The organism is Halosimplex rarum (genome assembly GCF_047715405.1).
GTDB classification, from domain to species: Archaea; Halobacteriota; Halobacteria; order Halobacteriales; family Haloarculaceae; genus Halosimplex; species Halosimplex rarum.
Window position 1 is genome coordinate 721,650 of sequence record NZ_CP180412.1, and the last position, 110,045, is coordinate 831,694.

Annotated in this window: 117 protein-coding genes and 2 tRNA genes (2 of these 119 cut by a window edge); 76 read left to right on the forward strand and 43 right to left on the reverse strand. The window is 65.2% G+C overall.

Annotated elements, in window-relative coordinates; genetic code table 11:
- From ACMGFH_RS03525 to ACMGFH_RS03565, 9 genes are all read right to left on the reverse strand, one after another.
- Nucleotides 1–369, reverse strand: the 5' end (the start) of a protein-coding gene (locus ACMGFH_RS03525; protein ID WP_415381390.1) for an NAD-dependent epimerase/dehydratase family protein. The gene continues 561 nt to the left of window position 1, outside the view; the window shows 369 of its 930 coding nt (coding positions 1–369); its start codon is at nt 367–369; the stop codon falls past the left edge of the window.
- A gap of 119 nt (nt 370–488) precedes the next feature.
- Nucleotides 489–1,469, reverse strand: a complete 981-nt coding sequence (locus ACMGFH_RS03530) for a Gfo/Idh/MocA family protein (protein ID WP_415381391.1) — start codon at nt 1,467–1,469, stop codon at nt 489–491.
- 150 nt (nt 1,470–1,619) lie between these two features.
- Nucleotides 1,620–2,036: a hypothetical protein gene (locus ACMGFH_RS03535; RefSeq protein ID WP_415381392.1), complete on the reverse strand. Its 417-nt coding sequence runs from the start codon at nt 2,034–2,036 to the stop codon at nt 1,620–1,622.
- 132 nt (nt 2,037–2,168) lie between these two features.
- Nucleotides 2,169–3,101: a carbohydrate ABC transporter permease gene (locus ACMGFH_RS03540; protein WP_415381393.1), complete on the reverse strand. Its 933-nt coding sequence runs from the start codon at nt 3,099–3,101 to the stop codon at nt 2,169–2,171.
- A gap of 1 nt (nt 3,102) precedes the next feature.
- A complete protein-coding gene (locus tag ACMGFH_RS03545) occupies nt 3,103–4,071 on the reverse strand; it encodes a carbohydrate ABC transporter permease (protein ID WP_415381394.1) in 969 nt (322 codons plus the stop codon).
- Between the two features lie 33 nt (nt 4,072–4,104).
- Nucleotides 4,105–5,484: an ABC transporter substrate-binding protein gene (locus tag ACMGFH_RS03550; protein ID WP_415381395.1), complete on the reverse strand. Its 1,380-nt coding sequence runs from the start codon at nt 5,482–5,484 to the stop codon at nt 4,105–4,107.
- Between the two features lie 247 nt (nt 5,485–5,731).
- Nucleotides 5,732–6,895 (reverse strand): ABC transporter ATP-binding protein, encoded by a 1,164-nt coding sequence (locus tag ACMGFH_RS03555; protein ID WP_415381396.1) that lies wholly within the window; start codon nt 6,893–6,895, stop codon nt 5,732–5,734.
- Nucleotides 6,896–6,984: 89 nt separating this feature from the next.
- Nucleotides 6,985–7,794, reverse strand: a complete 810-nt coding sequence (locus ACMGFH_RS03560; protein ID WP_415381397.1) for an aldo/keto reductase — start codon at nt 7,792–7,794, stop codon at nt 6,985–6,987.
- A 60-nt stretch (nt 7,795–7,854) separates the two neighbouring features.
- A complete protein-coding gene (locus ACMGFH_RS03565) occupies nt 7,855–8,703 on the reverse strand; it encodes a hypothetical protein (RefSeq protein ID WP_415381398.1) in 849 nt (282 codons plus the stop codon).
- A 183-nt stretch (nt 8,704–8,886) separates the two neighbouring features.
- On the opposite strand from ACMGFH_RS03565, the gene ACMGFH_RS03570 reads away from it, so the two are divergent.
- The gene (locus ACMGFH_RS03570; protein ID WP_415381399.1) at nt 8,887–9,066 is read left to right on the forward strand and encodes a hypothetical protein; all 180 of its coding nucleotides are present in this window, start codon (nt 8,887–8,889) and stop codon (nt 9,064–9,066) included.
- 379 nt (nt 9,067–9,445) lie between these two features.
- Here ACMGFH_RS03570 and ACMGFH_RS03575 read toward each other — a convergent pair.
- Together ACMGFH_RS03575 and ACMGFH_RS03580 are read right to left on the reverse strand one after the other, a co-directional pair.
- Nucleotides 9,446–9,516 (reverse strand) — tRNA-Gly (locus tag ACMGFH_RS03575).
- Nucleotides 9,517–9,665: 149 nt separating this feature from the next.
- A complete protein-coding gene (locus ACMGFH_RS03580; protein WP_415381400.1) occupies nt 9,666–11,207 on the reverse strand; it encodes a hypothetical protein in 1,542 nt (513 codons plus the stop codon).
- Between the two features lie 122 nt (nt 11,208–11,329).
- Here ACMGFH_RS03580 and ACMGFH_RS03585 point away from each other — a divergent pair, with 122 nt between their 5' ends.
- The 35 genes from ACMGFH_RS03585 to ACMGFH_RS03755 all read left to right on the forward strand — a co-directional run bounded on the left by ACMGFH_RS03585 (nt 11,330) and on the right by ACMGFH_RS03755 (nt 37,759).
- Nucleotides 11,330–11,452: a hypothetical protein gene (locus ACMGFH_RS03585; RefSeq protein ID WP_415381401.1), complete on the forward strand. Its 123-nt coding sequence runs from the start codon at nt 11,330–11,332 to the stop codon at nt 11,450–11,452.
- 250 nt (nt 11,453–11,702) lie between these two features.
- Nucleotides 11,703–12,608 (forward strand): putative RNA uridine N3 methyltransferase, encoded by a 906-nt coding sequence (locus ACMGFH_RS03590; RefSeq protein ID WP_415381402.1) that lies wholly within the window; start codon nt 11,703–11,705, stop codon nt 12,606–12,608.
- 5 nt (nt 12,609–12,613) lie between these two features.
- The gene (gene rpl3p, locus ACMGFH_RS03595; protein WP_415381403.1) at nt 12,614–13,663 is read left to right on the forward strand and encodes a 50S ribosomal protein L3; all 1,050 of its coding nucleotides are present in this window, start codon (nt 12,614–12,616) and stop codon (nt 13,661–13,663) included.
- Between the two features lie 3 nt (nt 13,664–13,666).
- The gene (gene rpl4p / locus ACMGFH_RS03600; RefSeq protein ID WP_415381404.1) at nt 13,667–14,410 is read left to right on the forward strand and encodes a 50S ribosomal protein L4; all 744 of its coding nucleotides are present in this window, start codon (nt 13,667–13,669) and stop codon (nt 14,408–14,410) included.
- Nucleotides 14,407–14,661: a 50S ribosomal protein L23 gene (locus ACMGFH_RS03605; protein WP_415381405.1), complete on the forward strand. Its 255-nt coding sequence runs from the start codon at nt 14,407–14,409 to the stop codon at nt 14,659–14,661. The genes rpl4p and ACMGFH_RS03605 overlap by 4 nt, the downstream gene beginning before the upstream one ends.
- Before the next feature lie 2 nt (nt 14,662–14,663).
- Entirely contained in the window at nt 14,664–15,386 is a 723-nt protein-coding gene (locus tag ACMGFH_RS03610) for a 50S ribosomal protein L2 (protein WP_415381406.1), read from the forward strand.
- A complete protein-coding gene (locus ACMGFH_RS03615; protein WP_415381407.1) occupies nt 15,383–15,805 on the forward strand; it encodes a 30S ribosomal protein S19 in 423 nt (140 codons plus the stop codon). The genes ACMGFH_RS03610 and ACMGFH_RS03615 overlap by 4 nt, the downstream gene beginning before the upstream one ends.
- A 1-nt stretch (nt 15,806) precedes the next feature.
- Nucleotides 15,807–16,268, forward strand: a complete 462-nt coding sequence (locus ACMGFH_RS03620; protein ID WP_415381408.1) for a 50S ribosomal protein L22 — start codon at nt 15,807–15,809, stop codon at nt 16,266–16,268.
- Nucleotides 16,268–17,254: a 30S ribosomal protein S3 gene (locus tag ACMGFH_RS03625; RefSeq protein ID WP_415381409.1), complete on the forward strand. Its 987-nt coding sequence runs from the start codon at nt 16,268–16,270 to the stop codon at nt 17,252–17,254. The genes ACMGFH_RS03620 and ACMGFH_RS03625 overlap by 1 nt, the downstream gene beginning before the upstream one ends.
- A complete protein-coding gene (gene rpmC, locus ACMGFH_RS03630) occupies nt 17,251–17,466 on the forward strand; it encodes a 50S ribosomal protein L29 (protein WP_135363718.1) in 216 nt (71 codons plus the stop codon). The genes ACMGFH_RS03625 and rpmC overlap by 4 nt, the downstream gene beginning before the upstream one ends.
- Nucleotides 17,466–17,780: a ribonuclease P protein component 1 gene (locus ACMGFH_RS03635; protein WP_415381410.1), complete on the forward strand. Its 315-nt coding sequence runs from the start codon at nt 17,466–17,468 to the stop codon at nt 17,778–17,780. The genes rpmC and ACMGFH_RS03635 overlap by 1 nt, the downstream gene beginning before the upstream one ends.
- Nucleotides 17,771–18,097, forward strand: coding sequence for a 30S ribosomal protein S17 (locus ACMGFH_RS03640; RefSeq protein ID WP_415381411.1), 327 nt, complete (start codon nt 17,771–17,773; stop codon nt 18,095–18,097). Before ACMGFH_RS03635 ends, ACMGFH_RS03640 begins: the two co-directional genes overlap by 10 nt.
- Entirely contained in the window at nt 18,097–18,495 is a 399-nt protein-coding gene (locus ACMGFH_RS03645) for a 50S ribosomal protein L14 (RefSeq protein WP_415381412.1), read from the forward strand. The genes ACMGFH_RS03640 and ACMGFH_RS03645 overlap by 1 nt, the downstream gene beginning before the upstream one ends.
- A complete protein-coding gene (gene rplX, locus ACMGFH_RS03650; protein ID WP_415381413.1) occupies nt 18,492–18,854 on the forward strand; it encodes a 50S ribosomal protein L24 in 363 nt (120 codons plus the stop codon). Before ACMGFH_RS03645 ends, rplX begins: the two co-directional genes overlap by 4 nt.
- On the forward strand, nt 18,851–19,618 hold the full coding sequence (locus ACMGFH_RS03655; RefSeq protein WP_415381414.1) for a 30S ribosomal protein S4e: 768 nt from the start codon (nt 18,851–18,853) through the stop codon (nt 19,616–19,618). Before rplX ends, ACMGFH_RS03655 begins: the two co-directional genes overlap by 4 nt.
- Nucleotides 19,615–20,145 (forward strand): 50S ribosomal protein L5, encoded by a 531-nt coding sequence (locus ACMGFH_RS03660; RefSeq protein WP_415381415.1) that lies wholly within the window; start codon nt 19,615–19,617, stop codon nt 20,143–20,145. Before ACMGFH_RS03655 ends, ACMGFH_RS03660 begins: the two co-directional genes overlap by 4 nt.
- A complete protein-coding gene (locus ACMGFH_RS03665) occupies nt 20,142–20,330 on the forward strand; it encodes a 30S ribosomal protein S14 (RefSeq protein WP_415381416.1) in 189 nt (62 codons plus the stop codon). Before ACMGFH_RS03660 ends, ACMGFH_RS03665 begins: the two co-directional genes overlap by 4 nt.
- The gene (locus tag ACMGFH_RS03670) at nt 20,327–20,719 is read left to right on the forward strand and encodes a 30S ribosomal protein S8 (RefSeq protein ID WP_274324817.1); all 393 of its coding nucleotides are present in this window, start codon (nt 20,327–20,329) and stop codon (nt 20,717–20,719) included. Before ACMGFH_RS03665 ends, ACMGFH_RS03670 begins: the two co-directional genes overlap by 4 nt.
- 2 nt (nt 20,720–20,721) lie before the next feature.
- A complete protein-coding gene (locus tag ACMGFH_RS03675) occupies nt 20,722–21,258 on the forward strand; it encodes a 50S ribosomal protein L6 (RefSeq protein WP_415381417.1) in 537 nt (178 codons plus the stop codon).
- The gene (locus ACMGFH_RS03680; protein WP_415381418.1) at nt 21,258–21,995 is read left to right on the forward strand and encodes a 50S ribosomal protein L32e; all 738 of its coding nucleotides are present in this window, start codon (nt 21,258–21,260) and stop codon (nt 21,993–21,995) included. Before ACMGFH_RS03675 ends, ACMGFH_RS03680 begins: the two co-directional genes overlap by 1 nt.
- The gene (locus ACMGFH_RS03685; protein ID WP_415381419.1) at nt 21,988–22,425 is read left to right on the forward strand and encodes a 50S ribosomal protein L19e; all 438 of its coding nucleotides are present in this window, start codon (nt 21,988–21,990) and stop codon (nt 22,423–22,425) included. The genes ACMGFH_RS03680 and ACMGFH_RS03685 overlap by 8 nt, the downstream gene beginning before the upstream one ends.
- Nucleotides 22,425–22,985 carry a 50S ribosomal protein L18 gene (locus ACMGFH_RS03690; RefSeq protein ID WP_415381420.1) on the forward strand — a complete coding sequence of 187 codons (561 nt, stop codon included), beginning with the start codon at nt 22,425–22,427 and terminating at the stop codon, nt 22,983–22,985. The genes ACMGFH_RS03685 and ACMGFH_RS03690 overlap by 1 nt, the downstream gene beginning before the upstream one ends.
- Nucleotides 22,982–23,614 carry a 30S ribosomal protein S5 gene (locus tag ACMGFH_RS03695; protein ID WP_415381421.1) on the forward strand — a complete coding sequence of 211 codons (633 nt, stop codon included), beginning with the start codon at nt 22,982–22,984 and terminating at the stop codon, nt 23,612–23,614. The genes ACMGFH_RS03690 and ACMGFH_RS03695 overlap by 4 nt, the downstream gene beginning before the upstream one ends.
- Nucleotides 23,614–24,078 carry a 50S ribosomal protein L30 gene (gene rpmD, locus ACMGFH_RS03700; RefSeq protein ID WP_415381422.1) on the forward strand — a complete coding sequence of 155 codons (465 nt, stop codon included), beginning with the start codon at nt 23,614–23,616 and terminating at the stop codon, nt 24,076–24,078. Before ACMGFH_RS03695 ends, rpmD begins: the two co-directional genes overlap by 1 nt.
- Complete coding sequence (locus ACMGFH_RS03705; RefSeq protein ID WP_415381423.1) at nt 24,075–24,572, forward strand: uL15m family ribosomal protein; 498 nt, start codon at nt 24,075–24,077, stop codon at nt 24,570–24,572. Before rpmD ends, ACMGFH_RS03705 begins: the two co-directional genes overlap by 4 nt.
- A 2-nt stretch (nt 24,573–24,574) precedes the next feature.
- Nucleotides 24,575–26,056, forward strand: coding sequence for a preprotein translocase subunit SecY (gene secY / locus ACMGFH_RS03710; RefSeq protein ID WP_415381424.1), 1,482 nt, complete (start codon nt 24,575–24,577; stop codon nt 26,054–26,056).
- Nucleotides 26,057–26,367: 311 nt separating this feature from the next.
- Nucleotides 26,368–27,537: a hypothetical protein gene (locus ACMGFH_RS03715; RefSeq protein WP_415381425.1), complete on the forward strand. Its 1,170-nt coding sequence runs from the start codon at nt 26,368–26,370 to the stop codon at nt 27,535–27,537.
- A 112-nt stretch (nt 27,538–27,649) separates the two neighbouring features.
- Nucleotides 27,650–29,533, forward strand: coding sequence for a cation:proton antiporter (locus ACMGFH_RS03720; RefSeq protein WP_415381426.1), 1,884 nt, complete (start codon nt 27,650–27,652; stop codon nt 29,531–29,533).
- Between the two features lie 151 nt (nt 29,534–29,684).
- Nucleotides 29,685–31,346 (forward strand): ABC transporter substrate-binding protein, encoded by a 1,662-nt coding sequence (locus ACMGFH_RS03725; protein WP_415381427.1) that lies wholly within the window; start codon nt 29,685–29,687, stop codon nt 31,344–31,346.
- A 52-nt stretch (nt 31,347–31,398) separates the two neighbouring features.
- Nucleotides 31,399–32,421 carry an ABC transporter permease gene (locus tag ACMGFH_RS03730; protein ID WP_415381428.1) on the forward strand — a complete coding sequence of 341 codons (1,023 nt, stop codon included), beginning with the start codon at nt 31,399–31,401 and terminating at the stop codon, nt 32,419–32,421.
- 1 nt (nt 32,422) lies between these two features.
- Nucleotides 32,423–33,541, forward strand: coding sequence for an ABC transporter permease (locus tag ACMGFH_RS03735; protein ID WP_415381429.1), 1,119 nt, complete (start codon nt 32,423–32,425; stop codon nt 33,539–33,541).
- A complete protein-coding gene (locus tag ACMGFH_RS03740; protein WP_415381430.1) occupies nt 33,542–34,786 on the forward strand; it encodes an ABC transporter ATP-binding protein in 1,245 nt (414 codons plus the stop codon).
- Complete coding sequence (locus ACMGFH_RS03745; RefSeq protein WP_415381431.1) at nt 34,779–36,185, forward strand: ABC transporter ATP-binding protein; 1,407 nt, start codon at nt 34,779–34,781, stop codon at nt 36,183–36,185. Before ACMGFH_RS03740 ends, ACMGFH_RS03745 begins: the two co-directional genes overlap by 8 nt.
- A 63-nt stretch (nt 36,186–36,248) precedes the next feature.
- On the forward strand, nt 36,249–36,743 hold the full coding sequence (locus ACMGFH_RS03750) for a hypothetical protein (protein WP_415381432.1): 495 nt from the start codon (nt 36,249–36,251) through the stop codon (nt 36,741–36,743).
- Between the two features lie 80 nt (nt 36,744–36,823).
- Complete coding sequence (locus ACMGFH_RS03755) at nt 36,824–37,759, forward strand: DNA adenine methylase (RefSeq protein ID WP_415381433.1); 936 nt, start codon at nt 36,824–36,826, stop codon at nt 37,757–37,759.
- Here ACMGFH_RS03755 and ACMGFH_RS03760 read toward each other — a convergent pair.
- Together ACMGFH_RS03760 and ACMGFH_RS03765 are read right to left on the reverse strand one after the other, a co-directional pair.
- Nucleotides 37,753–39,999: an amino acid permease gene (locus ACMGFH_RS03760; protein WP_415381434.1), complete on the reverse strand. Its 2,247-nt coding sequence runs from the start codon at nt 39,997–39,999 to the stop codon at nt 37,753–37,755. The two genes, ACMGFH_RS03755 and ACMGFH_RS03760, sit on opposite strands and share 7 nt — an antisense overlap.
- Nucleotides 39,992–40,495: a universal stress protein gene (locus ACMGFH_RS03765; protein WP_415381435.1), complete on the reverse strand. Its 504-nt coding sequence runs from the start codon at nt 40,493–40,495 to the stop codon at nt 39,992–39,994. Before ACMGFH_RS03765 ends, ACMGFH_RS03760 begins: the two co-directional genes overlap by 8 nt.
- A gap of 289 nt (nt 40,496–40,784) precedes the next feature.
- Between ACMGFH_RS03765 and ACMGFH_RS03770 the strand changes: the two genes are divergently transcribed.
- The 5 genes from ACMGFH_RS03770 (at nt 40,785) to ACMGFH_RS03790 (ending at nt 47,032) form a co-directional block, all read left to right on the forward strand.
- Nucleotides 40,785–42,332, forward strand: a complete 1,548-nt coding sequence (locus ACMGFH_RS03770) for a TrkH family potassium uptake protein (protein ID WP_415381436.1) — start codon at nt 40,785–40,787, stop codon at nt 42,330–42,332.
- A gap of 76 nt (nt 42,333–42,408) precedes the next feature.
- Entirely contained in the window at nt 42,409–42,894 is a 486-nt protein-coding gene (locus ACMGFH_RS03775) for a cation:proton antiporter regulatory subunit (RefSeq protein ID WP_415381437.1), read from the forward strand.
- Nucleotides 42,891–44,087 carry a cation:proton antiporter gene (locus ACMGFH_RS03780; RefSeq protein WP_415381438.1) on the forward strand — a complete coding sequence of 399 codons (1,197 nt, stop codon included), beginning with the start codon at nt 42,891–42,893 and terminating at the stop codon, nt 44,085–44,087. The genes ACMGFH_RS03775 and ACMGFH_RS03780 overlap by 4 nt, the downstream gene beginning before the upstream one ends.
- Before the next feature lie 117 nt (nt 44,088–44,204).
- Nucleotides 44,205–45,536, forward strand: a complete 1,332-nt coding sequence (gene trkA / locus ACMGFH_RS03785; RefSeq protein WP_415381439.1) for a Trk system potassium transporter TrkA — start codon at nt 44,205–44,207, stop codon at nt 45,534–45,536.
- A 56-nt stretch (nt 45,537–45,592) separates the two neighbouring features.
- Nucleotides 45,593–47,032 (forward strand): TrkH family potassium uptake protein, encoded by a 1,440-nt coding sequence (locus tag ACMGFH_RS03790; RefSeq protein WP_415383187.1) that lies wholly within the window; start codon nt 45,593–45,595, stop codon nt 47,030–47,032.
- A 47-nt stretch (nt 47,033–47,079) separates the two neighbouring features.
- Here ACMGFH_RS03790 and ACMGFH_RS03795 read toward each other — a convergent pair whose 3' ends face one another.
- Nucleotides 47,080–48,738 carry a potassium channel family protein gene (locus ACMGFH_RS03795; RefSeq protein ID WP_415381440.1) on the reverse strand — a complete coding sequence of 553 codons (1,659 nt, stop codon included), beginning with the start codon at nt 48,736–48,738 and terminating at the stop codon, nt 47,080–47,082.
- Nucleotides 48,739–48,828: 90 nt separating this feature from the next.
- On the opposite strand from ACMGFH_RS03795, the gene ACMGFH_RS03800 reads away from it, so the two are divergent.
- Nucleotides 48,829–50,313, forward strand: a complete 1,485-nt coding sequence (locus tag ACMGFH_RS03800; protein WP_415381442.1) for a hypothetical protein — start codon at nt 48,829–48,831, stop codon at nt 50,311–50,313.
- A gap of 12 nt (nt 50,314–50,325) precedes the next feature.
- Here ACMGFH_RS03800 and ACMGFH_RS03805 read toward each other — a convergent pair whose 3' ends face one another.
- Nucleotides 50,326–51,009: a class I SAM-dependent methyltransferase gene (locus ACMGFH_RS03805; RefSeq protein WP_415381443.1), complete on the reverse strand. Its 684-nt coding sequence runs from the start codon at nt 51,007–51,009 to the stop codon at nt 50,326–50,328.
- A 118-nt stretch (nt 51,010–51,127) separates the two neighbouring features.
- On the opposite strand from ACMGFH_RS03805, the gene ACMGFH_RS03810 reads away from it, so the two are divergent.
- The 14 genes from ACMGFH_RS03810 (at nt 51,128) to ACMGFH_RS03875 (ending at nt 63,358) form a co-directional block, all read left to right on the forward strand.
- A complete protein-coding gene (locus tag ACMGFH_RS03810; protein ID WP_415381444.1) occupies nt 51,128–51,772 on the forward strand; it encodes an adenylate kinase in 645 nt (214 codons plus the stop codon).
- Nucleotides 51,773–51,838: 66 nt separating this feature from the next.
- Nucleotides 51,839–52,801, forward strand: a complete 963-nt coding sequence (locus tag ACMGFH_RS03815; protein WP_415381445.1) for a DUF106 domain-containing protein — start codon at nt 51,839–51,841, stop codon at nt 52,799–52,801.
- A gap of 985 nt (nt 52,802–53,786) precedes the next feature.
- Nucleotides 53,787–55,133 (forward strand): orc1/cdc6 family replication initiation protein, encoded by a 1,347-nt coding sequence (locus ACMGFH_RS03820; protein WP_415381446.1) that lies wholly within the window; start codon nt 53,787–53,789, stop codon nt 55,131–55,133.
- A gap of 616 nt (nt 55,134–55,749) precedes the next feature.
- The gene (gene cmk / locus ACMGFH_RS03825) at nt 55,750–56,328 is read left to right on the forward strand and encodes a (d)CMP kinase (protein WP_415381447.1); all 579 of its coding nucleotides are present in this window, start codon (nt 55,750–55,752) and stop codon (nt 56,326–56,328) included.
- Nucleotides 56,328–57,197 carry an RNA-guided pseudouridylation complex pseudouridine synthase subunit Cbf5 gene (locus ACMGFH_RS03830; protein ID WP_415381448.1) on the forward strand — a complete coding sequence of 290 codons (870 nt, stop codon included), beginning with the start codon at nt 56,328–56,330 and terminating at the stop codon, nt 57,195–57,197. The genes cmk and ACMGFH_RS03830 overlap by 1 nt, the downstream gene beginning before the upstream one ends.
- 50 nt (nt 57,198–57,247) lie before the next feature.
- Nucleotides 57,248–57,318: transfer RNA gene (locus ACMGFH_RS03835), tRNA-Pro, on the forward strand.
- A gap of 67 nt (nt 57,319–57,385) precedes the next feature.
- A complete protein-coding gene (locus ACMGFH_RS03840; RefSeq protein ID WP_415381449.1) occupies nt 57,386–57,733 on the forward strand; it encodes a hypothetical protein in 348 nt (115 codons plus the stop codon).
- Complete coding sequence (locus tag ACMGFH_RS03845; protein ID WP_415381450.1) at nt 57,733–58,503, forward strand: hypothetical protein; 771 nt, start codon at nt 57,733–57,735, stop codon at nt 58,501–58,503. Before ACMGFH_RS03840 ends, ACMGFH_RS03845 begins: the two co-directional genes overlap by 1 nt.
- Nucleotides 58,500–58,820, forward strand: a complete 321-nt coding sequence (locus ACMGFH_RS03850; protein ID WP_415381451.1) for a hypothetical protein — start codon at nt 58,500–58,502, stop codon at nt 58,818–58,820. The genes ACMGFH_RS03845 and ACMGFH_RS03850 overlap by 4 nt, the downstream gene beginning before the upstream one ends.
- Nucleotides 58,817–59,320, forward strand: a complete 504-nt coding sequence (locus tag ACMGFH_RS03855; protein ID WP_415381452.1) for a hypothetical protein — start codon at nt 58,817–58,819, stop codon at nt 59,318–59,320. Before ACMGFH_RS03850 ends, ACMGFH_RS03855 begins: the two co-directional genes overlap by 4 nt.
- Entirely contained in the window at nt 59,320–59,790 is a 471-nt protein-coding gene (locus ACMGFH_RS03860) for a hypothetical protein (RefSeq protein WP_415381453.1), read from the forward strand. Before ACMGFH_RS03855 ends, ACMGFH_RS03860 begins: the two co-directional genes overlap by 1 nt.
- Before the next feature lie 292 nt (nt 59,791–60,082).
- Nucleotides 60,083–61,723, forward strand: a complete 1,641-nt coding sequence (locus ACMGFH_RS03865) for a hypothetical protein (RefSeq protein WP_415381454.1) — start codon at nt 60,083–60,085, stop codon at nt 61,721–61,723.
- A gap of 674 nt (nt 61,724–62,397) precedes the next feature.
- A complete protein-coding gene (locus tag ACMGFH_RS03870) occupies nt 62,398–62,874 on the forward strand; it encodes a type IV pilin (RefSeq protein ID WP_415381455.1) in 477 nt (158 codons plus the stop codon).
- A gap of 7 nt (nt 62,875–62,881) precedes the next feature.
- Nucleotides 62,882–63,358 (forward strand): type IV pilin, encoded by a 477-nt coding sequence (locus ACMGFH_RS03875; protein ID WP_415381456.1) that lies wholly within the window; start codon nt 62,882–62,884, stop codon nt 63,356–63,358.
- Nucleotides 63,359–63,766: 408 nt separating this feature from the next.
- Here ACMGFH_RS03875 and ACMGFH_RS03880 read toward each other — a convergent pair whose 3' ends face one another.
- The 15 genes from ACMGFH_RS03880 to ACMGFH_RS03950 form a co-directional block, all read right to left on the reverse strand.
- On the reverse strand, nt 63,767–63,988 hold the full coding sequence (locus tag ACMGFH_RS03880) for a hypothetical protein (RefSeq protein ID WP_415381457.1): 222 nt from the start codon (nt 63,986–63,988) through the stop codon (nt 63,767–63,769).
- Entirely contained in the window at nt 63,985–66,321 is a 2,337-nt protein-coding gene (locus tag ACMGFH_RS03885; protein ID WP_415381458.1) for a carboxypeptidase-like regulatory domain-containing protein, read from the reverse strand. Before ACMGFH_RS03885 ends, ACMGFH_RS03880 begins: the two co-directional genes overlap by 4 nt.
- 91 nt (nt 66,322–66,412) lie before the next feature.
- Nucleotides 66,413–66,691, reverse strand: coding sequence for a hypothetical protein (locus tag ACMGFH_RS03890; RefSeq protein ID WP_415381459.1), 279 nt, complete (start codon nt 66,689–66,691; stop codon nt 66,413–66,415).
- 181 nt (nt 66,692–66,872) lie between these two features.
- Nucleotides 66,873–68,222 (reverse strand): hypothetical protein, encoded by a 1,350-nt coding sequence (locus ACMGFH_RS03895; RefSeq protein ID WP_415381460.1) that lies wholly within the window; start codon nt 68,220–68,222, stop codon nt 66,873–66,875.
- A complete protein-coding gene (locus ACMGFH_RS03900) occupies nt 68,222–69,001 on the reverse strand; it encodes a hypothetical protein (RefSeq protein WP_415381461.1) in 780 nt (259 codons plus the stop codon). Before ACMGFH_RS03900 ends, ACMGFH_RS03895 begins: the two co-directional genes overlap by 1 nt.
- Nucleotides 68,988–70,700 carry a hypothetical protein gene (locus ACMGFH_RS03905; RefSeq protein WP_415381462.1) on the reverse strand — a complete coding sequence of 571 codons (1,713 nt, stop codon included), beginning with the start codon at nt 70,698–70,700 and terminating at the stop codon, nt 68,988–68,990. The genes ACMGFH_RS03900 and ACMGFH_RS03905 overlap by 14 nt, the downstream gene beginning before the upstream one ends.
- Entirely contained in the window at nt 70,697–70,918 is a 222-nt protein-coding gene (locus tag ACMGFH_RS03910; RefSeq protein ID WP_415381463.1) for a hypothetical protein, read from the reverse strand. Before ACMGFH_RS03910 ends, ACMGFH_RS03905 begins: the two co-directional genes overlap by 4 nt.
- Nucleotides 70,915–71,244, reverse strand: coding sequence for a hypothetical protein (locus tag ACMGFH_RS03915; protein WP_415381465.1), 330 nt, complete (start codon nt 71,242–71,244; stop codon nt 70,915–70,917). Before ACMGFH_RS03915 ends, ACMGFH_RS03910 begins: the two co-directional genes overlap by 4 nt.
- A gap of 1 nt (nt 71,245) precedes the next feature.
- Entirely contained in the window at nt 71,246–71,725 is a 480-nt protein-coding gene (locus tag ACMGFH_RS03920; protein WP_415381466.1) for a hypothetical protein, read from the reverse strand.
- Nucleotides 71,715–72,125: a hypothetical protein gene (locus ACMGFH_RS03925; protein ID WP_415381467.1), complete on the reverse strand. Its 411-nt coding sequence runs from the start codon at nt 72,123–72,125 to the stop codon at nt 71,715–71,717. Before ACMGFH_RS03925 ends, ACMGFH_RS03920 begins: the two co-directional genes overlap by 11 nt.
- Nucleotides 72,126–72,209: 84 nt before the next feature.
- Entirely contained in the window at nt 72,210–72,503 is a 294-nt protein-coding gene (locus ACMGFH_RS03930) for a hypothetical protein (RefSeq protein WP_415381468.1), read from the reverse strand.
- A 1-nt stretch (nt 72,504) separates the two neighbouring features.
- Complete coding sequence (locus ACMGFH_RS03935; protein WP_415381469.1) at nt 72,505–72,981, reverse strand: hypothetical protein; 477 nt, start codon at nt 72,979–72,981, stop codon at nt 72,505–72,507.
- Nucleotides 72,971–73,309: a hypothetical protein gene (locus tag ACMGFH_RS03940; protein ID WP_415381471.1), complete on the reverse strand. Its 339-nt coding sequence runs from the start codon at nt 73,307–73,309 to the stop codon at nt 72,971–72,973. The genes ACMGFH_RS03935 and ACMGFH_RS03940 overlap by 11 nt, the downstream gene beginning before the upstream one ends.
- A gap of 1 nt (nt 73,310) precedes the next feature.
- Complete coding sequence (locus ACMGFH_RS03945; protein ID WP_415381472.1) at nt 73,311–73,766, reverse strand: hypothetical protein; 456 nt, start codon at nt 73,764–73,766, stop codon at nt 73,311–73,313.
- A gap of 1 nt (nt 73,767) precedes the next feature.
- On the reverse strand, nt 73,768–75,282 hold the full coding sequence (locus tag ACMGFH_RS03950) for a hypothetical protein (protein ID WP_415381474.1): 1,515 nt from the start codon (nt 75,280–75,282) through the stop codon (nt 73,768–73,770).
- Nucleotides 75,283–75,716: 434 nt separating this feature from the next.
- On the opposite strand from ACMGFH_RS03950, the gene ACMGFH_RS03955 reads away from it, so the two are divergent.
- A complete protein-coding gene (locus ACMGFH_RS03955) occupies nt 75,717–75,884 on the forward strand; it encodes a hypothetical protein (RefSeq protein ID WP_415381475.1) in 168 nt (55 codons plus the stop codon).
- Between the two features lie 57 nt (nt 75,885–75,941).
- On the opposite strand, the gene ACMGFH_RS03960 is transcribed toward ACMGFH_RS03955, so the two are convergent.
- From ACMGFH_RS03960 to ACMGFH_RS03970, 3 genes are all read right to left on the reverse strand, one after another.
- Nucleotides 75,942–76,385, reverse strand: coding sequence for a hypothetical protein (locus ACMGFH_RS03960; RefSeq protein WP_415381476.1), 444 nt, complete (start codon nt 76,383–76,385; stop codon nt 75,942–75,944).
- Nucleotides 76,386–76,533: 148 nt separating this feature from the next.
- Nucleotides 76,534–77,139: a site-specific integrase gene (locus ACMGFH_RS03965; RefSeq protein WP_415381477.1), complete on the reverse strand. Its 606-nt coding sequence runs from the start codon at nt 77,137–77,139 to the stop codon at nt 76,534–76,536.
- Nucleotides 77,140–77,303: 164 nt separating this feature from the next.
- The gene (locus ACMGFH_RS03970; RefSeq protein WP_415381478.1) at nt 77,304–77,840 is read right to left on the reverse strand and encodes a hypothetical protein; all 537 of its coding nucleotides are present in this window, start codon (nt 77,838–77,840) and stop codon (nt 77,304–77,306) included.
- Nucleotides 77,841–78,515: 675 nt separating this feature from the next.
- Here ACMGFH_RS03970 and ACMGFH_RS03975 point away from each other — a divergent pair.
- Both ACMGFH_RS03975 and ACMGFH_RS03980 read left to right on the forward strand, forming a co-directional pair.
- Nucleotides 78,516–80,048, forward strand: a complete 1,533-nt coding sequence (locus tag ACMGFH_RS03975; protein ID WP_415381479.1) for a hypothetical protein — start codon at nt 78,516–78,518, stop codon at nt 80,046–80,048.
- Between the two features lie 813 nt (nt 80,049–80,861).
- The gene (locus ACMGFH_RS03980) at nt 80,862–81,140 is read left to right on the forward strand and encodes a hypothetical protein (protein ID WP_415381480.1); all 279 of its coding nucleotides are present in this window, start codon (nt 80,862–80,864) and stop codon (nt 81,138–81,140) included.
- 65 nt (nt 81,141–81,205) lie between these two features.
- On the opposite strand, the gene ACMGFH_RS03985 is transcribed toward ACMGFH_RS03980, so the two are convergent.
- Nucleotides 81,206–81,817, reverse strand: a complete 612-nt coding sequence (locus tag ACMGFH_RS03985) for a hypothetical protein (protein WP_415381481.1) — start codon at nt 81,815–81,817, stop codon at nt 81,206–81,208.
- Nucleotides 81,818–81,835: 18 nt separating this feature from the next.
- On the reverse strand, nt 81,836–82,909 hold the full coding sequence (locus ACMGFH_RS03990) for a restriction endonuclease (protein ID WP_415381483.1): 1,074 nt from the start codon (nt 82,907–82,909) through the stop codon (nt 81,836–81,838).
- Between the two features lie 220 nt (nt 82,910–83,129).
- Between ACMGFH_RS03990 and ACMGFH_RS03995 the strand changes: the two genes are divergently transcribed.
- The 4 genes from ACMGFH_RS03995 (at nt 83,130) to ACMGFH_RS04010 (ending at nt 86,427) form a co-directional block, all read left to right on the forward strand.
- Nucleotides 83,130–84,125: a Cdc6/Cdc18 family protein gene (locus ACMGFH_RS03995; protein WP_415381484.1), complete on the forward strand. Its 996-nt coding sequence runs from the start codon at nt 83,130–83,132 to the stop codon at nt 84,123–84,125.
- Between the two features lie 37 nt (nt 84,126–84,162).
- The gene (locus tag ACMGFH_RS04000) at nt 84,163–85,143 is read left to right on the forward strand and encodes a CAP domain-containing protein (RefSeq protein ID WP_415381485.1); all 981 of its coding nucleotides are present in this window, start codon (nt 84,163–84,165) and stop codon (nt 85,141–85,143) included.
- Nucleotides 85,144–85,348: 205 nt separating this feature from the next.
- Nucleotides 85,349–85,633, forward strand: a complete 285-nt coding sequence (locus ACMGFH_RS04005) for a hypothetical protein (protein WP_415381486.1) — start codon at nt 85,349–85,351, stop codon at nt 85,631–85,633.
- A 2-nt stretch (nt 85,634–85,635) separates the two neighbouring features.
- Nucleotides 85,636–86,427, forward strand: a complete 792-nt coding sequence (locus ACMGFH_RS04010) for a DNA adenine methylase (protein ID WP_415381487.1) — start codon at nt 85,636–85,638, stop codon at nt 86,425–86,427.
- A gap of 23 nt (nt 86,428–86,450) precedes the next feature.
- Here ACMGFH_RS04010 and ACMGFH_RS04015 read toward each other — a convergent pair whose 3' ends face one another.
- Nucleotides 86,451–86,783 carry a winged-helix domain-containing protein gene (locus ACMGFH_RS04015; RefSeq protein ID WP_415381488.1) on the reverse strand — a complete coding sequence of 111 codons (333 nt, stop codon included), beginning with the start codon at nt 86,781–86,783 and terminating at the stop codon, nt 86,451–86,453.
- 342 nt (nt 86,784–87,125) lie between these two features.
- Here ACMGFH_RS04015 and ACMGFH_RS04020 point away from each other — a divergent pair, with 342 nt between their 5' ends.
- From ACMGFH_RS04020 to ACMGFH_RS04030, 3 genes are all read left to right on the forward strand, one after another.
- On the forward strand, nt 87,126–87,500 hold the full coding sequence (locus ACMGFH_RS04020) for a hypothetical protein (protein WP_415381489.1): 375 nt from the start codon (nt 87,126–87,128) through the stop codon (nt 87,498–87,500).
- Between the two features lie 44 nt (nt 87,501–87,544).
- Nucleotides 87,545–88,534, forward strand: a complete 990-nt coding sequence (locus ACMGFH_RS04025; protein ID WP_415383188.1) for a tyrosine-type recombinase/integrase — start codon at nt 87,545–87,547, stop codon at nt 88,532–88,534.
- Nucleotides 88,535–89,314: 780 nt separating this feature from the next.
- Entirely contained in the window at nt 89,315–90,796 is a 1,482-nt protein-coding gene (locus ACMGFH_RS04030) for a hypothetical protein (RefSeq protein ID WP_415381490.1), read from the forward strand.
- Nucleotides 90,797–90,889: 93 nt separating this feature from the next.
- On the opposite strand, the gene ACMGFH_RS04035 is transcribed toward ACMGFH_RS04030, so the two are convergent.
- Entirely contained in the window at nt 90,890–91,819 is a 930-nt protein-coding gene (locus tag ACMGFH_RS04035; protein WP_415381492.1) for a metallophosphoesterase, read from the reverse strand.
- Nucleotides 91,820–91,955: 136 nt separating this feature from the next.
- Between ACMGFH_RS04035 and uppS the strand changes: the two genes are divergently transcribed.
- Together uppS and ACMGFH_RS04045 are read left to right on the forward strand one after the other, a co-directional pair.
- A complete protein-coding gene (gene uppS / locus ACMGFH_RS04040) occupies nt 91,956–92,882 on the forward strand; it encodes a polyprenyl diphosphate synthase (protein ID WP_415381493.1) in 927 nt (308 codons plus the stop codon).
- 156 nt (nt 92,883–93,038) lie between these two features.
- Nucleotides 93,039–93,356 carry a hypothetical protein gene (locus ACMGFH_RS04045; RefSeq protein ID WP_415381494.1) on the forward strand — a complete coding sequence of 106 codons (318 nt, stop codon included), beginning with the start codon at nt 93,039–93,041 and terminating at the stop codon, nt 93,354–93,356.
- A 53-nt stretch (nt 93,357–93,409) separates the two neighbouring features.
- On the opposite strand, the gene ACMGFH_RS04050 is transcribed toward ACMGFH_RS04045, so the two are convergent.
- On the reverse strand, nt 93,410–94,567 hold the full coding sequence (locus ACMGFH_RS04050) for a mechanosensitive ion channel family protein (RefSeq protein WP_415381495.1): 1,158 nt from the start codon (nt 94,565–94,567) through the stop codon (nt 93,410–93,412).
- Between the two features lie 423 nt (nt 94,568–94,990).
- Here ACMGFH_RS04050 and ACMGFH_RS04055 point away from each other — a divergent pair, with 423 nt between their 5' ends.
- From ACMGFH_RS04055 to ACMGFH_RS04065, 3 genes are all read left to right on the forward strand, one after another.
- Entirely contained in the window at nt 94,991–95,272 is a 282-nt protein-coding gene (locus ACMGFH_RS04055) for a hypothetical protein (protein WP_415381496.1), read from the forward strand.
- A gap of 91 nt (nt 95,273–95,363) precedes the next feature.
- Nucleotides 95,364–96,329, forward strand: a complete 966-nt coding sequence (locus ACMGFH_RS04060; RefSeq protein ID WP_415381497.1) for a hypothetical protein — start codon at nt 95,364–95,366, stop codon at nt 96,327–96,329.
- Nucleotides 96,330–96,334: 5 nt separating this feature from the next.
- A complete protein-coding gene (locus tag ACMGFH_RS04065) occupies nt 96,335–97,015 on the forward strand; it encodes a metallophosphoesterase family protein (RefSeq protein ID WP_415383189.1) in 681 nt (226 codons plus the stop codon).
- 26 nt (nt 97,016–97,041) lie between these two features.
- On the opposite strand, the gene pdxS is transcribed toward ACMGFH_RS04065, so the two are convergent.
- Entirely contained in the window at nt 97,042–97,950 is a 909-nt protein-coding gene (gene pdxS, locus ACMGFH_RS04070; protein ID WP_415381498.1) for a pyridoxal 5'-phosphate synthase lyase subunit PdxS, read from the reverse strand.
- A 169-nt stretch (nt 97,951–98,119) separates the two neighbouring features.
- Here pdxS and ACMGFH_RS04075 point away from each other — a divergent pair, with 169 nt between their 5' ends.
- The 4 genes from ACMGFH_RS04075 to sfsA all read left to right on the forward strand — a co-directional run bounded on the left by ACMGFH_RS04075 (nt 98,120) and on the right by sfsA (nt 102,859).
- Nucleotides 98,120–100,273, forward strand: coding sequence for an alpha-L-arabinofuranosidase (locus ACMGFH_RS04075; RefSeq protein WP_415381499.1), 2,154 nt, complete (start codon nt 98,120–98,122; stop codon nt 100,271–100,273).
- Nucleotides 100,274–100,348: 75 nt separating this feature from the next.
- Nucleotides 100,349–101,122: a DUF1405 domain-containing protein gene (locus ACMGFH_RS04080; protein ID WP_415381500.1), complete on the forward strand. Its 774-nt coding sequence runs from the start codon at nt 100,349–100,351 to the stop codon at nt 101,120–101,122.
- A gap of 93 nt (nt 101,123–101,215) precedes the next feature.
- Nucleotides 101,216–102,058 carry a phytanoyl-CoA dioxygenase family protein gene (locus tag ACMGFH_RS04085; RefSeq protein ID WP_415381502.1) on the forward strand — a complete coding sequence of 281 codons (843 nt, stop codon included), beginning with the start codon at nt 101,216–101,218 and terminating at the stop codon, nt 102,056–102,058.
- A gap of 63 nt (nt 102,059–102,121) precedes the next feature.
- Nucleotides 102,122–102,859 carry a DNA/RNA nuclease SfsA gene (gene sfsA / locus ACMGFH_RS04090; protein ID WP_415381503.1) on the forward strand — a complete coding sequence of 246 codons (738 nt, stop codon included), beginning with the start codon at nt 102,122–102,124 and terminating at the stop codon, nt 102,857–102,859.
- A gap of 36 nt (nt 102,860–102,895) precedes the next feature.
- Here sfsA and ACMGFH_RS04095 read toward each other — a convergent pair whose 3' ends face one another.
- Both ACMGFH_RS04095 and ACMGFH_RS04100 read right to left on the reverse strand, forming a co-directional pair.
- Nucleotides 102,896–105,631: a valine--tRNA ligase gene (locus ACMGFH_RS04095; protein ID WP_415381504.1), complete on the reverse strand. Its 2,736-nt coding sequence runs from the start codon at nt 105,629–105,631 to the stop codon at nt 102,896–102,898.
- 342 nt (nt 105,632–105,973) lie between these two features.
- Nucleotides 105,974–106,759, reverse strand: coding sequence for a CAP domain-containing protein (locus ACMGFH_RS04100; protein ID WP_415381505.1), 786 nt, complete (start codon nt 106,757–106,759; stop codon nt 105,974–105,976).
- Between the two features lie 171 nt (nt 106,760–106,930).
- Here ACMGFH_RS04100 and ACMGFH_RS04105 point away from each other — a divergent pair, with 171 nt between their 5' ends.
- Nucleotides 106,931–108,679: a M48 family metalloprotease gene (locus ACMGFH_RS04105; RefSeq protein ID WP_415381506.1), complete on the forward strand. Its 1,749-nt coding sequence runs from the start codon at nt 106,931–106,933 to the stop codon at nt 108,677–108,679.
- A gap of 24 nt (nt 108,680–108,703) precedes the next feature.
- Here ACMGFH_RS04105 and ACMGFH_RS04110 read toward each other — a convergent pair whose 3' ends face one another.
- On the reverse strand, nt 108,704–109,606 hold the full coding sequence (locus ACMGFH_RS04110; RefSeq protein WP_415381508.1) for a DUF6293 family protein: 903 nt from the start codon (nt 109,604–109,606) through the stop codon (nt 108,704–108,706).
- A gap of 52 nt (nt 109,607–109,658) precedes the next feature.
- Nucleotides 109,659–110,045: the 3' portion of a sodium:solute symporter family protein gene (locus tag ACMGFH_RS04115; protein ID WP_415381509.1), read on the reverse strand. It continues 1,119 nt past the right edge of the window; 387 of the gene's 1,506 nt are visible here — the last part of the coding sequence; its start codon lies off the right edge, out of view; the stop codon is at nt 109,659–109,661.

Consider the following 110,045-nt stretch of genomic DNA (forward strand, 5'->3'; position numbering starts at 1 on the left):
GAAGACGGTGCCGTATACCGTCTCGCTGGAGGCCCAGACCACGTCGGCGCCGACGCTGCCCGCGCCCGAGAGGACGTTGTACGTGCTGATGGAGTTGTTCTCGTAGACGTGCGCGCCGCCGTGGCCCAGCGGGTTCGGATAGGCGGCGAAGTGGATCACGTAGTCGGGGTCGAACGAGGAGATGAGTTCCCAGGTCTGGCCCTGGTCGGTGAGGTCCGCCGCTCGGAAGTCGACGTTCGCCGGGCCGGCGCCCGGGTCGCTCGGCCGCCGGAAGTCGATGCTCCGCACGTCCCAACCCTGCTCGGCGAGCGAAGAGACGACCCAGCTCGCCGCGCCGCCGAGACCGCCAGTGACGACTGCTCGTGACATTCCCTCGGCGATACGGAACCGCCCCGCATATAATTTCTGTCGATTAATCGCCATCGACGCCCGAAACCGGCAGATCTGTCCGCGAGCGGCGGCTGCGACGGCGGCGCGACCGTCCGCAGTCAGTTCTCGACGGTGACAGGTTCGCCGCGCTCGGCGCTCCGGAACACGGCGTCGAGGACGCGGGCGTGGTTCACGCTCTCCTCGCGGTCGACCCGCGGGGTCTCGCCGCTGGCGACGCAGTCGGCGAAGTGCTCGACTTCGAGGCGGTAGTGGTCGGCCGGATCGAACGTCTCGGTCACCTCGCGGCCGTCGACGGCGTAGGTCAGCGAGGTCTCCCCCTCCACGTCCACGTCGAAGGTCGGCTCCGCCCTGAGCCAGCCGTCGGTCGTCTCGACGCGGTAGTACTGGGTCAGCGGCGTCTCGAAGCCGCTCTGGACGCGGGCGCTGGCCCCGGAGTCGTACTCCAGGACGCCCGCCATCTCCGTATCGACGCCGCAGTCCCGGCCGTCGTGAGTCCGTGCGTACACGCGATCGGGCTCCCCGAGGAACAGGCGAGCGGCGCTGACGGCGTATGTGCCCACGTCGAGGACCGATCCGCCGTCCAGGTCGGGGTCGAGTCGGATGTCCTCGGCGCCGTCGGGCATCCGGAAAGTGAACGCCGACGTGACGGCGCGGACCTCACCGAGTTCCTCGTCGACGACCTCGGCCGCCCGCTCCGTAAGCGGGTGGAAGCGGTACATGAACGCCTCCATGAGGGTGACGCCGCGCTCCTCGCAGTAGTCGAAGGCGGCCGCGGTCTCTTCGGCGCTCCCCGTGAGCGGCTTCTCGCAGAGGACGTGGAGCCCGGCGTCGGCGGCCGCGCGGATCCACTCGGCGTGCAGCCCGTTCGGGAGCGGGACGTACACCGCGTCGAGGCTCTCGTCGTCGAGCATCGCGTCGTATCCCCCGTAGGCGGACTCCACGTCGAACCGGTCGGCGACGGACTCCGCGGCCGCCTCGTCCCGCGAGGCGATAGCCCCGACCTCGTGGTCGCTCGCGACGATGCCCGGGATGACTGACTCGACCCCGATGTCCGCGGTGCTGATGATTCCGAATCGCATGGTCTCCTCGACGGGCGGAGCCACCGTAAATGGCGGGGGGAGTGGTGTGAGACCGCTGATACGCCGCCGTCCGCGGGCTGGAGGCGGCGACACCGAACCACGGGATCAGCGGTATCGAAACTCCATCACGCTGCGCGCCCGCGGATCGCCCTACCACTCCGTGTCGGTCCGTTCCAGAAACTCCTCCCAGAGGCGCTCCGCGCCGCCGTAGAAGGTCATCCAGGCCGTGACGGCGAACGCGCCGACGCCTGCCAGGAACCCTGCCGCCCGCGCGATGGCGCCCGTTCCGCCGACGACGAGGAGGACCAGTTGCACGAGGGCGACCGATGCGATCACCATCGTCAGCGTGAACACGACGAACCGAATGTACGGGTGCTTGGCTTCCCAGCGCGCCCGCTGTCTGGAGATGAGGACGTATATCGCGGGCCCGAAGACGAGGATGAACCCGGCGATGTGGCGAAGCTCCTCCGCGTACGTTCGCGCCGGCACGACCGAGCCGACGATGGCACCGCCGAGGACGCCGAGCCCGAGCGCCCACGAGGCCGGGTGGCCGAAGTTCACGCCCATGGGGCCCTCCGGCGGCGAGCGACCGCTGGCGTCCGTTCCGCTCGGGCGCGACTCGACATTCGTCTACTCGTATCGACGGACGACGGGTAACGGTTTCGAGAACGGCGAGAAGTCGCCGGGGCCGATCGCCGGTCAGTTGTCGGAGGCGAGGCCCTTGGCGAACTGCTCGGCGAACAGCACGTAGATGATGATCGTGGGCAGCGCGGCGAACAGCGCGCCGGCCATCCGCAGCCCGAAGTCGATGCCGGAGAGGTCCGTCCCGAGTCCTGAGAGCACGAGTGTGACGGTGGCGGCGGGGCTGGACGAGCTGCCGATCAGCGTCAGGCTGAACAGGAACTCGTTCCAGATCATCGTGAACTGGTAGATGAAGACGACGCCGATCATCGGTTTCGACAGCGGCAGGACGATCCGGCGGTAGATCGTCGTGATCGTCGCGCCGTCGATCTTCGCCGCCTCGACCAGTTCGTCCGAGAGGGTGAGATAGTACCCACGGAACAGGAGCATGCAGATGGGGATCCCGTAGACGACGTGGGTGATCGTCAGCGCGAGCAGCCGCGCGTGGTCGTACTCGAAGAACGACATCTCCCACACCGGCGCGAGGATCTCGGCCAGCGGGAAGATGTTGATCCAGAAGTCCGACAGCGGCACCAGCACCGCCTGGTACGGGATGAAGATACCCACCAGGAAGAGGATCAACACCGCGAACTGGGCGCGGTCGCCCCAGTCGACCAGCGTCAGCCCGTAGGCGGCGGTGCTGCCCAGGAAAACCGTCGCGACCGTCGACGGGATCGTCATCACGAGGCTGTTGACGAAGCCGGTTGAGAGGTGGTCGATGGCGCGGCCCCACTTCGAGAGGGTGAATCCGCCCGCTCCCGGCGGGACGAACGGCGTGGTGCCGGTGACGGCGGCGCTGGTCTTGAACGACGTGACCAGCCCCGTCCAGATCGGCGCCAGGAAGAAGGCGAAGAAGAACGTGATGACCAGCGACAACGCGACCTTCCAGTAGTCGAGTTCGGGCAGGATGTCGGCGAAACTCTCGTCGGTGGATGCGGTTGCTTTGCTCATCTTAGAGGCTCCCCTGTTTGTGCTGGTAGTGGAGATACGGTGCGATCACGGCCAGTGCCATCAGCAACAGGATGGTCGCGATGGCGGCGGCGTAGGCCCAGTTCTGGAGTTTGAACGCCTCGCGGACCATCAGCGTCGCCAGGATGTCCGTCGCCTTCGGCACGCGGTACTGGCCGAACATCGAGAACAGGAACGTGAAGGCTTTGAGCGCGAAGATCACGAGGATGACCGCCGCGCTCACCGACGACGATTTGAGTTGCGGGATAATCACGCGCCAGTAAGTTTTGAAGATGCTGGCGCCGTCGACCTGGGCGGCTTCGAACTGGTCGTCCGGGATCGACTGCAACCCCGCCAGAAAGACGACCATCGCATAGCCGCTGAACTGCCAGATCAGCGCGAATATCACCGCGCCGAGGACTAACTCGGGATTGCCGATCCAGTTGTACGGCCCGAGGCCGACCACCCCGAGGATCGTGTTGACCAGGCCGTTATTCACGTTGTACATCCAGAGCCAGAACTGGGCGGTGACGACGAACGACAGGGCCATCGGCAGCAGGTAGACCGTCTGGATCTGCTCTTTGAAGCGGATGCCCCGGTCGAGCATGATCGCCAGAAAGAGCCCGAGCAGCATCGTCACGGTGGTGAAGACGATCAACAGCACGAACGTGTTCTTGCCGGTCGTCCACACCCACGGGTCGTTCATCGCCTGGACGTACATGTCCAGGTCGAGATTGCTGAGGCTGAAATCCGGGCCCTCGCCGAACCCTTCGTAGTCGGTCAGCGAAATCAGCGTGTTGTAACCGATCCCGCCGTACACACCCAACCCCATGATCGAGAAGGGGATGAACCAGAAGGGGAACGACCGGACGAAATCGCTCTTCGAGTACACCCGGAGTTTCGTGCGCCAGTCGCGTTCGGTACCACTCCCCACACCCTGCGAACCGGACACGGTGTCTTGCGAGCTTGCCATAAATTACTAACGTAGTGTGATGTGCCGGCCCGCTCAGAAGACGTTCATGAGCCCGTCGGCGGTGGCTTCGGGGTCGTAGGGTCCCATGAAGTTCGAGGCGATGGCGTCTTTGCAGGCGCTGAGCTGGTCGGCGGTGCCCGCCAGACCGTGGGCGAGCGTCGGCGGGAACTTCTCGAGGTTGTTGAGGTCGTCGACGTTGAGGCTGAGGAACTCGGTGAGGCGGCTGCCGTCGACGTCCGTGCGCAGCGGGATCGACCCCTTCAGGTTGTTGAACTCCACTTGCACGTCTTTCGTGCCGAGGAACTCCGCGAACACTTTTGCTTTCCGCGGCGCGTTGCCGTCCCGCGGGAACAGGAACGAGTCGAGGTGCCAGACGTACATGTCGCCCGTGCCGGGGAAGGGCACCCAGCCCCAGTCCTCGTCGAACTCGAAGTCCTCGGTGTTGCGGTACATCCCGTAGGCCCAGTTGCCCATCGTGAAGAACGCGGCGTTGCCGGCGATGAGTTTGTCGTTGGCTTCGGGGAAGCTGATCGACGATTTGTCGTCGTTGGAGTAGTTCTCGATGACGTTCTGCGTTTTCTCCAGCGCACGAACGAGCGCCTGTTTGTCGCCCTCGCCGTTGATGAACGCGTCGTAGGCGTCGGCGCCTTCCGTCCCGAGGAAGAACTCGACGAAGTACTGCAGGTTCGCCCACGACCCCCGAGTCGTCATCGTCATCGGGACCGCGTCGGTGTTCTGCTCGACCTTGTCCAGCGCGCTAACGAACGCGTCGTAGGACGTGAGGCTCTCCGGGTCGACGCCGGCCTCTTCGAGCACGCTCACGTTGTAGAAGAGGTTGTTGAGCCGGTGCGACCCCAGCGGCACCGCCCGGTAGGCGTCGTTCATCCGGCAGGCTTCGGCGGCTTTCGGGTGCATCGTATCCGTGTAGCCGGTGTCTTCCCAGACGTCGGAGACGCTCATCAACCGGCCGCCGTACTGCTGCATGGTCTTGCCCGGCCACGAAGCGAAGGCGTCCGGCGGGTTGCGGTTGGCGAGGCGGCGCGCGACCGTCGCGTTGAGGTTCTCGTTGGCGTCGCCGCCGATCGGCTTGATGTCGTGCTCGATGTCGGGGTGTTGCTCTTCCCACATGTCGACGAGTTTGCCGACCGCCGCGGCGCCGTCCCCGCCGGTCCACCCGTGCAACGCCTCCATCGAGTTGTCCGTCATCGTCGGCGTCCCACCACCGTCGCCGCCGTCACCGCCGTCACCGCCGTCGCCACCGTCACCACCGTCGCCGCCGTCACCACCGTCACCGCCGTCGCCGCCGCCGATACAGCCGGCGACGAGTCCACCCACGCCGACCGTTCCCGCTTGAATCATCCGACGCCGGGTCAAATCCACTCTGTCACTGCCAGAACTGCCATCTTGCGGCATACACGTAGGGTAACGAGTCTATCTACATAATTATTTGGGAGAGAATCACAGCGAATTGACTGGATTTCGGAGCGAGAAGGTCGAACGAGACGAATCTCGGTACAACGAGTGCGGGGTGACTGACGAGTTCGCGCCCGGTGCGATCGCGATCCAGAGAGAGCCATGTGTACGCTGCCGAGCGGGCTTCACATTCCGATCTGTAGCGGGGCGGCGAGACGGGTGTCGGCGGTCGGTGGCGTGACCCGCGTCAGGCCGACTGGGCGGTCCCGATCTCTTCGACCCGGTCGACGTTGGTGAGCTTGCGGTTGTGGAGCGCGTCGCCGGTGACGCCGTCGAAGAGGTGGATCGCGTCCTCGGGGAAGCGGACGCCGACCTCCTGGCCGGCCGAGAGGTAGCGCATGCCGTCTATCATCACCGTGAGGCTCGCTTCCGACTCCTCGCCGACCCGGAGGTGGACCGCGTTCTCGTCGCCGTGCGGTTCGACCACCTCGACCGTCGCGGGGACCACGTCGTCGCCAGCAGTCTCGTCGATCTCGTCGATGATCTCGACGCTCTCCGGTCGGATCCCGAGCGTGACGTCGGTGTGACCGTCGACGTCGGCCGCGACCTCGGACGAGAGGGCGTAGTCGAACCCGTCGCCGCGTAGCGTCCCCGCGTCGAATTCGAGGTCGAAGAAGTTCATCGCGGGCTCGCCGAGGAACCCGGCGACGAAGACGTTCGCGGGCTCGTGGTAACACTGCATCGGCGTCCCGAGCTGCTGGAGTTCGCCGCCGTCGAGGATGGCGATGCGGTCGCCCATCGTCATCGCCTCGGTCTGGTCGTGGGTGACGTACATCGTCGTCACGCCGAGGTCGTTCTGGAGCTGCTGGAGTTCCGTCCGCATCTGCGCGCGCAGCTTGGCGTCGAGGTTCGAGAGCGGTTCGTCCAGCAGGAAGACCTCGGGGTTGCGGACGATCGCTCGCCCGAGCGCGACCCGCTGTTGCTGCCCGCCGGAGAGTGCGCCGGGTTTGCGGTCGAGCAGTTGGGTGATGCCGAGCGTCTCCGCCGCGTCTTCGACCGTCTCGCGGATCTCGTCGTCGGACATGTCCGTCGACTCTTCGAGGCCGAAGGACATGTTCTCGCGGACGGTCATGTGCGGGTACAGCGCGTAGGACTGGAACACCATCGCGATGTCGCGCTCCTGGGGACGCTTGTCCTGGATCGGCTCGCCGCCGATCGATATCGTCCCGCTCGTCGGCGTGTCGAGCCCGGCGATCATCCGCAGCGTCGTCGACTTCCCACAGCCCGAGGGCCCCACGAGTACCACGAACTCCCCGTCTTCGATCTCCAGGTCGATGTCGTTGACGGCGACGATCTCGTCGCCTCCGTCGTCGAACACCTTCGTCGTCCCATCCAGGGAGAGATTTGCCATAGTTTAAGATGCGGATCTGTCGTAATATAAGCTTCGGCGGTTCCGGGCCGGACAGGACGATCCACGGACATATCCCGCCCGACGACCGCTCACTTCCAGGGAGCGCCCTCGCGGTCGACGAACCGCTCGCGGCGGTCGACAGCGTCGATGCGCTCGACGTCTTCGGGGTCGAGTTCCAGGTCCGCGGCCGCGAGGTTGTCCTCCAGGTGGTCGGCGCCGGTCGCCTTCGGTATCGCGACGACGTTGTCGGGATGGGTCGCCCACGCGAGACACGCCTGGGCCGGCGAGACCCCGTGTTTCTCGGCGACGGCCTCGACCGCGGGCAAGTCCAGTGCGTCGCCGCGACCGAGCGGGGAGTACGCGACGAGATAGTAGTCGTGTTCCTGCGCGTGCGCGACGAGGTCGTCCCGGGGGAGCATCGGGTGGCGCTCCACCTGGTTGGCGAACAGCGGCACGTCGAGTTCCTCCAGCGCCTCGTCGAGCAACGCGGTGTCGAAGTTCGAGACGCCGACGTGACGGGCCAGCCCGTCGTCGACAAGGTCGGCGAACGCCGACAGCGTCTCCGTCGCATCGTAGTTGCCGACCGGCCAGTGGACGTAGACGAGGTCGAGCGCGTCCACGTCGAGCAGGGAGAGACTCGCCTCGATCCCGTCGTAGACCTCGTCGTATGCCAGCCCCTCGGCCATCGGGTGGAGCTTCGAGGCCAGGAAGACATCCTCGCGGGAAATGTCAGCGGACGCGATGCCCTCGCCGACCGCGGCCTCGTTCTCGTAGAATCGCGCCGTGTCGACGTGGCGATACCCCATCTCCAGGGCCGTCCGGACGCTCTCGGCGCACTGCTCCGGGTCGTCGTTCTGCCAGGTTCCGAGTCCGATCCGCGGGAGTTCTTCGACCGTCATGTCAGTCTCCAGCGCACGAGCGCTCGTAGTTCGTTCGGTACCGGCGGTCCGCGGGGCCGATTACGCCTCGGTGGGTGCCGCCTCCTCGCGGCGCGTCACTTCCTCGTCGCGGGTCAGCGTCTGCGCGCGCGCCGTGTCGACCCAGTCGGGTCGTCGGACGGTCGTCGACCCGATATCGGTGAGTCGGGCCTCGCGCGTCACTCGCACTGTCCGATTGGTGAGCGTCGCGTCGTACGCGAGCCGCCAGCGCGTGATCACCCCCTCGTCCGTGACCCGGACGGTCAGCGACACGTTCCGTGGGTCGGCCAGGTACGGCGGACTGGGGAGCCGTGCGGGCTCGCGGAGTGAGCGGCCGACCAACCGCACGCCGTCGGATCGGTCGACGACCGAGAGGTCCGTCGCCGCGAGCGTCCGCTCGATCAGCGGCAGCGACGTGAGGTTGTCCGTCTGATCGGTCCGGGACCACCCGTGGAAGCGGGTCCGTTCGCTGAGGATCCGCCGGCTGGCGTAGACGCTCTCGTTGCCCCAGTACTCGATCGGCGCGGCGAACCGCCCCAGCGGGAACTCCTCGACCCGGTGGTCGATACGCCCCGCGTAGGCGCCCTCGTCGCTCGCGATCCGCCGCGTCCGGTTCGTCACCCACATCGTCCCGTTCGTCCCGGTGACCCGCTGCTGGCTGACGAACGTGTAGTTCGTCTCGCTCATCCGCCGCTCGTGGGTCTCGACGAGGACGGCAGCCGAAACCCCGCCGCTCTCGACTCCCGGTGGGAACCGCGCCCCGTCCGTCGGGACCGGCGCCGGCGTCACCGTCTCGCCGTCGGGCCCATCGACCCCGCCGAGCCCGCCACACCCCGCGAGCGCCACGAGCGCCGCCAGGACGACGAGGCGTGGCAGCCGATAGCACGCCATCGGCCGTACTCCGGGCCGCGATATCATAGGACTGTCGCAGCCCGTCCCGCGGGCTCGCTCTCCCGCGCGGATCGTACCGGGTTGTTGCGGGATAGGGCCGAATCCCTGCGCGATAGCCGTGAGGTTCCCAGCTTCGATAGTTAGACCGAAAGCTTAAGGCGAAATCTCGGACTGCGGGTGGATATGGTAGACCGATGTTACTCGGGTTCGGACGAAGCGGACGACACCCTCTCCAAGCTCGAAACGGCCCTCGACGACGCGACCAGCGTGGACCTGCGGGCCGCGATCGAATCCGCGATCCAGGAGCGCGAGCGGGCGCTCCGACAGCAGTCCGACGCGGCAGTCTCCCCGCAGTCGGACTGACCGAATCCACCGAAGACGCGCGATTTCTCCGCGCTCTCGGCGTTCGAGGACGTCGACGCCAGACGCTGTTTTCCCCCGATCCCGACTGACCGGACACGCTCGATCACGCCGGTAAGCTCACGCTACGCGGCGCTCGCCGGGCCGTTCGCGAGAGGATTGGGACGGGGGATTCGATCTCTCACTGATGCGAGCGGCACGCGAAGCGACCGCTCGCGGATTAGCGTTCGGCAGAAGTGCGACGGGAGGGATTTGAACCGGAGGCAGACGGTCGCCTCGCTCTGCTCGGCGCTGCGACTGCCAGGGTTCAAATCCACGACTGCACTCATTCGCTCACGGTGGCGAGCACACAAGGTGCTCGCCGGGTAGTTCGCGAGAGAAGTGCGACGGGAGGGATTTGAACCCTCGTTAGGACCGTGGCAGGGTCCTGTGATACCACTACACCACCGTCGCGCGTTCCGTCTCGGCGTCGCCGACCGCACCGGCGCGCCTACATCACAATCGACTGGCGGAAAGGGATAAAAGACTTCCGAATCATCGTCCGATTCGAGGGGGACGACCGCCGGACTGGACTGCGGTTTGGGCCTCGTCTGCCAGTCGCGCTACCCGGTCCACTCCGTCCCGTCGTCGTCCCGGGCGTGGGGATCGACGACCAGTTCGACGTAGTAGTACTCGCCCTGGTAGCGGACGACGAAATACGCCTCCTGTTTCAGGATGAGCGAGTGCTCGTTCGTCTTGCAGTCCACGTATCCCACTCCACATGGGAAGTAATCGCCGCCGACGCGGGAGATGTTCTTGTCGTCCAGCGCATGCTGGATCGCGTTCAGATACGCCCGCTCGTGAATGACCTGCCGGTGAGTCCCGTTCCGGTCCGCGTGGACGAACGTCTCCCGCAACGCTTCCGGGACCGCAGAGACGTTGCTGTACCGGATCCCGTCGCTCCCCCGGTCGACGGCGTCGACTGTGACGCGGGACCACAGCGACGGCGACCCCTGGAACTTCACGCTCGTGATCGCCGACTCCGATATCGAGCGGGCGTCCACGTGGACGTGCTGGTGCGGCTTCGACCCCGTCGCGTAGGAGACGTTGCGCGTCAGTGCCACGCGATGGACGGTCCCGTCGACGACCGCCCGGTACCGGAGCGTGGTCGCTCGGAAGCCGTCGTGTGCCGTCTCCTCGCCGACGAGTTCGGCGTCGTAGTCCGGGTGCGAGATGGACTGCCAGCAGTTCGTCGTGTGCTTGTCCCGGACGGTCACGTGCGGCGCATCGGCGCCGGGGAGTTCGCTGGAGAGTGCGACGGTGTCGTTCTCCAGCGCGCTCACCGTTTCGTACCAGGTCGACCTGTTCACCTCGACGGGGGCATCGCTCTCGACGGCCTGTGCGAGGAGCGGGTGTGCCGCGCCGGCGTCCCCCTCCGGACGCGCCGCGGTGCCGTTCCCGTCGAGCGTGGCGATGCGATAACCGACGCGCTCTCGCGGAACCGAGAGGCCAGGGTCGAGCCAGGGTTTGGGGTCCGGGACGGCCGAGACGTTCAGTGCTGCCATCCGCTGTTTACAGCCGACGTGTCCGGCGATACGGTTGTGCGGGAAGTACCCCCCACAGCCGGTGTCCCCGATGGCGGTCCAGTGATGTCCCGACGCGTTGGCGCCGAGGTACCCCCAGACGTGAGACCGCACCTCGAACCCGAACCGGCCACCACCGTACCGGCAGCGCTCTTCGCCGAACCGTGTCTCGAGCACCATCGGGACCCGCTCGCAGGACAGTTCCACGGTGACGCTCGCGTTCGGTTCGACAGGTCGAGGGAGCCGCGCCCGGCACGTCCGCTCGCCGGACACGTTGAACCCGGCCACCGAGGCGTTCTTCAGGGCGGCGGGGTCGCCCTGCTCGCGTTCGCGGACGAGATTGAATAGTTCCACCGTCATCTCGTATCCGTCGGGCCGCTCCTCGACGGCGACGTTCCGGATGCGTAGCGACTGCTCGGTGAGGGGCGGCGCCGACGCTCCGTCACCGCTCCCGACGTTTCGCCGCTGATCGCCCGGGCCGTCGCCGTCCACTGGGAGTCCGACCAGGACGACGAGGACCGCGACTGCCGCGAGGAGGGCGATGAACGCGCCTGCTCCGACGACCGTACGACCACGGACCATACAGCCGCATCTCCCGTGTCGGGGATAAATGATCTCTTGATTACAGTCCTCACTTGATCCGCTCGACCGCGAGTAGACCGGCACCACTCTTTTCCGACTGGCGGCCCCTCCTCTCAGGCGTTATGCCCGGCGACCCGATTCAGTGTCCCGTCTGTGGATGGACCGGCCAACCGAACGACCTCGACGCCGGGGAGGGACGCGGCGCCTGTCCCGTCTGCGACGAGCGCATCCCCGACCACGGCTGAGGGCGTCCGGGCGCCGGTGGCCTCCGAAATCTGCGGCTGCGAGGTCGTCGCAAGCGCCCGACGATCGGTCGACGAGCGGTCGAAAGCGAAGCGGCGAGTACTCGACGAGCATCCCGCTGTAACGGGCAGTACGTGTGTGAACGGGGCGCGTGTGAACGGTTCCCGTCGCGCGCGTGAAGCGCGCTATTTTTAAGGGTGGGATGGAGAAGTATCGCTACAGTCTAGTGGCGCGGCGTGGAAGCGTCACGGCATGACAACAAGCGTGCTCGTGCCGGCGTCCCTCACCCGGGAAGCCGAGGACAAACGCGAGGCAACTCGCAAGATCGGTTACGTGGCCAGGGCGGCCGCGGTGTTCCGGGTGGACCGTCTCACGGTCTATGCCGACCCAGACGGGGTCGAGAAGAGAGGTGCCGGGTTCGTCGAAACGGTGTTGCGGTACGCCGCCACACCCCCCTACCTCCGAAAGGAGGTATGGGACAGGCGGGACGAACTGGAGTACGCTGGTGTCCTGCCGGCGCTCCGCGTGCGTTCACGGACCGGCTCCGGTTCGGACGAATCGGGGTCGTTAAGACAGGGAATCGTGACCGAGGTCGGTGCTGATGGACGCGTACGGGTCAATTGCGGACTGCAACACCCAGTCTCCCTCCCCGTTCCCTCCGACATGGAGGTCGGAGAGGGGGAGCGCGTCTCCGTCAGGGTCTCTTCGCGACGACCGGTTCGGGCGAAACTCGTCGACGAGCCCGCGGCAGGGTTCGTCGTCGACGCCGCGAACCTCGACGACGCGCTCGCGCGGCCCGACGCCGGGCTGACCATCGCGGCCTCTCGCTACGGCGAGGAGCTGACCGTCACGAAGCTCGACCAGCTGGTCGAACGGCTTCGTGGCGGCGATGGTCCCGGCGGCGGGACGGGCGGATCCGACGACACTGATGCATCCGACGACGAATCGGCGCCCCTGGGTGACCTCACGGTCGCCTTCGGCGCGCCGGAGCGGGGACTGCCCGCGATACTCGACGAGGACCCGGACACCGTCGCGGCGGAGACAGGCGACGAAAGGTTCGACCTCTGGCTCAACACGGTCCCAGACCAGGGCAGCGATGTCGTGCGAACGGAGGAAGCGGTGTTCGCCACGCTCGCGCCCCTCAGACTGACGAGGTAAGACAAATGCCAGGAAAGCACAGACCACGCAAAGGCTCGCTGGGCTTCGGCCCGCGTACGCGAGCGGCTAGTGAGACTCCGCGCTTCAACTCGTGGCCCGACGACGAGGGCCAGCCGGGTCTCCAGGGCTTCGCCGGATACAAGGCCGGCATGACACACGTCGTGCTGATCAACGACGAGCCCGACTCGCCCCGAGAGGGGATGGAGACGACCGTCCCGGTGACGGTCGTCGAGACGCCGCCGATGCGCGCGGTCGCGCTCCGAGCCTACGAAGACACGCCGTACGGCCAGCGACCCCTCACGGAAGTGTGGGCCGACGAGTTCCACGGTGAACTCGACCGTGCCCTCGACGTGCCGGAGGGACACGACGCTGACGCCGCAGAGGAACAGATCCGCGAAGCACACGACGCCGGCGACCTCGGAGACGTGCGCGTCATCACGCACACCGTCCCGAGCGACGTCCCCGGCGTCCCGCGCAAGAAGCCCGACGTCATGGAGACCCGGGTCGGCGGCGGCTCGCTCGACGAGCGCCTCGACTTCGGGCTCGACCTCGTCGCCGACGGCGGCGAGCACGCCATGAACGACGTGTTCCGCGCCGGCGAGTACGCCGACGTGGCCGCGGTCACCAAGGGCAAAGGGACGCAGGGCCCCGTCAAGCGATGGGGCGTCCAGAAGCGGAAAGGGAAACACGCCCGCCAGGGCTGGCGCCGACGCATCGGCAACCTCGGCCCGTGGAACCCCTCCCGCGTGCGCTCGACGGTCCCCCAGCAGGGGCAGACCGGCTACCACCAGCGCACGGAACTCAACAAGCGACTCATCGACATCGGCGAGGGGGCGGAGCCGACCGTCGAGGGCGGCTTCGTCAACTACGGCGAGGTCGACGGGCCGTACACGCTCGTCAAGGGCTCGGTGCCCGGTCCGGACCAGCGCGTCGTGCGCTTCCGACCGGCCGTTCGACCCAACGACCAGCCGCGCCTCGACCCCGAGGTCCGGTACGTCTCGACCCAGTCCAACCAGGGCGGTCGCGGGCGCGCCGCGACATCACAGGAGGACTAACGCATGGAAACAACAGTACTCGACCTGGACGGCGACGACGACGGGAGCGTCGAGCTCCCCGACGTCTTCGAGACGGAGTTCCGCCCGGACGTCATCCGGCGAGCCGTCTCCGCCGCGCAGGCCAACCGGAAGCAGGACTACGGCAGCGACGACTACGCCGGGATGCGCACGCCCGCCGAGTCCCAGGGCAGCGGCCGCGGCATGGCCCACGTGCCCCGGGAGAACGGGCAGGGGGCACGCGTCCCCCAGACCGTCGGCGGTCGCCGCGCGCACCCGCCGAAAGAGGAGAAGGACCGCGGTCTCGACCTCAACACGAAAGAGCGCAAGCTCGCCGTCCGCTCGGCCGTCGCGGCCACGACGGACGCCGAGGTCGTCGCGGAACGCGGCCACGAGTTCGCCGAGGACGTCGTGCTCCCGCTCGTCGTCTCCGACGACTTCGAGGACCTCGTGAAGACCCAGGAGGTCGTCGACGTCCTGGAGACGCTCGGCGTCGCCGACGACATCGAACGCGCCGACGAGGCGACGGTTCGCGCCGGTCGCGGGACGACCCGCGGTCGGAAGTACAAGCGAGCGAAGTCCGTGCTCTTCGTGACGAGCGAGGAGCCTTCGAAGGCCGCTCGCAACCTCGCGGGCGCGGACGTGACGACCGCCCGTGAGGTCAACGCGGAAGACCTGGCGCCCGGCGGCGACGCCGGCCGTCTCACCGTCTGGACCGAGTCCGCCGTCGCGGAGGTGGCCGACCGATGAACTCGATCATCAAGCACCCGACGATGACGGAGAAGGCGATGGACGACCTGGACTTCCAGAACAAGCTCCAGTTCGTCGTCGACAGCAGCGCGAGCAAGCCGGAAATCGCCGATGCGGTCTCCGACCAGTTCGACGTGACCGTCGTCGACGTGACGACGCAGGTCCGACCCGACGGCGAGAAGAAAGCGTACGTCAAACTCTCCGAAGACGACGAGGCCGAGGACGTGGCCTCGAGGATCGGGGTGTTCTAACAATGGGACGACGAATCCAGGGGCAGCGACGCGGGCGCGGGACCTCCACGTTCCGGGCGCCGTCGCACCGCTACAAGGCAGAGCTCTCGCACCGCACCGTCGAGGACGGCGACATGATCGCCGGGACGGTCGTGGACATCGAGCACGACCCGGCTCGCTCGGCGCCCATCGCGGCCATCGAGTTCGAGGACGGCGACCAGCGCCTCGTCCTCGCGCCCGAAGGCGTGGGCGTGGGCGACGAGATCCAGGTCGGCGTCAGCGCCGAGATCGCGCCCGGGAACACGCTCCCGCTCGCCGAGATCCCCGAGGGGATCCCGGTGTGCAACGTCGAGGCCAACCCCGGCGACGGCGGGAAGTTCGCCCGCGCGTCGGGCGTCAACGCCCAGCTGGTCACGCACGACCGCAACGTGGCGGCCGTGAAGCTGCCCAGCGGCGAGATGAAGCGACTGGACCCCGAGTGCCGGGCGACGATCGGCGTGGTGGCCGGCGGTGGCCGCACGGAGAAGCCGATGGTCAAGGCCGGCAACAAACACCACAAGATGAAAGCGCGCGGTACGAAGTGGCCCAACGTCCGCGGTGTGGCCATGAACGCCGTCGACCACCCCTTCGGTGGGGGCGGTCGCCAGCACCCCGGGAAACCCAAGTCCGTCTCGCGGAACGCTCCGCCGGGCCGGAAGGTCGGGGACATCTCCTCGCGCCGCACGGGCCGAGGTAGTAACCAATGAGTTCGGAATACCAGATCGGCCACGAGGGCGAGTTTACCTACCGTGGCCACACGCTCGACGAACTGCAGGACCTGAGCCTGGAGGAAGTCGCGGAACTGCTGCCCGCTCGACAGCGGCGAAGTATCACGCGCGGCCTCTCCGTGGAGAAGGAGAAGCTGCTCGACGAAGCCCGCGAGGCCGGCGAGGAGGAGACCGCCAACGACCCCATCCGCACGCATCTGCGCGACATGCCGATCGTGCCGGAGATGGTCGGGCTGACCTTCGCCGTCTACACCGGGCAGAGCTTCGAGCGAGTGAAGGTCGAGCCGGAGATGCTCGGTCACTACCTCGGCGAGTTCCAGCTGACACGGACCTCCGTCGAGCACGGCCAGGCCGGCATCGGGGCCACGCGCTCCTCGAAGTTCGTACCGCTCAAATAACATGGGAATCAGCTACTCAGTCGACGCCGACCCGGAGACCACGGCGAAAGCGATGCTTCGGGAGCGTCAGATGAGCCACAAGCACAGCAAGGCCATCGCCCGCGAGATCAAGGGCAAGACGGCCGCCGAGGCCGTCGAGTACCTGCAGGCGGTCATCGACGAGGAGCAGTCGGTGCCGTTCCGCCAGCACAACTCGGGCGTCGGTCATCGAAACGACATCGACGGCTGGGACGCCGGTCGCTACCCGGAGAAGGCCAGTAAGGCCTTCCTCGACCTGCTCGAGAACGCAGTCGGCAACGCCGACGAGCAGGGCTTCGAGGGTGAAGCGATGGAGATCATGCACGTCGCCGCCCACAAGGTCGGCGAACAGCAGGGTCGCAAACCCCGCGCGATGGGTCGCGCGAGCCCCTGGAACACGATGCAGGTCGACGTCGAACTCATCCTCGAGGAGGTCGAAGAATAATGGCCGACGAACAGCAGTTCATCGAGGACGGGCTCCAGCGGACCCAGATCGACGAGTTCTTCGGCGACGAACTGGGCCGCGCGGGCTACGGCGGCATGGAAGTCGCCAAGACCCCGATGGGAACCCAGATCGTCCTGAAAGCCGAGAAGCCCGGCATGGTCATCGGCAAGGGCGGGAAGAACATCCGCAAGATCACGACGGAACTCGAGGAGCGGTTCGACCTCGAGGACCCGCAGGTCGACGTCCAGGAAGTCGACGAGCCGGACCTCAACGCCCGGATCGTCGCCGACCGCCTGGCCAACGCCCTGGAGCGCGGCTGGTACTTCCGCAAGGCCGGTCACACCACGATCGACCGGATCATGGAAGCCGGCGCGAAGGGCGCCGAGATCGTCCTCTCCGGGAAGGTCACCGGTGCGCGCTCGCGCGTGGAGAAGTTCAACCGCGGGTACATCAAGCACAACGGCGAGCCCGCCGAGGACATCGTCGACCACGGTATCGGCACCGCGGTCATGAAGCTCGGCACTATCGGCGTGCAGGTGAAGATCATCCCGCCCGAGGCCGAACTCCCCGACGACTTCGAGGTCTACGAGGACATGGAAGTCGAGGACTACGTCGCGGACGTCTCCGACGAGAGCGTCGAAGAGCTCCTCGAAGGCGAGCCCGACGAGGCAGAGGCCGAGCCGGTCACCGAACCGGACGTCGACGACGAGGTCGACGAAGAGGTCGTCGAGGCCGTCGACGAGGCCCAGGAGGAAGTCGAGGTTCCCGGCGACGACGCCCAGATGGTCGAAGAGGACGTCGAGGAAGAGCTCGACGACCTCGAAGAGGCCGTCGACGAGGAACTCGACGAGGACACCGAGGCGGAAGCCGAGGAACTCATGGACGAGATGGAAGACGCCGAGGAAGAATCGGAGGCCGACGAGGCCGACGAGGAATCCGAGGCTGATGCCGACTCCGACGCGGACGAGGAGGGTGACGACGAATGACCGTCCTCTACACCGAAGAGATCCGCGACATGACGCCCGCAGAGCGCGAGGCCGAGCTCGAAGAGCTCGAGACCGAGCTCCTGAACGACCGCGCCGTCAAGGCCGCGGGTGGCGCCCCGGAGAACCCGGGTCGCATCAAGGAGCTCCGGAAGGCCATCGCGCGGATCAAGACGGTCCAGCGGGAAGAAGGCGACCTCGAGGAGTCCGAATAATGCCGCTGACACCCGAAACGCTGTCGCGACACGAACTGGTCGGGCTGGAGGTCCGCGTCCGCGCGGGCGCCAACCCCGACCTGCTCGGCATCGAGGGGACAGTCGTCGCGGAGACGACGAAGACCCTCGACGTCGAGCGCGAGGGCGACGAGCCCTCGGAGGCGGGAGCGAATCGGGTGGCGACAGTCCCCAAGGAGGGGACGACCTTCGAGTTCGCGCTTCCCAGCGGGGAAGTCGTGACCGTCGAAGGCCGCAGGCTGGTCGCACGGCCTGCACGCAGAACGGAGAAATCTGGTGATAGCAAATGGCGCTAGGATTGAACGTACAAGAACCCGACGCGGTCTGTGACGACGATAACTGCCCGTTCCACGGCACGCTGAGTGTCCGCGGGCAGACGATCGAGGGCACAGTCGCGTCGACCGACATGGACAAGACCGTCGTCGTCGAGCGAGAGTACGACGTGCCGGTGCCGAAATACGACCGCCTGATGAAACGGCGGAGCCGTGTTCCGGCCCACGCACCCGAGTGTCTCGACCTCGCCGAGGGCGATACTGTCACGATTGCAGAGTGTCGACCGCTCTCGAAGACGAAAAGCCACGTCGTGGTCTCCCGCGAGGGAGGTGACGACTGATGGAGGCGATGAAAGCAGACGTCACGCAGGGCCTGGAGAAGGGCTCGCTGATCAACTGCGCCGACAACACGGGCGCACGCGAACTCAAAGTCATCTCCATCGCCGGCTACTCGGGAACGAAGAACCGCCACCCGAAGGCGGGTATCGGTGACAAGATCACCGTCTCGGTCACGAAAGGGACCCCGGAGATGCGGCGGCAGGTGCTGGAGGCGGTCGTCGTCCGCCAGCGCAAGCCGATCCGCCGCCCGGACGGCACCCGCGTGAAGTTCGAGGACAACGCGGCGGTCGTCGTCGACGACAACGAGGACCCCCGCGGGACCGAACTGAAAGGACCCATCGCCCGCGAAGTCGCGGAGCGATTCGGATCGGTCGCGTCCACAGCGACGATGATAGTATGAGCAAGCAACCACGCAAACAGCGAAACGACGACGCTTCCGCGGCGCTCCACGAGCGCCACGCGAAGGTCCGCGCCTCGCTCGCGTCCGACCTGCGCGAGGAGTACGGACAGCGCAACGTGCGCGTCAACGAGGGCGACACCGTCGAGGTGCTGCGCGGCGACTTCGCCGGCGAGACCGGCGAGGTCATCGACGTCGACCTGTCGGAGACGGCGGTCCGCGTCGAGGACGTGACGGTCGAGGCGGCCGACGGCGAGGAAGTCCCCCGCCCGGTCGACGCCTCGAACCTGCGCGTCACCGACCTGAACCTCGAGGACGACCTCCGCGAGGAGCGTCTCGAATCCGAGGAGGACAGCGCATGACGAAGCATCAGAAACGACTCTCGGTGCCGAACAGCTGGCCGATCGAACGCAAGACGGAGACGTTCACCGTCAAGGCCGACGCCGGCCCGCACGGCGAGGCGGGGGTTCCCCTGCTCATCGTCCTGCGCGACGTGCTCGGCTACGCGGACAGCCGCAAGGAGGCCCGCTACGCCCTCAACCAGGACAGCGTCCTGATCAACGGCAAGGCGGTCTCCGACGAGGAGCGTCCGGTCGGGATGTTCGACATCCTGGCGTTCGTCGAGCGAGAGGAGTACTACCGCGTGTTCCCCGGTCAGGGCGGCCGACTCGCCCTGACCCCGATCGACGCCGACGCCGCGGACTCCGCGCTCGGCAAGATCGAGAACAAGAAGCACGTCCCCGGCGGCGACGTCCAGCTCACGCTCCACGACGGGCAGACGCTGGTCGTCGACGAGGGCGCCCCCTACGACGGCGGCGACTCCGTCGTCGTCTCGAACGACGACGGCGAGATCGTCGCCCACTTCGAGTACGAGGAGGGCGCGCTCGTCACGGCCGTTGACGGCGCTCACGCAGGCGAGATCGGAACGGTCGAGACCATCCAGGTCACGCCCGGTAGCGCCGAGAACAACGTGCTCGTCGAGCAGGACGACGGCGAGGGCTTCGAGACGATCGAGAGCTACGTCGTCGTCATCGACGAGAACTTCACGGGCGACGACGACGAGGCTCCCGAAGACGTGACCGACGAGGCGTCGGCCGACGTCGACGAGGGAGGTGACGGCGAATGAGCTCCGAGACCGCCGATTCGGAGTTCCACGAGATGCGCGAACCGCGCGTCGAGAAGGTCGTCGTCCACATGGGCGTCGGCGAAGGCGGCCGCGAACTCGCGGACGCCGAGGAGATCCTCGAAAACGTCGCGGGCCAGCAGCCGGTCCGCACGCAGGCGAAGGCGACGGTCGGCGAGTTCGGCCTCCGGCAGGGCGACCCGATCGGCGCGAAGGTCACCCTTCGCGACGAGGACGCCCACGCGTTCCTGGAGACGGCGCTCGACCTGGCGGACCTGGGTCGGTCGCAGTTCGACGACACCGGCAACTTCAGCTTCGGCGTCGAGGAACACACCGACTTCCCGAGCCAGGAGTACGATCCGAACACCGGTATCTACGGCCTGGACGTGACGGTCAACCTGGTTCGGCCGGGCTACCGCGTGTCCAAGCGAGACAAGGCGTCCCGACAGATCCCGTCGAGTCACCGGCTCGACGTCGACGACGCGGTCGCGTTCGTCGAGGGGGCGTTCGACGTGGAGGTCAGCGAATGAGCGAAAGCGAATCAGAGCCCGACGACGCGGAGACAGGCGAGCAGGTTGCAAAGCGGACCGGCCAGCTCGAGACCTGCCGGCGGTGCGGCCGCGAGCAGGGACTGGTCGGCAAGTACGACATCTGGCTGTGTCGACAGTGCTTCCGGGAGGTCTCCCGAAGCATGGGCTTCAGGAAGTATTCATGACAGGAAACGACCCACTCGCCAACGCGCTCTCGGGCATCGACAACGCCGAGAGCGTCGGGCATCTCGACCACGAGGTATCACCCGCCTCGAACGAGATCGGCAGCGTACTCGAGGTCTTCTACGACCGCGGGTACATCGACGGGTTCACCTTCGTCGACGACGGCAAAGCCGGTCAGTTCGAGGTCGAACTGAAAGGAGCGATCAACGAATGTGGCCCGGTCCTGCCCCGCTATTCGGCGGGCGCCGACGAGTTCGAGAAGTGGGAGAAGCGGTTCCTCCCCGCCCGTGACTACGGGACGCTCGTCGTCACGACCAGCCACGGGATCATGAGCCACTACGAGGCCCGCGAGGAGGGCATCGGTGGCCAGGTCATCGCGTACGTCTACTAACAATGCCACGCACAGAACTCGAAATTCCAGACGAGGCAAGCGCCGAGACGGACCACCTCGAACTCACAGTCGAGGGGCCCAACGGCAGCGTGACCCGGCGGCTCTGGTACCCCGACGTCTCGGTGTCCGTTGACGACGGCAGCGTCGTCATCGAGAGCGACGAGGACGACGCCAAGACGATGTCGACGCTGGGTACCTTCGAGAGTCACATCCGGAACATGTTCCACGGCGTGACCGACGGCTGGGAGTACGAGATGGAAGTCTTCTACTCCCACTTCCCGATGCAGGTCGACGTCGACGGCGAGGAAGTCGTCATCGAGAACTTCCTCGGCGAGCGCGCGCCGCGCCGCACGGAGATCCACGGCGACACCGAGGTGCAGGTCGACGAGGAGCAGATCACCCTGCGCGGCCCCGACGTCGAAGCAGTCGGCCAGACCGCCGCGGACATCGAACAGCTGACCCGCGTCCCGGACAAGGACGTTCGCGTCTTCCAGGACGGGGTCTACATCACACAGAAACCGACCCGAGGTGACGCCTGATGGCAGACGACAACGAAGACACCGAGGCCGAGACCGAGGAGTTCGAGACGCTCGAAGACATCAGCGGCGTCGGACCCTCGCGCGCCGAGGACCTCGAGGAAGCCGGCTACGAGACGGTCGACGACGTCCGCGGCGCCAGTCAGGAAGAGCTCGCCGACGTGGTGGGCAACGCCCTGGCGGCCCGCATCAAGGCCGACGTCGGCGGTCTCGAAGTCGCCGAGGAGACCGAGGCCGAGGTCGAAGAGGACGAGCCGGAAGCGGCCGAAGAGGCCGATGAACCGGCCGAAGACGTCGAGACCGAGATGCGTCCGCGCATCGAGGTCGACTTCGAGCCGGACCTGGACGAGAACACCGAGCGGCTGCTCAACAAGCGAGCGAAGACGAGCACGCCGCAGTTCAACCGTCAGGACCACCACAAGAAAAAGCGCGTCTCCACGTCGTGGCGCAAGCCCCGCGGCCAGCTCTCGAAGCAGCGGATCGGTATCAAGGGCAAGGGCGACACCGTCCAGGCGGGCTTCCGCTCGCCGACGGAGGTTCGCGGCCTGCACCCCTCGGGCTTCGAGGAAGTGCACGTGCACAACCTCGACGACCTCGAGGACGTCGACGGCGACACGCAAGCCGTCCGCATCGCCTCGAAGGTCGGCGGTCGCAAGCGCGAGCGCATCGAGGACGAGGCCGAGGACCGCGAGATCCGCGTCCTCAACCCCACCTACGAGGAGGTCGAAGTAGATGACTGACCTGAGCGCACAGAAACGCATGGCGTCCGACGTCCTCGACGTCGGGAAGAACAAGATCTGGCTCGACCCGGAGCGCCAGGGCGAACTCGCGGACGCGATCACGCGCGAAGACATCCGCCAGCTCGTCGACGAGGGCGCCATCCGCGCCGAAGCGCCGAAGGGTAACTCGCGCGGTCGCGCGCGGGAGCGCCAGGAGAAACGCGCCTACGGCCACCAGAAGGGACAGGGGTCCCGGAAAGGGACGGCCGGCGGGCGCGAGAACGAGAAGGAGAAGTGGCAGTCGAAGATCCGCGCACAGCGGAAGAAGCTCCGCGAGCTGCGTGACTCGGGCGAGATCTCGAAGTCGCGCTACCGCGAACTCTACGACCGCGCGAGCGGTGGGGAGTTCGACAGCGTCGCGGACATCGAGCGAACCTTGGAGGACAACTAATGGCGACAGGACCACGCTACACGGTGCCGATGCGGCGTCGCCGCGAGGCCCGGACCGATTACCATCAGAGGTTGCGCCTGCTGAAATCCGGCAAACCGCGCTTGGTCGCTCGCAAGAGCAACAAGCACGTCACGGCGCAGCTGATCATCACCGGACCGAACGGCGACGAGACGGCCGCGAGCGCGCATTCGAGCGACCTCGAGGAGTACGGTTGGGAAGGGCCGACGGGCAACATGCCCGCCGCCTACCTGACCGGCATCCTCGCGGGGCTGCGCGCCAAGGAGGCCGGCCTCGACGAGGCCGTCCTCGACATCGGCCTCAACTCGCCGACGCCGGGTAGCAAAGTATTCGCAGTACAGGAAGGCGCAATCGACGCCGGACTCGAGATTCCCCACAACGACAGCGTGCTCGCGGACTGGTCGCGCACGCGCGGCGAACACATCGCCGAGTACGCCGAGCAGCTCGACGACGGGCTCTACGGCGGGGAGTTCGACGCAACAGACCTACCCGAACACTTCGACGACATGCGAGAACAACTACTGGAGGCGGATGACCTATGAGTAGCGGCTGGGAGCCGCGCACACGCCTGGGCAAGGCGGTGGCCGAGGGCGACATCGACTCGATGCAGGACGCCCTCAACTCCGGCCTGCCCCTGAAAGAGCCCGAGATCGTCGACCAGCTCGTCCCCGGGCTGGAAGACGAGGTGCTGGACATCAACATGGTCCAGCGCATGACCGACTCCGGTCGGCGCGTCAAGTTCCGCTGCGTGGTCGTCGTGGGCAACCGCGACGGTCTCGTCGGTTACGCGGAAGGGCGCGACGACCAGGTCGGCGGCGCCATCCAGAAGGCCATCGAGGTGGCGAAGCTGAACCTCATCGACGTCTCCCGGGGCTGCGGGTCCTGGGAGTGCGGCTGTGGGCGCGCCCACACCGTCGCGCTCCGGACGACCGGCAAGGCCGGGAGCGTCGAGGTCGAACTGCAGCCCGCCCCGCGCGGGCTCGGACTGGCGGGCGGAGAGACCGTCCGCCACGTCCTCGAACTCGCGGGCATCGAAGACATCTGGACGCGCTCGTCGGGCAACACGCGCACGACGGTGAACTTCGCGAAGGCGACGTTCAACGCGCTCCAGAACACCGCGGAAGCCCGCGTCCCCCAGGAGACCTGGGAGAAGCGAGAGGTGATCGAGTGATGCAAGCGCTCGTACAGCTCCGCGGCGAGGTCAACATGAACCAGGACGTGCGGGACACGCTGGAGATGCTCAACATCCACAACGTGAACCACGCGGCCCTGGTCCCGGAGACGGAGACGTACCGCGGCATGGTCACGAAGGTCAACGACTACGTGGCCTTCGGCGAGCCCAGCGTCGAGACGGTGGCGCTCCTCATCGAGCGCCGCGGCGAGCCCGCCGAGGGCGAGGCCGACATCGACGACTCGTGGGTCGTGGCGAACACCGATTACATGAGCGTCGAGGAACTGGCGGAGGCCCTCGTCGACGAGGAGACGACGCTCAAAGAGCAGGGGCTGGCGCCGACGCTGCGCCTGCACCCCCCGCGTGGCGGTCACGACGGGATCAAACACCCGACGAAGGAGGGCGGCGAGCTCGGTCGACACGACACCGAGTCCATCGACGAACTCCTGGAGGCGATGCGATGACATCCAAGAAGAAACGACAGCGCGGCTCGCGCACGCACGGCGGCGGTTCCCACAAGAACCGCCGCGGCGCCGGCCATCGCGGCGGCCGGGGCAACGCCGGGAGCCGCAAACACGAGATGCACAACCACGGCCCGTGGGACAAACACGGGTTCGAGCGACCGGACGACGTGCAGGACGACGTCGCGGAGGTCGACGTCCGCGAGCTCGACGAGGACGCCGCGCTGCTGGCGGCCGAAGGCGTCGCCGACGAGGAAGGCGACGGCTACGCTATCGACGCGCGCGACGTCGCCGAGGACGGTCACGACGTCGACGTCGTGAAGGTGCTCGGGAGCGGGCAGGTCCGCAACGAGCTGCACCTCGTCGCGGACGACTTCTCCGAGGCGGCCGAGGAGAAGGTCGAGGACGCCGGCGGCTCGGTCGAACTGACCGAGGCCGGTGAGGAGCGCGCCGAGCAAACCGACAAGGATACACCGGACGAAGAAGACGACTCATAAACATGGGCTGGAAGGACACCGCCGAACCGGTACTCACCCGCATGCCCACCGTCGAGCGCCCGGAGGGACACGTTCCCTTCAAGCGGAAACTGGGCTGGACGGCCGGCGTGCTGGTGCTGTACTTCTTCCTGACGAACGTCTTCCTGTTCGGCCTGCAAGGCCAGGGGAGCGAGGCCTTCGGACAGTTCCGTTCGATCCTGGCCGGTGGCCAGGGGACGATCCTGCAACTCGGTATCGGACCGATCGTCACGGCGAGCATCGTGTTGCAGTTGCTCGGCGGTGCCGACCTGCTCGGTCTCGACACGCAGAACAACCCCCGGGATCAGGTGCTGTACCAGGGCCTCCAGAAGTTCCTGGTGCTCGTGATGATCTGCCTGACCGGGCTCCCGATGGTCTTCGCCGGCTCGTTCCTGCCGGCGAGTCCGACGCTCGCCCAGACGTTCCCCGGCGGAACGTTCGGCGTGCAGTGGCTGATGTTCGCCCAGATCTTCGTCGGCGGTGTCCTCATCCTCTACATGGACGAGGTCATCTCCAAGTGGGGCGTCGGCTCCGGGATCGGCCTGTTCATCATCGCCGGCGTCAGCCAGCGACTGATCGGCGGGCTCGTCTCGACGACCTTCATCGGTGCGGAGAGCGAGATCGGCATCATCCCGACGTGGATCGGCATCCTCACCGGCCGCATCGACGTCGGGCCGATCCTCGGAAGCGGGCTCCAGACGCTCGTCTTCGGCCAGGGGCAGATCCTCGCGCTGATCACGACAGTGCTGATCTTCGTCGTGGTCGTCTACGCGGAGAGCGTCCGCGTGGAGATCCCCCTCTCGAACACGCGCGTCAAGGGCGCCCGCGGTCGCTTCCCCGTGAAGCTCATCTACGCGAGCGTCCTGCCGATGATCCTCGTCCGCGCGCTGCAGGCGAACCTGCAGTTCCTGGGTCGTATCCTGCACGCGCAACTGGGCAGTATGCCCGCGTGGCTGGGGACGTACCAGCAGAGCCAGGGCGGCGTCGCTAACCCGGTCGGCGGCCTGTTCTACTACATGGCACCGGTCCGCAGTCCCGGCCAGTGGATGTGGTGGCTCGGTCAGACGACCAACGAGCCCTGGCAGATCATGCTCCGCGTCGGCGTCGACCTGACGTTCATGGTCATCGGCGGCGCCATCTTCGCCATCTTCTGGGTCGAGACGACGGACATGGGTCCGGAGGCGACCGCCCAGCAGATCCACAACTCCGGGATGGAGATCCCCGGTTTCCGCCGGAACACCAGCGTCATCGAGAAGGTGCTCGAACGCTACATCCCGCAGGTGACCGTCATCGGCGGCGCGCTGGTCGGCCTGCTGGCCGTCCTCGCCAACATGATGGGCACCATCGGCGAGGTTTCCGGGACGGGCCTGCTGCTGACCGTCTCCATCACCTACAAGATCTACGAGGAGATCGCCGAAGAGCAACTCATGGAGATGCACCCCATGATGCGCCAGATGTTCGGCTAACTGTCGGCGGATAGACGGTTCACCACCGACGGCAGTTCCGTTTTCGCCGACCATTTCAGTTCTCGACGACCGCGAGACGGTCGTCGCTCCCGATTCGCGACGAGCCATTCTCACGGACGGATCTGCGGCCCCCGGAACTAAACGGAGCGCACCGAAACACGGTTGCGAACCCCTGTTGCCCGCGGATCGCGGACGCTGAACTCGGGCGAAGGCGCCGGAGGGCGCGCACCGTCTCCTGGTCGTGCACAAGCGGGGACCGACGGACGGGGCGAACGGCGCCGGGACGCTTCGGGAGCGGGGAGGAGACACAGATGACAGGCAACACCGACGGGAGCGACGCCGGCAGCGAGCGACTGATAACGACCCGCGGCGTCCTCAAGGGGATCGGGGGCATCGGTGCGGGCGCCGCGCTCGGTCTCGGCGGCGTCTACGCGATAGCCGACCGGTCAGACCACGTCGACCTCGGCGGGCTCTTCGGCCGCTGGCTCCCGAAGAAGTCGCCGCCGGCGACCGAACCCGCCGAGAAGTCCTCGCCCAGGACGACGCCGTGGGAGCAGGACACCGTCGTCGTCTCGATCGAGCGCGACGAGAGCGTCTCCGGATTCGAAGCCGCGCCCGACCTGATCGAGGAGGCGGCCGACGCCTGGAACGAGTACATAGAGGCTGACGCGCCGTTCGACCTGACGCTCTCGTTCGAGCCCGACCACGAGGACCCGGACGTCCTGTTCGTCGAACACAGTCTCATGGACTGCTACGGGGAGTACGAATCACCCGCGACCGAGGACCCCGAACTCACCGAGCAGGTGTGCGTGGGCACGCTCACCGACGCTCCCGACGAGACGCCGATCACGGCCGACATCGGGACGGGGCTGGGGGGCGAGGCGTTCTACGGACTGGTCGCGCGACACGCGCTCGGTCGGGTCGTCGGATACGACGTCTGGAGCGACCCCGTCGACGTCATGACGCCGACGATACTCTTCGGACCGGCACACGCCGACCACCCGGACGCGACGTTCATGCTGGGGAGACCGTCCCACCGCGACGACGCCCACCGGCGGCTCGCCGAGTCGATCGCGGAGGAGGGGCTCCCCTCGATCAAGAACTCCAGAACCGGCTCTCTCGGCGAGACCATCACCTCCGTGCGCGAGGAGATCGAAGGGGTCCTCGACGAAGACGAAACCGACATGAGCGAGTGGGCCGCGGCGGCCGAGGACTTCGGATACCCCCGATACGTCGAGGCGTACGAATCGACGGTCCTGAGCGACGAGGTCCCCTTCCTCGAAGCGACAGTGGCGATGATGACCGACCTCGTCGCGAACAATACGAACGAGGAGATCGCCGGGTCGGAGGAACTCGACGCGCTCCTCGAGCGACTCGAAACCGTCGTCGACTGGCCGGCGACGCACGAGGCGTGGGACGTCCGGATCCACCGGCACTACACCGACGCGGTCTGGAGCGAGTGGACGGCCGAACGAGCGTGAGCCCCGGTTTCGCCGCGTCGCAAACCGTTTTGTCGATCCCGTCCGCATCGACAGATCACGTGCATCGGATGGATCGAACTCGACCGACTCGCCGGGGCCGCGACCGCGACAGATGAGCGCCGCGATCGACATCGTCCGGATCGTCGTCGCGATCATGGGGATCGGGGTCGCCGCCCAGGTGCTCGCGGACAGGCTGCAGATCCCGAGCGTCCTCTTCCTGATCGTCGCGGGGGTGCTGGTCGGTCCCGAGGGCCTCTCGCTCGTCGATCCCGCGGTGTTCGGCGACGCGCTCCCCGCGATCGTCGGGCTGAGCGTCGCGATCATCGTCTTCGAGGGGGCCTTTCACCTCCACGTCGACCGCCTGCGCGAGGCGCCTCGGGAGACGCTGCGGCTGGTCACGGTGGGCGCGTTCGTCTCGCTGGTCGGGACGGCGGCCGTCGTCAGGTTCGTCCTCGGCGCGTCGTGGGACGTCGCGTTGCTCGTCGGCGCGCTGCTGGTCGCGACCGGGCCGACGGTGATCACGCCGATCATGAACGTCGTCCCCGTCCGGGAGCGGGTCGCCACGACCCTCGAAACGGAGGGCGTCGTCAACGACGTGACGGCGGCGATCCTCGCGCTGGTGATGTTCGAGTACGTCCTCCTGGGGTCGAGCGGGCTGACGACGCTGGTCCAGAAGTTCGCGACGCGGCTCGCCCTCGGCGTCGTCGTCGGGTGTCTCGTCGCGTCGGTCGTCTGGTACCTGCTCAACCACGTCGAGCTGTCGGTCGAGAACGCGCCGCAGAACGCCCGGCTGATCGTCCTCGTCGCGGCGCTGGGCGCGTACGGGCTCGCCGAGGTCGCCGCGGCCGAGACCGGTATCGCGGGCGAACTCGGCTCGGAGTCCGGCATCGCTGCGGTCGCGGCCGCCGGATTCGTCCTCGGGAACGTCTCGCTGCCCTATCGCGACCAGATCGAGCAGTTCAAAGGCGACGTCACGCTCATCGTGCTGACGTTCGTGTTCGTCGTGCTCGCCTCGCTGCTGACGCTCGACGACTTCGCCGCGCTCGGCGTCCGCGGGGCGGTCGCGGTCGTCGCCATCGCGGCGGTCGTCAGGCCCGCGCTCGTCTTGCTCTGCACTATCGGCGACCGCTTCTCCGTCGCCGAGCGCCTCTACATCGCCGCGATCGGTCCCAGGGGGATCATCCCGGCGAGCGTCGCGACGCTGTTCGCGCTCGAACTCCGACCGGGGAACCCCGAGGCGGCGACGATGCTCGTCGGCGCGGTCTTCCTGGTCATCTTCGCGACCGTGGTGATTGAAGGCGGTCTAGCCCGTCACATCGCGCAGAGCCTGAACGTGATACCGATGCGAGCGATCGTCGTCGGCGGCGGGCGCGTGGGGCGCGCCCTCGCCGAGCGACTCGAAGACCGCGGCGAAGAGGTGGTGATCGTCGAGTCCGACGAGCGGGCGGTCGAACGGCTCCGCCGCGACGGGTTCTCGACGCACAGGGGCGACGGAACCCAGCGGGACGTCCTCGAGAACGCGGGCGCCGGGAACGCGAAGGTCATCGCCGCCGCGACGGCCGACGACGACGTGAACCTGCTGATCGGCCAGCTCGCCAGGAACACCTTCGGCGTCGAGACGGTCGTCGCCAGGGTGAACAGCCCCGACAACGTCGCGGCATTCGAGGACCTCGACATCGAGGCCATCTCCAGCGGGATGTCGATCGCGTGGTCGATGGACAACGTCATCGAACGCCCGGGGATCGCCCGGTGGATGACCGAACTCGACAGGGAGGGAGACGTACAGGAAGTCGAGGTCACCACCGACGGCGTCGTCGGCGAGACTGTCTCGGAGCTACAGGCGGAACTGCCGGACGACTGCCACCTTGCGCTCATCACCCGGGACGCGGAGAACCGCCTGCCCGAGCCAAAGGACACGATCGAACGCGGCGATCACCTGACCTTCATCGGTCGCAAGGACGCGGTCAGGCAGGCGCGCGAGCACTGCAGCGCTTGAGAGCCGATGGGGAGGGGACGGCGACCGGGCTCCGGCGGAGTGCCGGGGCAGCGCGCGCTCGCTAGCGGAGACCGGTCGTCGACCGAACGCGGAGCGCGGTCTGTGGGTCCGTCACAGCTTATTTGTGTACCCCCTACCAACCGCACGTATTATGTCACGCGATATCGACAGACGCAGTTTCCTCAAGCTGACCGGGACTGCCGCGGGCGCGGCGGCGGTCGCGGGGTGTTCGGACAACGGCGGCACGCCGACCGGCGGTGACGGCAGCGACGGCGGTGACGGAGGCGACGGCGGTGACGGCGGAACGGCCACGGACACCGCGACGCCGCTGCCCGAACCCGAGACTCGCGAGGGGTATCTCCAGCGGGCGAACCGCGTGTTGCACGACGAGGCGCCGTGGATCTTCCTGAACCGCCAGTACTCGGTGTACGGGAAGTCGGCGGACGTGAACTGGGACGCCCGGCGCGACGAGCGCATCGACGGGTCGGCCATCGAGCCGACCGGCGACCAGACGTCCGTCCGGATCACCCAGTCGAACATGGACTCGGGACTGGACCCACACGACCACCGCGAGACGCCGACGGACAACATCGTCCTGCAGGCCTACGAGGGGTTGCTGGGACGCGACCGCGAGGGGAAGGTCGTCCAGAAGCTCGCGACCGGCTACGAGCGCGTCGAGGACGGACGGGTCCGCTTCGAACTCCGTTCGGGCGTCTCCTTCCACAGCGGCGACTCGCTGACGAAAGAGGACGTGGCCTTCTCGGTCAACCGGATCGTCCAGTCCGACGTGGGCAACCTAGAGAGCCCCCAGTCCGACCAGCTGGCGGGCGTCACCGGCGCGCAGCCGGCCGACGGGGACGGCGCGGTCGTCGTCGAGTCAGAGGGGATCAACCCGATCGTGTTCGCCCTGTTCGCGACGTACTGCGACGTGGTGAACAAGTCGTGGATCGAGGACAACGACTCGGCGACCATCAACTCCGAGATGAACGGGACGGGCCCGTTCCAGCTGGCGAACTACGAACAGGACGTCGAGGTCGTCTTCGAGCGCTACGGTGACTACTGGGGCGAGCAGCCGCCTGCGGAGCAGCTCACCATCACGGCCGCGAGCGAGGCGAGCACGCGGGTCAACCAGCTGCTGAGCGGCGAAACCGACGTCATCGTGAACGTCCCGCCGCAGAACATCAGCCAGGTCGACGAGGCGGACAACGCGGACATCAGCCCCGTGGCGAGCACGCGGATCATCTACAACGCGATGGTGTACAACAAGGAGCCGTTCGACTCGGTGGAGTTCCGCCGGGCGATGAACTACGCCATCGACCTGGAGAGCATCATCGAGAACGTCCTCTCGGGATTCGCCGACCAGACCGCCCAGCCGACGCTGGAGGGGTTCACGGGCTACAACTCCGAGCTCGACCCGTACCCCCACGACCCCGAGGAGGCACAGCGGCTCGTCGAGGAGAGCGGCTACGCCGGCGCCGAGATCGAGCTACACACGCCGAGCGGCCGCTACCTCAAGGACCTGGAGATCGCCCAGGCGGTCGTGAACTACATCGACGAACTGGACAACGTGTCGGCGTCGGTCAACCAGCGCGACTTCGGGAACCTCACCGACGCGCTGCTGGACGGCGACATCTCGACGGGTCCGGCCTTCTACCTCATCGGCTGGGGCAACGCGACGTTCGACGCGAGCCAGACGATCATCCCGCTGCTGACCTCGGACGGCGCGCTGACCTCGCTGGAGAACGAGCGGGTCGACGAACTGATGAACCAGGCCCAGAGCATGGGCGGTAGCGAGGCAGGGACCGACAGCTGAATGTCGCCGACGTGGGTTCGAACGCGGACGCGGGGGCGATAGCGTGGCGTCGATGGGTCGGTTCTTGCTGAAGCGGACGCTGCAGGGACTGCTCGTCGTCTGGGGAGTCGTGACCGTCGTCTTCCTCCTCCGGTACGTCACGCCGGGGAGTCCGGTCGACTTCATCGCGCCGCTGGACGCCAGCCAGGCGACGCGCGAGCGGATCGCCGCGGACCTGGGACTGAACAGGCCGCTGTACGTGCAGTACGTCGACTACGTCGCGGATCTGTTCTCAGGCGACATGGGGTACTCCTACCGGTCGCGGACGGCCGTGCGTCCGCGCGTGTTCGCGAAGCTCCCGGCGACGCTCGAGCTCGCGATCTCGGCGACGGCCGTCGCCATCGCGCTGTCGATCCCGCTGGGCGTCCTCAGCGCGACGCGGCGCCACGGTCCGGCCGACTACGGCGCGACGCTGTTCTCGCTTCTGGGCATCTCGACGCCGAACTTCTGGCTCGGGGTGATGCTCGTCATCGTCCTCGCCGTGCAGTTCGACCTGTTCCCGACGAGCACGCGGCCGGTCGGCCTGTTCGACGTGATCGGCAACCTCGTCGTGATCGCCGGGCCACAGCAGGGGTACGCGCTCCCGCTCGACGCCTCCGAGTTCCTCGCGGACGCGCGCGTCTGGCTCGCGTACATCACGCTCCCGGCGATCACGCTGGGGACGTACTTCACCGCGCTCATCACGCGGCTCACCCGCTCCGGGATGCTCGACCAGCTGGGTCAGGGATACGTCCGGGCGGCGCGCGCGAAGGGGCTGCCGGAGACGCTGGTGCGCTACCGGCACGCGCTGCGGAACACCCTCATTCCGGTGATCACCGTAGTCGGCCTCCAGCTGGGGACGCTCATCGGCGGCGCGGTCATCACGGAGGCGGTGTTCGACTGGCCCGGATTGGGAACGCTCGTCATCGACGCCATCAACAACCGAGACTGGCCGCTCATCCAGGGCTGCCTCGTCGTGATCGGCGCCGGCTTCGTGATCGTCAACATCGTGGTCGACGCCCTGTACGCAACCCTCAACCCACAGGTGATGGACTGACATGGCACCGGATCCGCTCGACTGGTTGACTCGGCTCCCCGCGATCTTCCGTTCGTCGGTCTCGCCGCGGACGCTCCGGAACCTCCGGCGGGAGTTCGACCGGAGCTTCCTCGCGAAGCTCGGCCTCGGGCTGGTCGCGTTCGTCCTCGTGCTCGCGGTGTTCGCGCCGTTCGTCGCCCCGTGGAACCCGACGAGCCAGGACCTCGACAACAAGCAGCAGCCGCCGCTCGGGTTCAGCCGCGCGGAGACCCAGACCGGCCAGGAGATGGTCAACGGGTCGCTGCAGATCACTAACGAGACGGTGCTCGTGAACGCGACGACCGCCCACCCGCTCGGCACCGACGGGCTGGGCAGAGACATGCTCTCGCGGACGATCTACGGCGCGCGGACCTCGCTCCTGGTCGGCGTCCTCGGGACGCTACTGGCGATGGCGGTCGGCGTCCCGACGGGGTTGATCTCGGGCTACTACAGCGGTCGGGTCGACGACGTGTTGATGCGCATCGCGGACGTGAGCCTCGCGTTCCCGTCGCTCGTCCTCGCCATCGCGCTGGTCGGGCTGTGGGGGAAGGCGGGCGTGGCCGTCCCGGACCCGTTCGTCGTGACCGGGATCGCGCCGGCGGTACGCGGCGCGCTCTCGCTGCCCGGCGGGCTGACCTACCCGACCGGGATGCCGGAGCAGTTCACGCTTCCCGGCACTGTGATCGTCGTCGTCGGTCTGGTCAACTGGGTGTGGTTCGCCCGCGTCGCCCGCGGCGAGGCCCTGTCGGTCCGCGAGGAAGAGTACGTCACCGCCGCGGAGTCGCTGGGCGCGCCCGATCGGTTCGTCATCCGCAAGCACGTCCTGCCGAACAGCCTCACGCCGATCCTCGTCCTCGCGACGATCCAGGTCGCCGCGATCATCCTCCTGGAGAGCGCCCTCTCGTTCCTCGGGTTCTCCGGGACGACCCTCTCGTGGGGCTTCGACATCTCCCAGGGCCGCGAGTACCAGACGACCTCGTGGTGGATCGCCGCGATGCCAGGCCTCGCCATCGTCCTCACGGTGATCGGCATCAACCTCATCGGCGACTGGCTGCGCGACGCGCTTGACCCCGGCATCGAGGGCGAAGGGGGTGGCGTGTAGATGAGCGACCCCGACGCCGCCGGCCAGGCCGATGCGACGGCGGGCGCCGGATCTGGCGGGAACGGCGAGACGGCTCGGGACCTCCTCAGCGTCCGCGACCTGTCGACGCGCTTCTTCACGGAGCAGGGGCAGGTCAACGCCGTCGAGTCGGTCAGCTTCGACGTGCGCGAAGCGGAGATTCTCGGCATCGTCGGCGAGTCGGGGTCGGGCAAGTCCGTGACCGCGCTGTCGCTGATCGATCTCGTCGAGTCGCCGGGCCGGGTCACGTCCGGGGAAGTATGGTACCGTGACGGAGACCTCGCGGAGGAGTTCCCCGACGCGGCGGACGGCGACATGGTCGACCTCCGCGAACTCCCCGAGCGCGTCCGCCGAGCCCTGCGCGGGCCGTCGTTCAGCACGATCTTCCAGGACCCGATGAGCAGCTTCAACCCCTCGCTGACCGTCGGCGAGCAGATCGCAGAGGCCGTCGAGGTCCAGCGGCGAGCCCGGGCGAACCCGCGGTCGACGCGCTCGCGGACGCAGGGGTACGGCCTGGGATCGTACTTCCTCGACGGGATCGTCCCGGGTCGGGATTATACCGACCCGGAGAGCCACGACCGCGCCGTCGAGTTGCTCGAACAGGTGGGCATCCCGGACCCCGCCGAGCGGGCCGACCAGTACCCCCACGAGTTCTCGGGCGGGATGCTCCAGCGGGCGATGATCGCCCAGGCGCTGGCGGGCGAGCCGGATCTACTCATCGCCGACGAGCCGACGACGGCGCTGGACGTGACCATCCAGGCGCAGATCCTCGAACTGCTGCGGGAGATCCAGGCCGAGCGCGACATGAGCGTCGTGCTCATCACGCACGACCTGGGCGTCATCGCGCGGATGAGCGACCGCGTCTGCGTGATGTACGCCGGCGAGGTCGTCGAGCGCGGGACGCTCGAAGACGTGTTCGACGACGCCGTCCACCCCTACACCCAGGGCCTCGTCGGGTCGATCCCGGACCTGGAAGACCCGGCGTCGCGATTGCAACCCATCGAGGGATCGGTCCCGAGCCTCCTCGATTCGGAGATGGACGACCGCTGTTACTTCGCGGACCGCTGCCCGAAGGCGATGGAGGCCTGTCTCGACCACCCGCCGGAGTTCGACGCCGGCGGCGACGAACACGGCGCGCGCTGCGTCCTCGCCGAACGGGAGTACAGCGAAGCCGCCGCGCTCCCAGACGGGTTCTTCGACGACGAGAGGGGTGAGCGCCGTGAGTGACCGCGAGCGCTCCCGCGACGCTTCCGACGGGACCGGAGGCGACCACCCGCTCCTGGAAGTCGACGGGCTCCGGAAGTACTTCGCGGACGACGACTCGATTCTCGACCGGCTGCTCGGGAGCGACGGCCGGAGCGTGAAGGCGGTCGACGGCGTGAGCTTCGCCATCCAGGAGGGCGAGACGCTCGGGCTCGTCGGCGAGTCGGGCTGTGGGAAGTCGACCACCGGTGAGACGCTCCTCGCGCTCCAGGACCCGACCGATGGGGACGTCCGCTTCGACGGCGAGTCGGTGTTCGGTCGCGACGACCTCACCGCGTTCCGCCGCCGCGCGCAGGTGGTCTTCCAGGACCCCTTCTCCAGCCTCGATCCGCGCCAGACAGCGGGCGCAATCGTCACGGAACCGCTCGTGATCCACGGGTTGCCCGACACAGATCCGGGGGTACGGACCGAAGCGGACGTGACGGTCGAGGGCCTCGACCCCGACCGCGTCGAGGTGCGTGTCGGCGACGACGTCGACCGCGTCGTCGAGCCGGTCGACGGCGTCGCCACGGTTCACGTAACGGTCCGCCGGCAGGGCGGGACGGTCAGTGCTTCGGTCGCCGAGGACCTGACCGCGAGGGTCGTCCGAGGTGCGGACTCCGACGACGGCTCTGGCCGCGGCGAACCGGTCGTGGTCGAAGTATCGCTCGGCCGCTCGCTCTCGGAGATCCGCCGCGACCGGGCGAAAGAACTGCTGGAGCGGGTCGGACTCTCGGCCGACCAGGTCGACCGCTACCCCCACGAGTTCTCCGGCGGCCAGCGCCAGCGCATCGGCATCGCCCGCGCGCTCGCGCTCGAACCGGACTTCCTCGTGCTGGACGAACCCGTCAGCGCGCTCGACGTGAGCGTTCAGGCGCAGATCCTCAACCTGCTGTCGGACCTGCAGGAGGAGCTTGGACTGACGTACCTGTTCATCGCCCACGATCTCTCCGTCGTCCGGCACATCTCCGACCGCGTCGCGGTGATGTACCTCGGCGAGATCGTCGAGCGCGGCCCCGTCGACGCTATCTTCGAGGACCCGCAGCACCCATACACGCAGGCGCTGCTCGACAGCGTCCCCAGGGCCGACACCAGCGAGCAGGGCCGACGGGTCGACGCGCTGGCGGGCGACGTGCCCTCGCCGCGGGACCCGCCCGCGGGCTGCCGGTTCCACACGCGATGTCCGCACGCTCGCGAGGCATGCCGGGCCGAAGCGCCCGGGGACTACGAAGCAGAGGTCCCCGGCCAGCGCGCGGCCTGTTTCCGCCTGATCGACGACCACCCCTACTGGGACTCTGAGCCGATCGACGTCGCCGCGGAGCGGGCCGAGCGGGACCGCTCGACAGACGACGGCGCCGGTGACGCGACGGCGGACGACGACTGACGAGTCGCCCGTCGCGCCGCCGGGAGCGACACCTTTTCTGCGGGGCCACCCCGACTTCGGCCCATGACCGAGGACGACGAGGCCGAGAGCGGCCCGGCCTTCGCGGGGATGGGCGCGGCGGCCGCCGTCCGCGAACACTGGGACGACCTCATCGGTGACATGGAGGCGACGGCGGGGGAGTTTGAGGCGGCCGACTGGGACGTGCTCGAACTCCATCCCGGCGACGTGACAGCCGTGACCGGCGAGCGCTGGGGCTTCGACGTGCTCGTCCCCGACGACGAGTTCGAGCGTCTGCGCGAGTGGGTCGACGCCGGGAGCTTCGACGAACACGACGTCTACCGCGTCGAGAGCGGCATCGTCTTCGCGCTCGTCGTCCTGAAGGACGACACCGACGAGCGGGCCGTCTGCTGCCCGCTCTACTACGACGACGCTGCGGTCGAGGGACTCGGCGACATCGCCGAACGCGAGGGCCGAATCTACACGCACGTCCGCAACCTCGCCGAGGAGTACGTCACGCTGACCCACGAGGAGCCCGACCTGTTCTTCCCCGACGACTGACCGTCGGCGGGTCCTCGCTGGCGCCGTCGATCCGGCGAGATGCCCACCGCTTAAGAGGGTGAGCGACCACCGTCCGGTGAATGGCGAAGCCGGTACTGAAGTGGGCGGGCGGCAAGCGGCAGTTGCTCGACGCGCTGTACGCGCGCTTCCCCGGCTCCTTCGGGCGCTACCACGAGCCCTTCTTCGGGGGCGGCGCCGTCTTCTTCGACCTCGAACCGGCCGCGGCGACGGTCAACGACACTAATCCGCGGCTGGTCAACTTCTACGAACAGGTCCGCGACCGGCCGGAGGCGCTGATCGAGCGCCTCCGGGAGTTCCGCGACCCGGAGAGCGACCCCGACCCCGAACAGGTCTTCGCCGCGGAAACCCGGCGCGGGAAGGCCGTCGAGCAGTACTACTACCAGCAGCGCGCCCGCTTCAACGAGCGCGCCTACGGCGACGACTGGCCCGACAGCGACGGCGACCGCCTCGAAGAGGCCGCCCTCCTGCTGTACCTCAACCGGACCTGCTACAACGGGCTCTACCGCGAGAACAGCGACGGCGGGTTCAACGTCCCGGTCGGTCGCTACGCCGATCCCGACTGGGTGCAGGCCGAGCGGATCCGCGCGGCGGCCCGGGCGCTCCGCGGGACCGAAGTCCGCAACGGGGACTTCTCGTACGTCCTCGACGCCGCCGACTCGGGCGACCTGGTGTACTTCGACCCGCCGTACGAACCGATGAGCCCGACCGCTGACTTCGCGGAGTACAGCGCCGAGGGGTTCGGTCGCGAGGACCAGGAGCGGTTGCTCGACGTGGCGAGCGAACTCGACGATCGGGGCGTCTCGGTCGTCCTCTCGAACAGCGGCGTCACGTACGACCGCTACGACGAGGCGGGCTTTTTCGTCGAGCGCGAGGGGGCGACGCGGGCGATAAACAGCGACGCGAGTTCCCGCGGCGAGGTCGACGAGATCGTGGCAACGAACGTCCCGCCGGGCGCGCGGCGCGGCCCGGACCAGTCGTCGCTCGGCGATTACTGATCGCCGAACAGCCGGTCGAACAGCGACCGCTCGTGGCGTTTCTGCGCGAGGACGACCGAGCAGTCGACGTCGTCGACGACGTCGATAACGACGGAGCCGCTGACGAGCCGCTGGAGGAGCCCGCGTTCGCTCGCGCCGAGGACGACCAGCGAGGCGTCGGTCGCCGCCGTCTCGATGGCCGTCTCGACGTCGCCGGTCTCCACCCGGAGCTTCGCGCTCCCGAGGTCGTGCTCGTCGGCCCAGTTCGCGAGGAAGTCCGCGCCCTCGGCGCTCTCGCCCTCGTCGGCGACGTACAGCAGCGTGACGTCGGCGTCGAACTCCCGCCGGAGGTCGGTCGCTATCTGGGCGCTGAGGTCCGAATCCGGGCCGCCGGCGGTCGGGACGAGGATCCGCGCCGGGTCGAAGCCGCGGTCCCGCAGGACGAGGAAGTCACAGGGCGGGTTCCCGGTCATGTCGTCGACGGCGGACTCGGCGCGCCCGGGAGACCAGTGTGAGTCCGGGCCCCACCCCATCACGACGAGGTCGGCGTCGTGGGTGCGCGCGGCGTCGAAGATGGCCTCGTAGCCCTGGTGAGAGACGACCGTCGCGGTGTCGACCTCGACGCCGAACGTCTCGGCGTCCTCGCGGGCGCGGTCTAGCAACTGCTCGGAGGTGGCGTCGATGTCGTCGGCACGGTCGCGCGCGCTCGCCAGCGGCGTCTGGTCGGGAACCGTGACGACGTGGGTCGCCAGCACGGACCCGCCGCGCTGTTTCGCGACGGCGCTCGCCAGCGTGATGAGCGTCTGCTGGTGGTCGGGGTTGGCGAGCGGAACCATCACGCGGTAGTCGCCGCCGTCCGGTGCAACGGTCTCCGCCGCCGACACCGCGATGTCGGGCATCTCCTCGGACCGCTCGGTCACGAACTCACCGAGCGCGCCCTCGTAGACGGTGTGTCGCCGGGCGTACGCGAGGTACCAGGCCACGGCGGTCACGACGAACAGCAGCGAGAGCGCGATCTCGATGGTGTCCATGAACGTGACCAGCGCGAGCGAAGCGATCGCCCCGAGGATCGGCGTGATCGGGTACAGCGGCACCTCGAAGTCGGGGTCGTACTCCTCGACGTCGGCCTCGCGGAACACGATGAGACCCACGTTGATCATGGCGTAAACGATGAGGTGCAGGACGCTCGCGGCCTTCGCGAGCACTTCGAGCTGCTGGCCCAGTGCGGCGATGAACACGATGATCACGCCGCCCGTGACGAGGATCGACCGGTAGGGCGTCGCGAAGGAAGGGTGGATCTCGTTGAGCCAGTCGGTGACGATGCCGTCCCGGCCCATGGCGAAGTTGATCCGCGCCGAGGCGAGGATCGACGCGTTGGCCGACGATGCCGTCGCGAGCAGCGCCGCGAGCGTCACGATGGTCACCGCGATGCCCGTCAGTCCGCCGGGGAATACCAGCTCAGTCACCTGCGCCATGGGCGCGTCCTTGCTCAGTTCGGGCCACGGCACGACGCCGAGCATGATCGTGACGAGGATGCCGTAGACGACGGTCACGAGGGCGACGCTCCCGATGACCGCGATGGGGAGGTTTCGCCCCGGGTTCTTCAGTTCCTCGGCGACCGTCGCGATCTTGGCGTACCCGAGGAAGGAGACGAAGACGACGGCGGTGCCGGGCAGGATGGCGCCGTAGCCCATCGGCGTCAGGCCGCCGTCACCGACGAGCGTCGCGTAGTCGAACGAGAGCCAGCCGAACACGGCAAAGACGCTGAGGATCGACAGCAGGATCAGAACGATCACGGACTGCACGCCGCCGGTCTCCTTCGCGCCGGCGTAGTTGACGCCGACGAAGATGCCCCCGGCGATCAGGGCGCCGACCTGGATGTCGGTGAGGAAGAGGAGTCCGGGGATCGGTGCGAGCGTCGTGAGGTACTGCCCGAAGCCGATGCAGTAAAAGGCCGAGGCGAACGCCAGACCCATCCAGTCGCCCATCCCGGCGATCGATCCGAACAGCGGACCGAGCGAGCGGTTGATGTAGTAGTACCCGCCGCCGGCCTTCGGCATCGCCGTCCCGAGTTCGGAGACGGAGAAGGCGTTTATCATCGCGACGACGCCGCCGACCACGAACGACGCGACGACGATCGGGCCGGCCTCCTGGGCGGCGACGCCCGGGAGGACGAAGATCCCGGCGCCGATCATCGTCCCGATCCCGATGGTCATCGCCGAGAGCAGGCCCAGGTCTTTGGCGAGTTCTTCGTCACTCACGGTTGACCCCTCCGTCTGTCACCGAATCGTCGGCCGGACTTTCGACGTCGTCGTCCGCCGAACCGTCGTCCGCGCTCCGCGCGTCGTCGTCGGGTAACACGATGACCGGCCGGTCCGTCTCGGTCACCAGCGAGAGCGCTACGTCGCCGGTGAGCAACTGGACCCATCGGCTCCCGCCACGCGGACTGATGACGATCGAACTCGCGTCGTAGTCGTCGGCTGCCTCGAAGATAGCGTCAGCAACGTCGGTCCCGTATAGAATTCGCGTCTCGAGATCCGACTCGTCGCCGAGGTGGGCTCTGAGCGTCGTGAACGCTGCCTCGGCGAGTTCTTCGCGCTGTTCGACCGAGGCCTTGTCGGGCGCGCCGCCGGCCTTCTCGACGACGTGAACTGCGAGGATCGAGCCGGTCTCGTAGCCGTCCAGCGCGCGAGCGGTCCCGCTCGCGTCGTCGTCGCCCGCGACCGGGAGGACGACGCGGTCGAGCAGGTCACTCATCGTCGGGGCTCCGGTCGCCGACGGCAGTTCGGTTCCGCGCCGGCGCTCGAAGCGAGGCGATAACCGGGGGAGACGAACCGTTGCATGCTCGGTCTGTTTGTGCGACCCGACTTAACCACTTTGTCCGACGGGCGTCGGCCCCGGCCGGTTCTCACCGTTACCCCGGATATCGCCGTGTAGATCCGAGTTCGGCCGTCGATCCCGGTTTCAGCGCTGGTCCGCGGACGGCCCGACCCGTCGCCGTTCCGAAACACACATTTCCCATCGGTGGGACTGTGGTTGTTGTCTCATGGCGGTCGCCACTCGACGGTACGTCGATTACCGCGTCAGCCTCTCGCTGGTCGGCACGGTAGTGAAGTACCTCGCGGCGGCGCCCCTGTTCCCGGTGCTCGTCGCCTTCTACTACGGCGAGAGTCCGGTTCCGTTCCTCGTGACCAGCGTCCTCATGGTCGCAGTCGGGTTCGCGCTAGAGACGCTCTCCGACGACAACGACCTCGGCCATCGCGAGGCGTTCCTGCTCGTGAGCCTCTCGTGGCTCATCATCCCAGTGCTGGGGACGCTTCCCTATCTCATCGCTGGCCAGGGCACCGTGGCCAATCCCATCAATGCGATGTTCGAGAGTATGAGCGGGTTCACGACGACCGGAGCGACCGTCCTCGACGACATCTCCTTCCAGACGCACTCCCACGCCATCCTCATGTGGCGACAGCTCTCTCAGTGGCTCGGTGGCATGGGAATCCTCGTCCTCATGGTCGCCATCCTGCCGGAGCTGTCGGTCGGTGGCGCCCAGATCATGAACCAGGAGGCTCCGGGCATCTCGATCGAGAAACTGACGCCGCGCATCCAGGAGACCGCCCGCGCGCTGTGGAAGATATACGTCGGATTCACGGTGCTGGCGGCGCTCGTGTACTTCGGACTGGACGTCCTGGGGTTCGCGGACAACATGGGCGTCTACAACGCGGTCGCCCACGCACTGACGACACTACCGACGGGCGGGTTCTCCCCGGAGGCGAGGAGCGTCGAGGCGTTCTCGCCGGCGATCCAGTGGGCGATGATGCCCTTCATGATCATCGCAGGGACGAACTTCGCGCTGTTCTGGTACGCGTTCAACGGGCAGATACGGAAACTGATCGACAACGCGGAGTTCCGGGCGTACCTCGCACTGATGGCCGGCTTCGGCGCGCTCATCTCCGTACTCCTGTTCGCCGGCGTCGGGCTCGCCGAGGCGGCGCCGAACATCGCCCCGATCCCGGGGAACCTGGAGAACTCGTTCCGTCAGGGACTGTTCCAGGTCCTCGCCATCGTGACGACGACCGGGTACGCGAGCATGGACTTCAACGTCTGGGACCAGTCGACCAAGACGATCCTGCTGTTCGCGTTCTTCCTCGGCGGCTCGGCAGGGTCTGCCGCCGGTTCGATCAAGATCGTTCGCTGGGTGCTCGTCAAGAAAGCGATGTCGCGGACGCTGTTCACCTCGGTTCACCCGGAGGCCATCAGCCCGGTCAGGATAGGACGCCAGGCGGTCGAAGAGGAGACGGTACGAGACGTGCTCGTCTTCGTGATGATCTTCCTGACGCTGTTCGTGGTGTCGACCGTCGTCATCTACATCGACAGCCTGCTGATCCCGGACATGAATCTCTCTGGGCTGGAAGCGATGAGCGTCGCCATCGCGACGCTCGGGAACATCGGACCGGGGTTCGGCGAGGTCGGTCCGATGAACGGATTCGGTAACTTCTCGGACCCGGCGAAACTATACATGGTCTTTCTCATGTGGATCGGTCGCCTGGAGATCCTCTCGGTGTTAGTCATCCTGACGCCGTCGTTCTGGCGGGAGTGAGCGCCCGAATCGGTGGAGGGGTTTCCGGGGACCGCCGTCGCCACTATTTAACCGGTCGCCGGACCAACCTCCGATAATGACTGTCTACGAGACCGAAGTCCCGGGCGTCGGTCACAAGTTCGAACTGGACATCGGCGGCGGCGAGCGGCTCATCGTGGTGATCCACCACGACGGCAAGCGAGACGTCTACCTCCGTCCGGAGGAGGACGCCGACAGCGAACAGCTGTTCACGCTGTCGGGCGACCAGGCGCGCAAGTTCGGGTCTATCCTGGAGGGGACATACTTCCAGCCGGTCGAACTCGACGAGGTCGCAGTACCGCTCGGCGAGGCGATAATCGAGTGGGCCGACGTCGCCGAGGGGTCGAAACTGGCCGGCACCTCCCTCGAAACCGCGTCGGTCCGCGAGACGACCGGCGCCTCGATCATCGCGATCCAGCGCGGCGAGGAAACTATTCCGAACCCGACGGCGACCACCCGGATCCAGCCCGGTGATACGCTCGTCATCCTCGGCACGCGCGAGGAGCAGTCGGCGCTTGCCGACCTCGTAGCGAGCGAGGGATGAGCGAAGCGCTGGTCGAGGTCGGGATCGGGCTGGCAGCGCTCGCGCTCGTCGGATACCTCGCGGTGCGCGTCTCGCTGTCGGTCATCCCCGCCTACATCGTCGCGGGCATCGTCGTCGGCCCCAACGAGCCGACATCGCTGTTCGGCGTCTCGCTCACGCTCGTCCCGGAGACCGAGTTCATCGACGTGCTCGCGGAACTCGGCGTCGTCCTCCTGCTCTTTTTCCTCGGGCTGGAGTTCAGCGTCGACCAGCTGCTCGCCGACCGCCGGCGCATCCTAAGCGCGGGGACGGTCGATCTAGTGGTCAACTTCGGGGCGGGCATCGCTATCGGTCTTCTCTTCGGCCTGGGCGCCACGGAGACGCTATTCGTCGCCGGTGTCGTCTACATCTCGTCGTCGGCCATCGTCACGAAGTCGCTCATCGAGCAGGGATGGATCGCGAACGCCGAGAGTGAGCCGATCCTCGGGACCCTCGTCTACGAGGACCTCTTCATCGCCGTCTACCTGGCATTGCTGGCCGCGCTCGTGAGCGGGAGCGAGGACCTCGCGGCGGTCGCGGGGGACGTCGGCGTCGCCTTCGCCTTCCTCGGGGTTCTCGCGCTCGGCGCATGGGGCGGGACAGCGGTGCTCGACCGCGTTTTCGCCGTTGACTCCGACGAGCTGTTCCTGTTGAGCGTCCTCGCGACGACGACGCTCGTCGCGGGCGCCGCGCTGACGCTGGGTCTGAGCGAAGCGGTCGCCGCGTTCTTCGTCGGCGCGGGGTTCAGCCAGACCGACCACGTCGACCGCATCGAACACCTGATTGCGCCCGTTCGCGACCTGTTCGCGGCGTTTTTCTTCTTCGGGATCGGGCTGACCATCGACGTGACCGTCCTGTCGTCGGTCGCGGTCTTGCTCGGCGCGGCCGTCGTCGTGACGACGGTGACGAAACTGGTGAGCGGGACCGTCTCCGGGAGGGTGTACGACCTCTCGCCGTTGCGCTCGGTCCGGACGGGTCTCGGGCTGGTCCCGCGCGGGGAGTTCTCGCTGGTCATCGCGGCGCTCGCGCTCGGCGCGCCGGGGCCCGTCGCGACGCTGATCCCGCCGTTCGCCGTCGGGTACGTCCTCGCGATGAGCGTCGTCGGTACCGTCCTGATCCAGCACGCCGACCGGGTGACAGACGCGCTGGTGCCGCTGGTTTCGCGAGCGTACTGACGGTAGTCGCCCTGTCGGTTCCGATCCGTTGGGGAGGGCGTTCGCGCATTCGCGGGCGAGGGAAATCCACTTACGCCCGCCGCGAAAAACCCGGAGCATGCACGTGGAGGCCGCGCAATGCGAGTAGTCATCGTCGGAGCCGGGGAGGTCGGCTCCACGATCGCCGAGAGCCTCGCCGACTCACACGACGTGGTCGTCATCGACATCGACGCGGACCGCGTAGAGGCGCTCACGTACTCCCACGACGTGCTCCCGATGCAGGGTGACGGGAGCGATATCAGCGTCCTGGAGGAAGCAGGGATCGCCGAGGCCGACATGCTCATCGCGAGCACGGACGACGACGAGACGAACATCGTTACTTGCGGCGCCGCGAACATCGTCAGTGACGCGTTCACGATTGCCCGCGTCAAGAACCCGAAGTACCTCAGGGCCTGGGAGCGCGCGCGAAGCGCCTTCGGCGTCGACTTCATGGTCTGTTCGGACCTGTTGACCGCCGAAGCCATCGTCGACCTTGCGGGCCTCCCGACGGCACAGGACGTGGACATGTTCGCCGACGGGTTGGTCCAGATGACGGAGTTCGAAATCCCCCCGGAGAGTCCGGTCGCGAACCAGACTGTCGCCGAGGCCGACCGCTTCGACTCGCTCACGTTCGCGGCGATCCTCCGCGACGACGACGTAGTGATACCGACCGGTAACACCCGGATCGAGGCCGGCGACGACGTGGTCGCCATCGGGAGCCCCGAGAGTATCCGGGCGTTTAGCTCCGCGATCGCCCCGGAAGAGCAGGGGCCGAAGGACGTCGTCATCGTCGGAGGGGGCGAAATCGGCTACCAGACCGCGCGACTACTCGAACAGCGCGGATTCACGCCGCGGCTCATCGAGCAGGACGAAGACCGCGCGCGGTGGCTCGCCGAACACCTGCCGAAGACCACGGTACTCAACAGCGATGCCACCGATCAGGAACTGCTCGACCAGGAGAACATCGGAGTGGCCGACCTGCTCGTCGCGGCCCTCGAAAACGACCAGCAGAACCTGCTCGCGACGCTCCTGGCCAAACGGAAGGGGACGGACAGGGCGATAACGGTGGTCAACACCGGGGACTTCGCCGAACTGTTCGAGGCAGTGGGCGTCGACGTGGCCGTCAGCCCGCGGAAGGCGACCGCCGAAGAGATCACGCGGTTCACCCGGGCACGCCGCGCCGAGAACGTCTCGATCATCGAGGGAGACAAGGCGGAGGTGCTAGAGCTCGAGATCGACGGTGACAGCATTCTCGTCGACCGTTCGATCCGCGACGCGGCTGCCGACCTCCCGGAAGGCGTCGTCATCGGTGCGATCACTCGCGGCGACGAACACATCACCCCCCGAGGTGACACTATCGTCAGAGAGGGCGACCACGTCGTCGTATTCGCCGCGGTCGAAGTGCTCGACGAAGTCACTGAGATGTTGTGAGGACCACCTGGACGAACGTCGACTGGCGGACGAGTCTGAGTCTCATCGGGACGGTCATGAAGGGGCTCACCGCGCCGCTCGTCGCGACAGCGGCGGTCGCCGCCGTCTACCGCGAACCGCTTCTCCCGTTTCTGCTGCCCGCGGTGGGGACGCTCTCGTTCGGGGTCGCTCTCGAACGACTCGATCGCGGGGACCTCGGTCTCCGTGAGGGCTATCTCATGGTCGCGCTGACGTGGTTCGTGATCGCGCTCGTCGGTGCCGTGCCGTTCGTGGTCGCCGGCGAGGGAACCCTCGCGTCACCGGTGAACGCGCTGTTCGAGTCCACGAGCGGTATCACGACCACGGGAGCGACGGTCGTCCAGAACTTCGACGCACACGGGCGGTCGATCCACCTCTGGCGCTCGCTCCTCCAGTGGATGGGTGGGCTCGGTATCCTCGTCATCGCCGTGGCCGTCCTCTCGCAGCTATCGGTCGGTGGCGCCCAACTTATGGAGACCGAATCGCAGACGCGGGACATCAACAAGCTCACGCCGCGGATCGAGGAGACGGCCCGGTTGCTCGGCTGGATTTACGCCGGACTGACCGGGCTGATGATCGCCTCGTGGCTGGCTCTCGGCGCCGTCGGCCTCGGTCCGGAAGTTTCGCTCTACAGCGCCGTCGCACACGCGTTCACTGCGGTTTCGACCGCGGGGTTCTCCCCGCGACAGGGGAGCCTCGGTGCGTTCTCGCCGGCGGTCCAGTGGGTCACGATCCCGTTCATGTTCCTCGGTGCCACGAACTTCGTCCTGCTCTATTACCTCACACAGGGAGACCCGTCGCGGCTCAGAGAGAGCGACGAGTTCCGGTTTTACGTGCAGGTCGTCCTCGGGCTCTCGGCGCTGACGGGAATCTTCCTCGTCACTTCGAACCAGTTCGAGTCGGCGGAGGCGGTCGTTCGACACGCGCTCTTCCAGGTGGTCTCGATCCTGACGACGACCGGGTACGCGACCGTCGATTTCAACGGGTGGTCGCCGGCGGCCAAGCACATGCTCTTTCTCGCGATGTTCTCCGGTGGGATGGCCGGGAGCACGACCTGTTCGATCAAGACCATCCGCTGGCTCGTCGTCGCCAAGGGATTCCGCCGTGACCTCTTCACGGAGGTCCATCCCGACGCGATCCGCCCCGTTCGACTCTCGGGACGGGCCGTCGACGAAGGTGCAGTCCGTGATATCTACGCGTACGTCCTGTTGAGCCTCCTCCTGTTCGTCTTGCTGACGGTGTTCGTCGTCACGGACGCCGCGAGGGCTGGGGTCGGCGTGGGCGAGTTCGAGGCGATGGGGGCCGCGGCGGCGACGTTTTTCAACGTCGGCCCCGCGTTCGGCGATGCCGGCCCGTACGGGAGTTACGCGGGATTCCCGGCGACGACGAAGGTCGCGTTCACCGTCCTGATGTGGGTCGGACGGATCGAGATCATCCCCGTCCTGGTTCTGTTGACGCCAACGTTCTGGCGGTCGTGAAGGGCGGTTCCGGGTCCCGTGACAACCCGACGCGGGGTTTCGTCGCGTCAGTTCGAGGGGTCGTACTCGCGCTGGAACTCGCGGATCGTCTCGTCGCTCCCCGCGACGAACACATCGTCGCCGGCGACGATCTCGGTCTCCTCGTTCGTGTGGACCGCTCCGTCGCGAGAGGCGCCGACGACGGTCCAGCCGCGTTCTGTCTCCCGGCGGACCTGGCCGACAGTCTTCCCGGCGAACGGCTCCCCGTTGGCCCGGACGAGGCGGATCTGGCTCGCCATGTCCATCACCCGCTCGCCGTGGGCCTCCGAGGCGACGAGCCGGGCGCTCACCCGCTGAGCCGAGAGGACGTAGTCGGCGCCGGCGCGAAACGCCGGTGAGGTCTTCTCGGCGTCGGTGACGCGGGCGAGGATCTCCAGGTCGTCGGTAAGCGAGCGCGCCATTGCGACCGTCATCAGTGCCGTCGCGTCGTCGTCGACGGTGACGACGAGCGCGTCCGCCTCCGCGATGCCCGCCGACCGGAGGACCCCGGGTTCGGTCGTGTCCCCGACCACGTCGGGTTCGGTCGACGGGTCAGCGTCGACCGTCGTTACCGACGCCTCGTCGGGGAGCGTGTCGACGGCGGCCGTCCCGCCCTCGCCGAACCCTGCGACGACGATCCGGTCCGGAGCGCCGGGGAGCGACCGGGAGACCGAGGACAGTTCGCTCGCGACCGCGTCGATGGCCCTCTCGGGCCCCGCGACCACGAGGACCGTATTCGCGGAGAGTCGCTCGTCGATCGCGGGCGAGAGGCGCAACTCGCCGTCGAACCAGCCGGCGACGACCGTCAGATCGGGGTGGGCTGCGACCGGCGAGTCGCCGAGGGCGACGCCCTCCAGCGGGCTGTCGTGGCGGACCAGTATCTCGCGTATCGCGATGGACTCGTCGCCCGTCGGCTCGAGGAGGGCCGGCGTCGTCGCCTTCTCGGCGAGCCGTCGGCCGATGAGCGCGTGGGTCGCGACGATGCGGTCGACGCCGATTTCCGCGAGCGCCTCCGTGCGGCGCGTCGACTCGGTGAAGCTGATGACGCGCAGGTCCTCGTTGGCTTCGAGCGCCGTGAGGACGACGCTCGCGGTGCGGTCGCCGGTGTCGGTGATGAGCAGCGACGCGCGGTCGATGGACGCCCGGTCGAGATCGGCCCGAGTCTCCGGATCGCCGTCGATCGCCTGGTAGCCCTCGTCGGAGAGCCGCTTGGCTTCCTCGAGGTCGGTGTCGACGAGCACGTAGTCGACGCCGAGTTCTTCGAGTTCGTCCAGCAGGACCTCGGAGTCGCGGCCGTACTCCGCGACGACGACGTGGTCGTCTTTCCCGGTGAGGCGGTTGTCGAGGTTGATGGGCGTCCGCTCGTACAGCGGGATGACGAGGACGCGGAGCGTGACGAGCCCGACGGCGATGCCCGTCACCTGGATGGTCACCATCAGGAGGTTCATCGCCGGCGTCTCCCACGGCGAATCGGCACCGTACCCGGTCGTCGTGAACGTCTCGATCACGGTCTGGAACGCCCGGAAGATCGAGTAGTCCCGTCCCTCCAGGCGGTGTACGCCCAGGTAGTAGACGTAGGTGAAGACGAGGACGATAGTGACGACGCCGCCGGCGAAAACGAGCAGCAACCGCTGGCGTCCGGTGAGATCCCGCGGATGAAGACCCTTGATGTTACGGAGTTCTCGCATCGATACGACAGTTCGTCCGTGTTACGACTCGCGAAGTGAAAAGCGCGCGGCTGCCAGAACGCGTATAATCGTGGGCTCCCTAACGGCGGCGTGGAGCAGTCGTGGCCACCGCCGCGGGCGGCGACGCTCGCCGCACTCGTCGTCCTCCTCGTCCTCGCGGGAGCGGGGTCGCTCGTCCTCTCGATGGTCTCGACGGGCGCCGTCGCGTCGGACACCACCCCGCAGAAGCTCGTCGAGCCCAAGCCCGGCGAGAACGTCTTCTGGCCGTACACCAGCCGGCAGCGCTCGCCGGCGGGGAGGACGCTGGCGATCAACGTCGTCGTCTACGCGGACGCCGAGACGATCCGCTTCTACCTCAGCGAGCGTCGCGACGCGACCTGGAACGAGACCGAGGAGGCGTGGCAGGACGTCGACCCGGACGACGGCGACCAGAACGAGATCGACGCGGCCAACCAGACGGTCGTCGAGTGGGCGGCCGCGCGCGGCGCCCAGCGATACCTCTACGTCCACGACCGGGCGCTCACCGAGGAAGGTCCGAACCAGACGACGCGACGGCCGTATCGAGCGCTCCCGTTCACGGGCGGCGTCGGCGAGTCCGGCGGGCAGTGGATCGACGAGACGTATCAACTTCACGACGGGAAGTACTTCGCAACGCGGTATCACCTGCGCGTCTACGAGTCGCCCTACGAGTCCGACGAGTGGGTCGCCATCCAGGCCCACAGCGACCACTGGGACTGGTTCCGGCTCAGGCACACCGTCCACGACACGGAGGACGCCCAGGACTACGTGGAGTCGGAGTTCTGGGACGACCCGGCCGTCGACACCGTCTGGCGGATGTACCTCGACAACCCGAAGGGTGTCGGCTCCGACGGCTGGGCGACGGTGGTCGACTTCCGCGGCGGGTCGTCGCCGCTGCCGGACGCGAAGACCGCCGGGGTCGCGCTCCTGGCCGGGTTCGCCGCCGTCCGTCCCGGTCGCCGCCGGTCGCCCCTGTCTCGACTCGCCGGCCCGGGCGGTCCAGCGGAGCGCCGCGACGCCGGTGGATCCGTCGACCGACTCCTCGTGTCGAGAGTGCGGCTGGCGTCGATCCTGCGCTCGTGGGACTGGCTGGACGGCCGGCAGGTCGCCGTCGTCTCGTGGACGCTGGCGTACCTGCTGCTGTTCGCGTCGCTGTTCGTCCTCTACCTCTCGGTCAGGTTCGGCGGCATCTTCCTCGAAGAGCAGTTCACCGAGACGTCGCCGAAGGTGATCGCCGCCGCGCTCTACCCCGTACTCGCGTTCGGCCTGCCGATCGCCGCGTACTCGTTCGGTCGCGGGCTGGAGCAGGTCAGGTGTTTCGCCGTCGCGGTGGTCGGGATCGGCGCGGCGATGGTGGTCGATTACCAGTTCCTCGGGGTCACGGTCCTCCCCCTCGACGTCGTGCTCCACCGGATCGGCATCGCCGCAGCCCTCGGACTCATCGCGGCCGGGTCGGTCCACAGCGAGGCGTCGATGGAGCGGGTCAACCGGTTCCTCGCCGCGGGCGTGTTGCTGTGGGTGTACCTCCTGTTGGCTCCGCTCGTCGGCTGGCAGTGACCGACGGACCGCTCACGCGATGGCGCTGACGGCGACCCAGCCGTCGTTCGTGTCGACGCTTCGGACCGCGAACCCGGCGTCCTCGAACAGGTCGGTGACGGTCTCCGGCTCGTAGCGCTCGAAGTGTCGCTCGTCGCTGTCGTACGGGCTCTCGCGGTCGGGATCGGCGGGCGCGTTCGTGCGCTTCAACGAGACGAGCACGACCCCGTCGTCGGCGAGAACGCGCTCGAAGTCAGTCAGCGTCGCCGGCACCTCACTCTCGGGGACGTGCAAGAGCGACGCGCAGGCCCACAGTCCGTCGAACGCGTCGTCGGCGAACGGGAGGGCGCGCATGTCGCCGCGGACGACCGACGCGTCGGGGAGGCGCTCTCGCGTCTGTTCGAGGAAGCGCTCGGTGAGGTCGAACGGGACGGCGTCGAAGCCGGCCTCGGCGAAGGCGGCTGACTCCCAGCCGGGACCACAACCCACGTCGAGGACGCGCGGTCGGCCGCTGACCTCGGTACCGCTCCGGTCGGTACCGCTCCGGTCGGCCCCGTTCGGGTCGGTCCCGTTCGGGTCGGTCCCGTTCGGACCGCCCACGGCGGTGACGAACCGCTCGACGATCTCGGCGACCACGTCGCGGTCGCCGTGGAGATCGGCGTACGTATCGGCGACCCGCTCGTAGGTTTCGACCGTTCGGCGGACGCGTTCGTCCATTCGCGCGGAGGTGCTCGCGGCGAGGACGTAAGCGTGACGCCGGGCGCCGCGCGTCTCGCGCCGGTCGCCCGGCGACCAGAACGACACTAAAAAGAGGAGGAGCGTCGAAGCCCGGGGTATGAACCCGAAGATCCTGATTCTCGGTCCGCCGGGCGCCGGTAAAGGCACGCAGAGCGAACGCCTCGCCGACGAGTTCGACGTCGAACACGTCACGACGGGCGACGCGCTGCGCGCGAACAAGGAGATGGACATCAGCGACATGGACCTGGAGTACGACACGCCGGGCGAGTACATGGACCAGGGCGACCTGGTCCCCGACGTCGTCGTCGACGCGATGGTCGAGGAAGCGCTCTCGGACCTCGACGGGTTCGTCCTCGACGGCTACCCGCGCAACGGCGACCAGGCCGAGGCGCTGCGGGAGATGACCGACCTCGACGTCGTGCTCGTGCTCGACGTGCCCGAGGACGAACTCGTCGAGCGGCTCACCGGCCGCCGGGTCTGCGAGGACTGCGGCGCCAACTACCACGTCGAGTTCAACCCGCCCGCGGAGGAGGGCGTCTGCGACAAGTGCGGCGGCGACCTCTACCAGCGCGAGGACGACAACGAGGAGTCCGTGCGCAACCGGCTGTCGGTGTACCACGAGAACACCGAGCCGGTGCTCGAACTGTACGATGACCACGACGGCTACGTCGAGATCGACGGCGACCAGACGCCCGACGAGGTCTGGGAAGCCGTCCGCTCTGCCGTCGAATCGAACGCGTGAGCGCCTCCACGGCACCCGACCGGAGACTAAAAGCTTGATAACCACCAAGCCCGGAGATAGATAGCAATGGCACGGACCGCAGAGAAAGCGGAGTCGCTGGCCGACGAGAGCCAGTCGATGGCCGACGCGCTGGAGCGCGTGCTCGCGGTCGCCGACGACAAGGGCACGGTCCAGTGGTCAGACGTCAGCGACGACATCACGAGCGGCGAGTGGGGCCGGCTCATCGAGCAGGGCATCCTCGTCGACGTCGACGGCGAAGGCTTCGTCGTCGACGACCCCGAAGGCGTCCGCGACGCGCTCGGCATCTCCGCTCCCGAACCCGGCGACGACTCCGGCAGGTCGAGTTCGAGCGGTTCTTCCGATTCGTCGTCCACCTCGTCCTCCGCGGACAGCGACGACGAGGACGGTGGCTGGTCGCGCTGGGACAAGATGGCCGCCGTCGCGACCATCGCGCTCTTCCTCGGCTACTCGCAGGCGCCCATCCGCAACACCGTCGGGGGCGTCCTCGACCTCGCTCTCGGCCCGCTGGCCGACGTACTCCCCTTCTACATCATGATCCTCGTGCTCGCCGTGTTCACGGGTCTCAACTCGACGATCCTGCAGGGCAAGCTCATGAACATGGACAAGATGGGGGAGTATCAGGAGCAGATGCAGGAGATCCAGGAGCGCCGCAAGGCCGCCAAGGAGCGCGGCGACGACGAGGCTCTAGAGGAGATCCAGCAGGAGCAGATGGAGGCCATGGGCGACCAGCTCGGCATGTTCAAAGAGCAGTTCCGCCCGATGGTGTGGATCATGCTCGTCAACATCCCCGTATTCCTCTGGATCTACTACATGGTCCAGACGGGCGCGATGACGGTCGCACCCGGTACCGAGTACGTGATGGTCCTCCCGATCATCGGCGGCATCGAGGACTGGAGCCAGCGCATCGGCCCGATGTGGGCGTGGATCATCTGGTACTTCGTCTGCTCGATGAGCTTCACCCAGATCGTCCGCAAGGCGCTCAACGTCCAGACCACGCCGTCGTCGTAGCGGCCGCTCGTTTTCCCGCAGCGATTTTTTCGTTATCCGATCTTCCGTCTTCTCCCGGCCGAGCGCACGATACAACGCAGTCCGAGAGTCGCGTCGTAGCGTCCGAGAGTTGCGTCGTGATGTCCGAGAATTGCACAGTGGAGTCGCTCGAAAACCACTCGTGGACTTCACCGCGACTTCTCTCTCCGAACGCAGTCACACCCCGTGTGCGAAGTGAAATCGACCGGTTCGTCGCGCAGGCGTATCGATCGTCGGAGGGCGAGCAGTCTGAGAGATCGGATTCGCGCCCCCACCCCGTGTGCGAGATGAAATCGGTGTGGGGTGTACGGTCCCCTCGTCGCAGGATTTCCGCTGAAGCTCGGGATTCCGCGACTTTCCGTCTGTCTACCCGAATAAACCGAGTTCAATAGGAGTCGGTACTCGAAGTCATATAAATTATATAATGATTCAAAAACGCTGTACTCTAGTCGGACTACGGAGACTGTTTTCAAGATGCGTTCATAAATCCTTCCGTTCTAGATGGTGAACGACGATTCACCGGTCTCAACGGCCGAAACTTCGAAGATCGGTGTGATCAGGGGAGAACCGCGCTCCAACCCGGAGACCCGCCCCTTCCTCGCACCGGGTTTCATCTCGCACACGGGGTGTGGGGGCCCTGAATTCCCGTCCCGTTCCCACATCGAAGATAGAATCGTACTCGTCCGACCCCAGTTGCCACGGTCGCCTGGTGTCCGAATCACCAGATCCAGTCGAACACCGATGGGGGCGGACTACGGTAAGGCGGTTCGACACTGCGGATAGTGCGGGCCTCCGCTCCGGAATTTCACTTCGCACACGGGGTGGGTAGGCAAAATTGATTTTGCCATCGGTCGACCCCATTTTGATGATCGATCCGATAATACGGCCCATCGCCGAGGAATCCAGGGTATTTAATCTCGCACACGGTCCCAGGGTATATTTATAGGACGAGGTTGAGACGGATAGCATGGCCAACGGCGACGACAGCCCGTCTCTCTCGCAGTCCATCAAGGGCCGTCTCCAGGAGGGCGTGCAGAACTCCGTCTTCAAGGACAAGGGGTTGCTCGACCCGGACGTCGTCATCGACGAGGACCGGATCGTGGGTCGGGAACAACAGCTGGAAGACATCATCACGTACCTCCGCCCGGCGCTTCAGGGCAACAAACCGCCGAACATGCTGCTCTACGGACCCTCGGGGACCGGCAAGTCGCTCATCATCAACGCCGTCTGCGAACAGGTTCTGGAGCTCTCGAACTCGCAGGACGACCGCTTCGGCGTCATCAGGATCAACTGCCAGACGATCAAGTCACACGACCGCGCGGTGTACCGACTCGCGAAGAACGCCGCGACCGAAGCCGGCGTCGATCTCGGCGTCCCCGAGAGCGGTATCTCGACGGATCAGAAGCTCAACCGCTTCTACGAGATTCTGAGCGACAACTTCGACTCGGTCATCATCATCCTCGACGAAGTCGACCTCCTCGTCGGGCGGCAGCGAGACCCCAACGCAGAACCGGCGTACTCGAAACTCCTCTATCAGCTCTCGCGCGCGACCCAACTCGGCCGGATCGACGGACACGTCTCCGTGGCCGCGCTCACGAACGACCCTCGATTCATGGAGGATCTGGACGGCCGCGCGGAGAGTTCGTTCAACCCGCAGGACGTCGTCTTCCAGGACTACGACGCGAACCAGCTCCAGGCGATCCTCGAACGACGTCGGGACGCCTACCAGGACGGGGTGCTCGAAGACGGGATCATCCCGCTCAGCGCCGCTTTCGCCGCCCAGGACCACGGCGACGCGCGGAAAGCCATCGATCTGTTCCGGAAGGCGGGGGAGATCGCCGACCGAGAAGGCGAGCAGTCGGTCCGCGAAGACCACGTTAGAGGCGCTCAGGAGGAGGCCGAACGCGACCGCACGCTGACGCAGATGCAAGGGCTTTCGGCCCAGAAGAAGCTCTCGCTGTACGCGACTGCGGTAGTCCCCGTCTACTCCCAGCGGAGTCTGAACGCCGTGCCGAGCACCGTCGCCTACAGAGTCTATCAGTATCTCACCAGCCTCGTAGACACCGAAGAGAAGTCCCGTGACTCGTACCTCCGGTACATGAGCGAGGCGGAGACGTACAACTTCATCACGTCGGAGAAACGCGGCCGCGGCTACGGGAGCGGCGTCCACAAGGAGTACACCTTCATCGACGATCCGAAAGTGGTCGCTGAGACGTTACAGGCCGACATCCGACTGGAGGAGGTCGAAAACAACGAGGATCTCATCGCGTCCGTCGTCACCGCGCAAATCGAGGAATTCTTCGAAGAACACTGACGAGGCGTCGTTTCGCCGCACATTTTCATCTCGCACACGGGGTGCCACCCCGTCGGGTCCCGATTTCATCTCGCACACGGGGTGGTGGACGGATCGATCGCTCCATCCGGTTCGCCTCCGTCGTTAATTCATTTCGCACAAGGGGTGGCACCGCCTGGTACGGTAATTCATTTCGCACATGGGGCCCGGTTTGTCGCCCCCCTCCCACGGATATCTGCCAGTAGGTGAGTACATTTCGCACACGGGGTGTCTCAGACGATACTCCGACACTCGAAGCGAAAGAATGCCGGTTCTGGCCGCTCGGCTGATACCTGTGGGCGATATCGACGCGGCCGCGACGCCGGGTTCCCGATCGAGACTCGATACCGTCGATTTCACTTCGCACACGGGGTGTTCTCCCTCGAACGATCCGCTTCAGGCATTCCTGAAATTAACAATATGTAAGTGAATTCACCTCTCACGCGGGGTATCGGACCCGCACGGTTCCGTGCCCTCGGGAAATACCGCATGCTGCTGGGTACTGGAGTGCGACACTGTCGACCGGACCCATCGATACCTCTCTACAGAGAAGACGGCGGTTCGTAACGTCTTTTTACCGACCGCACGCACGTCGAGTATGTTGATAACCGTCTCCGGTCCCGCTGGGAGCGGAAAGACGACGTTCGCGGAGGCGCTCGCTGACGCGCTGGAGTACGACTACGTCAGCGGCGGCGACATCTTCCGAGCGCTGGCGGACGAACGCGGACACTCGCTCGTCGAGTTCAACAAACTCGCCGAGGAAGACGACCAGGTCGACCGCGACCTCGACCGGCGGCTCAGGGAGATCGCGAGCGAACGCGGCGACGTCGTCCTCGAATCCCGACTGGCGGGGTGGATGGCCGGCGACCACGCCGACCTGAAGTTCTGGCTCGACGCGCCGTTCGAAGTACGGATCGACCGTATCGCCGACCGCGAGGACAAGTCCGTCGAGACGGCCCGGCGGGAGACCTCCGAGCGCGCCGAGAGCGAGGCCAAGCGCTACCGCGAGTACTACAACATCGACATCGAGGATCGTTCGATCTACGACCTCGTCATCAACACCTCGCGGTGGAGCCCGGAGACGGAAGTCGAGATCGCGCTCTCGGCGGTCGAGTCCTACGACCCCGCCGACGACGAGGGGAAAACACCGGTCACCGCCGTCGAGTACGACTTCTGATGGCGCTCCGCGGCCCGCCGGACGACCGGTCCGTCGACGAACTCCTGCAGTTCGGAGTCGTCAACCTCGACAAACCACCCGGCCCCTCGGCCCATCAGGTCGCCGCCTGGGTGCGCGATATGGCCGGCGTCGACCGCGCCGCCCACGCCGGGACGCTCGACCCGAAGGTGACCGGTTGTCTGCCGATGCTCCTCGGCGACGCCACGCGGATGGCCCAGGTGTTCGACGATAGCGTCAAGGAGTACGTCGCCGTGCTCGAACTCCACGGTCCCGCGCCCGCCGACTTCGAGTCGGTGCTCGCCGAGTTCGAGGGGGAGATCTACCAGAAGCCGCCGAAGAAGAGCGCGGTCGTCCGACGGCTTCGGTCGCGGGAGATCTACGACCTCGACGCGATCGAAGTCGAAGACCGACGAGCGCTGGTGCGGGTACGCTGCGAGAGCGGCACCTACATCCGAAAACTCTGTCACGACCTCGGGCTGGCGCTCGGGACCGGCGCGCACATGGGTCACCTGCGACGGACGACGACCGGGTCGTTCGACGACACGACCCTCTCGACGCTGTACGACCTCGCCGACGCGCTCGCGTGGGCCGACGAGGGTGACACCGACGCGTTACGCGAGGTCGTCCAGCCGGCCGAGCGGGCGCTCGTCGATCTACCGAGCGCGACCATCGCCGAGAGCGCCGCCCGCGAAGTGGCCGAGGGCGCGCCCGTCTACGCGCCCGGGTTGCTGGAGATCGACGACGTGTTCCGGGGTGATCTGTTGGTTTGCTACACGCCGGATAGGGCCGCGGTCTGTCTAGGCACACTCGCCGGCGACCCCGAGGCCGACGAGGGGGTCGTCGTCGACCTCGAACGGGTCCTGATCTGACGGACGGAAAGCGAAGGGCTTAATCCGGGACGGCGCATCTGCCGATACACGGGACCGTGGGGTAGCGGTATCCTCGGCGCATGGGGTGCGTCGGACCTGAGTTCGAATCTCGGCGGTCCCACTACCCATATACCCTTTTTCCAGGGTTTCCTGATAGTCTGGAATCGTACCTTTAGGAGGGTCTCCGCATGACCCCGGACAGCCGCGGCGCCGGCCGCGAGTCCGAGGTCGGCCCCGCGTGTTACACCGACGTTCGTAACGCACGGCCGGTCCCCTCCGACGGGACTACGGCGGAGAGCCGTGAGCGGTGCGGCGTCTGTTTCCCCGACGGGACTATCCCCGACGACGTCGACGAGGTCGTCGTCGGTCGCTATTCCTCATCGGTCCATCTGACCGACGACCACGAGGTCGACTGTTCCCAAACAACCAAGCCCGATAACCCGGCGTGTGCGGATTCCGGCCTCGCGGCGAAGATCGGCGCAGAGGACTTCGGACCGGACGATATCGAAGACCTCGCTCGCGGGGGTGATGCCTGATGCCCTCCGACGAGTGGCCCGTCGAGATCGACGGCAACGAGTTCTACCCGATCCCCGAGAGCTGGATCGAACACGGGAGCGACCAGAATCGCGGTTCGCCCCGGATCTACGCGGTCGCCGTCGCGTCCGGTGTCCGGAATCTGATAGTGATCCGGTACGCGAGCCCCGATGGCCGCGCCGTCAAAGTCACCACGAACGGGGCCGAGAACCCTTCCGGTGGCGGGACCGTTCCCGCTTCCCTCGCGAATCACGGTGACTGGCCGCGGTCCATGGTCCCCAGTCGGCACGTCGAACCGACGGGACTCCTCCGTAAGGCCGAGATCGAACACTTCCAGGAGATGTGGGCCGACCGCATCCGGGAGGACGACGGTGCAGAGGCGGACCGGCAGCTCGTCGCCGACGGCGGTACCGTCAATTGCGGTACTGAACGGCTCGGTTACCCCTCACAGCGAGCGGAGAGCAAACACGAGTCCAAACAGGATGAAACCGACGCCGGCCATTCGAACCACGCTATAATAGGAATCACTCATCTCGACGTCTTGCGGGCGTCGAGTCGTTCCGGCGGCTTTCTGTCGGCGATCAATTCCAGCGACCCACTGGGGCTTGAACGCGGCAATGAGGCCAAACACCAGCAGCAAGACTGGGATCACGTCGACCATATCAGCAGATACCAGCGACCGGATAAAAAAACGAAGTCCACACCGCGACCTGACGGTGACCGCTCACTACACACGGATACTGAGCGGCCTGAAGGGGGTGAGTCGGCGTGAAATACGACGAGACGGACCCGATGGTCGGTCGCTACGAGTACGTCGTCCGCGACGTGGACCAGCACGACCTCGGGATTCAGGACTGGATCCCTCCGGAATCCTGTCTGAAGACTCGCGGGTACGGGGAACTCAAGGTCGCGGCCTCGGACGAGATCGAGCGCCGCCTCGACCTCGAGGAGCACGTCGGCGAGCACATCGCGACAGTCTGGATCGACTGCGACGCCTGGGAGTACAGCATCTACTGGGAGGTCGAACCGCCGATCAACCAGCGGTTCCGCGATCTCGTTCGCCGACTCACGGGCGGTGATCCCGCATGAGCGTCCTCGGTTCCTCGAAGAAGCGCGGCGACTCTGTCGAGAGCGCTGTCATCAACGCTGACCCCGGCATCGAGTACGTCGGCGATTCAGAGGCTACCTGGCACGACTGCCGGACGATCCAGTGCCTCAGTCCATGCTACGAGCGACCATTCCTCGGGATCCCAGTCATCGAATCCGGAACCCCAGGCGAGATCAAAAGCGCGTGCGTCGTCCGCAGTAACGGCGACTACGACCGGAGCGGCGCGTGGTACATCAAGCGCCAAGCGCACGAGAAACTCCTCGAAGCCGCTGGATTCTATATTCTCGTAGTTTATGCACCGCGACCGGAGACGCCGATACTCCGGTCGGTGATCATCCCGGCGTCGCTCCTGGACGAGCATCTCGACGGGCGGTGGTACGATGTCGACGCCGACCGCTCGGAGAACGAGGTCGCCCAGCTGACGTGGACCGTGCTGATCGACCGTGAGAACGTCCCCGGATCGGCGGAGGTGAGCCGCTGATGCCGTCGACGAACCAGGCCGGCGGCCGCGACTTCCCTGCGTTCGACAACATCGAGGAACACATCGGACACAACCCGGCTCGGTATCTCGACTGGGATTTCCTGGCCGAGACGTACGGCGATCGCGACATCAAAAGCGGTCGGAAGCTCCTCCTGAAGGCCCGGATCCGTGGAATCGACCGGATCGAAGTGGTCCGCGCTTACAAGGCGGTCGAGCGTGCTCTTGGTCGCGGGCCTGCTGGTGGGCCACGCGAAGCGGTGATGCGTCTCCTCGACCAGCGTGAGGAGTTCCTCCAGGAAGCCGGCGAGCGCCCGGAGCGGTTATCGTACGGCCCGCGTCGTCCACCGGAATACTACGCGACAGAAATCGACAACGAACGCGACGAGCAGCCGCTCACCGCCGCCGAGAAGCTCTCCCGGATGCGCTCCGATCGAGTCGCGACCGACGGAGGTGAGCGCGATGGGGAGTGATCTGACTACGAGCGAATCATCTCGCACGCGGGGTGATTGCGATGTCTGAAGGCGTTATCGATTGTTTGGGGGTTCAGAATCGTTCGAGAGGAAGATACTGTCTTGCTCTGGATCGAAATAGATCTCTAACGCTCGGAGTGCGCCGGCATAGGCCGCAAGCATCACGAACACGAATCCAATCAAGGCGGGAAGGAGGTATTGGAGGGGCATTATCTGAGTTCTTTCATAGCCGGCCGACAAAGACATATCGGTCACTACGTCCGGGGACTGAACAGGACGGGAGGTGACGCCGGTGGCACAAGTCGCGAGAGCCACTCACGAGGCCGAGACGTGGCTCTACTACGCTCCCACTGGCGACGATAGGGAGGAGTACGTCGATTACGACGGCCTCGATCCCTACTGGGCACTGTCGAATCTCCTGATCAACGAGTTCGACGGCTACCAGGAACTCACCGACGTGGAGATCAACGGTGAGCGTTGGGACATCCGCATGAACTACAGCAAGAGCGGGTTCCGTCCCCGTCCCGAGGACGACGTCGCCTCCGATCGCCTCTACGAGTTCGATATCAACGCCCAGGGACGCGGCGAACGCAAGTGCGACTACAACATCTCACCACGTTTCTCGGACATGCGGAAGTCCGACGGCGAGCGGACGACGACCGCGTTCGACCACACTGAGCCCGACGAAGGGATCAGCATCCACTGCCAGCCATCGAACCTGGCGCTCGACGAGGTCGCCGACCTCCTGCCGCGGTTCATCTTCGAGCTCGCCGACTCAGCGGACGTCGGTCTCTATCACGGATATTTCGCCGAGCCGTTTGACGGCCGGATCACCGCCATCGAGCGCTACCTCCGGCTCACCCGGACGATGAACGAGAAGCTCATCGGCACCGGCGGCGTCTTCGATCGCCTCGCGATGCTCCTGTCGGACGCCGACGGGACGAAAGGCGTCTACAAGTTCGACAACGAGCGCGAGCGCGGCTATCACCACGTCGTCCGCCACGGGTCGACCAGCGCTGCCGAGATGGTCTCCGGCCACCGACTCGGCGGCCAGATCAAGAGCTACCTCCCCGAGCACCCCGAGAAGTTCGAACCGGACGATCCGCTGTATCATCCGAAACTCGGTGTGAAGTTCGTCCAAGGACGGACCGCATCCGGGTCCGTCCCGTGGGAGGACCGCGACGAGGTCGTGCGCGAACTCGACGAGCGCCTCGTCTCGTTGCTCTCCTGGGCGGAGATCCCGACCGAGGCCGGTGGGACCACCTACGTCGCTGACGATCACTTCGATGCCGGTCCGGCGGAGGAGTCCGTCCCGATCCACACGGACCCGACGCCGCGCCTCGAGGCCAAGCAGGAGCACCTGATCGTGACGACGCTCCGGGACATGACCGCCGCCGACGAGGAGATCGTCGAAAACCTCGCGACCGACGGCGGTCGGCCGGCCCGCGAGGTCGCCGACGCGGCCGGTGTGGGACTGTCGACCGTGTACCGGTGTCTCCAGCGTCTCGAAGGCGTCATCACATCGGACAACGGCCACGTCCGATTCGTCTCGGAGAAGCTCCGCCAGGAGATCCGCGCGATCACTGAGGCCGCGGAGTCGAAGATCGAGAGCGCTGCTGACCGCGCGGCCCAGCTGGTCGACATGGACGTCCGTCAGTCGGCCTCGAGCGCGTTCGACCGCTGGCTCGCGAAGTACGGCGCCGAGTTCGAAGCGCCCAGCACCGAGGGCGGTCGCCCGGTCGTTCGGATCGATACGGTGCTCTCGAAGATGAAGACCTCGTACTCGACGGACCCGCTCGTCGACGACGTCCTCGACGAGATGTTCGAAGCGTGGGCGGACGACGGACGCGACCCGCGGGACCTCGGTGACGCGATCGTCGAGGTCACCGTCGACGGGAGCTCGATGCGGCGGCCGGTCGCGACGCTCCGCTAACGCCCGACGGCTGAGAGGCATCACTGTCGCTCGTAGCTTCTTCTTATAAGGGATAGTCCGATTCTACCCCGAACCTCGTTTTCAGGTGCAACCCGGATAGGTGCCGATCACCGTCGAGACGGTGGCTCGCCGGTCGAGCGGTGCCCGCTCTTCGGGCAAGCCCCCTTAGGGGGTGTGCCTAAGGGCACGCGCCTGCGGCGCGCAAAAAATACACCCCGCCTTTCCGCCAGTCTCCACCCGAAGCACGTGAAACAGGGGTTACTCAACGATCTGGCTTCCAAACGTTTTTGAGCCAATAGGTAGACACATTGACCGCTGCCGGCGTGACCGAGGCTCTGGGTCGTCTACGGAATAGCTCCCCATCCCGGCCGAAACCATGAGTTCCGGTGGCAAGCACGCGACCGGTCGCCGGCGGGCTCTGTGCTAGGGTGTGGCATCTCTGGCGGTCCAAGCCTCATCCCGTCACCGAAACATCCGTCGTCGCGCTCTTTCAGTACTGCTGTCACTACCCCAAATATCACTAATTTCGAGAGGTATGAACAGTTAAACGGTATTTCTTCTGTTCCTTGAACGGATATTCGTGCAGCGAAACAACCCGATAGGTCGCGTTGAAATGCTGTTGCGAGGAAACGACAGTTTGCCTTTAAGGTACGTACCGTATACTTGCAGTTCGCATGCAAATTAAGCAGCTCCTGAAAGAGGACGACGCGGTGTCGCCGGTCATCGGCGTCATCCTGATGGTCGCGATCACGGTGATCCTCGCGGCCGTCATCGCATCGTTCGTGCTCGGTATGGGTCCGAGCAATGACCCGACGCCGACTGCAACGATTGGTATGGACTACGAGGAGATGGACACCGATGAAGGGGTACTCACCTTATCGCACGAAAGCGGCGAAACAATTGCCGCAGGGAACCTCTACGTGCGCGGTAGCGGAACCTTGACTAGTTCGCCGAGCTGGACTCCTGCCCCTGATACTATCAATACGGGCTCCTGGTCAGACATCAGCTCTTACGATTCAGACAGCGAAATCAAATCTGGCAATGAACTAACTGTCGGTGTTACTAGTTCATATGAGCTCTCTGTTGTCTGGGAGTCTTCTGAGGGCGATACGTCCTCGACGCTGAACGAGCAGAGCGGTCCTGACGCCTAAAAGAACAATGGAAATTAAGCAACTTGTCAAAGACGACGACGCGGTGTCGCCGGTCATCGGCGTCATCCTGATGGTCGCGATCACGGTCATCCTCGCGGCCGTCATCGCATCGTTCGTGCTGGGCATGGGTCCGAGCAACGACCCGACGCCGACCGCGACGATCAGCATGAACTACGAGCAGACCGGGTCCAGTGGCGGTACTGAATACGGCCTTCTGACACTCTCACACGAAAGTGGTGAGACGATCCAAGCGTCAAATCTCTATATTCGCGGGAGCGGATTCAGTACCAGTCCAACTGAGACGCATATCACCGAAGGCTCGTGGACTCAGAGTGGTACGTTCTTCGGCACTAACAGCGAGGTTAAGTCCGGGCAGTCGGTTGATGTCGGTGTCAAGAGTACGTACGACGTGAGCGTCGTCTGGGAATCACCCGAAGGCGACACCTCGTCAACGCTGAACGAGCAGACTGGCCCCGACGCCTAATCGGCGTCTTTTCTTTTCAGTTCTTCAAACTGCCCAGAGGCATCCATCAGTGGCTCGTCGATGGCGTCCTCTATAGTGCTCGGATGCAGCTGGACATCGCGTGTTGTGGTGCATTCCACAAAGGGTGCATCCCACAAAGGTCCGAACCTGCGTCGCGTGAATTAGAGCACCTGTGGCCGTCCGTGGTGTTCTGCGCTCGGCAGCGCCTGCCTGTGAGTTCGAACGCGTTCGTCCGTCGTGCGAGTAGTACCGCGCCCGTCGCGGCCGTGGCCACCAGCACGACCGCGAGCGCGTTTTTTGCCCAGGTAGGCACGAACGTCTCGCGGGCGATCCACCCGCTCGCGTAGACGGCTGCGTACATCGTCCACGGCGTCATGATCGACTCGACGACGTCGTCGACGCCCGCGGTCATGGCACCGGGATGAACCCGAACAGCCACAGACCCAGCAGCACGACCGCGACGAGGACCAGTTTCGTCGGGATCTGCTTAGCGATAGACTCCTCGAGCTTCACCAGCCGAACATAGACGAACAGCACGACCAGAAGCGCGACGAGCCACGCGACCAGCTCCGCGGCGGCACCGATCACACCCTTGAGGGCGGTCAACGGCTCGGGCAGCGCCGGGATCATCGAATCCTCCCGACAGCCCTCCGAGCCGCCTTCGCGACTCGCTTGTCGTTGCCCGTAAAGCGGAGCGCCCCGTAGCCGACCGCCGCGACCAGCCCGAAGCCGACGATCGGCGAGCCGCCCGAGCCACCGCCGCCGGTCGGTCCGAAGCCACCCGATAGCGACCCGTTGAGCGAGTTCGCCGGGTCCGTGTCCGCGAAGCCGATCTCCGAGAAGTTGCTCGACCCGCCGTCGGTGTAGTTCGCCGAGCCGTTGAGTGTCGGCGGGTCCTGGTCGGGATAGGCCGTCGGCTGCGGGTACGGCGTCGGCTCCGTACCGTTCGGGAACGCGGTCGGCTCCGGGTAGGGCGTTGGCGTACCTCTATCGCCCGTTGAGATGCCATCGTTCGCCGCGTGACAACCGAAGTAATAGCCCTTCGGACTGTCGAACTCGACGTATTCGTTGATGCTGGTTCCCGCGTAGGACAGGTTGAACCAGATATCCTCGGTGGACATGCTTGGGTCCCAGTACTCGACCAGCAGGCCGGTCTTGGCCCCGTCAGAACCGGGAACAGTACACGTCCCGAGTGCGGTCATGTCGCCGTCCGCGGGCGGCGTTCCGACCGGCGTCGGCATCGGCGTGGTCGTCCCCGACGCCGTCGCACCGGACACGCAGTTTGCCGAGCTCGAGATGTCCGCCGGGTCCTGTAGCCAGTCCTCGAACGGCGACGCGATCTCGAACTCGCCGCGGGTGTTCTGCTCCGTCGGGTTGACCCCATCGAAGACGAAACTCGCGCGCTCGCTCTCGACGCCCACGCGATAGGACACGTTCGGGGACGCGTGCGCGTCCTCGAGCGTGGTCTCGCCGTAGCGGTTGAACTCCGTCGTCGACTGGTCGCCAGTGAACTCCGACGGTGCCCAGGAGTTGTTGTCGCTGGTCGGGTACGGGTTCCACGTCGCATCCGCACCGACCGACTGGAACTCGGCGTCGCCCTTATAGCAGACGTCCATTCGGTAGTCGAGAGTCTCAGGAGTGGACGTGCCCGGTTTGGAGAGTGAAAAGTTAACTTTGGGTACCACACCAGAGACAGTAACTGATTCTTTTATGGATTTATATCCGGACTTAGAGACGCTGAATGTATACGTACCTTTGTCGAGATCCATCACATACGAGCCGCTGGCATCCGTTGTAGTGTTCTCAACTAGAGACCCATCCTGTAGGACCTCAATGCGCGCCTCTGAAATCGGGTCACCCCCAGATGACGTGACATTCCCGCTGACTGTTGGCGAGGTAACATCTGTGTTAACGCCGACAGCGTCGAGATAGACAGATTCGCCGGGCGACGAAACAGCAACCCTCCCGTCACTGTAATCGTTATCATTGGTCACCATCGTCATCTGCGTACCCCAAGAAGACGGCTCCTCCGTGCCGACTTCCCAGGCTTTCGCTTTGATGTCCGCGCCTTCCTCAATCATCCGGAACCGGTACCAAGTGCCTTCGTGCATTTCCCCGAACGATTGAGATACTCCGTGCGCTTGCAGTTGGAACTCATTCCCATCTGAATTTGCCCGAAGTTTGTACTCAGTACCCCCGCCACCATTCACAACTTGAACCGACCCAATATCTGTCGAGGTGCTGCTTGCCTCCCACCGGACCGTTCCGGTGACGTAGTCGCTGTCGTCAGAAACCATGGCCGGGCCATCATCCCATGTCACCGCATCACCGCTACCAGTGTATTCGAGCGAGTATTCTCCATCAAAGGATTTTGACGAGATACTCGCAGGACCACTCCAGCCAGATATGTCGCCGTCTTCAAAGGTGTCAATCGCAGACTCGCTCGCAGCTGATGCCACTCCAACAGCGGACGATTCGATCGAGATTACGCTTGCCAATCCGGCTGTAGACGAGATGATCAGAATTAGCGCGAGACAGCCGACGATAGCCGTGCGCGCAGTCTGCTTCGAAGGCCGTACAGCAGATAACGGAAACCGTATCTGGTTTCGAAGTGGCCGCCACAGACAGCCCACGGCCGCCGCAGCGACCACCACAACCGAGGCGATCGCGCCGGCGCCAACGCCACCCTTGAGGCCGGCTCGGAGCGCAATGTGCGACGACCACAGGAGATCGACAAGACTGAGAAGGACGATCCCCGTCGACCCCGCGGAGACAACTCGTGGCGCGATATGCGAGACGCGTCGGTAGACGGTGAATATCGCGTGCACACCGCCGACAGCGATCAATCCGGCGCCCGTCCATCCAAGCGGTCCGGCCACCGCCAGAGCGACGGGATTCGTCTCGACCGCCGGACCGCTCTCGACTGCGACGACCGACACCGAAAAGGCCACGATCGTCGCCATGAGGGCGATCGCTTCGCCAATTCGCAATCTATCCGACCGCTCCGATAGCCGCGTCCGAATCCGAGTTCTGAGTTTCTGTATTTGAGTCATGTTAGTGGTTGAGTCCGACGAATTGCTTGAGAACTTGTGCAACATCGCCTCCGTTGACGACGCCGGTGGCCGTCCCGGCGACGTACAGCACGAGCACGATGAACCCGATCAGCGAGCCGACCCGAGCGTACCGAGCCAGCACGACGAACGCGTCGGCCGCTTCCCGGAGGTACCAGAGCGCAGCGACGACCGTCGCCAGGAGCCCGATCGCGATGCCGTCGACGCCGACCAAGCCGACCACCAGGTTGAGCCCGCCGGCGACGATCTCGCGGATCAACACGCGCGATCACCTCCGCGCGCAGTACCGCGCTGCACGCACGGGGGGACCCCTACGTGTCCTATCTGAATTACGCGCGCGTATGTAGCGCCGATCTCGACCGGAGCGAGACGACCGGACGACCCCGATCTCGAAACCGGCCCCTGCGCCTGGATTTGCTCGAAAATTTTTCTTTTTTCGCCGATCATGCCATCGCCTCCTGCCAGTTGCGGAAGTCGATGCTGACCTCGGCGTCGAGCTTAGCCTGTGCCTTCAGGTTCGGCCACTTGACCGGCGCGAAGTGAGGTGCCTTCCAGGCGACGCCCATGCCCTCGTCCATGTCCGAGGTCAAATCCGTATTCAACGGACACTTCCGGTCGCCCGGCAGCGTCCGCCCGATCGGCGGCGCGTTACCGTTCATCGTCAGCCGCCAGCGGATCTTCTGGCGAGCGAACGGATTCAGCTCGCTCAGGCCGTGAACCTGATAGGAGAACGAGAGCCCTTTCTTCCGGGCGTCCGCGTACTTGTCCCGGAACCACTTGATCATCTCGTAGTGCTGGTGGATGTTCTTCTCGGCGTCCGGGTCGAGGATGTTGCCCGCCTCGTCGAGGTTGATGAACGTCGGGTGAACGAACACGTCACCGGAAATCCGGTGGGCGACGAACGCGAACCACCACTGGTCGGCGTCCGTCGGCTGGTTCGGGCCTTCCTCGTCGACGGGCGTCGTCTGTCGGTGGTTGAAGTAGTTGAACTGTGAGACCTCTGTGCAGCCACGGTGCAGCGGGTCTGGGAAGACCACGTAGAACTGACCGGGGACCAGCTGGCCCATGAGGTCCTGGACGGACTCGTAGCGGATCACGTCCCGCGCGATATCCTCGGGACGAACTTCGAACTCGTCGACGGTGACGTCCTCGGGAACGATACGGACGCGCGTGTCCAGGCCCGCGGGTATCGCGAGCGTCGCGAACGGCGCGAAGGCCATCCACTCGGTCCGCTCGTTGGTCCCAGACTCGTCGACCGACTCCGCCCAGATGGTCGTCTCGTTGTTCACCTGCATCCGCCAGAGGATCTGAGACAGCGCCAGCGTCGTCTTCCCGCCGCCGGGCTCGCCGTGAACCAGCAGATCCGTCCCTTTGACCGAGCGGATCTCTTGCGCCCTGTCGGGATCGTCGGCGAGCCATTCCAGGACCTTCGCGCGATACGGCGGGTAGCGCTCGAGCGCCTCGTGCGACGGCTTCGGGTCGCGCGGGTCGTAATCGACCTCACCGACGAGCGCACGAAGCAACTCGAGGTCGCGCTCGTCAGTGTAGACGAGTGCGTCCACGAACGCCCGCGGGAACTCCGCCAGCGCCGAGCCCCGTTTCTCTGCGTCGGCGAGATACTTGTGCAGCGGGGGGATCCCGAAGTGCTGGTGCATGGCCTCGCCGTCGTTGTGGTTGGGGAGACTGACGTCGCCGAGCGCCTGACACGATTTCTCGTGTGGCTCCGTGACGGCCGCTAACTGTTCGCGGATCTTCGCTTGCGTGTCGGCTTTTGGGTCGATTAGCGAGCTCATTACCAGTCCGGGGGTTCGGTGTCGTCGCCCTGGCCCGTGCCAGGAGTCTCTTTCGCGCGTCCGCTCAGTACGCGGACGCCCGCACGGTACCGCGGGAGTACGTGATACGCCGCGAACAGCCGCCGAGCGCGCTGGTCGGCCACAGAGTCACCGGTCAGCACGGCGACCGCGGAGTCCTCGCGATAGACACGAGTGATCCACTCCTGGTCGAGTTCGCCGTGCGTCGCGAGCAGGAGGTCGTGGCCCCAGTCCAGCAGCTCCCCGCGCTCGTCGAACCCTTCGAGCAGCGCGTCGAGCGCGCGCTCTTGCCACTCTTCGAGTTCGTTCAGCGCGGGCCGCATCGCGATGAACCGCTGGCGCTTCGGGTCGTGGGAATCGCCGTCGTCGGCGTCGTCGGCGTACTCGGTGGCGTCCGAGCGCAGCCGGCGGAACGCGTCGCGATGCGCCGGCACCACGTAGTTAGCGACGAAGTGCTCACGGACGCGCTCGGCGACCGTGTCGTCGAGCCTGGCCATCTCTCCCCGGCGCGCCCCGGAGCGCAGCAACGATGCCAGGAGGACGCCCTGGTGCCCTCTGTACTGCCGGCTCATGTCCTCGTAGACGCGTAGGTCCAACCGGCCGAGCGTCCGGATCGTGATCTCCTGGAGCCATTCGAGGGCACGGCGCTCCGAGTCGAGGCCGGTTCGCAGTTCGTCGACGCGCTCGCGAACGCCCTCGGTGAGCGTCACCAGCGCCGGTCGGTACGGGTCCGGCTCGTCGACCTGGTTAGTCGTCGTCACTGGGAACACCTCCCTCCGAGGTGGCACCTTCGGCGGCCTCGCGGCGCCGGTCGACGACCTCCTCGTCGCCGTCGCCGCCGTCGATCGTCGACGGGACGTCGCCATCGGGATCGAGCGCTTCCTCGACGAGCGTGCGGTCGTGCTTCTCGACCTCGCGCTCGACTTCTTGCTGTCGGCGGACGCGCTCGCGGTCGAGTTGCTCTTTCGCCTGGTCGAGCGTCTTCGCGTCGTCGACGTCCTCGGTCAGCTGGAACATCGACGCGACCGCGGTTCGGATGTGGACCGGCGCCGGCTCGACGTACGCCTCGCCGTTGACAGGCTCGGCAGCCCACAGCAGCAGGCCGACCGCCAGCGTGCCGATCACCGGCCACGGCGTCGCCCATCCCCAGTGGATACTGGCGCCCGCAGTCACGAACGCGCCGGCGATCGCGGCGTAGGTGCCGGCATGCTCGCGGTCGAGTGGTGGCGTTGAGAGCCGCCAGCCTTCGGGCTCGTAGTGGAGAATCTCGTCCGCTTCCGGGTCAGCGACGAATAGCTCGTCCCACTTCGAGTTCTGCAGGTTGACCCGCGTGCGGAGCTTCTCGGCGTTGTAGAGCCGTGCCGTCGCGCCGCAGGCTCGCGCCAGGAACGGGAGCAACCCGCGGGTGATCACCGAGACGGTCCCGTCGGTCTGTCGGACGATGCGCTGGTCCTCGAGCTCGGCGTCGAGCATGTCCCAGGCCTCGTCGCCGGTCGGCGATTGGGCGTAGGTGAGTTCCGGCTTCAGGAACATCGCCTTCGAGACGCCCGTCGAGTACGTCTCGAGCATGATGATCGCGATGATCGCGACCACGTACGCGCTGAGGACGATGTGGGCGTTGACGACGAGGCTCGCGATACTCTCGTAGAATATCAGCGAGCCGAGACCGGTCGCGATCGACAGCGCGATCACCCACGGTCCGAGGCCGTAGCCGGGGCCGTCGCCGGCCTTGTCAATCGCCTTCTTGCAGGTGAGTCCGACGACGAAGCCGCCGGCGATGATCCACAGCAGGAAGTCGGTGATCACCGACGCGAGGTAGTCCCCAGCGCTGTCGATGTCGACCGACTGCGTGGTCGCGAGGCTCTTGTGCTGGAACGTCCACCGTGCCCACTCTTTGCCCTCGATCCACATGGTCACGCGCGTCTGTGACTGGTGGTTCGGGAGGTCGATCGGGACGGTCGGCCGGCCGCGGTCTACGGTCACGTCGCGAGTGACGTGGTTGATGTTGGCCGCGTAGGGCTCGGCGACGGTCGTGTTACCGCGCTCGACCGTCCGCGTCTTCTCGTTCCAGAAGACCATGTGAATCGTCTCCTCGCGGTCGCTGAACGCCCACGTCCGGAGGTAGACGGTATCACGCCCGAGCGTGTGATTCCGCGGGAGATACTGGCCGCCCTGGTCGCTGCCGGGCTCGGCGAAGATGTCGTTCGCCGGCCAGTAGACCAGCCAGTACATGATATCCGTCGTATCGCCCATGCGGACGCTGTCGACGTCTTGCTGGACGCCGTTTTGCTTGAGCTCCGAGCGCGTGAACTCGCTCGAGCCATCGCTCGACGAGCTGGCCGACTTGTTGGCCGCGGCCGCGGCGACGTCGTCGACGGCGACCGTCGCGACCAGCGGGGCCGCCACCAGGAGCGCGACGAGCACGAGCGCCGAGAGGGAAACGGTGGACGTCCGAGTCATGCCTCGCTCTCGATCTCCCTCGCTCGCTCGTCGATGCTTTTCAACAGTCCAACGCCGGAGAGTATCCAGACGACCGTCACTGCCAGCGTAAACTTGTCTCCGGTCGCAGTCGCCCAGCCGGCAGCGAAGGCGGCCAGTCCGAGATTCAGGAGTTTCACGCCGGCGTTGACCCGCAGTTCGGGTGCGGCCAGCGTCCGGAGCGAGTACGACGCCGTCATGTCTCGCTCTCCTCCTTTTCGAGGACCCAGTGAGCGAACACGAGCAGTGCCAGGAAGACCAGGACTGCCCCGGGGTTCGCCACGATCGGCCCGGCGCCGCCGAGTCCGAGGACGAGTACGGCGACGATCGCGGCGATGACCACGACCGCCATGACGCCGGACACGAAGAACGACGCCGAGCCCGAGTCCGACGACGAGCTCATCCGGAGCACCGGATCGTGGTCTTCGCCGCGGAGCCGCTCGAAGGTCCAGTAGAGGATCACCAGCACCCCGATGGCGGCGCCGGCGATGCGCACGCTTTCTGTCGGCATCGTTTCCGGGAGCATGTTAGGCCACCCCCTCGCGGTGGTCGCTCTCGCTCGTCTGTACCGGTTCGATCTGTTCGCCTTGGCGATCGAGGAGCACCCGGTCGTCTTCCGCGGCGCACTCGCCCGAGCAGTAGACGCTACGGAGCTCGTGCGTTCCGACGACGACCGACAGCGGGCCGAGAGACAGCCGTCGTGGCGAACCCGACGCGTGGGCCTCGAGGTACTCGTCGACGCCGTTTCGCGACGAGTGTACCCGAACGTGTGCCCCGCAAGTCGCACACGTCGAGTCGCACTCCGGCGTGCCGTCCTCGTAGGCGAACATGCCGCCGACCAGGCCGAGCAGTCCGATCGCCAGCGCGGCACCGACGAAGTCACCGCCAAGCGCCAAGTGGACACCCCACGCGAGACCGCCGCCGCCGAGCGCCAGCCCGAACCAGCCGCCGGGTCCGAGGTCGGACAGTCGGACATCGTCGACCTCGAGCGGGAGCTCAGGCTGCATCCTCCACCTCCACGCTCAGGAAGACGAGCCCGACGATCAGCATGCCGATGCCGATGAACTGCTGGCCGGTGATCGTGAACAGCCCGGAGAGGCCGCCGGCGCCGATACCCATGATGCCGAAGTTGGTGACGAAGTACGGGTGCCCGACGATGAATCCGAACGCAGTTCCGATGATATCGCCGAACTGGACGAGTCCGACGGCGACCGCGCCCATGCCACCGAAGATGATCGTCAGCGTCCACCGTCCGGTAATCACGAACGCCCTCGAGAACGCATCTCGGCGGTCGCGGACCCGAGCGTAGGCCATGAGGAACCGCCCGGTGATGACGAGCACCACCAGCAGGATTCCCATCAGTACTGCACCGACGACGTCAAGCGCCGCCAGGATGTTACCAGGCACGCCGACCACCCCCGCATGCGGGTGGGGTGTTGCGCCCTCTCCGCGAGGGGTTACTATTCGCCGTTTCTGCCGTGATATCGTGTTTCATCGGTTTTCTTGCCAGTCTTTGATTTTCGTGAGCAGTTTGTCGACCTGTACCCCGACGTAGACCAGCGCCCCAGCCAGCAGGATCTTCGTCCCGAGGTCCGGGTAGCCGAACTCGGGAAGGATCGTCGCGCCACTGGTCGCCACCGCAGGGAACCAGTACATCGACGTCGACGAGAGCAGCGCCCACGCTGGCTCGAACGCGCCGAAGCCGACTTGCCCGACAGCGCTCAACAGGAGCGCGGCCCCGGTTATCGGGTGGTTCAACGCCTCTTTCGCGGATTGTAGCGACATTCTATCTCAACCCCAGGAAGTCGACGATCGAACTCCCGCCGGGAAGCTCGCCGAGCAGTGCGATCAGCGCACGATACAGCACCGCGAAGATCACCGCGCCGATAGCGATCGCGATTACCGGTGCGAGCGGTCCCGCCGACGCCGCCGCATTCCCCAGCTGCCCCTGGACCCAGCGGTAGGCGTTCAGCACGCGAAAGCCGACGATGGTGAACGAGCCGCCGAGCTCTACCTGGACCCACGCCAGCGACAGCGTGATCCAGTCGAACACCGCCAGAATCGACGAGACGACGTAGCCGCCGAAGCCGAACACCGACGAGACGATATAGGTCGAGATGAGCCCGAAGATAGCCTTCGGGATCGACCCGTACTCGCGGTACAGTCCGACGAGTTGGGCGAGCGGCCTGACCCATCCGGACGGTAACACTGCACCGGCAAGACCGCCGTCTGAGCCGCCGCTGGTGTCGCCTCTAGGTGGCACGGCGGATCACCACCGTCGCGAGGTACAGCGCCAGCAGCGCGATCCCGATCGCGACCACGTAGCCGGCGATGCCCGACTCGGCGACGAAAGCCGCCGCGCCGGCCCAGCTGCCGCGGACGACTGCCGACCAGAGGCCGAGCAGGACCGTGACCAGTTCGCCGAGGAAGTCTCCGAGTCCGCCGAGGAGGCCGAGCGGGATATCGACCAGCGAGAGAAACGTCGCGACGACGCCCTGGAAGTACGCGAAGATCGTCGCGCCGAGTAGCGTTGTCGCTACACGGCCCCAGCGGATCGAAACGCCGTCGACGTACTCGCTGGGCTCAACCATGTTAGCTGTCCTCGTCGTCTTCCTCCGGGCCTCCGAACCCCGGCGTCGGGATGTCGAACGGGATACCCGGGATGAAGTTGCCCGTCGGCGCCTCGCTCAGGTACGCCACGACCAGGTAGAACGCCAGCAACACGGCGCCGAATCCCAGTGCGAATGTGAACGGCCCGAGGTTGAACATCCCACCCGGGCCGATCGACAGCGCCGTCGAGATCGCGCCGACGTTGATGATCTGCGCGGCGCCGCCGAAGGTCGCCTCGACGAACGCCCCGCCCGCGTTCGCCATCGCCGACAGCGGGATGATGACTAGATCGGCGATGGTCAACACGCCCGAGGCGACAGCACTTCCCGCGGCGAATAACACGGCGCCGATCCCGCGGAAGATCACCGTCTGGAGGTCGCCAGCGTCAGCTGCTCGGCGGAACAGCCGGCGAACGCGCGGACCACCGGCCGCCGACATCTCAGTTCCCTCCACCGAACAGCCGGGAGAGCCCGAGGCCGCTCACGACCATCGCAGCGACGCCGGCGACCTTCCCGAAGATCGTCGAGAAGAACCCGCCGCTGCTCGTCCCGGTCGGCCCCACGCCACCGCTGGTGTCCTGGATCTCGTCGATCTCCTCGTTCTGGTAGAGGATCACTGCGTGGATGCGGTAGGTCGTGCCGGCGGTCGTCGATGCGACCAGTTCGGCGGTCGTGTCCTGGCCCGACAGCGCACCGGTCTTGCCGGTCATCTGCGAGTCGGAGACGTTACCGAAGCCGGTCGACGAGTCGATCCCCGAGGCGACCTCGAGGACCTTGTAGCGCTCCGTCGGGACGCCCTGGTTGAACTCGAGCGTGAGGTCGCCGTGCGAGAGGTCGAGCGCCGTCGGGACCTCCATGTCCGCGTAGAGTTCGAGCTTCTGCGGATAGCTGTAGACGTCCGCGCTGGAGATGTTGACCGAGTACTCGTCTTCGTCAGTCAGCTCCGAGAGCGGATACTCCACCTCGTAGACATGGAGGTCGGAGATCGTCGCGGTGTCGAAGGTCTCGCCGAGCGTCGACAGCGCGGTGATGTTCGCGACGCCGCCCTCGTAGTAGTTCGTGACCGTCGTCGTCTCGAGGTCGCCGTCGTCGTCGGTGTCACGCTCGATCTCTGCGAGTTCGACCTCGCCGGTCCGCTCGACGTCGAGCCACGAGATCGTAACCTGCGCGTCGGACTCGACGGCGACGACGTCGACTTGCTCGATGCTGTCGAGCGTACCGTCACCGGAGCCGGCGAGCGGCAGGTTCGAAACGCGCTCCTGGAAGACGAACCCGTTGCCCGTTCCGTTGGCGATCACCGCGTCATGCGAAGCCGCGCGCGACGCGTTGATGTCCGCGTAGCGGTAGTCACCGTCGCCGTCGACGAGGCGCACCTCGACGGTCGCCCCGCTGGTGAGCTCGTCGACGTTGCCGCCGAAGGTGAGCACCCGTTTGTTCGGGTCGTCGGTGATCGAGACGTTCTGGCCGAACGTCCCGGTCGCCGTCTCGGTGGAGGCGACCGACGCGTCAACCGAGACCTTCTCGACGCCGTCGGCGTCGGCTTCGGTCACCGACACCGACGAACTCGATTCGGAGCTGGTCGTCCAGTTCTCCGCGGCCGTCCAGGTCGCCCAGTTACTCGACTCGGCGTCGATCCGCGGGAACTGGCCGAACGCTTCGGCGTCGATCTTGTCGAATCGCAGGCCGACCGGCGTCGTCTGCGAGGAGTTGATCGACGCGTTGAGGGTCGTAACCTCACCCGCGTCGTTGTAGTACTCGAGCGGGTCGCCCATCATCGCGCGGTCGTGCTCATCGATCGTGAGCTCGTCCTCGACGACCGTCGGGTTGGGCGTCTTGTCGCTCGAGAAGTTCATCCCCGGCGACGCTGCTGCGGCCGGTGTTGCGGTCGCGACCATGATGGCCGCGAAGATCGCGAAGGCTGCGATACCTCTACGTCTGAGTTGTGCTGAAATCATGAATGCCGTTGGATTTCCGTGGTTCTGCTGCCTGTACTCCGAGGTCCGGGTACTTGTCGCGGAACGCTTCGAGGTACTCGAGAAACGCGTCGCTGCATGCGAGCCCTCGCGGCTCGCATCCAGTCACGCCGTGCCCCCGTCGACGTTGCGCCAGTCGCGCCACGTCGGCCGATCCTCAGATTCGTCCCGGTTCTCCTGTTTTTCGCCGTCGATAGGTTCCGTTTCCATCTTTCTATCACCCCCACCGGATGCGGGTAGGGGTACCCCGGCGGAAGCCGCCGGAACACCAGCGTCCACGGCTGAAACCCGTAAAATTGCCACGAGGATAATTACAGGATACGGTATAGAATCAGTACAGGATAACTACAGGATAGGTAGTGACGGCCCCACACACCGGGAATGCTTTTGATAAGTGGCAAACGACCGGTAACCACATGTCCAGTCAAAAACAGTACACCCGTTCCGTCCAGGCCATGGGTCCCAGCACCCTCGGGATCAGTTTACCGTCAGGGTTCGTCAACGAGTTCGACATCGATACCGAGTACGAACTCCAGATCGACGACATCGACTGGGACGCCGGCACGATAACCTATCGTGTCTGAAGGGGAGTGATAGAACGCCCCCTCACATTCTCGATGTGTTCAGTACAGGGGCTGTAGTTAGCAGTCGTACCACGGTTCAATCGTGGTGTCTTCGTGCAGGGTGAGTCCGATATCTTTCAGCTCGCACTCGAAATCAGCCGGCAAATCGGGGTCATACCGCCACGAGTGAGAGACGCCATCTGCGGTAAACGCGTGGACTCTCGAAGGGGTCGTTTCGATAGCGCCACGCGACATCATCTTTTCTGGCCCGAGCGTGAACACACGGCTGAAAAGCGTCTCATCCTCACTATCTATCACGCGGACCGCTATCTCCGCTTTCGAATCAGTCCTGTTCTCAACAGTCACCTCGCTAGGTTCGTCGGTACTACTGGAGTTAGTTCCCGGGAGAACGGCGCTACAGCCGGGAATCGACACGGACGCCACAGCTCCGAGAGAAGCGAGAAACCGCCGTCGAGACGGACGATTGTCTTCGAGAGTGGCTGATCCGTCGTCGTCGGCCATTACTATTCAGCTGAAGACCAAGAGAGATAATACCGACGGACGCACGGTGGACGATACCTATGCACACCTACTGACCAGGTCATTCACCCGTAGCTCTCATGAAATCAACCACGAGGAGGTCCGTTCGATGACGTTCTGGCGTCTGATCCTACAGCGAAACTTCGCGCATAGAATCGATAATATTTGACTCAGTCGGCGCCGCGAGGTACGGCTCAATTGCGTCGTAGGTGCTCCAGCCACCCAGTGCCATGACAATCCGTGGTGAGACGTTTTCCTCTACGAGTAGGTGGTTCGCCCAGGCCCGCCGGAGATCGTGCGAACTGACGCGCTCGTAATCCGGATCGCCCATCTCGTTGGCGGCCTCGTCCGCGGCCCACTCGACCCAGTTCTGCACGGTGCGTTTCGAGACGTCGACAAGCGGCGCATCGCGGTCGATCCCCTCGCTCTGGATGTATCGGTTGATCAGGCTCTCGACCTCGATCGGGAGCCACGTCTCGCGGTGCTTGCCCTGGTCATATTCGCCGGTCGTGTCCTTACCGCCGATGACCTCGAGCTCGTAGTGTCGACCGTCGCTCATTCGCGAGATATGCTTCGGCTTGACGTCCAGGACCTCGTGGGCCCGGAGGCCGCAGTCACCCATGAGTCGGATCGCGATCTCGCGCTCAAAGGACTCGGCCGCTCGCGGGAGCGCTCGATACTCCTCGCGGCTCATCCAGACGTTCCAGGAGCCGTCTTTGTTCCGTTCGGTTCTCATTGCACGCTTCTCGTGGGAAACGTGTAATCAAAACCCTTCCCGGTGGATAGGCTGCTCCCGTGAGGTGACCAGATTCAGTCGTCTCGCTGATGCCCGCCCCTGCGCGTTTCATACTTCTCCCCAAACACGAAACAACGACTGTGTTGAATCCCTATCTGTGCCTACTACTCGTGCTGAGATTCCTCAAGATGGTTCTCGATAGCCGTAACTGCAGAATTTTGGGCCTCATGTAGTTCCTGAAGTTGTTCACTGATTAGCTGTTCACGCTCTCTCATTTTATTGTCTCCGAGATACCCAAATGAGACTCGCCTTAAGACGAAATTGAAAAGGGTATCGAAGCTATCGAAATATTCCTTCACAGCATCCTTGTATAGCGAGGTGTCTGCTCTTGCTTGTAGTTCCATGAGATCTTGAATTGTTTCGACCCGTGCGTAATATTCAACGATGGCGTCAATTTCCTCGTCGGAGAGTAGTCCAAGTTTTCCAGCGTTTGTCTCGTATACTTTTGTAGATACTGGCAGCCCAAAGGCACTAGTCCCAGCACCGTAAGATTCAGCCAATTCATCAATTCCCTCTATTTTTCTAATTTCCTCCCTCAGTGATTTTCTAAGGGCCATAACTTCGCGCTCACGGTCTTTTTCACGTTCTCTCTGTGCCTGCTTCCTCGTCTCCTTATTCTCTTGAACCAATAGCTGCGTCATTGCCGCATACTGGGCTGTTAGTGCGACTAACAGAATTGTAGCAAATGCGGATGCAATTGAAGAAATTTGACCCGCAGACTCGAATTGACCGCCCAATGCCGATAGAATCGAGACAACGGACATTCCTAAGGTTAAGAGTAAGAATGACCACCGAAGTTTAGAAGACTGCAAGACTCGCATAGTGTTCGAATCTTCCAAGTTATTTTCCATATTAGTGGTACGTCAGTATAGAGTGGGATAAAACTGGCACGTTCTCGTGCTCACGAACTGCTTTCGACGCGCGACCGGTGGGATTTCCGTTGGGCAGTTGCTAGCACGAAGAAACCGCTAGATTCGCACTACTGTGGAAACATGAAATTACGCTATCTTTGATTTGCTAACCTCATTCAACCTCTTTCCCCGGAGTTCGTGTTCACTCAATGCTAGAAGATGGCTTTTTAGACAGTCAAAATAAAACTTCAGTTTCGATATAGTAGGGCTCATCAGAGAATTCCGGATATTTGTTCGTGAACACGGATCTCTTGGTATCGTGTTCATTTGAGACTGAGGTAGGTTCATGTTGAGAAACCCCTGGGTTTCATCTCATCAAGAAGGCTATCTTAATGGTTTCCAGGGGTTGATTGGTATATGACTTGAAATTAACATTTTGGGTTAGATGGTAAGGGAATTTGTTATATGATCCGCCTCAATATATTCTCAAGAGTACGAATGCCGGATAGCGGATCAATTGCCGAAAATATCTCCTCTGATGAGTTCCTTCAACAGCGTGCCTCTAATTTCCAGCAAGCGGCTAATGATGCACGAAGCCTTATACGCACGAATCTTATCATTGTTGGTCTTTTTCTCCCGGTAATAGCCTCTCTTTTTTCGGGAGAACCATCTCTCGAAAAAGTGTTTAATAACCCATACACGCAAGTTGGCCTATTAATTTGGGGCACTTCAACAGCGTTCCTTACGTATACATATCATCGGGCACGGAATGCGGCAACTGATCAGTTTGACCCTATCGAAAGAGGATTTCTAGGAAAGTTTCCAGAGGGAGAACAGAAGCACCAAAATCGTGATAAGATCTCAGAATACACAGGGTCTATCCAGAGTGTCAATATATATACTACCGGGTGTATGATGCTTTCGCTCGTTGCAACGAGTCTCTTGGCACTGGGGGTCCTATTACCATATGTATCGTTCATTCCTCAAATGGGGGTTTTTCGGATTATAGGGGTGGTTTTGGGATCAGTGATAATCCTATATGTCCTTTTCAGAATAACCCGTTACATTCTGAATCTGGTGGAGCAACATCTTTCGGAAAACAAGGGGTGGGATGACCTTACGGAACCTCGACAAGATCTTTTCAAAAAACTTTACGTTGCAGTTGGTGATGATAGCTTTCAGAAATCAGAACTTCCAATGAAGGATAGGAACGAGATCCGGTCAATACAAATTGGTTCGACCGGGTCAGACGAACCTCATGTGCTGTTGGAGGACCTAAATGAAGATGGAATCAGTGGATATCTTCTTGAGCAGTTGGTTGAGGATCAGTATTTCGAGAAAAAGGGTGAATCGGATGAACTGGCGGTTCGTCGCCCTTATGGTGCTGATGTGCCTGTGGATGAAGCAGACCAAGAAATAAAAGCTGCAATTGATAAATTAGCTATCCAACTCGAACATAACGAGCCGGCGCGGGAACATGCAGCATCTGAGATTGGAGTCCGTCCTGAGGAACTATTTCATGAACTACGATCTGGGAGTAATCTTCGTCGAGTAGAACGATATAATCGTGTAGTTGAAGACCTCGAAGAGGAAGATTTTGACATCTCATCCACTCAGTTTGAATACGGTTCTGATGAAGTAACCTACGTGCCCACTGATTCAGCACATGACATATATGATAAATTGAAGAAGATAGAACAATCAAGGGAGCGTAAACGTAAATTGGCTGAGAGGGAAGAAGAAATCCGGAAATCTGAAAATACGTACTTATTTTTGGTTATAGATCCAGTTGACGAAAATGGAAATATTGGGGTTGCCACAAACGGATTAAGAGCCCCCAAGGGAGATCTCCAAATATTTAATCTCGTCGAGGCTCAAATCTCCGACGAAGAACGCCAAACACTGGAAAATTTGGAGGCTGATGATGAAATCCGCCTCAGGATTGAAACTCATCCACAGACTATGGAGAAGTATATTGCCTCGGTCGGCGGGCCTTGAAATAATAGAAATCAGTCGACCCAACTTTTACTGCTTCGCATCCCGCTGTCGGCGACCGGCTTTCTGAGGCGGACTGTCCGCTATGGCACGCAGAAAGTTAAATTACGACTGGGGGAGCGTCAAACCGATATCGCCCTACGAATCATGGATAGAAGGGCTCATTGGAACCAAATGAATTAATAATCGTACCGTGTGCTGGGACTGCTCCAGTTGCGTTAGCCGCTGAAAGTGTGTATGGGGATAATGCGAGATATGTTTGTATCGACAACGAGGAAGGCGCATATGAACCATTTAAACAACGCAGGGAGGACGAGATAGCCCGAGTTCGGCAAGAGAGTTTATAACTACTCGTTCTCCTGGTCAAGGATTTTGCTTGCCGAAGGATAGTTCTCGTGCGGCTTCGGAGCTGGGCTGTGTATTTTGATGAAGTGGCCTTAGCCACACTCCCGGTCGCGCGGCCACGAAACCGCTTCCGCGAATGTACACACGAGCGCAGAACTGTGCGCGCAACTCGTGTGTACGAAACCGCGGTCGCGACCGGCGAGCGCACCCGGCCGTCGCCGTGAACACACCCGCGCTCGGCCGCTCTTTATAACGGGCGCGTGAATGAGATGCGCGAGATAACCGCGATTCTCCCCGCCGTGTGTACGAGAGGGCCATGATCAAGCGACTACTCTCCTGGTGGCTCAAGCGTAGGAGAATGGTCGAATGCCCGTTTTGCGGCGAGGAGTCGGACGCTATGGAGTACGAACACGAGCCCTGTGGGACGGGTCTCCACACCTACCAGTGTCCCAACTGCGAGGAGCTAATCGTATGAGAATCCGAACCGACGGCAAGTTCGACCACCGGAAAGATATCGTCGAGGACGTCTCCGTGTTCTACGACTGCAATAACACGCGTGCCCTGATGCTCGCCAGCCAGGACGTGCAGGCGTTCGTCGGCGAGGTCGTCGATCTACTCGAGGACGAGGAACTGTCGCTCGCCCAGCGTCGCGAGCTGGTAGAGCGATTCAACAGCGTCTCCCACCGCCTCGAGTTCGACTTCAAAGCTGGTGCTGACGGGGTAAATACGGAGGTCGAAATCGATCAGTAGGAGTCTAGACCGTAGAATATTGGAAATATATTGTTGTATCTCTCAATATGTTCGCGAGAGCGGTCCTAATCCTCTGTCTCCATAGATTCTTCGAGTGTCTTTTGACGAGCAGTCACCTGCGAAGCTGCTATTTTCCCAAATCCGTATATCCCACTTCCTACCAAGGCTATACCTGCTATTAAGAATCCGAGAAATACGGCCATAAATGATAAGATAGTTATAAATCTAAGCCAGCCAAAGATTGTCTGCTGGATAAATAGACCAAGTATAGTAAGAAACGCCATGCCCGCAATCGTCTCCATGGCAAGTAGAGCGAATCCAGCCTCCTCATGCTCTCCAAACGGAGACGTGGCAGTATCGATACCTTTCGCCAAAGTGAGTAGATACTTAACGAAGATCATACCCACAACAACCAAAATTCCAAACCAGTAACCAAGTCCAAGATCTGGAACTTGAGAAAATAAATTGCCTGTGTTTGAGTCAAAATAGAAAGAAAGTCCGGTTCCCACGATTCCCACGGACGCGAGTAAGAGGCCCACATTCGCGATTATCCGAGATACAGCACTCCATGATGTTTCTCCCGCTTCGTCCTTAATCTCCTTGATTAGAGCAATGAGCGCATCAACATCGAACGGGAGGAGACCGATGATGAGACGAGGGATTATTGATTTTGACATATAGGATCTTATATTTATTTAAGAGTTCTGTCGAACGACCGTCTTGATGCTCTGGACTACCTCATCTTGCGGGAGATCCATCTCTTTCGCAATCGTTGGAGTATCCTCTTTGTGTACAGCGAATCGATAGGCAACAACCATTGGCTGGCCTTGAGATGCGATCTTAGTAGGAATACCATTCTCCATCCATTCGATAGAACCACCATTATTCGCCTTCAATGTACCATACACGTTCGCTCGGACTCGGTTACGAGACTGGTCGTCTGCCTCGTCGAAGACCACAGGTTCGCTCTCGCTTTGCTGCTGATATTTTACGATCCCATTTTCGTTGATCACCGCACCCCCGGTAGAGAACCGCTTGTGAACTGCTACGTCGGAAGTGACCGCGTCTGCAATCTTAGCTGGTGCGACGAATAGGACAACAGCACCGATTAACAGACAGACTCCGATCAGTTCTACCGGGAACGAAATACCAGTCGGATTCAGCACCAGTAGCAGCCCAGCTGCGCCACCGCCTAGTGTAAATTTCAATCGGGTCTCAGAATCGTCGAACGGTTCAGGTAGATGCTCCGGTTTGGGTTCTACCATCGCGTCTTGATCGTAGGGATCTATCGGTTCTGCACCGCCGTTGTCGGAATCTGCATTCGTGGTTTCTGGCTCCAGTCGCGGAGCATACTGATCGACCAAATCGTATCGTCGACGCTCTTCGATGATCTCGAGGAGATCGTCACCGTCGATCAGTTTTACGTTATGCTTCTCGGCCCATTCTTCTGCCTGTTTTGAGAAACTGGAAGTAGTGACGACCACAGCTGCATCTGCAGCAGCGTCCTGTTCCTTCAAAGAGTGGTATTGCTGTACCTTGGGACGCCCAATTTTGTTCCCATCACTGTATCGCTTCGCTTGAATCACCAGTTTTTGCTCAACGAGGTCGGTCGACTTTCGAGCGACCACGTCAACACCCATGTCGTTAGAGTCCTGAGCAACCGTTGTTTCCCAACCACGATCTTCCCAGAGGTCCGCAACAAAGTCCTCAAAGTCGTAAGGATCTATATTCTGTAATCGGGTGCGGATGTCCTCCGCGCTCCGGGCCATTGTCATATGAAACCTCTCTCTAGCGTCTATATACTTGAATCTTAGTCGTGGTTTCAATATCAGATTATGCCTTTTCTTCTTTATCTTACCATTCCCTACAGAGATGTAGGTTCGATCCTATACGAAGCGGTCTCTACTTTCACCCCACTTTCCGGACAACTAAGAGGGATTCTCCGGAATGCGTTCGGTATGCAACACGAAATTACCAGAGGGGCGAGGTATGATTACTGATGCTCGTGCTCTCCGCCCCGAATTCGTCCCGCGGGATCTACACCATCGAGACGGTCAGATAGACCATCTCTCGTCTGTTCTCGCGCCGATCCAGTTTGACAGCGCCGAGAACGTCACGATCTTCGGCCCGAGTGGCGCCGGGAAAACGACGATCGCGAAGTACGTCTTGTCCCAGCTCGAACGTGAAAGTCTCGGCATCCGTTGGGGCTACGTCAACTGCATGGCTGACAACACCCCCGCCGCGGCGCTACACACGATCGTCCGGGACGTGAATCTTGGCGCCGATCTACGCCGACGCGGCGAGCCAACTTCCCTCGCTCTCGACCGGCTCCGTGAGTGCGATGACCAGGTCGTCGCCGTCCTCGACGAGGTCGCTGTCCTTGACGAGCGACCACTCGTCGCGCTCGCAGATCTGCCGAACGTCTCGGTAGTTTGCATCACGATTGACGAAGAAGAGTGGCTGACTCAACTTAGTTCCCGGACGACCTCGCGTATGCAGAGCGCTGCGACAGTCCGGCTAGAGAAGTACGATCTTGATGAACTGATCGACATCCTCGAAAGTCGCGCCACGCACGGCCTCATCAAGTCTCGTGTTGACGATGAGGCTGTTAAGCGGGCTGCCGATATCGCGGCCGGCGATGCCCGCCGTGGGATCGCGCTTCTCCGTCGGGCCGCCCAGCACGTTGAGCAGAACGACGCCCGAGAGTTGACCATCGAGGCGATCGAGAGCGTCGTCGACGACGCGGAAGACGACATCCAGGAGCGGCGCATACGCTCACTCGGGACCCACCAGCGGCTTCTCTACAACATCATTGCGGAAGCCGGGGAGATATCCGGGAGCGAACTGGCCGACGAATACGAGGAACGGGCCTACGATCCGAAGTCCACGTCGAGTCGGCGCCGGTACCTCGAAAGTCTCCGCCGGTACAACCTCGTCGAGGCGTCCGGAAACGGCCGGGCACGGCAATACCGACCGCTTACCTGACCGTACTCTTATCAGAACCGCCTTACAAGCAACTGGCATGTACTGGGGCCAGGTGGTGGTCGCGCTCATGCTGGCAGCCTCGGGGGCTTACACCGCGTACGTGCGCGGCTGGCACGCCATTGAGGCCGCACTGTTCGGCGTCGTCTTCTACTTCCTCATTCGGTGGTTCATCGCGTGGGCGTACCGAATCCGCTACTGGTACCACCGCGGGACGCGCGGTGTCTATACCGAATACTGCACGAATTGTAACCAGCGCCGACACCGACTGTCCGGTGACTGGATACTGACGTGTCGGCGTTGCGGCTGGAAGCCCGGCTGGTACGGGATCCGCTGGCTCACGAAATCTCTCCCAGCTCAGCAACTCCGGCGCACTGTCGTCGGGCCACAACTGCTCGTCGCTGTCGCCGTGATCGGCGTGCTTGCGACAGGGGCTGCGTCGGGGCTTATGCTCGGAGACCTTTCAGTTGCCATCCCAGAGGACCGAATCCAGACAGATAATTCAGATAGAGCCGACAGTACCCACATTTCAGCGGAGGATACACAGCATTCGAAGGGCGGGGCAGGGAGTGGCGGGTCTAAACTAAATGAAACTCGAGTCGAACAGTTGGTTTTCGACTACGTAAATGCGAAACGAGGCCTCCGCGGGATGGAGAACTACACCACTAATTTGCGTGCTGGGAAAGCCGCTCGGCAGCACGCAGTTGACATGGCGGAAAACGAATATTTTTCCCATACATCTCTCGACGGCGAGACTCAACAGGAGCGATACTCGTTCTGTGATGGGGGCGAGAATGCGGCACAAACGTGGGCGAATAAGGAGATCCGACAGAATGATGGCGAGATCGTCTCTTACAGCACTGAGCGTGAGCTTGCTCGCGGTATCGTCACACAGTGGATGAACTCAGATCCTCATAGGGAACGCGGGATCTACGGAGAATGGTGGACTTCAGCAGGAGTTGGTATCGCGATCACATCCGATGGAAAGGTGTACGCTGTGATGGGTTTCTGTAGCAACTGAAGAACTGCTCTCAGGTATATCCGTTCACTCTCCTAATCGCCAGACTGCGCAGCTTCCGCCCACTTCCGCCCATTTTCCGCCCATCGGCGATTTCTCTCAATTTGGACGCTCTTACGGCGATTTCACGCGCTCGAAACCCGGATATATCGACTTCCGCCCATCCATCCGCCGTAGGGCTTTTTCGGTAGCTATCTTCGCTGTGCCCATGTTGCGCAGTCCGCGACCAGATCGAGTCGAACGCGCGAAGGTAAACGGACAGAAAGCCGAGGTCGAGATCTATCACACCGACCCCGACTTCTACACCCGCATCGAAGTCGAACGGGACGAATCCTGGGAGGTCGGGATCGACGAAGAAGGCGTCGCCGAGCTGGTCGAGACCAGCGACGTCGAGGACGATCTCGCTGCTGAGTCAGACATCCCGGAGTGGCTCGTCGAGACGCTCTACGGTATCGGTATCTCGGAGATCAAGGGGATCACGGGGGTGGCTTGACCGTGCCCGACGCCGTCTTTCCGTTCCCCGGTGGGAAGAGCAAGCTCGCCGCCTGGGTCCTCGACCACGTTCCGGAACATCGCTGTTTCGTCGAGGCGTTCGGTGGTGCCGCCGGGGTACTCGCGAACAAAGATCCAGAAACCAGCAAGGTCGAAGTCTACAACGACCTGGACGAAGACCTCGTTCACTTTTTCGAAATCCTACGGGAACAGCCCGACGAACTAGTCAAGTGGCTTTCGTCGGTTCCCTACTCGCGCTCCATCCACTCGGAATGGGTGGAAGCGTTCTATCGGGGCTATCGTCCAAAGGACGATATCAAGCGAGCCGGTCAGTTCTTTTACCTCCGGTACTCGCAGTGGGGCTCCGGTTACGATTCACCGTGTGGATTCGCGACGAGTAAAGCCGCGAGTAGGGCGCTCAGTTTCTCGAACAAGATCGACCGGCTCCGTGAGTTCGCCGAGCGCTTCGACGACGTCGTCCTGGAGAACCTCCACTGGCGGGACCTCGTCGAGAAGTACGACCATCCCGAGACAGTCTTCTACTTCGATCCGCCATACGTCGACGCCGAGGAATACTACCCGGCCAGCGATATCGACCACCAGGAGTTCGTCGACGAGCTGGCAGACCTCGAGGGCCGCTGGCTCTGTTCGTATCAGGAACTACCTGAGGGCGCGGAGGAGTTCGAAGTTCTCTGCCGTGACGAGAAGAACTACATTAACAATGGCACCAGCGGATCGGCGAAAAAGACTCGCGAGCACCTGCTACTGAACTTCGATCCGGAGGGGTTGGAATGAAGAGTTCGAACGGTTCTCCGGAATCACTCAGGTTCCGGTTCACCACGGAGGTCGTAGTCTCCTCGAAGATACGCCTCTCCCTTCTCAGTGATTGCGTAGTATCTGCCGTCACCGGGGAGAATCCTGACGAGTCCGGCCTCTTCGAGCTTGGGCAATCTCCTGGTGATCGTTTTGTAGGAGATCGAAATCTCCCGGTCTTGGAAATTGTTCGCGATTCCCTGAAAATTGTGCCCAGCGCCCGAGTCTTCCAGGAATTCAAGGATGACGTCGTCACTTCTAGTCATCCATTCAGCTCGGTGCCGGGGCATGAGTTCATCCCCGAAGAGCCATCTAAAACCCTCTTCGATATGCGGCATTGTGTCCACTTCATTAGACATGATGTACAATCTTTATCCCAAGAACTAATGCATATGGGAAAAGATTTGGACAGTACAACCGACGCGGTGCTCCTCGGGGTTGTCGCCTCTCAGAAAACGGGTCGACGCCCGTGTTCCAGGCACGGGCGCCGCGTCGGTCAACTAGGTGACCGCGCTATGACAGACGAACCCCGGGCCCAAAAGGATACCCGGAAGGCGGCAGTTCGGCACCGATTTCCAAATAGTTGCCCGACGTGCAGCACCGCGATCGACGGGATCAACGCGGATGGTCCCGGGCTGCGGCGGGCTGACCCTTGCGGACACCAGATTCCGAAGCAAATTATGAGAGAATCAACGGCAGAAAGAGACGCATCGCTCGTAACTGATGGCGGCGTAGATCGGTCGGAAGACTCCGAAGACGATGGAGTTGTCGCCGAGGAAGGTGGGCTGGCGAGAGTCGATGTCTACGGCATCGACAAGGAGCTCATCACCCACAGCGGTAGCGGCGAGGTGACCGTCGGGACCGGAGAGGGACGTGTAGGTGTTGTCCTCGAAGTCGCCTACAGCGAGGACGACGAGATCGAGGTCGGCGCGTCTGCAGTATTGTCTCCTGAGCAAGCCCGCGAGCTCGCTCATGATCTCCAGGAAGGCGCCGAGGAGTCGGAGCGGAAGGCCTCGGCCTTCCTCGACGATCAGAACGACAACGGCGAAGAATGAAGGGGCGAGACCGTGGCCCGCACAATTTGACCGCTCGCGCCGCCATGCAGCGCTGGTTGAACCAACAGAAGACCAGCAAGAGCGACGAGACGCTGGAGACGTACTTCTACCGTCTCAAGCTGTTCGTCGAGTGGTGCGAGGGCAACGGTATCGCGACCGTCTCCGAACTTTCCGGCTGGGACTTCGACACCTACGAGAACGACCGTCTCGCGGAGGACATCGCCGGCACCTCGCTTCAGAACGAGATGAAGACGATCCGGAACTGGATCGAGTACCTGGAGCGCATCGAGGCCGTCGACGAGGGCCTCGCGGAGAAGGTCCACGTCCCGGACGTGCCCGACTCGGAGCAGTCGGACGAGACGAAGCTCCACCCGAACGACGCTCGCCCGCTGCTGGACTACTACCGGAACACACCGCCCCTCTACGGGACGGTACGTCACGCCTGGCTCGAGCTGGCCTGGCACACCGGTGCCCGGATGGGCGGCACTCGAGCGCTGGACGTTCGGGACTACGACAGCGAGAACCGGCGCGTCGAGTTCCACCACCGCCCCGAGATGGAAACGCCGCTGAAGAACAAGCTTGACGGTGAGCGTCCGGTCGGCTTCCCCCGGTCGGTCGCGGACGTGTTGGACCACTACCTCCAGCACCACCGCCACGATCTCCACGACGACCACGGCCGCCAGCCGTTGTTCACCACGTCGCAGGGCCGGCCGGCGACGAACACGATCCGCGACTGGAGCTACCGGGCGACCTTCCCATGCCTCCATACTGCGTGTCCGCACGGCTACGAGCCGGACGACTGCGATTTCAAGGACCCGCACCAGGCGAGCAAGTGCCCGTCGTCGCGGTCGCCCCATCAAGTTCGGACGGGCTCGATCATCTGGCAGCGCGACCTCGGCTTTCCGCCGGAGGTCGTCGCCGAGCGGGTGAACGCGTCCATCGAGACGATCGAACAGTACTACGACCACGCTACCGCCCTCGAGAAGCTCGAGGAGCGGCGGCGCCCGTACATTGAGCGGATGGAATCTGAGTAACGATGAGTTCCAACACCACCCAAACCAACGCAAACCGTTTCGACAAGTACAGCGACGAGCTACAGCGATTTACCGAGGGTTCTAGCCTCGGCGGTCCCACTTCAAAATTTCCAACACATTCATAGTGTCAACTTCGGGTCACCAACTAAGCACATCGGCTCTTTCACGACATCCATTCCGGGAGTAAGTTCAACTCGTACTTCATACTCGTTGGATTTACCATCTTGTTATTTACTGCGGACTCCGGGCCCGCTCCTCCTATGTCAGAATTGGCATAACCTGAATGCTTTCGCTCTGGACGCTTGGCCCGATCGCTGTGATATCCTCTTGCACGTGTACTTCACCCATTGGTCGAGCTGACCCCTCGGAACTCCCGCAATTCGCGATCCGTTCGAAACCTTCTGTAGGCCCTCCGTTTTCCCTTCACGCGGAGAGTCGTAGATACGTCACCCCACGGCTGTATTCACAGCTGAATCCGGCTCTTGATACCACAGAAGCCACTTTGATACCACTCCGTGGACACTCCCACTGGACTGGACGTCAGTTCCGTGAATTTATTACTACGTTCACTTTCATACTCCGATCAGTATCTCGTCAGTATCGCTGTCGGTATCTCACTGAGAGTGCCTCACAGTACCTTTCTCATCCCTCTCGAACTGGCACGCAACCTCACCCGCTCGCCGTCATCTGGTAACTATCACGCTCGCATCCGATATTTATTTACAGGAAATAGTGGCGCACAGAAAAGCATATAGGAGGAAACTATGATCGACTGTAGGCATGGAGCAGTCAAAGTCGGCGGTCGCGATCTTCGTCGTAGTGATCGCGGCCGGTGGCGCCTCGGCGGGCGTGGTCTCCGTGGACGGGGACGGCCGCTCGTTGTCGACGGAACTCACATCCGAGACGAACGCGTTCGCGGCGGACACGGACGGCGACGGCCTCGCCGACGACGAGGAAGTCTCAGCGGGCACGGACCCGCTGTCGTCTGACTCCGACGGAGACGGACTGGACGACGGGCTCGAAGTGAACCGCTACGGGACGGATCCGAACGCCAGAGACTCCGACGAAGACGGCCTCTCAGACGGGGCGGAGATGGCCGACCACGGGACGGACCCCACCGCCGCGGACAGCGACAGTGACGGCCTCGGCGACGGCGCTGAAGTCGACGAGTACGGAACCGACCCGCGCGCGGTCGATACGGATGACGATGGGCTCCGCGACGGTCTCGAAGTCGACGACCACGAGAGCGACCCGCTGGTCGCGGACACTGACCAGGACGGTCTCGACGACGGCGTCGAGGTGATCGACCACGGGACCGATCCCGTCGCGTTCGACACGGACGGGGACGGTCTCAGTGACGCGAGAGAACTCGCCGACCTCGAGACTGACCCGACCGCGACCGATACCGACGACGACGGTCTCGGCGACGCGGTGGAAGTCGACCGGTACGACACGGACCCCACCATCGCGGACACGGACGACGACGGCCTGATCGACGGCAGGGAACTCGACGCGATCGCGGACCCGACAGTCGCCGATACGGACGGCGACGGAGTCTCCGACGGCGCGGAAGTGAACGACTACGGGTCGGATCCGACGGCGGTAGACACGGACGGCGATGGGCTGTCCGACGGCGAGGAGGTCTCCGACGACCCGGCGATGGCGGAGGCCGAGCCCGCGCGCTTCGACGTCTTCGTCGAACTCGACTACATGAGGGGGAGGAAACCCTCGGCGGAAGCCATCGACATGGTCGTCGAGGAGTACGCGGACGCGCCGGTCGAGAACCCCGACGGCTCGACGGGCATCTCGCTCCACGTCGAAATCGACGACGAGATCGATCGCTCGCCGACGACGAATCTCACCGAGCGCAACGACGTCATGGCCGAGCACATGGACTACGAGGGGAAGGGCTACCGCTACGGCGTCTTCGTCGTCGACCCGTACCTGAACGGCCGCGACGTCGCCGGCTTCGCGTCCATCCGCAACAGCAACGGCGCGATGGTGTGCAAGGCGCTCGATCCCCCGCTGTACCAGGCGAACCACTTCATGCACGAACTCGGCCACTCGGTCGGGCTCGGCCACGGCGCGTACAACGGCATCGACTCCAGCCAGGTCTCCTACGAGGAGTACACGAGCGTCATGAACTACAACAGCGGTCGCGAGGTGCTGGGGTATGCCGACGGCGATCCGTTCGACGACTGGCAGCACATCGAAGACCACGTCTACACGCCGCCGACGGACGAGATAGACGACGAGCGATGACCGGACGGTCGCGACTCGTCCGCAACTACGAGACTCGATCGCGGCAACGACAGTCGAAAGCGCGCAGCACCGGCAGACCTGCCTAAATTTGGGTCAGTGATCGTCAGTGTCGGGAATCTCGAATTCAGAACGCTCGACGCCGGCGTCGTCGGTGCGTGCGAGGGAGGCGAGCCCCTCGGGCGTCTCGACGAGAACGGCTTGCCCGCCCGTCCCGGACTGGTTGGCACGGATGACGTTCTCGCAGACGACGTTGCCCTTCTGGACGGGCTCGTCCTGGCGGGTGTGGCCGACGATCTGGGGCTGGGCGGTGCCCGGGAGGAACTGGAAGTCCAGCCACGCGACGCCGGCGCCGAACCCGCGGCCGCCCTGCCGGCCGAGCCCGAGAACCTGTCGGTACTCGTCCACGAGACGGCGCTGCGTGTCGACGTCCTCGGGCGTGCCGACGGTCTCGCGGAGTTCGAGCGCGGCGTCGACCAACCGGTCGTTGAGGGTCGCGGCGTCGTAGTCGGCGACGAGGCCGGCGTGAGCGTAGGTGAAGTTGTAGCCCTCGTACGCGGCGACGAGTCCGCCGCGTCCGATGGATTCGCACAGTTGCCGACGCTCGCCGTCGCTCCGCTGGCCGGAGAACCACGCTTCCCAGTTGACGAGGTCGCGGAAGAGTACGCCCCATTCGTGGTTGCCGAGCGTCACGCGCACGTGGCCTGGTGGGGCTTCGCGAGCGAGGCGCTCGACCAGTTCGATGACTCCCTCGTTGTCGGGGCCGCGGTCGACGAGGTCGCCGTTGACCACGAGGACGGACTCGTCGCCGCCGACCCAGTGGAGATTCCCATCGTCGTCGGCCTCGACGAGCGGGTCGTAGTCGGGATGGTCACCGAGCGCGGTGAGGGCGCGTCGGGCGTCGTCGAGGTAGCCGTGGAGGTCGCTGAGGCTGACGATCCGCGGAGAGTCCGCATCGAGGCCAGCCACCCCGTCCCTTGCGTCGGTCGGCACTCCGTCGCTCTCACCGGCACTGAGTTCTATCATAGCACCTCTGTCATCTCTCGTTCGGACGATTACCCGGTACGCCCGTAGCTGTCAAAATTGCTTCGGGTCGATTCGCGGTCGTCCCGTGGTTCGACAAACACAAAACTCATATCGCCGGGCTGAAAGAACTAAACAGATGAAGCGACTGCGGCAGTTGGCGTCCGGAGCGTACGAGCGGCTGCTGGAATGGGAGCTGTCGGGGACGCCCAGTCACGTCGCCGTCATTCAGGACGGCAACCGCCGATACGCGCGGACCAACGGCGAGGACGCCACTGACGGGCACCGCGCCGGCGCAGAGACGACCGAACAGGTTCTGGAGTGGTGCCAGGAAGTCGGCGTCGACGAACTGACGCTGTACACCTTCTCCACGGAGAACTTCGACAGGCCCGAGGAGGAGAACGAGGCGCTGTTCGACCTGCTCTGCGAGAAGCTCCGGGAGTTCGCCGACGCCGACCGCGTCCACGATTCGGAGGTCCGGATCCGCGCGATCGGCGAGACCCACCGGCTGCCCGACCGGGTGCGCGACGCGGTCGACTACGCCGAGCGGCGCACGGCGGGGTACGACGAACTCCACCTGAACATCGCACTCGCGTACGGCGGCCGGGCCGAGTTGCTCTCGGCCGCGCGGGACGTCGCTCGGGAGGTCGACGGCGGCGCGCTCGACCCCGACGCCATCGACGTCGAGACGGTCGAGGAGCGCCTCTACAGGGGGCCGAGCCGCGACGTCGACCTGATCGTCCGCACGGGCGGCGACGAACGCACGTCCAATTTCCTGCCGTGGCACGCCAACGGCAACGAGGCGGCCGTCTACTTCTGCACGCCCTACTGGCCGGAGTTCCGGAAGGTCGACTTCCTGCGGTCGATCCGGACCTACGAACACCGCGAGGAGTCCTGGCGCAAGACTCGCGCCCGGCGCGCGCTCGCCCTCGTCAAGGCCCTGGGCGACGCCGAGGTGAGCGAGGCCCGGACCGTCCTCCGGCGGTTCAAGGACGCGCTCCCGAGCGCCGAGCGCGAGGCGCTCGAAGAGGAGACTGACGCGGAACTCGAACACCCGGCCGACTGAACGCCGTCCGCCGATATCGATTGCTGCCGACTGATCGCGGTGCCCAGATCGGCTTACCGCGAACTGGCCGCTTGTGTGCGTTCGCCGTCGGGTACCGTGCTAGCTGGGGGCACGTGACGATACGTTTAAGTCGGGTGCGATATGACATAGACTATCATGGCACATTCCGGTTCCGATGCCGACGCGTTCGTGACGCACGGGAGGCGCCCCCGGAGCGTGGCGCGAGCGAGCCGGCGGCTGGGGCTGGCGATGCTGGGAGCGGCGGGCCCGGCGGTCCTCACAGCCTTCCTCGTCGCGTTGACCCGCGACGGGACGGCCGGGCCGGTGGCCTGGGTCGGTGAGGCGATGGCCACGCCGCTGGTAGGCGGTGAGGGGATCACGTGGGCGTTCCACGTCGCGGCGGTCACGGGGTTGGCCGGCGTCTGGATCGTCGGCTTCGCGCTGGTCGTCGAAGGGTACTTCGGCGTCGATTGATCCCGAGAAGAACTGTCGGTTCTGCGGTGCACGTTACGCGATGAGCAGCGCCGTCAGTCGTCGCCGCGGGGTTCCGGAGCGGCGTCCGCCGCGTCGTCGGTCGCCGCGTCGTCGCCTCGCACTCGGAAGCCGCCGCGCTCCGCCCGGCCGGTGAGTTCCCGCTGGGGGAAGGGGATCTTGATGCCTTCCTCCTCGAAGGCGGCTTTCACCGACGTGACGACCGCGGAGACGGCCTTCCACTTTCGGGGCGGCGTGGGGTGGTCGATCCAGAAGCGCATCTCGAGGACGACCGACGAGTCGCCGAACTCCTTCGGGAACACCTGCGGTGCGGGGGAGTCGACGACTTCGGGGAGTCCGGAGATTGCCTCGACGGCGACCTGCTGGGCGCGCTCGGGGTCGGCCTCGTAGTCGATGTCCACGTCGACGCGGATCCGCAGCAGGCCCTTCTGGCTGCGGTTCGTGATGGGGCGGTCGGAGACGCGGTCGTTGGGGATGATGACGAACTCGCCGTCGAAGTTCTCCAGGCGCGTGTTGAAGATGGTGATGTCGGTGACGATCCCCTCCTGGTCGCCGACCTGGACCCAGTCGCCGATGGTGAACGGCCGGGAGAACATGAGGACGAACCCGGCGATGAGCGACCCGAGCGTCTGGCGGGCGGCGAAGCCGACGACGATGCCCAGGAACCCCGCCCCGACGAGGAGCCCGCCGAGGTTCTGGCCCCACACGCTGAGGATGACGACCCCGGTGAACCCGAAGAGGACCAGCTGGGAGGTCCGGAGGACGATCTCCTCCTGGTGGTCGGTCATCCAGTCGGCTTGCCGGCCGAGGTTCGAGACGGCGTCCGAGAGGAACCGCGCGCCGGCGTACGCGCCGAGCGCTATCAGGACGCTCGCGACGAGGCGCCCGGCGGCCGCCGCCGGAGCGTTCAGTCCCTGGACGGCCTCGTCGATGTACGCGCCGTGTCCCCAGAGGACGAGCAGCGACAGCCCGCCTCCCACGAGGAAACCGAGCTGAACGGCGCGCAACAGCGCCCCGCTGAGGGCCCACTGCAGCGCCGACGCCCTCGCCCTCGCGGCGATCCGCGGGAGGACGACCCAGCCGGCGACGGCGAGCCCCGCGACGAGCAGCGCGGTCACCCCCAGTCGACTCCCGACCGTCTCGAATCCGGCGAGGAACGCGCGGATCGACTCGACCGTCGTCGCCTGGAACATACCGTCCAATCGTGAATCGATCGGCTTGGGCGTTGTGTTTGACCCAGCCACGGGCGAAATCCGCGGGATCGGCGCCGAGCCGCTCGCTCTCCGGGTAGCGGGGGACGACAAACTTACAAAACCCCTCGGTCCGTCGACAGGCTATGGGTGCGACCGCGCGGGACTGATCGCTCGGGCGGGACGGCTGGCGAACCGGCCGCTGGGCGCGGGAGTCGCCTTCGCCGGCTCCGCGCTGCTGTACACGCTAGCGTACGTTCGCTTCGTCAGTTCGTACGGCCTGTTCGTCGTCTCGGCGACGATGCTGATCGCCTCGGCTACTGTCGCGGCGTTCTGCTCGGGGCGCTCGTCTGGCGGTATCCCCTGTCGTGGACCGCCGACCGGACGTGTCGGGGTCACGCGCTGGCCGGCTTCCTCGTGGGCGTCATGACGCTCGTGCTCGCGCCGCCGCTCGCGGTGCTCGGGATGATGGGTCCGCTACTCACCGGCTGGCCTCCGAACGTCTCGCTCATCACGCCGCTTCTGATCGCCGGGACACTGCTGTCTGCCGTCGCCTACGGGATGGTCGGGACAGTTATCGCCCTCGTCGCGACGGCGGGCACGCCCGTCGTCGTCACCACTGTCACCGACCTCGGTCTCGGCTACCTCCGGCGCCGTTACGACGATCCCTTCGCCGCGTCCGGAACCGAGAGCGAGACGAGCGTCTGAGTCCGCCATCGGCCGGCCGTTCGACGGTCCATCCGCAGCAGCCAGCGGTGGCCGGCGCGGTGCTTTTGCACGCGAGGCACCAACTTCGAGCATGTCATTCGACGCCCGATGGCGGCGGCTCCGCGAACGCTGCGACTCGCTGGACCCCGACGCTGTGCTGGTCACGCCCGGTGACGAGCGGGTGTTCGCTGTCGACCGCACCGACGACGACGGAATCTTCGTCACGTTCCGCGAGGGGCGCGAGCGGACGCTTCGGCGCGACCAGTTCGAGACGCTCGCCGACCGCGCCGGGACGGATCCGCTCGAACTCGACTCGCTTCCGCCCGGCGTCGGCCCGTACGTGGCGGTGCTCTCTCTGGCCCCGGGATTCGACGTGGACGACGGCGAGTTCCGGGCGACGGAAGCGGGAGCCGAAACGAATGCAGTCGATCGCGACGCAGCCGGTGGGGACGATGAGTACGACAGCCCGTTCGTCCGCTCGCGGTGGGACGTACGCCGGCCGCCCGAGTCGGTCCACGACGACGCACTGTTGCTCGCCGACTGGCTGGAACGCCACGATGCGACCGACCTCGGCACGCTGTCGTCCGACGACGCCGTCGACCTGTACGTGCTCCTCTCGGACGTCCAGCGGGGCGCCGACGAACTCCGCCGGGACGTCGGCGACGAACTCCTCGACTACGTCGGCCCCGAGGGGCGCCTTCACGGGCAGTTCGGCACGGTCAGCCGGACCCACCGGAAGCGCCGCAGACTCAAGGACGAGGAAGCGATATTCGACCGCCTCGACGAGGCCGATATCCCCCACGAGTGGGTACTCGGCGTCGACCCCGACAAACTCGACGTGGTCGTCGCCACGACGGACGTGGGGGAAGACGACGTGTACGACGTCCACGACCAGTACTACGTCCAGAAGACCGCCGTCGACGCCGCGGAGAAGCGCACGCGACTCGACGGGCTCAGGGACCGGCTGGAGGAACTCGACGACGCCGAGGCGGACGACCTCCGCGAGGAGATCGACCACCTCGAAGGGCGGATCGACGACCTGCTGGCCGCGGGGTGACCGCCGTGCTCGTCCTCGGCGACGCCCACGCCGCCGACCCCGACAACCGTCGGCGACTCCTCGCCGCCTTCGAGCGCGCCGACGCCGGCGTCGCGCTCCACGTCGGGGATCTGGAGTACTACGACCTGCCCGCGCCAACGTGGTTCGTCGCGGGCAACAACGAGGACTTCGACGTGATCGACGCGCTGCGGTCTGCTGTCACGGACGGCGAAGACCCCGAACCAGGCCCCGCTGGCGTCCGGAACGTCCACCTGCTCGCCGGCCAACTCGCCGAGGTCGACGACCTGACGGTGCTCGGGCTCTCGGGTAACTACGCACCGACGCGATACGATTTCGATCGGGCGGAGCTATCCGGCGACCGGCGCCGGCACTTCACCCGTGCGGACGTCGAGCACGCCATCGACAGCGGGCGCGACGCGGACGTCGACGTCTTGCTCACGCACGAAGCTCCCCACGGCCTCATCAGCTACGGCTACGACCCGGGGAGCGACCCCATCGACGAGCTGATCGACGCCGTCGAGCCGTCGCTGTGCCTCGTCGGCCACCATCACCGCCACGCCGAAATGACCGTCGCGGAGAGCCGCGTCGTTTCGCTGGCGCCGGCGTGGGAGTCCTACTACGACCTCGACCCGGCGACGCTGGCGCTGGAGCGGTTCGAGACGCCGGACGGGAGCGAAAACGACTGATCGGGAACGGAGTACGGAGAACCGGCTCAGACGCCGCGACCCTGCATCTTCTCCTCTTCGGGCAGGTCGACGTTGGCGTCGCCCTTCATGCCCTTGCCGATGTTCGAGGAGATGTCGGCCAGTTTCTCGGGGTCGTCCCAGTTGTTGACGGCCTCGACGATGGCGGTCCCCATCGCCTCGGGGTCCTCCGCGCCGAAGATGCCCGAGCCGACGAAGATGCCGTCGCAGCCGTGGTGCATCATCAGCGCCGCGTCGGCGGGTGTCGCGATGCCGCCCGCGGCGAAGTTGACGACCGGCAGGCGCTCCATCTCGGCCGTCTCGTGGACTAGATCGGCCGGCGCGTCGTTCTCGCGGGCCCAGGCCTCCCGTTCCTCGTGGGTCATGCCCTGAAGCTCGCGGATGGCGCTCTTGATATTGCGCTGGTGGTGGACCGCCTGGTTCACGTCGCCGGTGCCGGCTTCGCCCTTGGTCCGGATCATCGCCGCGCCCTCGTCGATTCGGCGCAGGGCCTCACCGAGGTTGCGCGCACCGCAGACGAACGGCGCGGTGAACTCGCGCTTGTCGATGTGGTACTTGTCGTCGGCCGGCGTCAGGACCTCGCTCTCGTCGACCATGTCGGCGCCGACGGCTTCGAGGATCTGGGCCTCCTTCGTGTGGCCGATACGGGCCTTGCCCATCACCGGGATTGAGACCTCGTCGATGATCTCCCCGAGCGAGGCCGGGTCGGCCATGCGGGCGACGCCGCCGCGCTTGCGGATGTCGGCCGGGACGGCTTCGAGGTTCATCACCGCGACGGCGCCCACGTCCTCGGCGATGCGGGCCTGCTCGCGGTTCACGACGTCCATGATGACGCCGCCCTTCTGCATCTTCGCGAACCCGCGCTTGACCAGGTCGGTCCCGCGGCGGAGTTCCTCAAGATCCGTTTCGTCGGTCATGTCCTCGACTTGGCGACGGACTCACTTAACGGGTATCGTTTGCGCGTCCGTCCTCGGTACGGCTCTCGCCGCCGGCGCACCGCTGTGTCGCCGCACCGTCCCGCACCGTCCCGCACCGTCCCGCCGCCGTGTGTTAACACTCTTGACCCGGTCGCCCGTTGCCGGGAGCATGACGGACACGCAGTCGACGGACGGCCCGTTCGCGGCCGCGGTGGCGGTCGACGTCGACGATCGGAGCGACTGGTCGGTCTCGCCGCGGATCTTCGGTGCCTACGTCGAACACTACGGACGAGAGATCTACCCCGGCATCTACGCCGAGCACGCGACGAACAACTCCTTCGAGGCATGGAACTTCGACCGGAAGACCGCCGAGCGGAGCCGCCTCGCCTACGCCGAAGACGCGATCCCGGAACACGACGGTATCGCCTATCCGTGGCAGCCGATCGGCGACGCCGACTACGAGACTCCCGCGGGGGGCGTCCACGGCGGCGAACAGCGCCGGCTCCAACGCATCACAGTTGCGGACGACGTGGGTGGCGTCTCTCAACGGATTCCCCTGCCGGACTACCGCACAGCGGAATACGACCTCTCGGTCTCCGTTCGCGGTGAGGGCGTCGACGCCGTCGAGGCGCGCCTGATCGACTTCGACGGCGAGGTGCTCGCCTCCGAATTGATCCCCGTCACCGACGAGTGGGTCCGCCACGAGGACCTCCGACTCGCACTCGCCGGCGAGAGCGACGTTCGGTACCCCGCCGAGGGGACAGAGGACCGCTTCCGCGACATCTCTGCCCCCCACGGCGAGTACCGGCTCCAGCTCGTCGCCGAAGGCGACGGTCACGTCGACCTCGACTGGGTGATGCTCGTGTCGGGCGACGCCGTCGACGGCAAGTTCAACCCCGAGATGCTGGAGCGCATAGAGGAGATGGACGTCCAGTCGATCAAGTGGCCGGGCGGGAACTTCGCCAGTCACTACCGCTGGCGCGACGGCGTCGGCCCGCTCGAAGACCGGCCCGTCAGCGAGGCGCCCGGCTGGGGCGGTCTCGAACCGAACTTCCTCGGGACGGCGGAGTACGTCGAGCTCTGCCGGAAGATCGACGTCGAGCCGATGATCACGGTCGGCTGGTGGGAGGAGATCGGCCCAGAGGAGGTCGCCGACTGGGTCGAGTACTGCAACGGCGACCCCGAGGAGACGGAGATGGGCGCGCTGCGCGCCGAACACGGCTACGAGGAGCCGTTCGACGTGCGCTACTGGGAGATCGGCAACGAGGTCTGGGGCGACTGGCAGTTCGGCCACACCTCCGACCCGTGGGAGTTCGCCCGCGGGTCCGACGGCCGCGAGGGCGCCGACGCCTACTACGACGCGATGACAGCCGTCGACCCGGAGATTACGGTGTTCGCGGACCTGCTCGACCCCGGATACACCCGCTTCGAGGCCGACGCCGACGAGTGGGCCGAGGCGCTGTTCACCGAAGTCGGCGACCGCATCGACGGCGTCGACACCCACCACTACAACTTCGGGATCCGCCGCAAGGACGACGACAGCCCCGAGGAGTGGGTCGAGGCACACGACGCCGCGCCCATCGACTACATGGAGACGCTGGTCGCGTACCCGACGCAGTACGAACGGGAACTGGCCGGTCTCGCCGAGGACGCCGAGGCCCACGGCCTCGACCCGTTCGTGATCAACGTCGGCGAGTGGGGGCTGTACCCGCATCTCGGCCAGGACTGGCCCGAAATCGGGATGGGGACGACCGCCAGCGCCGCCTACACGGCGGGGATGTTCGGCGCGTTCGTCCGACAGGGCGAGGCAGTCCGCCGGGCCTCCCACACGCACATGCCGGTCAAGCAGTTCCCCGACACCGGCGGGACGAACGCCACGCCGCTGGCCCCCGTCGCGCAGGTCCAGCAGCTCTACGCCGAGGTGCTCGTGGACGGCCGCTCGTGGCACGCCCTCGGTGTCGACGTCGACGGCCCGACGCGCACGCTTCCGGAACTGGGCACGCGGATCGAACGCATGGAGGGCGTTCCGTACGTCGACGCGACCGCAGTCACGGACGACGCGGGCGAGGAACTGGCGGTGTTCCTCGCCAACCGCAACCTCTCACACGAGGGGACGGTGACCGTCGACCTCGGATCTGCGGCGGCCGGCCGCTCCGTCGACGTCGACCTGCTGGAGCCGACTGAGAGCCCGCACGACGTCCAGGAATCCCGCTCGGAACCCGACGCTTACCGGATCGAACGTTCGACCGAGACGGGGAGCGACGACGGGACGTTCGAGGTGACGCTCGCCCCCTCGGCGGTGGCGCGGCTGCGAGTCGACTGATCGGGATCGGCGGACGGTCGAATCACGTCGCCCGGATCACTACAGTTTTTGCCGGCGGGGGCCGTCCCGTCTGCCATGTCCGCCTCCGACGGGGTCGGCCGACGGGTCGAACGGGTCGTCGCCCGCTACTTCGACGGGCCGGTGCCCGACGCCGAGGGGCTCCCCCGCTACGTCGCTCCCCTCCCCGACTGGGTCGAGGACGTCGGTCTGCGACTCGCCTGGCCTATCGCGCTGGTCAACCTCGTCGGTACGCTGTTCGGATTCTGGTACTACGCGGGGCAACCGACAGACCTCGCGCCCCCGTTGCTGGGGGGCCAACTCGGGGCCGCGCCCCTGGTCGCCTACCCGCTCATCCCCGACTCGCCGGTAGCGACGATGTTCATCGGCCTCTCGCTGGTCGCCTGGCGGCTCGATATCGACGCCGGCCCGCTGCACATGCTGGCCTTCTTCGGCTGCATCAAGCTCGGCCTCTGGACGCCGTTCGTCCAGCTCGTCCTGAACGGCCCCGGCGGGATCGCCGCCTGGCTCTACTGGTTCCTGATACTCAGCCACCTCGCGATGGCCGTCGAGGCGTTCCTGATCCACCGCTACGCGGCGTTCTCGGTCGGATCGGTCGCTGTCGCGCTCGCGTGGTACGGCTTCAACGACGTGGTCGACTACTTCTGGCCGATCCTGGAGGGGCCGCACCACACCTGGCTGCGGGCCGAACCGTTCGCGGCGGCCGGCATCCCCGACCATGCCGTCCTCGCCCACGATCTGGCGGCCGGCTGGGCCGTCGTGCTCACGCTCCTCGCGACGTTTCTCGCGCTCGCGACGCGCGTCGAGAAGGTCAAGCGGGGCGCCAGCTAACTCGCTTCGGTCGGTGTCGTCGCCCCGGACGCGACTCCGGGAACGTCCTTCCGCAGTCCGAAGCTATTCCCACGACTCCCGCTAGCATGTGATATGGTATCGATTACCGACGCGGAGCGCAGGTCCTTCGCCCGAAACGGGTTTCTCGTTCTCGACGACCTGCTCGACGCCGGCTCGGTCGCGGCGGGACGCGAAGCGGTCGTGGACGCTACCGACGTCGACCCGGACGACCCCGAGCAGGTCGTCGGCCACGGCTACGACGTGGACGTCGAGGGCGTCGACCAGGCACCGTTCAGCGAAATCGCCGAGATGCTGTTTCCGGCCGCCGAGGCGCTTGTCGGCGAGGGCGTCCTCGCGCCGCCGGGTTCGGGGATGCAGGTCGCGCTCAACTTCCCCGACGAGGACGCCGGTGCGGCCACCACCGGCCCGAAGTCCGTCGACGGCCACCTCGACGGCTACGCGAGTTTCGACGAGAATCCCGAAGTGACCACGTTCCAGCTGGGGGCGGCCGTCTACCTCGACGACGTCGGGCCGCGCGGTGGCGGCTTCACCGTCTGGCCCGGTTCCCACCGTGTGGCCGCGGAGTACTTCGACGACCACGCGCTCGAAACGGTCGGCGGCAAGCCGAACAACTCGCAGATCCCGGCGCTGGGCGACGAGCCCGGCGAGTGGGACTACGACGAGCGGCTGCACGACCAGTGCGACCCCTACGAGATCGCCGGTGACGCAGGGACGGTCGTCCTCTGGCACGGCCTGCTCACGCACAACGCGGGCATCAACATCGGCGAGCGGGTCAGGATTGCCGCCATCTCCCGGTTCGCGCGCGAAGACCAGGACGAGATCCGCCGCGACGCCGCCGCGAACCTCTTCGAGTACTGGCCGGCGATGGTGGGTGTCCCGATGGTCGCGGGCGGAGAGCCGGTCGTCCCGGAGTGACCGGCGTCGCCCGACGAGGGCGGAACGGAACCCATACGCCCGTCCGCTGGCTACACCGCGGCGATGACCGACACCCTCCTCTCGCGCGACGGTGACTCCGTGACCGGCGAGTTCGTCGAGCGCGAGAACCGGTTCGTGATCCGCGTCGACTTCGGCGACGAGGTCGGCGACGTCTATCTCGGCGATCCCGGGAAGCTCCGGAACGTGCTCGTCCCCGGCTACGAGGTCCTTTGCGACCCCGTCGACGACCCCGAGCGCGCGACCGATTACGACGCCATCGCGATCCGCGTCGACGGCGACGGCGGGAGCAACCCCGTTCAGGTCAGCCTCCGCGCGGCGCTCGCGAACGACCTGTTCTTCGAAGCGCTCGACGCCGGTCACCTGCCGGCGTTCGACTGGGCCGACGCGGTCACGCCCGAACCGCAACTCCCCGACCACGGCCGCGCGGACTTCCGTCTCGAAAGCGGGGACGGCGACCGCACCGCCTACGTCGAGGTGAAGTCGACCACCCACGTCGACGACGGCGTCGCGAAGTTCCCCGACCGCCCGACCGAACGGGGTCGGCGACACCTCCGCAGTCTCGAATCGCTCGCCGCCGACGGCGTCGAGGCCCACCTCGTCTTCGTCGTCCAGCGCCCGGACGTCGAGCGATGGGAACCGTTCCGCGAGGTCGACCCGGAGTTCGCCGACCTGCTCGCGCAGGTCGCCGACGCCGGCGTCGACGTACACGCGCTGGTCACGGAGTTCGATCCACCGTACTACCGTCTGCGAGAGACGCACCTCCCGGTTAAACTCGACTGAAATCGAAAATTCGGATGCCGTAAACGGGAACCGCGGTCAGCCGACGATGACGACGGCGTTCTCGGTCTCGATCATCTCTCCTTCGCCCGAGTAGGTTCGGGCCTCTTCGATCTCGTACATCTCCGCGTCGAGTTCGACGCCGGCGACCTGCAGTTTGCCGTCGACTTCTTCGAACTCGCCGCTCTCGATGGCGGCGTCGATGTCGCCGACCTCGCTGCCGTACTCCGGCCCGACCAGCGAGTAGTCCAGATCGACGCCGGTGACCTCGGTCGAGACGTCGGGCGCCTCGTCGAGCGTCTCCAGCGAGTCGACGTGCATCGCCTCGGCGATGGCGTTTTCGAAGCCGGCGACGCCGCCGTACACGCGGACGCGGTCGAGGTCGGCGTTCAGCGGCAGCCCCGTGTCGGTCTTGTACCGGCGGAGCGCGGCGATGACCTCCATCGCCCGCTCGCCCGCGTCGAGGTCGGCGTCGTAGCCGCGCGTCTCCGGCCAGTCGGTCGTGTGGACGGAATTCAGTTCGTCGCCCGGGTCCGTACTCCCTTCGCCGTCCGCGTAGAGGCGCTGCCACAGTTCCTCGGTGACGTGCGGGAGGAACGGCGCGAACAGCTTCAGGAAGGTTCGGTGAGCCGTGACGAGCGCGTACTCCGTCGAGGGGTCGCCGCCGTCGCTGAGGCGCTGTTTCGCGATCTCCAGGTAGTCGTCACAGAAGGTGTTCCAGAAGAACGACCGGAGTTCGTTGCGCGCCTTCGAGAACTCGTAGGCCTCGAACTGCTCGGTGAGCGAGGCGACGGCGTCGTCGAGTTCGGCGAGGATCCAGCGGTCGACGGCCGCCAGGTCCTCCTCTGCGGGCGCCTCGACGGCCTCGGGCGCCGGAGTCAACTGGTCGATCAGCCGCGAGGCGTTCCAGATCTTCTGGAGCAGGCGCTCGCCCGCTTCGAGGTCGCCTTCCTTGTAGGGGAAGTCGTCGCCGACGGAGGCGCTGGCCGACCAGAAGCGGATCGCGTCGACGGGGTACTCGGCCATGACCTCCTCGGGGAGGACGACGTTGCCCTTCGACGAGGACATCTTCTCGCGGTTCTCGTCGAGGACGTGGCCGTTGATCATGACGTTCTCGAAGGGCACCTCGCCGGTGTGCTCGTAGCACTTGACGACGGTGTGGAACAGCCAGAAGGAGATGATGTCGTGGCCCTGCGGACGCAGGTCGAACTGGTAGAGCTCCGGGTGCTCCATCGTGAACGCCTCGCTCTCGGCGTCCCAGTCCCAGCCCGCGTTGATCAGCGGGGTGAGTGACGACGTGGCCCACGTGTCGAAGACGTCCTCCTCCGGACGGAAGTCGCTGCCACCGCACGCCGGACAGGAATCGACCGGCGGGTCGTCCGAGAGGGGGTCGACCGGCAGGTCTTCCTTCTCGGCCATGATCGTCTCGCCGCACTCCTCGCAGTACCAGACGGGGATCGGGATGCCGGAGTCGCGCTGGCGGGAGATACACCAGTCCCACTCCAGGCCCTCGATCCAGTGCTGGTAGCGGGTGAACATCTTCTCGGGGTACCACTCCATCTCGCGGCCCGCCTCGAGGTAGTCGTCGGTGCGGTCGAGCATCTCGACGTACCACTGCTCGGTGACGAGGTACTCGACCTCCGTCTCGCAGCGCTCGTGGACCTGGACGGTGTGGTCGTGGTCGCGGCTCTCGACGAGCGCGCCGGCGTCGTCGAGGTCCTCGATGATGGCCTCGCGGGCCTCCTCGGTGGACATACCCTGGTAGTCGCCGGCGAGGTCGGTCATCGTCCCCGACTCGTCGATGGCGATGCGGAGCGGCAGGTCGTGGGCCTGGTACCACTCGATGTCGGTCTGGTCGCCGAAGGTACAGGACATGACGACCCCGCTGCCGGTCTCCATGTCGACGCGCTCGTCGGCGATGATCGGGACTTCCTGCCCGAAGATGGGGACCCGCGCCGTCCCGCCGACGAGGTGCTGGTTCTCGTCGTCGTCGGGGTGGACGAACACGGAGACGCAGGCCGGCAGGAGCTCGGGGCGAGTCGTCGAGATGGTAAAGGTCGCGTCCTCGTCGGGTTCGTCCTCGCCATCGCCGGTCTCGACCAGGTCGAACGCGATGTCGTTGAACAGCGTGTGCTTGTCCTTGTCCTCCTGTTCGACCTGGGAGATGGCCGTCTCGCAGTCCGGACACCAGATGGTCGGCGCGCGCTGGCGGTACTCGCGGCCCTGCTCGTAGAGGTCGACGAACGAGAGCTGCGAGATGCGCTGGACGCGCGGCTCGATGGTCTTGTAGGTGTTCGTCCAGTCGATGGACATCGCGAGCGACTGCATCTCCTCGGTGAACTCCGCCTCGTAGTCGGCGCAGACCTCGCGGCACTTCTCCTGGAACTCCCGCCGGGTGTAGTCCTGGTGGCGGATGCCCAGTTCCTGCTCAGTGAGGCGCTCGGAGGCGATGCCGTTGTCGTCGTAGCCGAACGGGAAGAACGTGTGTTCCCGGGCCATCCGGTGGTAGCGGGCGGTGAAGTCCTGCAGGGTGTGGGCGTAGAGGTGACCCATGTGCAGGCTACCCGAGACCGTCGGCGGCGGCGTGTCGATGGAGTAGACGGTGTTCGGGTCCACGTCGGCGTCGCCGTCGTACTCGTAGGTGCCCTCGTCGACCCAGCGGTCCTGCCACCGTGGCTCGACGGCTGCGGGGTCGTATTCGCCGGGGAGAGCGTCACCGTCTCCGGCGCTGTCTCCCTGGGCGTCGGCGTCCGCGGCGTCGCTGTCGGTGCTCATCGGGAGTCACTCCCGGACGCCGGCGACGGGGCGCGAGTTCCGGCGGCGCGAGCCGTGGTTGTCGGTCGATGCTGTCGGTCGGTGTGCGGTGTGGCGTCGTCCATTGGTCTGTATCGGCTGCTAGTCGGCGAGTCGGTGCGAACGCGGCGTCAGAATGGGGGTGAGTGGGGCTAGGGGGCCCCTACACGGACGGCGACGGCTGCGGAGGCCGGGGGCTCGTTCGTCGCGCGACCGTCGATTCCGGCGAACGGCCCTGTCATCGGTAGAGAGTGGACGAGGCGGGAAAATAACTCTTACGTCATGTCGACGGGCGAACGACCCGCTCACCCGCCGCAGGCGCGCTCAGCAGAAGTTCTGGGTGGCGTAGACCTTCGTCTCGCCGTCGACCTCGGCCGCGGCGACGCCGATCCCCTCGTGTTCCCAGTACGAGCGGAGGACGTTCTCACGGTGGCCCGCGGAGTCCATCCACTGGGCGACGATGCCGCGGCCGATGGCGGTCTCGTTGCCGCCGTAGGATGTCGACCCGTCGTCCGACTCGACGGTGACGTTCGCCCAGGTGTAGGCGATGTTCTCGCCACCGGTCACGTACTCGTTGCCCACCCCGGTGTCGACCCGGCACTGGTACCCGAAGCGGTCGTAACGGTCGGCACGCGTCTCCCCACCCGGCGACGTGTGCGCGAAGTAGCCGTCTTCGGCCATGTCACGACTGTGGTAGCGCGCCGCCGCCCGCAGCTTCGGCGCCATCCGAAGGCGCGAGAGGTCGCGCTCCGTGCGGATCTCGTTGACCCGGTTGTGGATGGCGTACTCGACCTTCGAGACGTCGAGCTCGGTCCCCTCACTGTCGGTCGGCGGGACCGTCGGTGGCCCGGGTGTCGGCGTGGGGTCGACCGACGGGGGATCGGTCCCCTTCACCCCTGGATCGCGCTCCTCGACCGGGGTGGCAGTCTCCTCGTCGAGGAGGCTGATCCCCTCGCCGTCGTTGGGGATGTCGCCCCCGCCCGCCCCGCCGTCACCGGAATCGTCCAGCTCCACCCCGACCTGCACGGGCCCCAGATCCGTGACTGCGACCACGCCGGCCACCGCCAGCGCCGCACCCAGCCCGACGAGCAGGAGTTCCTTCGTCGCCATTTACGTGTCACCACGTTTTCAGTCCGCCCTTCTATACTTTTGCTGTAGGGATTGTTACACGATGGCGTTCTGCGGGCGGACTCCTCGTACGTGGGAAGGTGCGAGACCGGATCTCTGGCGGCTCGTCGTGACAGCGGAAAATTAAATACGGATCGATCGGTCCACGGAACCATGGCATCCAGGCTGGTTGCTGCGGGCGTGGCGGCGTTGGTGTGTGGGGCCGTCCTCCTCTCGGTCGGCGTCGCCTCGGCCGACGGCCAGGAGGCTGGAGAGAGCGTGAGGGTCCCGTTCGAGGACGCCGTGCTCGTCGACGTCGAGCCGGACGGGGACGACGCGGTGACAGTGTACCTGCCGGTCCGATCGACCGACGACCCGAAGGCGGCCGCGGGCCGATTGGCTGACGACGCGTCGATCCCGGTCCACCAGATATCGGTCCGGACCGTCGACGCCAGGATCACGCAGTACGTCAACGGACAACTCGTCGAGGGGGGCGAACTCTATCGGACCGAGATCCGGACCGAGATCGACACCCGGACGGGACCGCTGGGCGGAACGGTCCCGGGCGACGCGCTGACCGCTGTCGCGCCGACCGAAACGCCGGCCTTCGTCCTGGACGTGCCGCCCGGGACGACCGTCAGTCAGGGCTCGGTCCGATCGCGGTCGTTCTCGACTGCGCAGTACGAACTGACGGCCTCGGACGTGAGCGGCGAGGACCCGATCACCTACCGGTTCCCGATCGGATCGATCAACGCCCTGGCCGCGCTCCTCCTCGTGTCGTCGCTCGGGACGTACGCCGCGGTCCGGTTCCGGGCCCGCTCCGTCGCGGACGGTCCCGAACCGGTAACTGACCGAATTCACGCCGTCCGAACGACGAGGGCCAACGCGCTCCTGTTCGGTTCGGCAGCGGCGGCCGGCATCGCGCTGTGGCTGGGCAGTCACTCTCTCGTGTCGCTCGCCGCGGGTGCGTCCCTCCCCGCCGTCCCGACTGGCGCGTGGCGGTCGGTTACTCAGTGGGCGGTCGCGCTGGCCCCGTTCGTTTGCGGCGTCTGGCTGGCGACGACGCTCGCGACCGAGCCCGTCGTCCGAGATCTCACCGACACCCCGTACAATCCGCTGGTGTCCCTCTCGGACTGGGGGAAGTCGGCGGTCTTCCGTCTCGGCCGCTACTGGGCCGCAGGCGTCGTCCTGCTGACGCTCGCGCCGACAATCGTCGATCTGCCGTTACTCGGCGGCGTGGTCGTCGCGTCGCTGCTGGCGGTCGACCAGTTCCTGCGGCCGCTCGCGGTCAGGGCGTTCAACGACACCAGTGCAGTCACGGGAGAGGCCGGGGACGAGTTGACGGAGTTCTGCGACCGACAGGACGTGTCCGTCCGCGGGATCCGGCTGTTAGACACCGACGACGCCCGGCACGCCGACGCGCTGGCCGTCGGCTTCGCGGGCTACTACTGGCTCTTCCTGACCGACGACCTCCTGGCGGCGTTCGACGCCGAGGAGATCCGGGCGCTCGTCGCGCACGAACTGGGACACGTCCGCCACAGGCACCTCTACAAGCAGGCCCTGTTCACCCTGGGGTACTGGGCTATCGCGTTCACGGTCGTCGTCGGGGCATCGCTGGGGCTGTGGGCGTTCGTAGCGGTGGCGTGGGCCTATCGGCTCGGGCTCCAGTGGTTCGCTCGGCACCAGGAGTACCAGGCCGACGAGTACGCGGCGACGGCGACGAGTCCCGACACGCTTGCCGAGGCGCTCGACCGGGTCGGATCCGTGAACTTCGCGTGGCGCAACGGGGGGATCGCCCACGACTACGGCGCCTACCCCCCGCCGATAGACGACCGAATCGCGCGACTCCGTGAGGACAACGAGTCAGCTGAGGAGGTGGGCGTCGAGACCCAGTCCGCCGAGGCGTCGGTATCCAGTGAGTGACCGGCGTCGGCGGAAAACGGCGGCTCAGTCGTCGGAGTGCGCGCGGACCCACAGTTCGCCGATGCGTGACAGGCGCGTTCGGTAGGACTTCCCGTGTTCTTCCTGTTCGATGTAGCCCTTACCGCCCGGACCCAGTCGGTCGACGTTGTAGATGACCTTCGAGCGGAAGCTGTCGGTGTACTCCTCGCCCAGCTCGCGCGCGAGTTCCTGGGCCAACTCGGAGACGGACTCGAACTCGCCGTGTTCGCCGAGGGTGAAGAGGATGAGTTCCTCGAAGGGCTTGACGTTGGAAAAGGAGGCGACGGGGAGTTCGAGGATGTGCTTGCCGTCGAACTCCTTGGCACCGATGGTGGTGCCGCGCTCGTCGAACTCCGAGAGCAGTTCCTCGGCGGCGTCGAGGCGCTCGTCGACTCGCTCGGCGAGTTCGGGGTCGTCGACGGCGCCCTGGAGGTCCGAGAGCAGGTCGATGCCGCGGTGGAGCTCCTCGGCGAGTTCGGTTTCGAGGTACTTCTCGGGGACGGTGTAGTAGGTGTGGATGCGCTGGCGGTCCTCCTCGCGCTCGACCATGATGGAGTGGGCCGCGGTGGCGAAGGCGAAGGAGACGGTGCGGGGCATCGCGGAGATGTTGACCCAGACGCTGGCGTCGTCCTCGCGGTCGAGTTCGGCGTTGATGAGCTCGAACGCCTGCTCGAAGGCCTCGTCGTAGTCGTAGACGTCCTCGACGACGAACCGCTCGGTGGTCGCGCCCAGGAGGTTCCGGTAATCCTTCTCCAGTTTGGCAGCGAGATTCCGCGAGTACTCGACGTTGGCCTCGCTCCCGACTGCGCCCTCCAGCAGGACGACGCGGTCCACGTCGAGCCTGTCGCGCACGAGCGGCGCGATCAGCCGGTCGTAGTCGAACCCGACCGGCACGATGTGTGTCTGCATACCCGATACGAGACCCCGGTAGCGTATAAAAACCAGCAGACTCGCCGCTCGGTCAGTCCGCTCCGGTCGCGTACACCGACGCGTCCTCTTCCGGACTCGCGCTCGTCAGCAGCGAGACCCCGACGGTCAGGACGAACCCGAGGAGCATACAGACGACAGAGATGCTCCAGCCGGCGACGGTCGCGGGGACGCCGAGCGGAACTGTTCCGAATACGGGCAGCGACACGCGGTAGACCGGGAAGAAGACGCCGGCAGCGTAGGCGAGTTGGCTCCCGCCGATACCGACGTACATGCCCCATCTCGTCGTGTTGCGCCAGTAGAGCGCGACCATCACGGGCAGCGCCAGTTGCGCGAACCCGCCGAACGCGGTGTCGCCGATCTCCAGTAGTGTCGCCGGCTGGAACAGGCTCGCGACGAACGAGAGGGTGGCGAAGACGGC

Bases quoted from the DNA above. Each gene is read 5' to 3' on its own strand.
- ACMGFH_RS04075 (WP_415381499.1), top strand. From the start codon at position 98,120: ATGACGGACACGCAGTCGACGGACGGCCCGTTCGCGGCCGCGGTGGCG.
- ACMGFH_RS04000 (WP_415381485.1), top strand. From the start codon at position 84,163: ATGTACTGGGGCCAGGTGGTGGTCGCGCTCATGCTGGCAGCCTCGGGG.
- ACMGFH_RS03675 (WP_415381417.1), top strand. From the start codon at position 20,722: ATGCCACGCACAGAACTCGAAATTCCAGACGAGGCAAGCGCCGAGACG.
- rpl4p (WP_415381404.1), top strand. From the start codon at position 13,667: ATGGAAACAACAGTACTCGACCTGGACGGCGACGACGACGGGAGCGTC.
- ACMGFH_RS03535 (WP_415381392.1), bottom strand. From the start codon at position 2,036: ATGGGCGTGAACTTCGGCCACCCGGCCTCGTGGGCGCTCGGGCTCGGC.
- ACMGFH_RS03985 (WP_415381481.1), bottom strand. From the start codon at position 81,817: ATGTCAAAATCAATAATCCCTCGTCTCATCATCGGTCTCCTCCCGTTC.
- rpl3p (WP_415381403.1), top strand. From the start codon at position 12,614: ATGCCAGGAAAGCACAGACCACGCAAAGGCTCGCTGGGCTTCGGCCCG.
- ACMGFH_RS03810 (WP_415381444.1), top strand. From the start codon at position 51,128: ATGAACCCGAAGATCCTGATTCTCGGTCCGCCGGGCGCCGGTAAAGGC.
- ACMGFH_RS03725 (WP_415381427.1), top strand. From the start codon at position 29,685: ATGTCACGCGATATCGACAGACGCAGTTTCCTCAAGCTGACCGGGACT.
- ACMGFH_RS03950 (WP_415381474.1), bottom strand. From the start codon at position 75,282: ATGATTTCAGCACAACTCAGACGTAGAGGTATCGCAGCCTTCGCGATC.
- pdxS (WP_415381498.1), bottom strand. From the start codon at position 97,950: ATGACCGACGAAACGGATCTTGAGGAACTCCGCCGCGGGACCGACCTG.
- ACMGFH_RS03565 (WP_415381398.1), bottom strand. From the start codon at position 8,703: ATGGCGTGCTATCGGCTGCCACGCCTCGTCGTCCTGGCGGCGCTCGTG.
- ACMGFH_RS04055 (WP_415381496.1), top strand. From the start codon at position 94,991: ATGACGCTCGTGCTCGCGCCGCCGCTCGCGGTGCTCGGGATGATGGGT.
- ACMGFH_RS03945 (WP_415381472.1), bottom strand. From the start codon at position 73,766: ATGTCGGCGGCCGGTGGTCCGCGCGTTCGCCGGCTGTTCCGCCGAGCA.
- ACMGFH_RS03910 (WP_415381463.1), bottom strand. From the start codon at position 70,918: ATGACGGCGTCGTACTCGCTCCGGACGCTGGCCGCACCCGAACTGCGG.
- ACMGFH_RS03695 (WP_415381421.1), top strand. From the start codon at position 22,982: ATGAGTAGCGGCTGGGAGCCGCGCACACGCCTGGGCAAGGCGGTGGCC.
- rpmC (WP_135363718.1), top strand. From the start codon at position 17,251: ATGACCGTCCTCTACACCGAAGAGATCCGCGACATGACGCCCGCAGAG.
- ACMGFH_RS03790 (WP_415383187.1), top strand. From the start codon at position 45,593: ATGAAGGGGCTCACCGCGCCGCTCGTCGCGACAGCGGCGGTCGCCGCC.
- ACMGFH_RS03980 (WP_415381480.1), top strand. From the start codon at position 80,862: ATGAGAATCCGAACCGACGGCAAGTTCGACCACCGGAAAGATATCGTC.
- ACMGFH_RS03655 (WP_415381414.1), top strand. From the start codon at position 18,851: ATGACGAAGCATCAGAAACGACTCTCGGTGCCGAACAGCTGGCCGATC.
- ACMGFH_RS03720 (WP_415381426.1), top strand. From the start codon at position 27,650: ATGAGCGCCGCGATCGACATCGTCCGGATCGTCGTCGCGATCATGGGG.
- ACMGFH_RS03605 (WP_415381405.1), top strand. From the start codon at position 14,407: ATGAACTCGATCATCAAGCACCCGACGATGACGGAGAAGGCGATGGAC.
- ACMGFH_RS03750 (WP_415381432.1), top strand. From the start codon at position 36,249: ATGACCGAGGACGACGAGGCCGAGAGCGGCCCGGCCTTCGCGGGGATG.
- ACMGFH_RS03920 (WP_415381466.1), bottom strand. From the start codon at position 71,725: ATGCAGCCTGAGCTCCCGCTCGAGGTCGACGATGTCCGACTGTCCGAC.
- secY (WP_415381424.1), top strand. From the start codon at position 24,575: ATGGGCTGGAAGGACACCGCCGAACCGGTACTCACCCGCATGCCCACC.
- ACMGFH_RS03870 (WP_415381455.1), top strand. From the start codon at position 62,398: ATGCAAATTAAGCAGCTCCTGAAAGAGGACGACGCGGTGTCGCCGGTC.
- ACMGFH_RS04045 (WP_415381494.1), top strand. From the start codon at position 93,039: ATGGCACATTCCGGTTCCGATGCCGACGCGTTCGTGACGCACGGGAGG.
- ACMGFH_RS03780 (WP_415381438.1), top strand. From the start codon at position 42,891: ATGAGCGAAGCGCTGGTCGAGGTCGGGATCGGGCTGGCAGCGCTCGCG.
- trkA (WP_415381439.1), top strand. From the start codon at position 44,205: ATGCGAGTAGTCATCGTCGGAGCCGGGGAGGTCGGCTCCACGATCGCC.
- ACMGFH_RS03550 (WP_415381395.1), bottom strand. From the start codon at position 5,484: ATGCCGCAAGATGGCAGTTCTGGCAGTGACAGAGTGGATTTGACCCGG.
- ACMGFH_RS04105 (WP_415381506.1), top strand. From the start codon at position 106,931: ATGGCATCCAGGCTGGTTGCTGCGGGCGTGGCGGCGTTGGTGTGTGGG.
- ACMGFH_RS03705 (WP_415381423.1), top strand. From the start codon at position 24,075: ATGACATCCAAGAAGAAACGACAGCGCGGCTCGCGCACGCACGGCGGC.
- ACMGFH_RS04025 (WP_415383188.1), top strand. From the start codon at position 87,545: ATGCAGCGCTGGTTGAACCAACAGAAGACCAGCAAGAGCGACGAGACG.
- ACMGFH_RS03940 (WP_415381471.1), bottom strand. From the start codon at position 73,309: ATGGTTGAGCCCAGCGAGTACGTCGACGGCGTTTCGATCCGCTGGGGC.
- ACMGFH_RS03885 (WP_415381458.1), bottom strand. From the start codon at position 66,321: ATGGCGACGATCGTGGCCTTTTCGGTGTCGGTCGTCGCAGTCGAGAGC.
- ACMGFH_RS04110 (WP_415381508.1), bottom strand. From the start codon at position 109,606: ATGCAGACACACATCGTGCCGGTCGGGTTCGACTACGACCGGCTGATC.
- ACMGFH_RS03730 (WP_415381428.1), top strand. From the start codon at position 31,399: ATGGGTCGGTTCTTGCTGAAGCGGACGCTGCAGGGACTGCTCGTCGTC.
- ACMGFH_RS03640 (WP_415381411.1), top strand. From the start codon at position 17,771: ATGGCGCTAGGATTGAACGTACAAGAACCCGACGCGGTCTGTGACGAC.
- ACMGFH_RS03915 (WP_415381465.1), bottom strand. From the start codon at position 71,244: ATGCTCCCGGAAACGATGCCGACAGAAAGCGTGCGCATCGCCGGCGCC.
- ACMGFH_RS03990 (WP_415381483.1), bottom strand. From the start codon at position 82,909: ATGGCCCGGAGCGCGGAGGACATCCGCACCCGATTACAGAATATAGAT.
- ACMGFH_RS03805 (WP_415381443.1), bottom strand. From the start codon at position 51,009: ATGGACGAACGCGTCCGCCGAACGGTCGAAACCTACGAGCGGGTCGCC.
- ACMGFH_RS03875 (WP_415381456.1), top strand. From the start codon at position 62,882: ATGGAAATTAAGCAACTTGTCAAAGACGACGACGCGGTGTCGCCGGTC.
- ACMGFH_RS03620 (WP_415381408.1), top strand. From the start codon at position 15,807: ATGGGAATCAGCTACTCAGTCGACGCCGACCCGGAGACCACGGCGAAA.
- ACMGFH_RS03995 (WP_415381484.1), top strand. From the start codon at position 83,130: ATGATTACTGATGCTCGTGCTCTCCGCCCCGAATTCGTCCCGCGGGAT.
- ACMGFH_RS04100 (WP_415381505.1), bottom strand. From the start codon at position 106,759: ATGGCGACGAAGGAACTCCTGCTCGTCGGGCTGGGTGCGGCGCTGGCG.
- ACMGFH_RS03815 (WP_415381445.1), top strand. From the start codon at position 51,839: ATGGCACGGACCGCAGAGAAAGCGGAGTCGCTGGCCGACGAGAGCCAG.
- ACMGFH_RS04080 (WP_415381500.1), top strand. From the start codon at position 100,349: ATGTCCGCCTCCGACGGGGTCGGCCGACGGGTCGAACGGGTCGTCGCC.
- ACMGFH_RS03625 (WP_415381409.1), top strand. From the start codon at position 16,268: ATGGCCGACGAACAGCAGTTCATCGAGGACGGGCTCCAGCGGACCCAG.
- ACMGFH_RS03545 (WP_415381394.1), bottom strand. From the start codon at position 4,071: ATGGCAAGCTCGCAAGACACCGTGTCCGGTTCGCAGGGTGTGGGGAGT.
- ACMGFH_RS03540 (WP_415381393.1), bottom strand. From the start codon at position 3,101: ATGAGCAAAGCAACCGCATCCACCGACGAGAGTTTCGCCGACATCCTG.
- ACMGFH_RS03615 (WP_415381407.1), top strand. From the start codon at position 15,383: ATGAGTTCGGAATACCAGATCGGCCACGAGGGCGAGTTTACCTACCGT.
- ACMGFH_RS03955 (WP_415381475.1), top strand. From the start codon at position 75,717: ATGTCCAGTCAAAAACAGTACACCCGTTCCGTCCAGGCCATGGGTCCC.
- ACMGFH_RS03555 (WP_415381396.1), bottom strand. From the start codon at position 6,895: ATGGCAAATCTCTCCCTGGATGGGACGACGAAGGTGTTCGACGACGGA.
- ACMGFH_RS03770 (WP_415381436.1), top strand. From the start codon at position 40,785: ATGGCGGTCGCCACTCGACGGTACGTCGATTACCGCGTCAGCCTCTCG.
- ACMGFH_RS03685 (WP_415381419.1), top strand. From the start codon at position 21,988: ATGACTGACCTGAGCGCACAGAAACGCATGGCGTCCGACGTCCTCGAC.
- ACMGFH_RS03930 (WP_415381468.1), bottom strand. From the start codon at position 72,503: ATGTCGCTACAATCCGCGAAAGAGGCGTTGAACCACCCGATAACCGGG.
- ACMGFH_RS03845 (WP_415381450.1), top strand. From the start codon at position 57,733: ATGCCCTCCGACGAGTGGCCCGTCGAGATCGACGGCAACGAGTTCTAC.
- ACMGFH_RS03670 (WP_274324817.1), top strand. From the start codon at position 20,327: ATGACAGGAAACGACCCACTCGCCAACGCGCTCTCGGGCATCGACAAC.
- ACMGFH_RS03905 (WP_415381462.1), bottom strand. From the start codon at position 70,700: ATGACTCGGACGTCCACCGTTTCCCTCTCGGCGCTCGTGCTCGTCGCG.
- ACMGFH_RS04020 (WP_415381489.1), top strand. From the start codon at position 87,126: ATGAGAGAATCAACGGCAGAAAGAGACGCATCGCTCGTAACTGATGGC.
- ACMGFH_RS03820 (WP_415381446.1), top strand. From the start codon at position 53,787: ATGGCCAACGGCGACGACAGCCCGTCTCTCTCGCAGTCCATCAAGGGC.
- ACMGFH_RS04085 (WP_415381502.1), top strand. From the start codon at position 101,216: ATGGTATCGATTACCGACGCGGAGCGCAGGTCCTTCGCCCGAAACGGG.
- ACMGFH_RS03665 (WP_415381416.1), top strand. From the start codon at position 20,142: ATGAGCGAAAGCGAATCAGAGCCCGACGACGCGGAGACAGGCGAGCAG.
- ACMGFH_RS03735 (WP_415381429.1), top strand. From the start codon at position 32,423: ATGGCACCGGATCCGCTCGACTGGTTGACTCGGCTCCCCGCGATCTTC.
- ACMGFH_RS03690 (WP_415381420.1), top strand. From the start codon at position 22,425: ATGGCGACAGGACCACGCTACACGGTGCCGATGCGGCGTCGCCGCGAG.
- ACMGFH_RS03970 (WP_415381478.1), bottom strand. From the start codon at position 77,840: ATGACGCAGCTATTGGTTCAAGAGAATAAGGAGACGAGGAAGCAGGCA.
- ACMGFH_RS04050 (WP_415381495.1), bottom strand. From the start codon at position 94,567: ATGTTCCAGGCGACGACGGTCGAGTCGATCCGCGCGTTCCTCGCCGGA.
- rplX (WP_415381413.1), top strand. From the start codon at position 18,492: ATGAGCAAGCAACCACGCAAACAGCGAAACGACGACGCTTCCGCGGCG.
- ACMGFH_RS03960 (WP_415381476.1), bottom strand. From the start codon at position 76,385: ATGGCCGACGACGACGGATCAGCCACTCTCGAAGACAATCGTCCGTCT.
- ACMGFH_RS03560 (WP_415381397.1), bottom strand. From the start codon at position 7,794: ATGACGGTCGAAGAACTCCCGCGGATCGGACTCGGAACCTGGCAGAAC.
- ACMGFH_RS03610 (WP_415381406.1), top strand. From the start codon at position 14,664: ATGGGACGACGAATCCAGGGGCAGCGACGCGGGCGCGGGACCTCCACG.
- ACMGFH_RS03965 (WP_415381477.1), bottom strand. From the start codon at position 77,139: ATGAGAACCGAACGGAACAAAGACGGCTCCTGGAACGTCTGGATGAGC.
- rpmD (WP_415381422.1), top strand. From the start codon at position 23,614: ATGCAAGCGCTCGTACAGCTCCGCGGCGAGGTCAACATGAACCAGGAC.
- ACMGFH_RS03795 (WP_415381440.1), bottom strand. From the start codon at position 48,738: ATGCGAGAACTCCGTAACATCAAGGGTCTTCATCCGCGGGATCTCACC.
- ACMGFH_RS03740 (WP_415381430.1), top strand. From the start codon at position 33,542: ATGAGCGACCCCGACGCCGCCGGCCAGGCCGATGCGACGGCGGGCGCC.
- ACMGFH_RS04015 (WP_415381488.1), bottom strand. From the start codon at position 86,783: ATGCCGCATATCGAAGAGGGTTTTAGATGGCTCTTCGGGGATGAACTC.
- ACMGFH_RS04005 (WP_415381486.1), top strand. From the start codon at position 85,349: ATGTTGCGCAGTCCGCGACCAGATCGAGTCGAACGCGCGAAGGTAAAC.
- ACMGFH_RS03775 (WP_415381437.1), top strand. From the start codon at position 42,409: ATGACTGTCTACGAGACCGAAGTCCCGGGCGTCGGTCACAAGTTCGAA.
- ACMGFH_RS03570 (WP_415381399.1), top strand. From the start codon at position 8,887: ATGGTAGACCGATGTTACTCGGGTTCGGACGAAGCGGACGACACCCTC.
- ACMGFH_RS03680 (WP_415381418.1), top strand. From the start codon at position 21,258: ATGGCAGACGACAACGAAGACACCGAGGCCGAGACCGAGGAGTTCGAG.
- ACMGFH_RS03755 (WP_415381433.1), top strand. From the start codon at position 36,824: ATGGCGAAGCCGGTACTGAAGTGGGCGGGCGGCAAGCGGCAGTTGCTC.
- ACMGFH_RS03830 (WP_415381448.1), top strand. From the start codon at position 56,328: ATGGCGCTCCGCGGCCCGCCGGACGACCGGTCCGTCGACGAACTCCTG.
- ACMGFH_RS03715 (WP_415381425.1), top strand. From the start codon at position 26,368: ATGACAGGCAACACCGACGGGAGCGACGCCGGCAGCGAGCGACTGATA.
- ACMGFH_RS04060 (WP_415381497.1), top strand. From the start codon at position 95,364: ATGTCATTCGACGCCCGATGGCGGCGGCTCCGCGAACGCTGCGACTCG.
- ACMGFH_RS03765 (WP_415381435.1), bottom strand. From the start codon at position 40,495: ATGAGTGACCTGCTCGACCGCGTCGTCCTCCCGGTCGCGGGCGACGAC.
- ACMGFH_RS03880 (WP_415381457.1), bottom strand. From the start codon at position 63,988: ATGATCCCGGCGCTGCCCGAGCCGTTGACCGCCCTCAAGGGTGTGATC.
- ACMGFH_RS03895 (WP_415381460.1), bottom strand. From the start codon at position 68,222: ATGAGCTCGCTAATCGACCCAAAAGCCGACACGCAAGCGAAGATCCGC.
- ACMGFH_RS03660 (WP_415381415.1), top strand. From the start codon at position 19,615: ATGAGCTCCGAGACCGCCGATTCGGAGTTCCACGAGATGCGCGAACCG.
- ACMGFH_RS03635 (WP_415381410.1), top strand. From the start codon at position 17,466: ATGCCGCTGACACCCGAAACGCTGTCGCGACACGAACTGGTCGGGCTG.
- sfsA (WP_415381503.1), top strand. From the start codon at position 102,122: ATGACCGACACCCTCCTCTCGCGCGACGGTGACTCCGTGACCGGCGAG.
- ACMGFH_RS03585 (WP_415381401.1), top strand. From the start codon at position 11,330: ATGCCCGGCGACCCGATTCAGTGTCCCGTCTGTGGATGGACCGGCCAA.
- ACMGFH_RS03840 (WP_415381449.1), top strand. From the start codon at position 57,386: ATGACCCCGGACAGCCGCGGCGCCGGCCGCGAGTCCGAGGTCGGCCCC.
- ACMGFH_RS04030 (WP_415381490.1), top strand. From the start codon at position 89,315: ATGGAGCAGTCAAAGTCGGCGGTCGCGATCTTCGTCGTAGTGATCGCG.
- ACMGFH_RS03530 (WP_415381391.1), bottom strand. From the start codon at position 1,469: ATGCGATTCGGAATCATCAGCACCGCGGACATCGGGGTCGAGTCAGTC.
- ACMGFH_RS04035 (WP_415381492.1), bottom strand. From the start codon at position 91,819: ATGATAGAACTCAGTGCCGGTGAGAGCGACGGAGTGCCGACCGACGCA.
- ACMGFH_RS04095 (WP_415381504.1), bottom strand. From the start codon at position 105,631: ATGAGCACCGACAGCGACGCCGCGGACGCCGACGCCCAGGGAGACAGC.
- cmk (WP_415381447.1), top strand. From the start codon at position 55,750: ATGTTGATAACCGTCTCCGGTCCCGCTGGGAGCGGAAAGACGACGTTC.
- ACMGFH_RS03855 (WP_415381452.1), top strand. From the start codon at position 58,817: ATGAGCGTCCTCGGTTCCTCGAAGAAGCGCGGCGACTCTGTCGAGAGC.
- ACMGFH_RS03580 (WP_415381400.1), bottom strand. From the start codon at position 11,207: ATGGTCCGTGGTCGTACGGTCGTCGGAGCAGGCGCGTTCATCGCCCTC.
- ACMGFH_RS03975 (WP_415381479.1), top strand. From the start codon at position 78,516: ATGATCCGCCTCAATATATTCTCAAGAGTACGAATGCCGGATAGCGGA.
- ACMGFH_RS03860 (WP_415381453.1), top strand. From the start codon at position 59,320: ATGCCGTCGACGAACCAGGCCGGCGGCCGCGACTTCCCTGCGTTCGAC.
- uppS (WP_415381493.1), top strand. From the start codon at position 91,956: ATGAAGCGACTGCGGCAGTTGGCGTCCGGAGCGTACGAGCGGCTGCTG.
- ACMGFH_RS03590 (WP_415381402.1), top strand. From the start codon at position 11,703: ATGACAACAAGCGTGCTCGTGCCGGCGTCCCTCACCCGGGAAGCCGAG.
- ACMGFH_RS03645 (WP_415381412.1), top strand. From the start codon at position 18,097: ATGGAGGCGATGAAAGCAGACGTCACGCAGGGCCTGGAGAAGGGCTCG.